We start from the raw sequence: 115,343 nt of genomic DNA, 5'->3' as shown, positions 1-115,343 counted from the left end.
CGGTCCTATGTGGCATAAAGAGTGGTCGGAGAATATACGAGGCATTATTAAACTTCAAGAGCGACATTATGAAACAATAATGTCTAATTTTGGTAAGGCGGTGTTAGCGAAAAAAGATAAACCTATTATTGTCTTCGGATCGGGAAAAGGCGGACGTAACTATGCTTCATTGATTAAAGGTGGTGAAAGCGGAGCTTATGAAAAAATAATAACAGCTATGCAGTTTATACAAAATACTCCGTACAAGACAAGTTATAAAGCTATGCTTGTAATTCATGGTGAACAAGATGGTAAAGAGCGAAATACAAGCTACGATAAAAACCTAGCGGATTGGTTAGATAGTTATACAAAAGAAATTCAGACGATCACAGGACAAAATGAAAAGCCGGTCATGCTGATGTGTCAGACTGCAGGTGCCGCTAATTATTATCCTAATTTATCAGAGCGTCATTTATATACAACGCCATTTTTACAACTTAAATCAAGTGCCGAACATCCGCGTATTTTCGCAGTAACGCCTAAATATATGTTTAACTGTACAGATGGCATTCATATCGACGGCAAGTCTGCTGATATTCTTGGTGACTATTACGCAAAGGTAAAACATTTAGTAGTAGATAAAGGGGAGGATTGGTTAGGTTTACGTCCAGTCAAATGTCAAAAGACAGATGCAAGGACGATAGAGATTACATTTAATGTGCCAAATCCGCCGTTAGTATTTGACACATTAAACGTAACAGATCCAGGCAATTACGGCTTCTATCTTTATAACGGAAATGGAGTCACTATTTCTAAAGTGGTACTTGATGAAGTCAATAATAAGGTCATTATCACAACAAGTGATGATATCCCTAATGGGGCATCTATTACTTATGCGTTTGATAATGGAGTTGGTGGCAATTCAGGGCCGACAAAAGGAGCTAGAGGCTGTTTACGTGATAGCTGTTCAGACCTATCTACCGATGGGGCGTGGACGTTGCATAATTGGTGCTTTGCCTTCGAAGAAAAAATTATATAACAACTGGAGATATAACATGGGACATATCATTAGACTTAACACAGTTTTTTCAAATAAAAACTTACCAGCTATTGTAGATCGGGACACTGAATCTTTAGAATCTATTATTCTAAATCATCCAAACTTACAAGGTTTTTGGGATTTTTCCGATCTTAGAACATTAACACTTGTTGGTTCTAGCATTACAAAAGTGACAGACAAATCAAAGAATAAAATCTCTCTAGTTGCGCCAGCGGATACCGCACCAGAATTAGATTCTCTGACATTAAAAAATATGGCTTCCGGCTATTTTAATGGTAATAAATTCATGACGTCGGAAGACATTGTTTTTAAAAGCAATTGGAAAGAAAACACGATCGTGATTTTCGCTCAAAAACCAATTGTGACTCAAAATCCAGAAAATACAATTTTGGTATCTCGTAAAAAAACATCATCATACGCAGTATATGTGGATAATAAATCAATTGCTCTTAATGCCGGTAGAGCTAGAATTATCGGTGATAACGCTATTACTGGAAAACCGTTAAATATCATTGCATCGACAGTATTTGAAACAAACGAATCACATTTACGAACCCCAAATGCGTATAATGCAAATGCTAGACCTGCTTTAACTGCCGCCGATGATCATTTATTTGTTGGTCGTTGGTGGGATGATTACGATCCAAAAACAGCATCGCATTGGAATGGTTATATTGGCCATGTGATGATTTTTGATAAAAATCTCGAAAAAGAACCTATTTTTATGGATATGTTGTTTGAATATGGACGCCGTAAATATGGCACTCCATTATGGGATAAGTAAAACAAAGAATTGCATCAGGGGCTGAAATATGCCTCTAAAAATATCAATGCATGCCACTATCAACACGATCGTGATTACGGCGTAAACGTAAAAGTCAGTAGAGCGGAAGCAGATCGGCGATTGCGTGAATGTTTGATTTCACAATGTCGCACTGTTTTTGCGTGGTGTGTGTGGTTGGCGGTAAGATGTTTTGGGTGGCATTTTTGGCGGGAGAAATTATAGAACGTGACAAAAACGTGACGTAATATCTACAAATTGATGTAAAAAGGTGCTAATTGTCACAGATATTTTAGATAGGTTATCTCTGTAAGCTATTGATTTTAAATAAGTTTGTTTTTATTACTGTAATTGAACCAACGGACTCATAATCGCTTGGTCACTGGTTCAAGTCCGGTAGGGGGGACCATAATTATCTTCACTTCAACTACTTATATTTCTCTTTTTATAATTTTCTATTTAGCTACTTTGTAACGATTATTTCTATAAAGCTATTTTATTGACTGAGTGTTACAGGCAGCATTAGTGTATCTAGCACAAAGCTAAGCGGTAAATCAATAACGGCTGGAATGCTTAATATTCCGCCATTTTGGATTGCGTGGAAATCTTTGGTTACGCCTGCATACACAGAATAATCGCCTTCAGCTAGGCTGATAATTGTGCCACAAGCGGTCAAATTTTGGCTAAAAATTGCAATGAGTAGCAGTTTTAAAAATCTGATTTTCATATTGTTCCTCTAATTGCTGATTATTCTAGCTCAAATTTCATAAATTCCCACCCGATAAGCTCAATTTTAAGGTAGAATATTTGGGTCTATTTTCATAACAATAAGAGGATTTTATATGCAAACTTACAATATTGCGGTGTTAGCAGGAGACGGTATCGGCCCTGAAATTATGGCTCAGGCGATCAAGGTGCTTGAAGCAACTCAGCAAAAATTTGGTTTTAAGTTAAATTTTAATCACTTTAACATTGGCGGTGCTGCCATTGATGCGCAAGGTAAAGCATTACCAGAAAATACATTAAAGGGTTGTGAAGACGCAGATGCGATTCTTTTTGGTTCGGTGGGTGGGCCTAAATGGGTAAATTTACCGCCAGATGAACAACCTGAACGTGGCTCATTATTACCATTACGTAAACATTTCAAATTATTCTGTAACCTACGTCCAGCAACGTTATATCAAGGTTTAGAAAAATTCTGCCCATTACGTGCAGACATTGCGGTTAAAGGGTTTGATATGGTTGTGGTTCGTGAATTAACGGGTGGTATTTATTTCGGACAGCCGAAAGGTCGTGAGGGCGAAGGCGCGCAAACTAAAGCATTCGATACTGAAGTTTATTATAAATATGAAATTGAGCGTATTGCTCGTGTTGCTTTTGAGTCGGCTATGAAACGTAATAAAAAAGTAACTTCTATTGATAAAGCAAACGTACTACAAAGCTCAATTTTATGGCGTGAAACGGTAAGCGAAATTGCAAAAGAATACCCAGAAGTCACGCTTGAACATATGTATATTGATAATGCAACAATGCAACTAATCAAAGCACCAGAAACCTTTGATATTTTATTATGTTCAAATATTTTCGGCGATATTATTTCAGACGAAGCCGCAATGATTACTGGCTCAATGGGAATGTTACCATCGGCAAGTTTAAATGAAGATGGCTTTGGCTTATATGAACCTGCGGGTGGTTCTGCGCCTGATATTGCAGGCAAAAATATTGCGAACCCAATTGCGCAAATTTTATCAGCTGCAATGATGTTACGTTATAGCTTCAATTTAAATGAGGCGGCGGATGCAATTGAAGCAGCAATTCAAAAAGCACTAGCGGATGGCTATCGCACAAGTGATTTAGCGGATGAAAACACTCCTGTTTCAACCAGTGAAATGGGCGATATTATTGCGAAAAATATTTTGGTGTAAAGCGGATTATTTCGGATAAACAAACGGTCGAATTTAAAGGGCGTTTTGCAAATTCTCCCTAAAATTCGACCGCTTGTTTTTATGATTAGAAAGAGAAAAGATGTTTAATTTATAAAATTAATTAACCATCAATTTCTTCGCCTGTTTCATCCCATTTAAAGTTGAGTGCAATGGAGTTTAGGCAGAAACGTAATCCTGTTGGTGGTGGTCCGTCGTTAAATACGTGTCCCATATGCGAATCACAATTTCCACAGCGGATTTCTGTACGGTGGCGACCTAAACTGTAGTCGTCTAAATAGCGTAAAGCATCGTCTGAAATTGTCTCGTAAAAGCTTGGCCAGCCACAGCCCGCATCAAATTTGGTATCTGAACGGAATAATGCGTTATGGCAACGTGCACAGCGGTAGGTGCCAATACGTTCTTCATTTAAAAATTTACCTGTAAATGGCATTTCAGTGCCATGATTAATTAGGATTTCTATTTGCTCTTCCGTTAATTCATCAATGTCTTTAATCATATTCACTCCTAAGCTAGAAATTTTCCTCCAATTCTACCGTTTTTTTACTACTTTAGCGTTACAAATTTTAAAAATTTGACATAGATCACAAAAAAATTATCTGTTATATTTGTTTCAGTTCTTTTAGTTGTAACTCATACTGGAGTATGTGCTATAATCTTGGTACTTCTCAAGCATTAGAAGAACAATTTTGTTTAACTTTAATATAGGTAGAAAAATCTATGGCAATTAAAATTGGTATTAACGGCTTCGGTCGTATCGGTCGTATCGTTTTCCGTGCAGCTCAACTTCGTGATGATATCGAAGTTGTAGGTATCAACGACTTAATCGACGTTGACTATATGGCATATATGTTAAAATACGATTCAACTCACGGCCGTTTCAACGGTACTGTTGAAGTTAAAGATGGTCAATTAGTTGTTAATGGTAAAACAATCCGTGTAACAGCTGAGCGTGATCCTGCTAACTTAAAATGGGACGAAATCGGTGTTGATATCGCAGTTGAAGCAACAGGTTTATTCTTAGATGACGCTACAGCTCGTAAGCACATCACAGCTGGTGCGAAAAAAGTTGTATTAACTGGTCCATCTAAAGATGCAACTCCTATGTTCGTTAACGGTGTAAACTTCGATGCGTATGCAGGTCAAGATATCGTTTCTAACGCTTCTTGTACAACTAACTGCTTAGCACCATTAGCTAAAGTAATCCACAATAAATTTGGTATCAAAGAAGGTTTAATGACTACAGTTCACGCAACAACTGCGACACAAAAAACTGTAGACGGTCCATCAGCTAAAGACTGGCGTGGTGGTCGTGGTGCTTCACAAAACATCATTCCTTCATCAACAGGTGCAGCGAAAGCAGTAGGTAAAGTATTACCAGCATTAAACGGTAAATTAACTGGTATGGCGTTCCGTGTTCCAACAGCAAATGTTTCTGTTGTTGACTTAACAGTTAACTTAGAAAAACCAGCTACATACGAAGAAATCTGTGCAGAAATTAAACGTGCTTCAGAAAACGAAATGAAAGGCGTTTTAGGCTACACAGAAGATGCAGTTGTATCTACAGACTTTAACGGTGCAGTGGAAACATCTGTATTTGATGCAGCAGCAGGTATCGCATTAACAGATACTTTCGTTAAATTAGTTTCTTGGTATGATAACGAAACTGGTTATTCAAACAAAGTATTAGACTTAGTAGCTCACGTTTATAACTACAAAGGCTAATCTTAGTTAGATTAATTTCGCAAACGCCACCCTCTTTTAGGGTGGCGTTTTGTTTTTAGTCTTTTTAGTTTTACAAACAGCTAAAAAATTAGTCAGTTTTGCTATTCACTAAAATTAGTCGTTGAAGTCCAGTAGGCTTTTTTGCTATATTTACAAATATTTTTGCTCTTTTATGAGCATTATTTTTTATTTTTGCAAAATCACCAAATTCATTAATGGATCACTCTATATGTTTAAAAAATTTCTAGGATTATTTTCTAATGATCTTTCTATCGACCTCGGAACCGCGAATACCTTAGTTTATGTAAAAGGTCAAGGTATTGTGCTTGATGAACCTTCTGTGGTAGCAGTGCGTCAAGATCGCATTGGCTCATTAAAAAGTATTGCAGCAGTAGGTACAGGTGCGAAATTGATGTTAGGTCGCACACCAAAAAGCATTACAGCGATCCGCCCAATGAAAGACGGAGTGATTGCAGACTTTTTTGTGACAGAAAAAATGTTACAACATTTTATTAAGCAGGTGCATAGCAATAACTTTATGCGTCCTAGTCCTCGCGTATTAGTTTGTGTACCAGCAGGTGCAACACAAGTTGAACGTAGAGCAATTAAAGAATCAGCAATTGGCGCTGGCGCTCGTGAAGTTTATTTAATTGAAGAACCAATGGCAGCAGCAATTGGTGCTGGTTTACCAGTACATGAAGCAACGGGTTCAATGGTCATTGATATTGGTGGCGGTACTACAGAAGTTGCAGTATTGTCATTAAATGGTATTGTATTCTCAACATCTGTGCGTATTGGTGGCGATAAGTTAGATGAAGCTATTGTTGCTTATGTACGTCGTCACTTTGGTTCAGCAATCGGTGAAGCAACGGCTGAGCGTATTAAAAAAGAAATTGCAATGGCGATCATTCGTGGTGAAGATGAAATTCGTACGATGGAAGTTCATGGTCATAATCTTGCTGAAGGTGCGCCTCGTACTTTCGAATTAGATTCAAAGCACGTTTTAGAAGCAATCGAACAACCGTTAAATGGTATTGTTGAAGCCGTTAAATCTGTGTTAGAGCAATGCCCACCAGAATTAGCAGCAGATATTTTTGAGCGCGGCATGGTACTAACGGGTGGTGGTGCATTATTACAAAACCTTGATGTATTACTTTCTGATGCAACAGGTGTAACGGTAATCGTTGCAGAAGATCCATTAACTTGTGTGGCTCGTGGTGGCGGTAAAGCGCTTGATATGATCGATATGCACGGTGGTGATGTATTTAGTAGCGATGAGTAAAGCCACTCTTAATTGATATGGACAATTACAATGGATAATGGCAGGAGATGCTCATTATCCATTGTTCATTATCACTCACCTTAATTTCATTTAAAAAATTAACAATGAAACCAATTTTTGCTAAAGCCTCTTCACTAGGTACTCGCCTATTTCTCGCAATTATTATCTCTATCGCGTTAATTGCTTTTGATGGACGCAGTAGTGCGCTAATCCAATTCCGAAACATGCTTGAAACAGCGATTGGCGGTTTATATTACCTTTCGAATACTCCCCGTTCTGTGCTTGATGGTGTAAGCAATAACTTTATCGATAACAATAAATTACTATTAGAAAATCGAGCACTGAAAGAGCAATTACGTGAAAAAAATGCAGATCTTTTATTATTAGATCAGTTGAAAGTTGAGAATCAGCGTTTACGTCTATTGTTAAGTTCACCTCTTCGTCAAGATGAATACAAAAAAATTACAGAAGTGCTGACTGCAGAAATGGATGCTTATCGCCAACAAGTAATTATCAATCGAGGTAAACATGACGGTGCATTTGTAGGACAACCAATCATTGATGAACGAGGGGTAGTTGGGCAAGTTATCTCTGTCGGCGAAAATAGTAGCCGAGTATTATTGATTACCGATGTTACTCATGCAGTGCCAGTGCAGGTATTGCGTAATGATGTCCGCGGCATTGCGAATGGAACAGGGCATAATGATGAATTATTTATTGATAATTTGCCTCGTTCAGTAGATGTAGTAAAAGGCGATGTGTTGGTTACTTCTGGACTGGGTGGTCGTTTTCCTGAAGGTTATCCTGTAGCGATTGTTGAAGCGGTTAAAAATGATACACAAAGCCAATTTGCGCGTATTGTTGCTCGCCCATTAGCTTCTTTTGATCGTTTACGTTATTTATTGCTGTTGTGGCCTACTAGTGAAGAATTACGTAAAGCTCAGAGTCTTTCGCCACAACAAGTACGTGAAGTAGTTGAAGAGCGCCGTAATAGTATGAATCCGCTGGATTTATTGAAGAAAAATAAGAAAGAGCAGATTCGTGACGATCAGCCAAAAGAAGACAGCTTAGATAATAGTGAGGAGCCTGTGAATCCAGCATCTCAACCCGAAGTTGATAACGATGAAAACCACCATACAGAGCAAGGAGCTGAATAATGCGAGCGAATCCAATTTTTCAGATTTTGGTATTAATCTCAATTTTTATGGCAGCTTTTGTGCTAGAAATTATGCCTTGGCCGATTGGTTTTCAGGGGTTAAGACCAAATTGGGTCGTGTTGGTGCTGATTTACTGGGCGCTAGCCTTACCGAATAAAATAAGTGTTGGGACAGCATTTGTTGTTGGTATTATTTGGGATCTTGTATTGGGTTCTATTTTAGGCATTCATGCGCTAGTGTTATCGATAGCGATTTATTTTGTCGCAAAATACCACTTAATATTGCGTAATCTCTCATTATGGTTGCAGTCGATTTTGGTGATGCTGTATATAATTGCTATTCATTTTTTAATTTATTTTGTCGAATTTGTATTGCATAGCGCGGAGTTTAATTCACAAGAAATTTTAGGTGCAATTATTAGCGGTATTTTATGGCCATGGATCTTCTTACTAATGCGCCATATTCGTCGTCAATTGAGACTCCGTTAAGGAGCAAATCATGAGTAGTTTATCTTTTGATTTTTCTGAAGACTTTCGTCCATTACCTGCCAGAATGCGTCCGCATACTCTGGCGGAATATGTCGGACAATCTCATCTCATTGGAGAGGGCAAACCTCTACGCCGTGCGATTGAGGCAGGGTATTCTCATTCTATGATCTTCTGGGGACCTCCTGGTACAGGTAAAACAACCTTAGCAGAAATTATTGCACATCATTTTGATGCTGAAGTTGAGCGTCTTTCAGCAGTTACAAGTGGTGTGAAAGAAATCCGAGAAGCGATCGAGCGCGCAAAGCTAAACCGTCAAACAGGACGTCGCACCTTATTATTTGTTGATGAGGTTCATCGTTTTAATAAAAGCCAACAAGATGCATTTTTACCGTATATCGAAGATGGCACAATTATTTTTATTGGTGCGACAACAGAAAATCCATCCTTTGAGCTAAATAATGCATTGCTTTCTCGAGCCAGAATCTACATTTTAAAGCCATTACAAGCGGTCGAAATTCGCCAAATTTTACAAAATGCGTTATCAGATAAAGAAAGAGGTTTAGGTAATGAAAGTTTCGTATTAGAAGATGAAGTTTTAAGTTTATTAGCGGATTATGTAAATGGTGATGGGCGTTATGCGTTGAATTGTTTAGAACTTATGTCTGATATGGCAGAGCAAGGTGCACAGGGCAAAATTTTAAATAAAGCATTACTTACCGAGGTGTTGGGCGAACGCCAAGCTCGTTTTGATAAAGGAGGGGATCGCTTTTACGATCTTATTTCCGCATTACATAAATCAGTAAGAGGTTCTTCACCAGATGGCGCTTTGTATTGGTATGCCAGAATTCTGACAGCAGGTGGTGACCCGTTATATGTTGCTCGTCGTTTGTTGGCAATTGCTTCAGAAGATATTGGTAATGCTGATCCAAGAGCAATGCAAATTGCGTTGAATGCATGGGATTGCTATACCAGAGTTGGCGCTTACGAAGGTGAAAGAGCCATTGCTCAAGCGGTTATTTATTTAGCAGTAGCGCCAAAAAGTAATGCGGTCTATAACGCATTTAATCAAGCGAAAAAATTAGCGAAAGAGGCGAAAGATTATGATGTGCCAGAGCATTTACGTAATGCGCCAACGCAATTAATGAAATCGTTAGGATATGGTGCAGAGTATCGTTATGCTCATCATGAGCCAAATGCTTATGCGGCGGGTGAAAATTATTTTCCAATTGAATTGCAAGATACGCAATTTTATCAGCCAACAGACAGAGGCATGGAAAAACAGATAAAAGAAAAGCTGTTATGGTTGAGGGAGCAAGATCAGGCAAGTCGCCAGCAACGCTACAAGCGGTAAAATTTTCGTTTTTTTTGGCAGATTTTCAGCAAAATCTGACCGCTTGTTTCCTTTAATAAATAGATTTAACGAAGAGGAAAAATGTTTGATATTTTATTTCCTGCATGGCTTGCAGGTTTATTGTTAGCCGTAATTACTGCGCCATTGGGGGCTTTTGTGGTATGGCGAAAAATGGCATATTTTGGCGATACTTTGGCGCATTCGGCACTATTAGGTGTTGCGTTGGGGATTTTTCTACAGGTAGATCCCTATATTGCAGTGATTGTGATGACGTTAATTTTAGCGTTATTGCTAGTTTGGTTAGAACATCGCACGGCTTATTCGTTAGATACAGTGTTAGGTATTATTGCGCATTGTAGTTTATCGCTTGGTGTGATTACGATTAGCTTGCTGGATAATGTGCGAGTTGATTTGATGTCTTATCTATTTGGTGATCTGTTAGCGATTGATTTTGATGATGTGATTTTTATCGGAATCGGTTCGGTATTGATAGCCTCAGTATTATGCTATTTTTGGAAAAAACTGTTGTCGATTACGATAAGTCCTGAATTAGCACAAATTGAAGGCTTGAATGTGGCGCGCTTACGCTTATTGCTAATGATTTTGACTGCGCTCACGATTGCGTTAAGTATGAAATTTGTGGGTGCATTGATTATTACCTCTCTCTTAATTATTCCCTCTGCCATTGCGAGGCGTTTTGCCAAAACACCCGAAGCAATGGTGGGCTATGCCATCGTATTTAGTGTACTTTCAATCACGGGAGGATTATTACTCTCAGGCTGGAAAGATACGCCAGCAGGGCCTTCTGTCGTGATTTGCGCAGGTATATTATTCCTATTGTCTCTTACTAAAAAAGAAGCAAACTAATGATGTTGCAATTAATAGTGCGCATTTCATTTTTTATAGCGAAATGAATATAAAATAGCATGATAAGCTATAATATTTTTGATCTTACCCTATTGAATTATTTTAAAGATTTGTGAAAATAGTTAGCCTTCGACCGACTGTCAGTCGGTCTTTCTTTTTCCTTTATTTTAATCCTAACGAAGAATAAAAATTATGTGTCAATTACTTGGAATGAATTGCAATACACCAACAGATATTACTTTCTCCTTTGAAGGCTTCCGTCGCCGTGCAGGGCTAACTGATCACCATACAGATGGCTTTGGTATTGCTTTTTTTGAAGGCAAAGGTGTGAGAATTTTTCGAGATAACCGCCCTGGTGCCTCTTCACCAATGGCGGATTTGGTTAGCGAATATCGAATCAAATCTTATAACGTGATTTCACATATTCGAAAAGCGACAAGAGGCGATATTAATTTAGAAAATACCCATCCATTTATTCGTGAATTATGGGGCGAAAACTGGGTTTTTGCGCATAATGGCACGGTAGAAGATGTTCGCCCTTGCCCAGATTGTCATTATCAACCAATTGGAACTACTGATTCAGAAGCAGCTTTCTGCTGTCTTGTTTCTCGTTTAAAAGAAAAATATCCAGCAAAGCCATCAGCACAAAAAATTTTTGATGCTGTTGTAGAGATTACCTCAGATATTGCTACCCATGGCGTATTTAATTTTATTTTATCTAATGGACATTGGATGATTGCTCGTTGTTCAACGAACTTATTCTACGTAACACGTAAGGCTCCATTTAGTAAAGCATTGCGTGATGATGATGTGGAAATTGATTTCAGTAAATATACAACACCAAATGATAAAGTTACCATTATTGCAACACAGCCATTAACGAAAAATGAAAAGTGGATAAAAATGAAAAATGGCGGTTATGTGATGTTTAAAGATGGAGATTTATTCAATGAGATTGAAGGTACATTACCTGATAATCAGTCTCATATTTAAGATAAAATATTATGAATATATTTTTACTGCGTAAATTTTATATTGATATGACAAAGATTTACGTTGTGAGAATTGAACGAAAATAGTGAGAAAAGTAAAGTTTTTGCTACTAAATTATTTTATAAATCATCAACAAAAATTATAAAAGTGATTGATTTGCTATTTTAATGAACGAGTGTTTAGTAGAATAATTGCTTTTTTATAAAATAAGTTTACAATACAAGTCCTAAAGTCCTTCAAATTAACCAGAAGTATTTTAGACAGTCGGAGAGACAAAAATTTTATTCATTATGCTTATAAAAAGGCTAGACATGATGTCTAGCCTTTTTTATATCTATCATAAGCTGTTTAGTTATGCTTTAACTATTAACTATTAACTAATAACGCAACCGCTTCACAGGCAATTCCTTCCCCTCTGCCTGTAAACCCTAATTTTTCGGTTGTCGTCGCTTTTACATTAACTTGCATCACATCACACTGTAAATCATCGGCAATGGTTTGGCGCATTTGGTCAATATATGGACGCATTTTAGGTGCTTGAGCAATAATAGTTACGTCTACATTACCCACTTTATAACCTTGCGCTCTGACTTGACGATAGGCTTCAATCAGCAATTTACGGCTATCTGCATTTTTATATTGCATATCGGTATCAGGAAATAATTTTCCAATATCGCCAAGTGCTACCGCACCAAGTAAGGCATCGGTAAGTGCATGTAATGCAACGTCCCCATCACTGTGTGCAATAAAGCCAGTGTGATAAGGCACTTCCACGCCACAGATCATCAAGGGGCGATCTTGTCCAAATGCGTGTACATCAAAACCATGTCCAATTCGTATCATTTTTCATTCTCCAAATAAAATGCGGCTAAGGCTAAATCTTCAGGGCGAGTAATTTTTAGATTATCGCTACGCCCAGCAATTAATAAAGGGCTATAGCCATTTATTTCCATTGCTGAAGCTTCATCGGTAATTGTTTTCCCTGCTTGTAACGCAGAACTTATTGCATGCTTTAATTTGCCCACGGGAAAAAATTGAGGGGTAAGTGCGTGCCATAATGTTGAACGATCTTCAGTATGTGCAATTTTGTTGTCATAAGCACGTTTCATCGTATCAATGGCGGGTGTTGCAAGAATAGCACCATTTTCATCTTCAACTTGCAAAAGTTTGTCTAAATCTGACCGCTTAAGGCAAGGTCTTGCAGCATCATGCACCACAACCCAAGCCTGTTCATCAATCACTTTTAACGCATTAAACACCGAGTCTGCTCGAGTTTCGCCCCCAAATACAATTTGAATTTTAGGTGACTTCAACACAGAAAGTTCAGCGTAGAGTTGATCAGTTGGAGAAACTGCAACAACAACCTTTTGAATATCAGGATGTGTAAGGAAAATGTTTAGCGTGTGCTCTAAAATCGTTTTCCCTTGCAATTTAAGATATTGTTTTGGTAGAGGGGCATTCATTCGGCTTCCTACACCAGAAGCAGGAATGACGGCAATAATTTTTCGCATCAGTTTATTCCTTATTGAGAGCGAGGGACAATACGATAGAAAGTTTCGCTACTTTTTACCATTTCTCGTTCTAAGCGAGCACGTTCTTCTAATGCATTCACTCCATTTTTAAGGTCATGAATTTCTGCAGAAATTAAGTTATTACGAGCGATTAGCTGTTCATTTTCTTTGGTCAGTGTTTCTACTGCTGTTTGAGCATCTTGATAATCGCTCCAGCCATTTTTGCCAAACCAAAAGCTGTATTGAAAGAACATTAATAACGTGGCAAAAAGGATAATTAATAGTCGCATGCTATTTCTCTAGAATGTTAAGGGAATAAAGACAAATTCTACCTTATTTTGCAAAAAAATAAAAAAATCTTACCGCTTGTATTCTGTTCATTAACTCAAAATGAATTAATGTCGGATTTTTATTTGATTTCACTCAAATTCTCGCTGTGATTTTAGAGCAAATCTTCAAAATTTGAAGTAGTTAACATTTTTTATGCCCCTAATTAGTTAGAATGCTTCCAGTCATTAATTTTCAACTTTTACAATCATAAAGAGGTGATTCTATGTTAAGCCGTATTGAACAAGAACTAGCACAACTAGGTATTACTAACGTAAAAGAAATTGTACGTAACCCTAGTTATGAGCAATTATTTGAAGAGGAGATGAAGCCAGAGTTAGAAGGTTTTGAACGAGGTGTACTAACCAATTCTGGTGCTGTTGCAGTAGATACAGGGATTTTCACAGGACGCTCACCAAAAGATAAATATATTGTTTATGATGAAACGTCAAAAGATCACGTTTGGTGGACATCAGATGCAGTTAAAAATGACAATAAACCAATGAGCCAAACCACATGGCAAAGTTTAAAAGAACTTGTTACGCATCAGCTATCAAACAAACGTTTATTTGTGATTGATGCATTCTGTGGTGCAAGTCCACGTCACCGTCTAGCAGTGCGTATTATCACTGAAGTGGCATGGCAGGCACACTTTGTAAAAAATATGTTTATTCGCCCTTCAGAACAAGAATTAGAGAACTTTGTGCCTGATTTTGTGGTGATGAACGGTTCAAAAGTCACTAATCCAAATTGGAAAGAACAAGGTTTAAATTCAGAAAACTTTGTCGCATTTAACTTAACCGAAGCGGTGCAATTAATTGGCGGTACTTGGTACGGTGGAGAAATGAAGAAAGGTATGTTCTCAATGATGAACTATCTCTTACCGTTTAAAGATATTGCTTCAATGCACTGTTCAGCAAATGTGGGTGAAGAAGGTGATGTTGCTATTTTCTTCGGTTTATCTGGTACGGGTAAAACAACACTTTCAACAGACCCAAAACGTAAATTGATTGGTGATGATGAACATGGTTGGGATGACGAAGGCGTGTTCAACTATGAAGGTGGCTGTTATGCGAAAACTATCAATCTTTCAGAAGAAAACGAACCTGATATTTATCGTGCAATTCGTCGTAATGCACTATTAGAAAATGTTGTTGTGCGTGAAGACGGTTCGATTGATTTTGCAGATAAATCCAAAACAGAAAATACCCGCGTATCTTATCCAATTTATCATATTGATAATATTGTGGAACCTGTTTCAAAAGCGGGTCATGCGAAGAAAGTGATTTTCCTAACTGCGGATGCCTTTGGTGTATTACCACCAGTATCTAAATTAACGCCAGAACAAACGAAATATTATTTCTTGTCTGGATTTACTGCAAAATTAGCAGGTACAGAGCGAGGTATTACTGAGCCAACGCCAACATTCTCTGCATGTTTTGGTGCTGCATTCTTATCGCTGCACCCAACTAAATATGCAGAAGTGTTAGTGAAACGTATGGAAGCGGCAGGTTCTCAGGCTTACTTAGTGAATACGGGGTGGAATGGTTCTGGTAAACGCATTTCTATTAAAGATACTCGTGGCATTATTGATGCTATTTTAGATGGTTCAATTGAAAATGCGACAACACATCAATTACCAATTTTTGATTTAGCCATACCAGAGTCATTACCTGGTGTCGATCCAGCTATTTTAGATCCTCGTGATACTTATGCAGATAAAGCACAATGGCAAGCTAAAGCAGAAGATTTAGCAAGTCGTTTTGTGAAAAACTTCGAAAAATACACCACCAATGATGAAGGAAATGCATTAGTCGCTGCAGGCCCAAAACTTTAAATAAGTTAATTTCTGTTTGTTAGTAAGAATAAAAGTGCTAGGTTTTTTGCCTAGCACTTTTTATTGGATTAGACAGGTTATTGATTAATCACAAGGTAAAATTTTAATTGCTAAACCACCTGTTGAGGTTTCACGATATTTGGCATTCATATCTTTACCCGTTTCATACATAGTTTCTATTACTTTGTCTAAAGTAACGCGTGGTTGCGAAGTGAGACGTAAAGCCATTCGGCTTGCATTAATTGCTTTTACCGAAGCAATCGCATTACGTTCAATACAAGGCACTTGAACTTGACCTCCAACAGGATCGCAAGTTAAGCCAAGATTATGTTCCATTGCAATTTCGGCTGCGATACAAACTTGATCAGGGCTTCCTCCCATAATTTCAGTTAAACCCGCCGCTGCCATTGAACAAGCAACACCCACTTCACCTTGACAGCCTACTTCAGCACCAGAAATTGATGCATTCATTTTATAAAGTGTACCAACTACACTACAAGCTAATAAATAACGCTCAATGGTTTCTTGATTTAATGGTGCAATAAATTGCTGATAATACGCTAATACTGCTGGAACAATGCCACAAGCACCATTGGTCGGTGCGGTTACTACACGTCCACCTGCTGCATTTTCTTCATTCACCGCAAGGGCAAACATATTTACCCAATCAATAATTTGCATTGGATCAGTATTAAACTTACTCGTTGCTTCTAATGTTCTACGTAGCGCAGGCGCACGGCGAACCACTTTTAGCGGACCTGGTAATAAGCCTTCGGTATGTAAACCATGCTGGATACAGGCTTCCATGGTTTTCCAAATTTTGGCTAGATAATCTGAAATCTCATGTTTTGGACGGAGTGCCATTTCATTTTTCCAGACTAAACTTGAAAGTGGTAAACCTTGTTCTTTACAGTGTTTGAGTAAGTCTTCAGCATTTTTATAAGGGAACGGAACTGATAATGTGCTATCTGTTTGGTTACCAAAATTTTCATCGTCGACAATAAAACCACCACCGATAGAATAGAACGTTTTTTCGAATAACAGATTTTCACCTTCAAAGGCTTTTAGGATCATACCGTTTTCATGGCGAGGTAAAAAATCATAATGAAAAGGCATATCTTTGTAGAAATCAAAACTAATTGTTTTTGCTATTTCAGGTTGAGCTTCCGCTACGACTAATTTATGTTCTTGTTTAACTTGGTCAATTACACTATCAATACGTTCAATATCAACGTTATCAGGTAGATAGCCCATTAAGCCTATAACTACTGCAATATCGGTACTATGTCCTCGACCTGTTAGGGCTAGTGAGCCATAAATATCGGCTTGCAAGCGGTCAGTTTTACTTAAAAGTTTGCAATTAATTAATTCATCAATAAATTGCTTAGCGGCTTTCATCGGCCCAACAGTATGAGAGCTAGAAGGCCCAATCCCCACTTTAAAAATATCAAATACACTAATCATAAAATTCAACAGCACAACGTTTAAAAAAGGAAACAACAAACCCCAAGCATTTGAGGTTTGTTGTCTTAGTATAGAGGGCGGATTATACAGAGATCATAGTAATCCGTACACTATCGCTGAAATAGCGATGGTTCCCATAAATGCAACAAAAATATTACTAAAACTACCTTTATATTTTGCTAATGCAGGCACAGTATAAATTGCGTAAACAGGCATGATAAATAAAATCATTGCAATAATTGGGCCGCCTAAACGTTCAATAAAGCCAAGAATACTTGGGTTGATTGTGGCAACACTCCATAGTGTAATAAAGAATACCACCGCAGTAATTTTTTTGAATTTAGCTGATTCAATCGGCTTATCACGTAACTGATTTACTAATCCTTCTAAACCTTCACGAGCGCCTAAATAGTGTCCGAAGAAAGAACTGCCAATCGCTAAGAATGCAACAAACGGACCAAAATAAGAAATAATCGGATTATCAAATTTATTGGCGAGATATGACAAAATCGAAATATTTTGTACTTTCGCTTGTGCAAGTTCCTCAGGTGTGAGTGTTAGCACACAACTGAATACAAAGAACATGACAAATAACACTAAGATCATTGCGGTTGAACGTAATACTTTACTTGATTCTACTTCCGTTTTATGTGGGTCTTGATAATGTTTTTGCTGTGAAAGAGCAAAACACGAAATAGCAGGAGAATGGTTAAAAGCAAAAACTAGCACAGGGATCGTGAGCCACAGCGTTGTTAAAAAATTGCCAGTGCTAGGCATTTGCAGTAAAGCGGTGCCATTCCATTCTGGAATCAAATAAATAGATAAACCAAATAAAATCAGCACTAACGGATAGACTAAATATGTCGTAATTTTTAGCATTACTTGTTCACTGAGTAACATCACGCTAATCATCGTTGCAATTAGCACGCCAGACAGTATTACACGAGGTGGAACAGTCATCTGTAATTGGTTTTCAATAAATGAACTTACCGTATTGGTAATCCCTACGCCATAAATTAATAGAATCGGAAAAATCGCAAAAAAGTAGAGCAGCGTAATACATTTACCTGCCTTTTCGCCGAAGTGTTCGCGCACAACATTAGTAATGTCGCTACCAGGTTTATTCGAAGATAATACAAATCGTGCTAGTCCACGATGTGCTAAATAAGTCATCGGCCCTACGAGTAATGTCATCACAATTAATGGATAAAAACCGCTCATACCCGCATTAATAGGTAAAAACAAAACTCCCGCACCAACCGCTGTACCAAAAAGATTCAGTACCCAAGTGAGAGAAAAACGATGAGATGGCGTTGCCATAAAACTCTCCTATTTAAAAGTTAGATTTATAAAATTGGGGGAGATCATAGTCTTTCAGTGATAAGAGGCAAGTCAAAAATGTCAATTTTGTGATCTAACTAAAAAATCACATGAATTTAGATTATTAATTAGCTAATTTTAGATTAATTAGTGAATAATTCTGATTCTTTTAAATTTGTTGATAATTAAATCTAATTCAATATTTATGCAAGCGGTCAGGTTTTGTTTATAAATTACATTTCTGGTTACTTAGTTTGGTCAAATATTAAAATTTTGGTTTTTTTATATCCATTAGTTATATAGCGCATATGTAAACCAATTTGCGCTAGAGAAGAATGTTAACAATTGAATGCTATGAAAGTTAACAAACGTTAAAAGATTTTTTCAAACTTAATACTAAATTCATGGTTTTTATAGCTATAAAGCCAATCTACATTACTCACTTGTTTAGTGTAAGTGTAGTGAATCGCAGGTGTTATTCCGCTAAATTGCCATGGTACTAATTTTGTTGTGAGCATGTGATTTTGTGTATTGTCTTTACGTTTTTCGTTAAGCAACGGGCTATATTTTTGATAATGAGTTTGGCGGAATGAAGTTATTAAATTCAGTTCTATACCAGAAGAAAAGGTTTTTGAGACACCAGCGCGCCAACTTCATTATCATTTAAAATATAGCAGTAACCCCAAATTTAATTGTTCTACCGGGTGCTGGTAGTGCAGAGCGAGAAAGTGGGTCTAAATAATAACGATCCGTTAAGTTTGTACTAGCTAAATCTAGGGTGATATAGTCATTTACCCTATAGTTAGCATAGGCATCTACCACTAAAACAGGCTGTCAGCGGAATACATTATCATCTTTAGCAAAGTCTGCCTTGCGTAGTGAGCGAGCTCTTGTGTGCTTCACTCGAGTGTGGTACAGCCAACGAGAACCTAGTTCTAATTTACCATCAAAAAGACGAAAACCGATATTGGAAGTAATGGAATATTTAGGTAATCCAACATTTTGTAAATAACCATTGGCATTGCCTGCATTAACGCATTCTGGATATTTTTCTAATGTCCACGTTTTTTTATTTAATTTTGCGATAGAAGTATCTAATAAGGATGATGATTTATCACAAAATTTATTTTTTAGTTGATAACTTACGCCAAGATCAGCAAAGAAATTCCCTTGATCATAACGGGCTTGTAACTCTAAGCCAGAAAGTACCCGCTTATCAAATTGTTGCATTTCATAAAATTGGTTACGATCAAAAATATTACGAGTTGTGTTATAAAAATAGTTTAAACGAATATCCGCACGATGTAATTTGGGGAAAAAGCCAGTTAAATCGTGAATATAGCCTACTTCAATGTTTTTACTGTGTTCTGGTTTGCGCAGATAAAGCGGAGAAAATGCTGAAGTGGAGTAACCTAATGTATCTTCAAAGATGCTTGGCATACGTTTAGTTTCATTATAGCGAGCGTAAAGGCGAATATAATCGGTTAAAAAAATAGTCGCGCCAAAAGAAGGAGCCCAAGCATGATCTTTTCGTTCGCCTTTTAACATAGCTTTCCACTGCTCTAGCGTAGGTTTAACTCTATTAGTAATGTTGTCGTAGGTCTGAAACAGTTTGATCTTTTTCATGAGTATGTTCAGTAACTTGAATCGTCTCTAAGGCTATCGTGGAGTCATGACTAGCATAAGTAAACTGAGTGCTAGATATCATTGAGAGGAAAATAGTAGTATTGATTTGAGAGGATGATTTTTTCATTGTGCCTTCATTAATTGATAATGATTATCATTAAGTGGTTTTGTTTTAGTGTTTTTTTATGTCAAATCAATACTGTTTTGTAATTGACGGTATGCTTTTATTTCTTTATGACTATTTTGAAAATGAATAAAATTCATGATCCATTTAGAATTTTTCACATTTATCTATTAACTAAATTTGTTAGAATCTATAACAATATTTTAAATTTTTAATAAAAAGGAAACATAATGTCTCAATTATTCCCAAATGCAACACAACGTACTTCAGCGCCTTATCGTTTTGATATTGTTGGTAGTTTTTTACGAACAGCTCCAATAAAACAGGCACGCCAACAATGCTCATGTGGTGATATTTCATGTGCCGATTTAACGCAAGTAGAAGATGCTGAAATTGCGAAATTAGTTGAACAGCAAAAAGCGGTCGGTTTGCATGCCGTTACTGATGGTGAATTTCGCCGTACTTTTTGGCATATGGATTTTTTAGCCGCATTAGACGGTATTCAGGAAGTGGACGCAGAGAAGTTTTCCGTACAATTTAAACACCATAGCGTACGTCCAAAAACGATCAAGATTGTCGATAAAGTAGATTTTTCAGAATCGCATCCGTTTGTAGAACATTTCCGTTCATTACAACAAATGGCGGGTGAAACAGAAGTGAAATTTACGATTCCATCGCCTTCAATGTTGCATTTAATCACCAATGTACGAGCGGAAGATTATCAACCAATTGCACGTTATGAAAATAACAATCAACTATTATTAGATGATATTGCTGATGCATATATCAAAGCGATGAACGTATTTTATAAACTAGGATGTCGCAATTTACAGTTAGATGATACTAGTTGGGGCGAATTTTGTGCAGAGGACAAACGTGAAACTTATAAAGCACGAGGTTTAGACTTAGACCAAATTGCAAAAGATTACGTATATATGTTAAATAAAATTGTGGATGCAAAACCAGCGGACGATATCGCGCTTACGATGCATATTTGCCGTGGTAACTTCCGTTCAACTTGGTTCTCGGCAGGTGGTTATGAGCCTGTGGCAGAAACGCTATTTGCTAGCTGTCGTGTAGATGGTTTCTTCTTAGAATACGACTCGGATCGCTCGGGGGATTTTAAACCGTTGCGCTTTATTAAAGATCAACAAGTAGTGTTAGGCTTAGTGACCTCAAAAAGTGGTGAGCTTGAAAATCGTGATGAAATCATTGCTCGCATTAAAGAGGCAACCCAATATGTTGATATTAACCAGCTTTGTTTAAGCCCGCAGTGTGGTTTTGCTTCAACCGAAGAAGGGAATATCCTGACGGAAGAACAGCAATGGGCAAAACTTGACTTTATTCGTGAAATCAGCGAAGAAGTTTGGGGTAAATAGCCACTTTGGCAATTGTTTAAAAAGGCAAGATGATTATTTTGCCTTTTGTTTTTTATTCATCGGTTAAGTAATGTGCACCTAAACTTTTCGGTTCGTTTAGCATTTGTGCCACTACCAATTGTGCGCTTTTCAACGCATAAAAGATTTCGATACCCTGTTGCTGATGGTGGGCAAGAGGATTAAAATGTTTTTCGAGCTGGTACAATTGGTTTAGCAATAAATTTAAGTTTGCTTTAGTACGGTAGATATTGGCAAAGCGTGTCATTTGGCTACGAAGTTGTTGAAGAACTTCACTTGCAAACAGTGAATCATCTCCATTGGGATTGGCTAATTGATTAAGCGCCTTTTCAGCCTGTAAGCGATACTTTTCAGTACTTGCAAGCGGTTGAATTTTAGCAATTTTTTGCAAATTTTCGACCGCTTGTGCTACCGCCCGTTTGGCAAACACCAACCCACCACCGACAGAATTGCCGCCTAAGCGGTTTGCTCCTTCAATACAATGGGCGATTTCGCCAATCGCAAATAACCCTTCTACACAAGATTCCCCATATTCATCAATCTCAATACCGCCGTTACAGCTGTGCGCAAATGGTGCAATCGCAATTTTCTCTTTGAGCAAATCTATCCCTATTTCTTGACGTAACCAATGGAGATAAACCGTATAAAACTCTTGTTGGTCTTGATAAAGTTCGGGGCTATAGTGCAAATAAATGCCTTTTTGTTGTGGGTTAGCTAATAAATGTTTCATCATCACTAAGTCAAATTCGACACAATCAAAATCTGTACTAAACGGGGCATAATGGCTACGGGCTAGCATCATTTGTTGAAATTGGTTTGGAGTAAGGTGCGTAAATAGATCCTGCCCATTTTCATCAGTAATTTTAGTGACGTATTTCAGCGTATGTTCACCGAATAGCACTTTGTATTTGGGTTTAACGAAAGACGGAATAAATTGAATAAAAGCAAGATTAACCAATTTAGCGCCAGCTTGATGTGCGATTGCATGAGCTGAGCCGATAATTTCTGTAGGGTAAAGATTGTCTTTATATAAACCTGCAATGCCTCCTGTGGCTAATATAATTTGTGTCGTTTTGCAAAAGATATAGTAAATTTGACCGCTTGTATTCAGACTAAAAACTGCTCCTTGTACCTGATTTTGTTCTGTCACAATGTGTAACAACGTTGCGTGTTCGTATACGTTAGTTGATTGCGCATAAATAATTTGCTTTGCTCGTTGCGCTACTTCTCGCCAATTGTCGATCAGGTAGATAGGGCGAGGGTATTGGGCGAAACAAGCAGGGCGGTTATCATTCCGCTTCCACGGGTTAAAACCGATTTTCTCTAACAATTCGATCGCCTGAGGGGAATCTTCAATATAGGCTTTCACCACTTTCGGCTGAGTTCTGCCTTTACTGACACGTTCAATATCTTGTTGGAAATATTCTGAGTCATTTGCACCAGTAACCTGAATGCCAAGTGTCGCTTTTAGTGGAAAAAAACTTGCGCCAGAACCGATAGTGGATTTACTGATTAAGGCGTTTTTTAGCCCGAGCCGTTCTGCCTCAATTGTCGCCGCAAGCCCAGCGATACCTGAGCCGACAATCAGTAAATCAGTATAAATCGTTTGGGTGATTTGAATAGCTTGCATAACGTATGTACATAAAAGGGCAGGAACCTGCCCTGAGTGTGAAGTAAATTACAATAATGACGGTGCTGCCTTAATTAAGGTGCGAGTGTATTCCTCTTTCGGCGCATTAAATACGTCGCTTGAACTACCTGTTTCTACAATTTTACCGCTATTCATTACCACAATACGATCGGACACTTGATGGACAGTTTGAAGATCATGCGAAATAAATACCATGGCAAGATTCAGTTCTTTTTTAAGATCAGCAAGTAAATTTAATACTTGCGCCCGTACCGATACATCCAGTGCGGAAGTGGGTTCATCGGCAACGATCAGTTTCGGATTGAGCGCCAAAGCTCTTGCGATTGCAACACGTTGCTTTTGACCGCCAGATAAACGAGTTGGCTCAACTGATGCAACAGAACGAGGCAAGCCAACCCGAGAAAGTAATTCATAAACTCGTTTTTCCCGTTCATGTGCTTGCAATACATTATGAATATCCAGTGGATCTTTTAGAATATCTAACACACGCATACGAGGATTGAGGGCAGTGGCAGGGTCTTGGAAAATCACCGAAACTTGTCGTCCAAATTGTTTACGGGCTTCGGTGCTACCGTATTTCATTTGTAAACCGTTAAATTTCACCATGCCTGAAGTCGGTTTTTGTAAACCGATCATAATGCTTGCTAAAGTGGATTTACCGCAACCTGATTGACCAACTAAACCGATAGTTTCTCCTGCATAGATGGATAAACTGACATTATCTACAGCAGTAAATTTTTTCGGATTAAATAGTGTACCGTCCCGAGAGTCAAATTGCATAACAATGTCGGATAATTCAAGAATCGGCTGTTCTTTTAATACTTTCATACTCATGCTTTATTCTCCACAGGTGTTTCTTGGGTTGCTAAATGTGATGCCCAGAAATGTTGTGGATGGTCATCGGTAGCAACCAGTTGTAAATGCTGTTCTGGATCTGCATCTGGACGTAATGAGCGGCTGGCAAATCGGTCACCTTTGGCAAAGTCAAAAGGTGACGGTACACTGCCTGGAATTTGATATAAACGTTCGGCACGTACTTCAGTTGAAAGCACCGAACCGAGTAATCCGCGCGTATATTCATGAGTCGGGTTCGCAAGTAGTGGTGTAGTTGGTGCAGTTTCAACCACTTGACCAGCATACATTACAGTAATGTGATGCGCTATTTGTGCAACGAGCGCTAGATCGTGGCTGACAAAGATCATCGCAAAGCCCAGTTTTTCACGTAATTCGTTTAAGAGTTTGATGACTTCCGCTTGCACCACTACATCGAGTGCAGTAGTTGGTTCATCAGCAATTAATAGTTTAGGCTCACGAGCTAAAGCCATCGCAATTAACACACGTTGGCGTTGTCCACCCGAAAGCTCGTGCGGATAACGATTAAGCGTTTTTTCAGGATCAAGTTTTACCCATTGTAATAAGGTTTCAGCGGTTTGTTTTCCACCTCGACTAATTAGTTGCGCCATTTGATCTTTGATTCGCATAGATGGGTTAAGTGCACTTAACGCATCTTGATAAATCATTGAAATTTCATGGCCTCTAAGTGTATTTAATTGCTCTGATTTGAGTAAATCATGCTGTTTACCGCTTCGATCGGTAAATAATATTTCACCAGTAATTTTAGCCGTTTTCGGTAATAACCCCATGATAGAGAATGCAGTAATGGATTTACCACAACCAGACTCACCTACTAGTCCCATGGTTTCGCCTTCATGTACGGTAAAACTGATGTTATCAACCAGCGGAATTTCACCATAACGATTTGGGAAGCGAATGGATAAGTTTTTTACTTGTAAAATTGGTTTCGCATAGGGGGTTAACTGCATACGATCGGTACGTGATGTTTCTTTTTCATGTAATTTAAGCAAGTAGCGTTGTAAAGCGAGTGTTTCCGCCATGGCTTCTTGTACATCGGTTGAAAGCGGTTTTGTTACATCTTTTTTAGCTTGTGGTGAATGTTTGAGTTTTGGATTGACTAACGCATCGGTTAAGCCTTCGGCTAAGATATTTAATGCCAATACAGTAAGTAAAATCATAATTCCCGCAAAGGTTGTCGCCCACCAGAAACCGCTTAACACCAGATTGCGCCCTTCCGATAAAATATTGCCCCATGAAGGAAACGGAGGTTGAACACCAGCACCTAGGAATGAAAGTGAAGCTTCAAATACGATTGCATCTGCAACCATTACTGTTGCGAATACGAGGACAGGTGCGGCAGTATTGCGCACAACGTGTTTAAGCAAAATATAAGTACGACTACCACCTAACACACGTTCGGCACGGACGTAATCTTCTTCCCATTGAGAAACAACATTTGCACGAACAACCCTTGCAAGTTGTGGCGTATAAACGACCGCTATCGTAATGATAATAACAGGGACGGAATTACCAAAAGTTGCAAGTAATACCGCTGCAAGTGCGATTCCTGGGAATGCCATAAGAATATCCATTAAACGCATAATCACTTCGTTACCGAATTTATCCGAAGTGGCGGCGGTTGCACCTAAAATACCACCAAATAAAATGGCTACGCCCACAGCGCCTAAACCGATAAAGAGTGATGTTCTCGCTCCCCATACCATACGAGAGAAAATATCACGTCCTAAGCGGTCTGTACCGAATAGATACTCGCTACTTGGCGCTTGAACAGGGCGAATAGTTTGTAGTGGCTCATAAGGCGCTACAAATGGCGCAAAAATGGCAATGCAAGCGACAAATAAGATGAAAATTAATGCAATTTTTGAACTGGTTGATAATGATCTAAATCTAGCTCCACCGTTAGCTAGTCGAGTGGCTAATCCTTGACGAAACATTATAGACTCCGAATTTTGGGATTGATGAGTAGATAGAGAATATCAACAATGATATTAACTAATACGAAAGTAAAGGCAATAGTGAGTACAACGCCTTGAACTAAATGTAAGTCGTGGTTCACAATACCATTGAATATCAATTTTCCCATACCAGGTAAATCAAAGATTTGTTCAATCACTACTGCACCACCAAGTAAATAGCCCACACGCAAACCTAGAACAGTAACTGGAGTAATTAATGCATTACGTAGTACGTTATGACGAATCACAGTAGAGTAAGGGACACCATTACCAATTGCGGTTCTTACATAGTCTTTATCCATTTCTTCCACCATAGTAGTACGTACCACACGAATTAATGAGGCACAAACAGGAACGGCTAGGGCAAGTGATGGTAAAATCATAGAACGAAAATATTCGTGCGGATCTTCACTGAATGAGACAAAACCACCAGAAGGTAACCAATCTAATTGTAAGGAAAAATATTGAATCAGTAAGATACCAAGCCAAAAAGATGGTGTTGCAACCGCAGCAACCGAAATGAGACGAATCACTTGATCCACCCAGCGATCACGGTAAAGCGCGGCAAGGATACCTAATGAGAAGGAAACGATTGCGGCTAAGAAAACCCCGATAAACGTCAGTTGTAAGGTAAGCGGGAATGCTTTCGCAATCATAGCTATAATTGGTTGTTCTGGTGGTGTCGTCATTCCAAAATCTAAAACGAACAAATTCCCTAAAAAACGAAAATACTGAACGATAACAGGATCATTTAAACCATGCTGTTCTCTATAGATTTCTTTTGCCGCTTCACTAGCACTTTCACCAAGGGCAATAGTTGCTGGATCACCAGGTGTAAATTGTAAGATGATAAACACTAAGGCGGTAACCCCAAGAATCATAATTGGTAGGGCCATTAGACGACGGAATAAAAGGCGAAGGATAATTTCCATAGGGATTCCCTCTACAGGTAAGAAAACAAATAAGCGGTTAAATTCTAGAACAATTTTGCAAAAGTGCCTTTTCTAACTTAAAAGGCACTTTTAAAAGATGTTTAGTTACGACCAACACCCAAGAATGATAAGCCTGTGGTTGGTAACGGTTGGAAGTCCGTTAGTGATTTATCATTCCATGCGGTTGGTAATTTGCGGTGAACGATAGGATAAAGAGGCACGTGTTCAGCAATGATATTGATTGCTTTTGTCCATGCTTCTTTTGCACCAGCTGGATTTTTGGCTGCTTCATCCAGTAATTTTTGAACTTCTGCATATTCTGCAGTATTCGTCCAACGGAAACGACGTTTCGGCCATACATCACCACGATACCACCAGCTTAATAATAAGTCTAAATCATTGCCAAATACAGAAGGGTCGCCTGGTGCAATCGCCACTTCGAATGCTCCTTTATCTACATGTGCGCTATAAAGTGCGCCAGACTGTAAATTTTGCAATGTTACTTTAACGCCTTTTAACGCATTCCAAGATTCAAGAATCAGTGGTGCACACTCTTTAACCCAAGCGTGGTCAGTTGCAAGCAATTCAAATTTCAATTCTTTAATGCCTGCTTCTGCTAATAAACTTTCCGCTTTCGCTTTATCAAAATCATATTGACTAGTCGCTTTTACATAATCTGGATGGGTATCTTGTACATAAGAACTTGCCGCTTTGGCATTACCTAAGAACACAATATCAATTAATTTTTGTGTATCTAAACCGTAATGTAATGCTTGGCGTACTTTCGGATTATCAAACGGCGCTTTCTCACAGTTAAACATTAAGAAAAGTAAACCAAATGATTGAACCGATTCGACTTTGTTTTTACGTTTTAAGCGCCCTGCATCAAGATACGGCACCGATTCGATAGCTTGTACACGCCCTGATTCTTGTGCAGTAACACGAGCGGCATCATCAGATAATAAGAACCACGTCATTTTGTCGACTTTAGCTGGGTACAGACCGTTATAAGCCGTATTGGCTTCAAATACGATTCGATCGTCTTTGGTTGCGGATATAAATTTATAAGGACCAGAACCAATAGGTTTAGCATCAAAAGCAGATTGACCAGCTTCTACAATATGCTTTGGTACTATTTTCACAATAGTTAAACGATCTTTAAATAAAGCGAATGGGTATTTTAATTTGAATTCCACCACTTTATCATCAAGCGCTTTCACTGATTCAATAAATGGAATAAATTGAGTAAACAAGGAAGCTTTTGCAGGATCTAACACACGTTCAAAGGAATAAACTACGTCTTCCGTCGTAACAGGTTTACCGTCATGGAAAGTTGCGCCTTCACGTAAAGTAATATGGTAAGTTACGTCATCTTTTTGTTCAGGTTCTTTGGCGGCTAAAGCTAAATAAGGCTGACGAGTAGCAGGATGTAAATCCACTAAGCCTTCAAAAATATGCAAGTTTGCAGCCATTGAAGAAGCGCCACTAGAAGTAAGCGGGTCAAACCCCGTTGAAATAGGATAAGCAATTCCCGCTTCAATCGTTTTACCAGTAGCTGCGAATGCATTATTCGAAAACGTTCCTAACGTACCTGAAAATGCAAAGCCTGCACCAACACCAGTCAGTAATTTTATGAAGTGGCGACGTGAGTCGTTATGGGCAAAATGAGAAGTCATAACACACCTCTTAATCTTTAAAATCAATGGAGTAATTCAGTACAACCATAAGCTGAATAGTGGGCAAATCATTTTGTTGAATTCAAAATGAAGTTTTTAAATCAAAATTTAATATAAAAATGGATCGAATTCATCATAACAAGTTATTAAAGTGGGTAAAGTCGATAATGTTAGATTTGTGATCTCTCTCACAGAAAACTTTACTTTTAAGTTTAACCACTTTTCGTTATCATATTTTTATTTAGTTATAGTCATTAAAACGTGAATTTTTCTCTTCCTCCATTAAGTCTTTATATTCATATTCCGTGGTGTATACAGAAGTGCCCGTACTGCGATTTTAATTCCCATGCGCAAAAGGGCGTGATTCCAGAAGCGGAGTATATTCAACATTTACTTGCAGATTTATCGCAAGATTTGACCGCTTATCAAACTGCAATTGGCAACCGAAAAATCCATTCTATCTTTATTGGTGGTGGCACGCCGAGTTTGTTTTCGGCAGAGGGGATCGCTTATTTGTTAGCGGAAATTGAGCAACGTATTCCATTTGAAGCTGATATTGAAATTACTCTAGAAGCCAACCCAGGTACGGTAGAAGCAGAACGTTTTCTAGGCTATGCACAAGGTGGAGTAACACGCATTTCAATGGGAATCCAAAGTTTTGAGCCAGAAAAATTGCTTAAACTTGGGCGTATTCACGATGCTAATGAGGCAAAACAAGCGGTCATTTTTGCGCAAAATTCTGCAAAATCAGGTTTAAAAAGTTTTAATATCGATTTAATGCACGGTTTGCCAAATCAATCGGTTGAGCAAGCCTTATCCGATTTAAAGCAGGGCATTGAACTTAATCCGCCACATTTATCGTGGTATCAATTAACCATTGAGCCGAATACCATGTTTTATTATCGCCAGCCAACTTTGCCAAATGACGATGAGCTATGGGATATTTTTGAGCAAGGGCATCAGCTACTTACCGCAGCAGGTTATGAACAGTATGAAACTTCTGCCTATGCGAAAAAGGGCTATCAATGTCGCCACAATCTAAACTATTGGCGATTCGGTGATTATTTAGCGATTGGTTGTGGCGCGCACAGTAAGATCAGCTATCCAACGGGCGAAATTTATCGCTTTAGTAAAACCAAACATCCAAAAGGCTATATGCGAGGTGAATATCGTTACAGCCAAGATCTGATCGAATTAGGTGATCGTCCATTTGAATTTTTTATGAACCGCTTTCGTTTGTTAGAAGCCACGCCAAAACAGGAGTTTGAACTATACACTGGGCTTGATCGTGAAATTGTTAAACCTACCATGGATTGGGCGTTGAGCAAAAACTATATTTCAGAAACGGAAAGTCATTGGCAGATCACTCAGCATGGTAAACTGTTTTTAAATGAACTGTTGGAAGGTTTTTTGGAATAGCTTTTGCAAAAAAATTCAAAGATTTGACCGCTTGTAGTAGAATACAAGCGGTCTTTTTTTAGGAATTTTTTGCAAATGAATACACTTAAAGCAGGCGATCAAGCGCCACAATTTACCTTATTAGATCAGCACGAACAATCTGTTTCATTAAGCCAATTTTCTGGTAAAAAAGTGCTGGTTTATTTTTACCCAAAAGCGCTCACACCAGGTTGCACCACACAAGCTTGTGGCTTGCGTGATAGCAAATCTGCGTTAGATGAACTCAATGTGATTGTGCTAGGCATTAGTCCCGATTTACCGAAAAAATTAGCGCAATTTGTCGAGAAAAAAGCACTGAATTTCACTTTATTATCTGATGCAGATCACCAAGTTGCCGAAGCCTTTGGTGTATGGGGTGAAAAGAAATTTATGGGCAGAACCTATGACGGCATTCACCGTATTAGTTTTCTCGTGAATGAGCAAGGCGTGATTGAGCAGGTATTCGAGAAATTTAAAACAGGCGAACATCATCAAATGGTGATTGATTTTGTAAAAGGAAACAAATAATGACGAATAAGGCGATATTTCTTGATCGTGACGGCACCATCAATATCGATCATGGTTATGTACATCAAATTGATGATTTTCAATTTATTGAAGGCGTAGGAAAAGCGTTAAAACAGCTACAAGATAAAGGCTATTTATTGGTTTTAGTGACTAATCAATCAGGTATTGCGCGTGGCTATTTTAGCGAAGAGCAATTTAATCAATTAACCGAATGGATGGATTGGTCGCTTGATGAAGACTATGGCGTAGTGTTAGACGGCATTTATTATTGCCCGCATCACCCTGAAGGCAAAGGCGAATACAAAGAGGATTGTGATTGTCGTAAACCAAAAGCAGGCATGTTTAACCAAGCGATTGCCGATCTAAATATTGATCCGCAGCAGTCATATATGGTTGGCGATAAATTAGAAGACTTATTAGCCGCTGAAGCCGCAGGCGTGAAAACCAAAGTACTTGTCCGCACGGGGAAAACGGTAACCCCAGAAGGCGAAACGAAAGCCGATCTTGTGCTAGATAGTCTAGTGGATTTAGTGCGTTATATTAAATAATTGATGAAAATAAGATGAACTACAACGATAAATCTTTAGCTGCTCTGAAATTAGGGCAAAAAACGGAATATAAAAGTGAATATGATCCAAGTCTTTTACAGCCCGTACCACGTAAATTAAACCGTGATGGTTTAGGGATTACCGATCAACAGCCGTTTGATCGTGGTGCTGATGTTTGGACTTGCTATGAACTGTCTTGGTTAAACGAGAATGGCTTACCACAAGTGGCAATTGCTGATGTGGCAATTGATTTTCGCAGCGAAAATTTAATTGAATCAAAAAGCTTTAAACTCTATCTAAATAGCTTTAATCAAACCAAGTTTGCTTCGATTGAACAAGTAGAGCAAACATTAGCGCAAGATTTAAGCCATTGTGCAAGCGGTCAAGTTTCGGTAAAAGTTTACAAATTATCGGCTTATAGCCAACAACCGATTGTTGATTTTGAGGGTGATTGTATTGATGAACAAGCTATTCAGATTGATAGCTATGCTTTTTCGAATCGTTATTTAGAGAATATCGCACAAGGGGAAGTGGTTAAGGAGACATTAGTCAGTCATTTGCTTAAATCAAACTGCTTGATCACCTCACAGCCAGATTGGGGCAGCGTACAAATTCACTATGTAGGTAAAAAATTAAATCGAGAAAAACTATTACGCTATTTGGTGTCATTCCGTGAACATAACGAATTTCACGAACAGTGTGTAGAACGAATTTTTACCGATTTAATCCAATTTGCGCAGCCTGAAAAATTGACGGTGTACGCCCGTTACACTCGTCGAGGCGGCTTAGATATCAACCCATTCCGCTCAAACTTTGAATCCGTTCCAGCAAACTTAAGAATGGCACGTCAATAAAAATAAACACACGAAATTTTCGTTCAGTAGCGAGATTTCGTGTGTTTTTATTTAGGGTTATTTTGACCACTGTTTTTCCACAGAGGTTAGCATACCTCTTAACAAATTCAGCTCATTGGTTTCGAGTTCGGCGCGTTGGTACAAGCGACGTAGTTTTAACATGACTGCATCATTGCGAATAAAGCCTAATTGTTTGTAGAGGCGTTCGGTATGCTTAAAGAAATGTTCTAGTGCTTCATTGGTTGGGTAGTCTTTTTCTTCAACAAGCGGTCGGATTTTAGCATTTTTTTGCAAATCTAACCAAGCCATCCGTACTTCGTAGCTTGCCAGTTGGACTGCCATGGCTAAATTTAATGAGCCATATTCGGGATTAGTTGGAAAATTTAAATGGTAGTGACATTTAAGCAGTTCTTCGTTAGTCAATCCAACTCGTTCCCGTCCGAATACAATCGCCACCTTGCCTTTTATTGCGCGTTCAATTGCCAATTTCCCGCACTCTTTCGGCTCAATTAAGCTGTTTTGTAAATGACGCAATCTTGCACTGGTGCCGATAACCAGTTGGCAATCAGCAATCGCTTGTTCAAATGAATCGAAAGTTTGTGCGCTATCAAGCACATCTTTTGCACCAGCAGCGAGGGCTTGAGCCTGTTCATCAATTGGATTAAGCGGAGCAACTAAACGGAGATTTGAAAGCCCCATAGTTTTCATCGCGCGTGCAGCAGAACCGATATTGGCGGGGAGGGAGGTTTCAATCAAAATAATTTGAATTTGGTCTAAGATATGCATTTTTGTTCTAGTGATTAGATTGAGTTAGACGAGATTCTAGCAGATTTGTGATGGGCTGAAAAATAAAGCTCAGAAAACCCACAATTATTGATTTAGTAGGCATAATTTTTTACCAATTCTACTCATTTAATGGTACATTACGGCTAGTCTTATTTTTTCAAAATAGACTAATTGTAGTCAAATATATAAACACACAACCATACAGGAGTCTTTATGCTTATTGGTGTACCAAGAGAGCTGTTAGACGGTGAAACACGTGTGGCGGCAACGCCAAAAACCGTTGAACAGATTAAAAAGCTTGGCTTTGATGTGCTCGTTGAACACGATGCAGGTTTTAAAGCAAGTTTTGATGACAGCGCATTTGTAAATGCAGGCGCGTCTGTTGGCTCGCAACAAGAGGTTTGGAATTCAGATATTATTTTTAAAGTGAATGCGCCAACCGATGCAGAAATTGCTCTTATCAAAGAAGGGGCAACGCTGGTGAGTTTTATTTGGCCTGCGCAAAATCCACAATTAATGGAAAAGCTGCAAGCGAAAAAAATCAATGTATTAGCGATGGATGCGGTGCCTCGTATTTCTCGTGCGCAAGCGCTTGATGCATTGAGTTCAATGGCGAATATTTCAGGCTATCGTGCGGTGATTGAAGCAGCTAATGCATTTGGTAGTTTCTTTACAGGACAAATTACCGCGGCGGGTAAAGTTCCACCTGCAAAAGTACTTGTAATTGGTGCTGGTGTGGCTGGTTTAGCCGCAATCGGTGCAGCAAATAGCTTAGGTGCGATTGTACGTGCATTCGATTCTCGTCCAGAAGTAAAAGAACAAGTTAAATCAATGGGTGCTGACTTCTTAGAAATTGATTTCGAAGAAGAGGGCGGTTCTGGCGATGGTTATGCGAAAGTGATGTCAGAAGAGTTTAACCGTCGTGCAATGGAACTCTATGCAGCACAAGCAAAAGAAGTTGATATTATTATTACTACGGCTGCAATTCCTGGTAAACCTGCGCCACGTTTGATCACCAAAGAAATGGTTGATTCAATGAAACCAGGTTCGGTGATCGTTGATTTAGCCGCTGCAACGGGCGGTAACTGTGATTACACTAAAGCAGGTGAAGTAGTTGTAACCGAAAACCAAGTAAAAGTGATTGGTTATACCGATTTCCCAGCGCGTTTACCAACTCAATCTTCACAACTTTACGGTACAAACTTAGTGAATTTACTCAAGTTACTTGCGCCGAATAAAGATGGTCAAATTGACATTAATTTTGAAGATGTGGTGTTACGTGGTGTAACAGTGGTGCGTGATGGTGAATTGACATGGCCTGCGCCACCAATTCAAGTTTCGGCTCAACCACAAAAGCAAGTAGCAGTAGCGCCTGTTGAGAAAAAAGAAGAGAAACCAACCGATCCTCGTGTGAAATATGGTGTAATGGCAGGTGTGGGAGCATTATTTTTATGGCTTGCATCTGTAGCACCAGCTGCATTCTTATCTCACTTTACTGTGTTCGTTTTAGCTTGCGTAGTAGGCTATTATGTGGTTTGGAATGTAAGTCATGCGCTACACACTCCGTTAATGGCGGTAACCAATGCAGTTTCGGGCATTATTATTGTAGGTGCGGTGCTACAAATTTCTCAGCCAACAGGTAATTTTTTCGTTGATATTCTTGCCTTTATTGCGATTTTAGTTGCGAGCATTAATATCTTCGGTGGCTTTAAAGTAACGCAACGTATGCTTGCAATGTTTAGAAAAGGTTAAGGAGAAACTCATGTCTTTTGGATTTGTAACTGCTGCATATATTATTGCTGCGATTCTCTTTATTATGAGTTTAGCAGGGCTTTCTAAACACGAAACCGCAAAAGCAGGTTGTTGGTACGGTATTGTCGGTATGGCAATTGCGTTAATCGCAACTATTTTTGGGCCGCAATCGCACGGTACACTTTGGATTCTAATTGCAATGGCAATCGGTGGTGTGATTGGTGTGCAAAAAGCGATTAAAGTGGAAATGACAGAAATGCCAGAGCTAGTAGCAATTCTGCATAGCTTTGTAGGTTTAGCAGCAGTATTAGTGGGCTTTAATAGCTACGGTTTACACGTAGATGCTATTCCACCTGCAAACTTAGATGAAGTTGCATTGGCGGCATTCCATGCAGAGCAAGCAACACTTGCAAACATTCATAATGTTGAAGTGTTCCTTGGTATCTTTATCGGTGCGGTAACTTTCTCTGGTTCATTAGTGGCATTCGGTAAATTAAGCGGTAAATTATTCGGACGTAAAGTGTCTTCTGCAGCATTAAATATTCCACATAAACATAAATGGAATTTAGCGGCACTAGTTGTTTCTGCTTTTTTAATGGTGGTATTCCTAAATAATCCGCACAATATTTTCCCAGTGTTGATTATGACTGCAATTGCATTAGTCTTCGGTTGGCACTTAGTGGCTTCTATCGGTGGTGCGGATATGCCAGTTGTGGTATCAATGCTGAATTCATATTCAGGTTGGGCAGCTGCCGCTGCAGGCTTTATGTTAAGCAACGACTTATTAATCGTAACGGGTGCGTTAGTCGGTTCGTCTGGTGCGATTCTCTCTTACATTATGTGTAAAGCGATGAACCGTTCATTTATCAGTGTAATTGCTGGAGGCTTCGGTACCGAAGTGAAAGCAAGTTCAGGTGATGAAGAACACGGTGAACACCGTGAAACTAATGCAGAAGAAGTGGCTGAAATGCTGAAAAATGCAAGCTCTGTCATTATCACCCCAGGATACGGTATGGCGGTAGCTCAAGCGCAATATCCTGTTGCAGAAATTACAGCAAAATTGCGTGAAAAAGGCGTAAATGTTCGCTTCGGTATTCACCCTGTTGCAGGTCGTTTACCTGGCCATATGAACGTATTACTTGCAGAAGCAAAAGTGCCTTATGATATTGTACTTGAAATGGATGAAATCAATGATGATTTTGAAGAAACAGATGTAGTATTGGTTATCGGTGCAAATGACACGGTAAACCCAGCGGCATTAGATGATCCTTCAAGCCCAATTGCGGGTATGCCAGTATTAGAAGTGTGGAAAGCGCAAAACGTTATCGTATTCAAACGCTCAATGGCAGTTGGTTACGCAGGCGTACAAAATCCACTGTTCTTCAAAGAAAACACGCAAATGTTATTCGGTGATGCGAAAGAGCGTGTGGATGACATTTTAAGAGCATTAAATAGCTAATAAACAAAAAGAGATCGAATTTTCGATCTCTTTTTTTTGTCCTTTATACTTGGAATAAGCGGTTAAATTTCATGGTTTTTTTGCAAAAAGATCTGAAAATTTGCCCGCTTAGTCGTCTTGATTGATACGGCTAGAAACAGCATTTTGTTGATTCTTGTATTTTGCATCTTTACGTGCGTTATAAGGTTTTGCAGCATGACCGCTTAACACTTCAAAGCTTAATGCACCAATTGCCATCGTTGGGCGTAGTGCCAAAGGTAATTTACCTGCATTAAAAAATTCCAACACGATTTTGCCATGCCAACCTGGGTCAATACGGTGAGCGGTTACGTGAACCATTAAACCCAAACGAGCCAACGAAGAACGCCCGTCTAACCAACCCACAATATTATCAGGCAAAGTGACGGATTCTAATGTGGTAGCAAGCGCTAATTCGCCTGGGTGAAGGAAAAACGCATCGCCGTCAGCAATAATAATTTCTTCGCTCATCACTTTATCTAATTGAGCGGTAACTTCTTCACGAGGGCCACTTAAATCAATATACGGTGTAGCGTGTTCACGAAATACACGGAATGAATTACCTAAACGCACATCAACCGTAGCACCTGAAATTTTATCGTTTGAGGGGCGAGGCTCAATTGCAATTTTGCCTTCATTTAAATAACGTTCTATATCTGTATCACATAAACGCATCGTGATTTATCCTATTTTTTAGCTGCTAATAATTGCTTGATTTGAGCTTTTAAGATGTTGATTGCAATACGGTTTTTACCACCTTTTGGCACAATAATATCCGCATATTGCTTAGATGGCTCAATAAATTGTAAGAACATTGGACGAACCGTTTTACGATATTGGGTAATAACCGATTCCATTGAGCGACCACGTTCCACCAAATCACGTTGTAAACGGCGGATAAAACAAATATCTAATGGCGCATCGACGAAAATAGACACATTGATTTCATTACGAATTTCTTCATCGGTAAGGAGTAAGATGCCTTCTAAAATAATGATTTTTTTCGGTTCAAAATGTTTTGTGGTGGTTTTACGGTTATGTTCCGCGTAATCATATTCTGGGATTTCAATTGCTTTGCCTTGCTTGAGTTGGCGTAAGTGTTCTACCAGTAAATGATGATCCATTGAATTGGGGTGATCGTAGTTCGTTTTAACACGCTCATCCATAGTTAAGTGGGTTTGATCTTTATAATATGCATCTTCAGAAATGATGCTGATGTCGTCCGCGCCTAATTCTTCTTTTAATTCTTTATAAATGGTGGAGGCAATAAGACTTTTTCCAGAAGCGGAAGCGCCAGCGATTGCAATCACAATGCAAGCTTGGTTTTCAATTGTTTCAGACATAAATCGGTTCCTAAATACTAGTCATTAAGGATAGGGACAAAAATTCAGGGGATTATACCGCATTTTTGTAAAAATTGGCGTATAATCCGCGGTTTATTCACTTTATTTGAGGAAAAAATGGAAACTTTTATTCAAGGGGTTGCCGTTTGTTTTGGTTTGATTGTTTCAATTGGTGCACAAAATGCCTTTGTGTTGAAACAAGGGATCTTAAAGCAACACGTATTTGGGGTGGCATTATTATGTTTCTTAGGCGATGTATTTTTAATGACCTTAGGCGTTTTAGGGCTAGGCTCAATCGTTGCTAATTTACCCATGTTAAGTTTAGCCATTGCATTACTTGGCGCCTTTTTTCTGCTTACTTATGGTAGTCGTTCGTTTATCAGTATTTTCAAAAATGATGAGGCGCTAAAAGCAAGTGATGAAAATGCAACAAGTTTAAAAAAAGCATTGATGATTACTTTTGCGATCACTTTTTTAAATCCGCACGTTTATATTGATACTGTAGTGATTTTAGGTGGGATTGGTGGCAACCTAGACCTTACGGGCAAAATGGAATTTTTAGGTGGTGCATTAACCTGCTCATTGCTATGGTTTTTTGGCTTAGGGTATGGCGCAGGGTTTTTATCCCCTTATTTTGAAAAGCGCAGAACGTGGCAGATTCTAGATTTTATTACTGGCGCAATTATGTATGCGATTGCGATAAGTTTAGCGATATATGCATTCCAATTAGCAAAACAAATTTTTGCTTGGTAAGCGGTCAAATTTCACTATTTCTTTGCAAAAAGGAACGCTCGAAGTGTTAGCTCCGAGCGTTTTTTCTTTGAGTCGAAAACTAAATTATAAGTAGAATTTTTCTACGAAATTTAATTTGTCATCTAATTTTAATACTAATGGCTGACCTGTAGGGATTTCAAAATCCATGATCTCTTCGTCAGAAATACCGATAATGTGTTTTGCTAATGCGCGGAGAGAGTTACCGTGAGCGGTTACGAGAACACGTTTACCAGATAATAATGCAGGGGCAATTTGATCTTCCCAGAATGGTAAAACACGCTCAAGGGTGATTTTGAGGTTTTCTGCATTTGGGATCACATCTTTTGGTAAGTGAGCATAACGGCGATCGTTATGTGCAGAATTTGGATCTGCAGCATCTAAATCTGGAGGAGAGATATCGTAAGAACGACGCCAAATGTGAACTTGCTCATCACCATATTGTTCAGCTGTCGCTTTTTTATCTAAACCTTGTAACGCACCATAGTGACGTTCATTTAAACGCCAGTTTTTTACTTGTGGAATCCATAATTGATTAGACTCTTCTAATACGATGTTACAAGTTTTGATTGCACGAGTTAAAACAGAAGTGAATGCGATATCAAACTCATAACCTGCTGCTTTTAATTTTTGACCAGCAGATTTTGCTTCTTCAATACCACGCTCTGTTAAATTAACATCACGCCAACCTGTAAATAAGTTTTTAGCATTCCACTCACTGAAACCGTGGCGAATAAATACTAATTCCATAAAGACTCCTATGTTTTTAGTTGATTTGAAAACTGCGTATTTATAGCAAAAATTGGCTTGTTTTGAAATAGCAAGATGATTTCTTTTTGTAAAAGGCACAGAAAAGCTGATTTTACGCAAATATTTTATTAGAATAAGCTATTTTGTAATCTACGATTTCTTGATATAGGTATATTTTGTGAAAGCATTCCGACCTCTTTATTTAACGCTCTTTTTTTCAGGGCTTGTTTATCTTTCTTTTCCGTCTGCTATGGCTACGGAATTGTCTAATATTCAACAAAAAATTAAACAACAACAAAGTAAAATCAATGAACAGCGCCAAAAACGCAATGTGTTGCAATCTACGCTTAAAACCCAAGAAGTGGAAATGGGCAAAGTGTTAGATAAATTAAAAGAAACGGAGATGTCTTTATCAGAAACCCGTCAAGCAATTAAGCGTACCGAGCAAGAAATTCAAAGATTAGAAAAGCAAGAAAAAGAGCAAAAAGAAAAATTGAAAGAACAACTTGATTCAGCTTATCGTTCAGGGATTCATCCTTCAGTATTAGAGCGTTTAATGTCGGAAAATGCAAAAAATGCTGAAAGAATGACCGCTTATTATGAGCATATTAATCAAGTTAGGATTGATACAATTAATGAATTACGTCGTACGCAAGCAGAACTAAAAGCTCGTCGTGATGAACTTAAAGGACAACAAAAAGGTCAGCAAACTACCTTAACTGAGCAAAAGAAACAGGAAAGAGATTTAAAGAAAGTACAAAACGAACGTGAAAATACATTACGTTCGATTAATAAAACCTTAGAACAAGACGAAAGCCGTTTAGAATCGTTAAAAAATAATGAGTCTGCGTTACGTAGCCAATTAGCTAAAGCTGCTGCAGAATCAGCACAACAAGAAAAACAAGAAATTGCAAAATTAGAACAGAAAAAAAATAGCGAAGAAAAACGTAAGGCGACCGAGCAAGAGAAACAACAAGTGCGTGCGGGTAGCGGTTTAGGTGCGCCGAATAAACAATTTAATATGCCAGTAGCGGGTAAAGTCGTGAATAGTTTTGGTTCTCGCCAAATGGGGGAAGTAACTTGGCACGGTGTGGTGATTGCAGCCAGCGCAGGTACGCCAGTGCGAGCCATTGCGGGCGGTCGTGTAATTTTGGCGGATTGGTTACAAGGCTACGGACAAGTTGTGGTGGTCGATCACGGTAATGGCGATATGTCGTTATATGGTTATAACCAGTCTGTTTCAGTGCGCAAAGGTAGCCGAGTTTCTGCGGGGCAGCAGATTGCAAGTGTTGGAAATTCAGGCGGACAAAATCGTTCGGCACTTTATTTTGAAATTCGTCGTAAGGGAAATCCGAAAAATCCAATGGGTTGGGTGAAATAATGTGGAATTTATTTGGATATAAGCGGTCTATTTTGGCGATTTTTTTGCAAATTTTATGCTTAATCACACCGCTGGCACAAGCAGGCAAGTTAGCCATTGTAATTGATGATATCGGGTATCGGGTTAAAGAAGATGATGCTATTTATGCTCTTCCTAAAGAAGTCAGTGTAGCAATCATTCCTGTTGCACCTTATGCAACAGCCAGAGCAAAGAAAGCATACGAGCAAAAAAGAGATATTTTGATTCACTTACCGATGCAACCTAAAAATAAACATCAACCGATTGAATCGGGGGCGTTAATGGTTGGTGCAAGTGAAGCAAAAATTTCACAGCTTATTCAATCAGCACGCAATCAAGTGCCGTATGCGATAGGGCTAAATAATCATATGGGTAGTGGGGCGACCGCAGATCGTACAACCATGGGCCATTTGATGAAGGTGTTGGCTCAACAACAATTGTTCTTTTTAGATAGCAAAACGGGTGCCAGTGTTGCGGCCAAAGTGGCACGAGAATTTGGTGTAAAAGCGCTTGAACGCAATTTATTTTTAGATGATAGCGATGCGTTAAGCGATGTTCAGCATCAATTTAATGCGGCAATGGAATATGCACGTAAGCATGGTACAGCAATTTTAATTGGGCATCCTCGTAAAAATAGTGTAGCGGTACTTGAGCGTAGCATTGCTAATTTACCTAAAGATATTCAGCTAGTGAGCATAGGCAGTCTATGGCGTAATGAAACCGTTGTGCCAGAAGAGCCATTTATTATGCTGTTTGATAATCCGCCTGCGCCAACGTCAATTGCACCGTTTAACGCTGTTCCTCTATTACGAGGTATTCCAAAAGAGTAAAATTATGAAATTTAAACCACATTTTTTAACTTATTGTTGCTTATTGGCATTGACACAAATGAGCCATGCCGATGAACTCGCACCAGCGGAAACCGAAACCGCTGAACAAGTAGAAAAGAATGAAGATGTGCAACAAAATTCGAAAATTGAACCGCTTGTTGATTTAGACGTAAAAGGCATTGAACAAAAAGATAGAGAGGCTTGGGCGAATGTTAAAATTTACCTCGGACAAATTGCGAATGAATATGCTGATGGCTCAGAACGTCACCAATATTTAGTGCAAACTGCGGTGGATAAAGCATTGCGTGCTAAGGGTTATTACAATACACAGTATCAATTTATTCAAACGCCGAGAGCGGGTAAAAAGCCGTTACTAACACTCAATGTTGAACTGGATAGCCAAAAAGTCAAAATTGATGAAACGGATATTCAAATTAAAGGTGAAGCGAATAAAGATGAGGAATTTACTAAGCTCGTCGATTCTGCACCTAAAAAAGGCAGCGATTTAAATCACGAACAGTACGATAGCTTTAAAAGTAACATTGAAAGTTTAGCTTTTAAAAAAGGCTATTTTGATGGTAATTGGTTATATCATCGCTTAGAAGTTTATTCAACAGAACACGTTGTTGATTGGCGTTTAGGTTATGACAGTGGCGTGCGTTATCGTTATGGCGAGATCAGTTTTACTGATAATCAAATGAAAGAAGAATATTTACGTAATATCTTAAAAGTAAAAACGGGGGATCATTACTATGCAAATGATCTTTCGCAAATGACTTCTGATTATTCTTCTAGCAATTGGTTTTCATCTGTGTTGGTTGAACCGCAGTTAAATGAAGCAGAAAAAACGGTGGATTTAAATGTATTATTTCAACCTAAAAAGAAAAATGATGTTGAGGTGGGGATCGGTTTTGCTACGGAAGCAGGGCCGCGTTTGCAATTAAATTGGAAAAAACCGTGGCTGAATAGCCGTGGGCATAGTATCGAATCTCGCACTTATATTTCTAAACCAGAGCAACGTTTCGAGTTTGGTTATAATATTCCGTTACGGGAAGATCCGCTACATTATTACTACCAGTTTTCAGGCTCATTGGAAAATGAAGATCAAAACGACACTAAATCAACCGCTGCAACACTTGGTTTTCAGCGTTTTTGGACGCATGAAACAGGCTGGTCATTTTCTGCAGGGGTAAAAGCGCGTTACGATTCTTTTACGCAAGCAAATGAATCGCATCGTACATTGTTGGTCTATCCTACTGCTTCACTCAATCGTACCCGTACCGATGGCAATCGCTTTCCATTGTGGGGCGATAGCCAAAAATTAACGGTAAACTGGGGGTCAAAAGCCCTTGCTTCGGACGTAAATTTTTATAGCTGGAAAGTTTCAAATGCTTGGGTAAGAACTTATTTTGATCATCATAGATTCTTCCTGCGTGGTGAAGTAGGATATATTCATTCGAAAGACTTTTATCGCATTCCACCTGCATTGCGTTATTTTGCAGGGGGCGATATGAGTGTACGAGGCTTTGGCTATAAAGATATTTCGCCCAAAGATCCACGCGACGGCAAATTGTTGGGTGGTTCTCATTTAGCAACAGCAACAGTGGAATATCAATATCAAGTGTATCCAGATTGGTGGGGTGCCGTGTTTTATGATACAGGTTTAGCGTCAAACAAATTTAAAGCGAAAGACTTACATTCAGGTGCAGGTATTGGTGTGCGTTGGGCTTCACCAATCGGTGCCATTAAATTTGATTTAGCCACACCAGTAAGATCGCCAAATAATGAAAAAGGCGTACAGTTTTATATTGGGCTAGGCTCAGAATTATAATCGTGAGAGTAGTATTTAAGCGGATAGATTTATCCGCTTTATTTGTATGGAATTAAAGGTGATAGCGGTGAGTGAACAAAATCAACAACAAGATCCCCAACAATTAGCACAAGCACCAGTAAAATCTAAAAAAAGTAAATGGCGCTGGCTTGGTTATTTGGGCGGCGGTTTATTGGGGGTAACATTAATACCTGTGGCGCTTTTGGCGACAGGGAAAGGGCAACGTACAGCATTTGAATTAGCGGATAAGTGGCTCGATTCATTAACAATCGGCAATGTCGCAGGCAGTTTGCAAGACGGATTAACACTCAGCGATGCAAAATTTGTAATGGACGGTGTGGATGTAGCTGTTGGGCAAGCAGATTTACATATTGGCTTTGGTTGCTTATTTAATCAAGAAGCATGCGTTGAAAATATTGCGGTTAAAGATACGAAAGTGGTAATTGACACAGCAAAATTACCACCTTCTCGGCCGTCTGAAGACAGAGAGCCCTTTACCGAATTAAATTTACCGCTTGGCGTTTCGGTTAAGCAACTTACTTTAGATAATATTCAAGTCCAAGTGGATGAAATGGATATTAGCCTAAATCATTTTTATTCAGGCATTTCGGGTAAAGGCAGAGCGCTTCGCTTAGCACCAACTAAATTGGACGGCTTACAGCTTTCACTTGCGCCAGTCGAGGCAGAACAAGCGGTCGAAAAAACGCAAAAAATTGCAAAAAATTCACAAAATTCGACCGCTTCTCCAATTGATTGGGTGACCATAAAACAGCAATTAGCACAACCTTTGCTCACCAAGCAAGCGCCAATTAAATTGCCATTAGATGCTGCTATTCCACAATTGTCAGCAAAAAATATTCAAGTTGAGCAAAAGGTAAAAGACAAAGATGGCAAATTGATTACACCACAATCTATTGTGAAAGTGGAATCGTTGGCGTTGCAAGCAAATGCCGATCAAGAAGTGCTTGAATTATCTCAACTTTCACTCAAAAGTGATAGAGGTGATCTAAATGGCACAGGCTTGCTAAAATTTAGCGAAAATTACCCGCTTGACTGGTCTTTAAAGGCGGATTCGCCGTTATTGGTAGATTTAAACATCCCGGCGAGCCAAGCAAAACTATCGCTTACGGGCGAATTATTTGGCAAAACTTCGTTAGATATTCAAACTAATGGCGCAATAAAAGCGAATTTAACGGGCAATGTGCAATTGGCAGAAGCTAAAATGCCGTTCAATTTGTACTTAACCAGTGATGCAGTGTCGTATCCATTTATCCCAGAAAAAGGGCAAGTTCCGTTGAAATTGTCTAAAATTGATTTATCAATCATGGGGGATTTGCTTAATTATCAATTAGATACGCAAATCAGTGCGAGCGGTATGGGCATTCCTGCGAGCCAAGCGAATTTAAAAGGTAAAGGCGAAATTAGCCAATTTAACATTGAGCAATTAGCGTTAAATGCGTTAGATGGCAAAGCGAATTTAAGCGGAAATATCAGCTGGGAAAATGGGCTGGAATGGCAGGCAAAAACCGTTCTGAATTCGATCAATACTAAATCGCTTACGCCAGATTGGCCTGCAATTCTATTTGGTGGATTGCAATCGAAAGGTTACGTAGGGCGAGGTGAAATGGGGGAGGATTGGAATGTTGAGGTTTCAAACCTAGATTTAACAGGATCGCTATTGCAAAAAAATTTACAGCTTAAAGGGGATTTAACTTCTAATCCTCAAACTTTGCTGAATGTGCCTTCCGCCACTTTGGTTTATGGTGAAAATAATATTGCGTTGCAAGGTATTTTGGGCGATAAATCCGATTTTGCTGCGCAAATTCATGCACCAAATTTAAGCGGATTATTACCGAAATTAGCAGCTAATATTGAAGGTAATCTTAAATTAACAGGCAAAATCGCAGAGCCAAATTTAGATTTGGATTTAACGGCTAATACTTTAAATTATGATCAGCTTAATCTTAAAAATTTAATTGCAAAAGGCAAAATCACCACAGAAAAAACGATTCAAGGTAATCTAAATATTCATTTAGCGCAATTGGCATATGGCGATGTAAAAGTAGAAAATGCGAATTTAGTGGCAAGAGGTAATGAAGCGAACCACAATTTAAAATTAAATGCCAAAGGCAGTCCAGTTGGGGCAAATTTGCAACTTTCTGGAAAATTTGACCGCTTGCAACAAGTATGGCATGGGCAATTAAGTCAAGTGGAGATTGATGCAAAAGAGTTCGGCTTATTTAAAATAAATCGAGCGGTAAATGTAAATTATGATAATAAACAAATTAATGCGAATATTTCAGCGCACTGTTGGAATAATCCAAAAATTAATTTGTGCTTCCCACAAACATTTAATGCAGGGCAAGAAGGTAAAGTTCCATTTGAAATTAAGCAATTTGATCTTGCTGCACTGAAAACTTTTTTAGCACAAACAAGCCAACTATCGGGCATTGTAAATGCAAAAGGTGATGTGGCTTGGTTTAAAAACAAACAGCCACAAGTGAATGTGGAATTAGATTCAAATTCATTGAAATTCGTTCAAAAATTAGAGGGTGGCAACAGTTTTCCGTTAGCATTAAGCCCAGTAAAAGTGAATGCCAATTTAGCAGATAATAATCTGAAGCTGAAAACCGATATTAAGGTGGAAAATAACGGTCGCCTAACCAGCGATTTGCTGATGAATGATGTTGCTAATGCGCGTAAATTGTCGGGTAATATTCAGATTGAACAGCTCACTTTAAAACTCATTAAACCGTTATTAACAGGCGGTGAATCAGTGGACGGTAATATTAATGCACGTTTAACTGTGGCAGGCTCTGCTAGCACACCGTTATTAAATGGCACCTTAACGCTAAGCGAACTGCGTGCAAAGGCGAATGCAATGCCATTTGATGTGACAGGCGGCAATTTAGCGTTAAATTTCCACGGTGCAACTTCAACTTTAACAGGCAAAGTACAAACGACGGAAAGTGAATTACGCTTAGACGGTGAGGCAGACTGGCGCCGTTTGGATGCGTGGCGTACTCGAGTACATGCACAAGCAAACCGCTTTCGTGTGAACGTGCCGAATATGGCGAAGGTAGAATTTAGCCCAAATATTGAAGTTACCGTAACGCCAAAAGAGCTTATGTTAGGTGGCAATATTGATATTCCTTGGGCGAGAATTGTGGTCGAATCTCTGCCAGAAAGTGCTATCAGCGTGAGCAGTGATGAAGTGATTATGGATGGCTCGATGAAACAAAAAGTGCCACTAGCACAACGTAAAATTCCACAGCAAACGCCAAGCGGTATAGCGATTAAATCGAATATTAATATTAACATTGGTGATGATGTGAGTATTAATGCTTACGGTTTAAAAAGTCATTTAAATGGCAGCATTGCTGTTCGCCAAGGCAAGCAAGGGTTAGGGCTTTACGGTCAGGTCAATCTTAAAAATGGGCGTTATGCCTCATTTGGGCAAGATTTACTGATTCGTAAAGGTGTAATCAGCTTTGCAGGGCTTCCGTCACAACCAACGTTAAATATTGAAGCGATTCGCAACCCTGAGGCGATGGAAGATTCCAATGTTACCGCTGGGGTAAAAATGATCGGTTTAGCCGATAACCCAGAAGTTAAGGTGTTTTCTGAACCGTCAATGTCACAAAATGAAGCACTTTCTTATATATTAACAGGGCGCTCACTAGATAATAGCGGGGATGCAGGCTCAAGTAACTCAATGGCTGCTGCTTTATTGAGTATGAGTTTAGCGAAAAGCAGTAAAACTGTTGGCGCAGTGGGGAGTACATTTGGTTTAAATGATTTAAATGTAACTACAGCAGGGATTGGTGATAATACCAAAGTGGAAGTAAGTGCAAATTTAACCCCTAAATTTAAAGTGAAATATGGAGTAGGAATTTTTGCAGCACTTACTGAATTGACTTTGCGTTATAACTTAGCACCACGCCTTTATCTGCAATGGGTATCTAGTGTAAATCAAGCGGTAGATTTAATGTATCGTTTTGAATTTGACGAAATGTTTGAGTAATAAATAGATAGTCAGCAACGATAGTAATTAATAACCACGAAACTCACAGATTACATGGAATTTTTTTCGATGTAATCTGTGAGTTTTGTGGTTTTTTATTTTTATGTAGAGTTGAAAAGATATTTTTCTATTTGTATTAATGTTTGAAAATTTATTTGTTTAGTCGTTTTTTTATGTAAGTTAATCAATGTTGATTAAAGCTTACTTGATTTTAAATTAATAAAAGCTATATATCATTATATGGCTTTTATTATTAACCATTTATAAATGGTAATTGTTATCTTTTAAAATATTTTTGGTGAGGATAATTTTTATTAATTTCATGGTATGTAGAGTATTTAAAATTAATAGTATTTTAAAGTTAAAATTTAAAAAATTTGAACTTTAAAAGAAATGGAGTGTCTCTAAGGGCTTGTTAATAAATTGACGAAATAACATGGACTTAATTGAAGTTACTTCGCTATTTATTACAAAAGCTTACTCTGTAAGTGTATGTAACAAAGTATGAGGTAGTCCCTGATCAGAGGACTAGCTGTATGCTTACTAGGCTAGAATAAGGAGATTTTGGCTTAGATAAACCAAAATGTATGTAGTGGTACGTTGAGGAATCTTCGTACATTTTAAATTGAATACATTTGTATTCAATTTAAGAATCAAAAGGAAAGAAAAATATGAATAAAATTTTTAAAATCATCTGGAATCATGCAACACAGACGTTTGTCGTTACTTCAGAACTGTCTAAAACAAGGGCTAAGTCTTCATCTGTTACGAAAGATGAAAGACGTTCTCCTACAAATGGGTTATTAAATTTAGGTACAACAGCATTAGTACTTGGCGTTACATTAACTTCATTAGATGCAAATGCTGCGTTTTCTGCGGATGGCGGTAGTGCAACGGGCTATCGTTCAATAGCTATTGGGCAAGTATCTAGTGCTACAGGCACCTCGTCAACGGCAATCGGCACTTCTACTCGAGCAACGGGATTGAATGCAACGGCTATTGGGTACGGAGCAGCAGCAATAGATGAGGATGCTATTGCTATTGGTTCACTGGCTAATTCATCTGGAAATGATGCGGTGGCTATTGGTACAAATGCACAAGCAACACAATTGTCTTCGACTGCCGTAGGTGCAAATGCAACAGCTATAGGATTGTTATCTGTTGCATACGGACAAGGCGCTGAGGCAAAAGCTAACTACGCAAGTGCGCTAGGTAGTGGTTCGGTTGCAACTGCCACAAATGCCTCAGCGCTTGGTTCATTTGCTTTAGCAGAAGGAATTGAATCAACTGCTGTTGGTGCGATGACCTCTGCTGTAGGTCTACAATCGACCGCTTTAGGTTATGGTGCAGAAGCTTTAGCAAATAACACTATTGCTATTGGTAATGTAGCGAATGCTACAAAAACAAATTCTATTGCTGTAGGTAATCAAAGTAAGGCCGCTGATGCAGATACAATCGCTATTGGTAATAATTCAATGGCTTCAGCAGTCAGCGCAACTGCACTAGGGGATAATTCATTAGCATCTGGCGGGCTTTCAACTGCAATAGGTACTTCTGCAACTTCTACGGGGTTAGCTGCAACGTCAATTGGTGTATTAGCTAAAGCAACGGCAGATGGTGCAAATGCAATGGGTTTTGAAGCAAATGCTTCAAATAACAATACTGTTGCTGTGGGTACATCTTCAATAGCTTCTGGTCCTGAATCAACAGCATTAGGTTATAATTCAACTGCTTCAGCACAAAATAGCATGGCATTAGGTTCAGACTCTATTGCAAGCGCAACAAGTGCTTTAGCTGTTGGGGTTGGCGCAACTGCCACGGCAGACAGTGCAGTGGCAATTGGTAATGATTCAAATGCAACAGGTCAAAGTGCGGTAGCAATTGGTGAAAGCTCAAATGCAACAGGCACTTATGCAACTGCAGTGGGTGATACATCAACCGCAACAGGTAGTCGCTCAGTAGCTTTGGGTATTGATGCTAAAGCACTTAATAGTTCTTCAATGGCACTAGGTGATAATGCAATAGCATCGCAGGACAATTCAGTAGCGTTAGGTTCTGGTTCGACAACTTCTGTGGCAGTGAATACAAATTCAGCAGAAGTAAATGGCGTGACTTACTCTGGTTTTGCTGGAAATATCGCTTATTCAGTAGTTTCTGTGGGTAATGATACTCAAAAACGTCAAATCCAAAATGTGGCGGCAGGTCGAATTAGTGCAGACTCAACGGATGCGATCAATGGCTCACAACTTTATGTGGTGGCGAATAATTTAACTACTGCAATTAATGTTGCAAATAGTACGGCAAATGCGGCGAATACGACTGCAAATACAGCAAATGCAACAGTAAATAAAGGCTGGAATATTACTAGTGCACAAACTGGCTCTGGTAATGCGGTTAATACGATTGATGATAATATTCAAATGGGGGAAACCTTAACAGTTGAAGCTGGCGATAATATCAATATTACTCAATCAGCAAATAAAATTTCAATTGCAACTAGCACAACACCAACATTTAACACAGTAACAACTCAAAACTTTAATGTTCAGCCAAATGGCAACATTAATATGGGGGGGAATGTAATTACGAATGTTGGCGCACCAGTAAATAATACAGACGCTGCAAATAAAGAATATGTTGATAATGGACGTACCAAAGTAACATCTACAGATAACTCTGTAACAGTAAATTATAACCAGGCTACGAATACTTATGATTTAGCCGTAGATGCAATATCAGCAATCAATTTAGAAGATGGTAAAAATACCAAAGTAAATAATACAGGCACGGCTTATACTGTTGATGCGTGGAATACGACGGCAAAAGCAGGTTCAACAGAAGTAAATGTTACGGCTAATGTTGATACAGCAACAAATACGATTGATTACACAATCGATCTTTCTGAAAGTGCGAAAAATAATATTACCACAGCAAATAACACGGCAAATTTAGCAAATAATACCGCTAATACCGCTAACAATACTGCAAATGTGGCGAATAATACGGCAAATTCAGCATTACAAACCGTTGTTACGCAAATCGATGGAACTGATGTAAAAAACATTACAAAAGATAACAATACTGCCAACTTTATCTCAGGTGATAATATTGAATTAACAGCAGATAATGAAGGTATTAAGATTTCAACGAGTGCAACGCCAACATTCACTAACGTAACGGTAGGTAACACTACGATCAACAATGAAGGTTTAACCATCAATAATGGCCCAAGTATCACAAATAATGGCATTGATGCAGCGAATACCACAATCAGCAATGTGAAAGACGGCAAAGTTGAAGCGGGTAGTAAAGAAGCGGTAAATGGCGGTCAGTTATTTAACGCAACCAGCAACTTAACAAATGCAGGTTTAAACTTTGTGGGCAACAACGCAAGCGGTGTAATTCACAAGAATTTAAGCGAAACATTATCGATTGTAGGTGAGTTAGCGGAAACAGTCGCAGCAAGTGCAAAAAATATCCGTGTAGATACAGAAAATGGTCAGTTAGTGATTAAGCTCAGTGAGAACCCAACATTTACGACAGTAACAACGGGTAACACAAGCTTAAGTGATAATGGCTTAACGATTAACAATGGCCCAAGTATTACCAATAATGGTATTGATGCAGGTAATAAAGTTATCACCAATGTTTCAGCAGGGACAAATGGCACAGATGCGGTTAATTTAGATCAGTTAAATAAAACTGCAGCAGCGGCGAAAACAGAGTTAAGCAACGGCTCAACCACGACAGTAAATACGACTCAAGGTGCAAATGGTCAAACGATTTCCACAGTAGAGGTAAACAAAGCGCCAGTTACCATCAACAGCACGACGGGTGTAGCAGAAACCAATACTACAGGTGATATAAACAATAGTTTCACTACAGTAGGCGATGTAGTAAACGCATTAAACAACGTATCTTGGACCATCCAAGGTAATGGAGTTGAAGCGGATAAAGTGACTGCAGGCAACCAAGTGAACTTTGTAAATGGCACGGGTACAACAGCGCAAGTGACATCTGATGGTACACAAACCAACGTAACCTTTAACGTAAACAAATCTGGTTTAACGGTGAGTAAAGACGGTAACGACAATGTAACGGTCATAGCAAATACAGCAGGCGATACATTTGCAACCGCAGAAGAGGTAGCGAAAGCGATTACAGATTCTGAATTAACTTCAACGGTAGTATCAGGTAATGACAACCTTGTTGTAACGAATGTAACCGAAGGTAATAACACTGAGTTTAAAGTGACGTTATCAAACAATCTAAGCTTAACTGAAAATGGTAGTGTAACGATTGGTAATACAACCGTGAATAACAGTGGCTTAACTGTGGGTAATGTTACGGTGAGTAATAATGGTATTGATGCTGGCGACAATAAAGTGACAGGTGTTGCAGACGGTGATATTTCTCCAACAAGTAAAGATGCAATCAATGGTTCTCAGCTTTATACCGCAAACCAGAATATTGCAAATTACTTCGGTGGAAATTCAACAGTTGATGCAAATGGTACTATTACAGCCCCAAGCTACACTATTACGAAGACTGACGGATCTACTACAACAGCAAACAGTGTCGGTGAAGCAATTAATAACCTCAACAATGAAGTTGTTAAACCACTTACATTTGCGGGTGACACAGGAACAGCATCAGAGCAGAAACTAGGTAGCACAATGACAGTGAAGGGTGGTATTACTGATGAATCTAAATTATCAGATAACAATATTGGGGTAGTTTCTGACGGAAATGGCACTTTAACTGTGAAATTAGCGAAAGATCTGAATGTGAGCAGTGTAAATGCAACGGAAGTTACTACAAATACTGTGAAAGCAGGCGATACAACAATTGATTCTGATGGCGTGAAGATTGCAAATGGCCCAAGCGTGACAAAATCAGGCGTTGATGCAGCAGGTACGAAGATCACTAATGTGAAAGCGGGCGAAGCGGATACTGACGCAGTGAATGTGAGCCAATTGAAAGCGGCAACAAATAATGTTCATAACCGTATCAACAAAGTGAATAAAGAACTTCGTGCAGGTATTGCAGGTGCGAATGCTGCAGCAGGTTTACCACAAGTTTATGTACCAGGTAAATCAATGGTGGCAGCGGCGGCTGGTACTTTCAAAGGTGAAAGTGCGTTAGCCGTAGGTTACTCTCGTTCAAGCGATAACGGCAAAGTTATCTTTAAATTACAAGGTAATGCGAATACTCGTGGAGACTTAGGTGGCTCTGTGGGTGTAGGTTACCAATGGTAATTGAAGCTAATTAACTTATAGTAAAAATGCAGCCTTAGGGCTGCATTTTTTTGTATCTATAGTGTTTATATTTACTTGGTTAATAACTGAATGCGACATGGTTAAATATATAGCTAATATTATCGTTATAGCGAATAGATAATGATTCAAATAGCAATACATAATTCCTGCAACGAAAAAGGATAAGGCTGGGAAATGGTATCCAAAAGAAGTGAAGGAAGGCGAAATAAAAACGCATAAATGGCAAATGCTCAGTCCGAAAACTGAAAACAGTTGCGCCATTTTTCCAGATAGCAATGTTACCGATACATACGGTCACAAACTATCAAATACCGAAAATTATAGTTGGGCGTTATGGCGACCGTATAGCTGTTGCAAATGACGTGGTCAAACGTTTTTAGGCAGTATTATCCGATTATATTCATGATTCTATCGGCGGAGGTGCGGCAATTTCGCCTCTTTCGTCAAGACGCAACGTAATAATTCAATTATTGCCAGTCGTTCTGGTTATGTGTTGTCTTCACTTGAATTTGAAGACAATCAAGATAGTTATTATGTGCAATATCAAGAATCAATGGGAGATGCTAAGCCATTCTTTGCAGGAGTATTTCGAGTTACTCAAGGTTCTGAACTGAAACAATTTGCTGTTTGTAACACAAAGAAATCAATCAAAAAAACTTTGAAACCAAACTCATACGACAATCTGGAGCAGGATGCTAACCGTTATCAACATATATCGGTTAATCATAATTTTAAAGCGGGCAACTCAATAAGTGATTTGCCCACTTTTTATCTTTATTTTATTGCGTAAAAATTTGATGTGCACTATCTAAACACAAGGGTTTCTTCAACATAAAATTGCTCTCCTAACAAGAAAAAATCAATAAATTAAATATCATCACCACGTAAATCGCGGGTATAAACTTTGTCTAAAACATCTCCCAGCTCTTCAGTGACACGATTTGCCAAAATGATGTCCGAATGTTTTTTGAATTCAGCCAAATCTTTTATGATTTTTGAATGATTAAATTCCTCACCGTGACACTCAGGTTCATAAATAATAATTCCAATGCCTTTCGCTTTAATACGTTTCATCACGCCTTGAATACTTGAGCTGCGGAAATTATCCGAACCAGATTTCATTGTTAATCGATAAACACCCACAACGGATGGATTTTTAGCGATCACTTCATTTGCAATGAAATCTTTACGGGTGGCATTGGATTGCACGATTGCACTAATCAAATTTTGCGGAATACCTTTATAATTCGCCAATAATTGTTTCGTATCTTTCGGTAAACAGTAACCACCGTAACCGAATGACGGATTATTATAATGCGTGCCGATACGTGGATCTAGGGATACGCCGTTGATAATATCTTTCGCATTAAGATTAAATGTGGCTGCGAATGAATCAAGCTCATTGAAGAATGCTACACGTAAAGCCAAATAAGTATTCGCGAATAATTTAATTGATTCCGCTTCGGTCGGATTGGTTAGCAGAATCGGTGTCTCTGATTTAAGACTGCATTCACGCAGAATATGGGCAAATTTCTCGGCGGCCTTGCAGGTATCACCCACCACAATACGCGATGGATGCAAGTTATCAAATAATGCCTTACCTTCACGTAAAAATTCTGGTGAAAAAATGATGTGTTCTGTATTGAAATACGCACGCATTTTTTGTGTAAAGCCCACAGGAATAGTTGATTTAATCATAAAGTATGCCTGTGGATTTTGAGCTAAACCAGCTTTCAAGACGGCTTCAACGGAATTTGTGTTGAAGTAATCCATTGTCGGATCGTAGTCTGTCGGTGTTGCGATAATCACATATTTAGCACCAGTATAAGCCGTTGTAGCATCCGTTGTTGCTGTAAGATTTAATGCTTTAGTCGTTAAATATTCAATGATTTCTTTATCTTGAATCGGTGAAATTTTGTGATTAATTTTTTCAATTTTTTCAGCAGAAATATCAAGCAGGGTCACTTGATGTTTTTGTGCTAATAAAATAGCATTCGATAGACCTACATAGCCTGCGCCGACAATAGTAATTTTCATGCTTTCCCCTTAACTTAATTCAGTAATACTTTAAAGTTTTGTTCCGTTATTTTTAATAATGATTCCGTAATCGGTTTACGATCATCAAATAACGTACTGATATAAATATGCCGTGCGAGCGAAAGCGCGGTGTAAGTGTTCACATCTTTTGCATTCGCATGAGTTTGAGCAATAAAGCTATGCTCGAACGCATCCATGTGTACTTTGAATGTATTAATATTGCCGTATTGGCGTAATCCATATTCTTGAATATGAGCAAGGTAATTTCCCGCATCTAACGCGGCATGACCTTGACTCATCAAATCCAAATCCAATAAAACCAGATGGCCTGGGTGTCCGTTTCGTTCTAACACCTGATCTTGATAAAAATCACGGTGCACAGAAACTAATTCTTGGCTTGAGATTAAACGCGAAATCTCCCAACTATCGCACCGTACTTTGGCAATACGTTCAGCCAAATGAGGCAGGATAGATTCGGCTTGGGTTAAACGATCTTGCAAAATTTCCATTTCTTTCTCGACTGTCCAAACTGGCAGTTCGAGTTCCTGTGCCACATTGCTTTGGTGCAAAGTATGTAATGCTTTGGCGACCGATTCACCCCAAAACGCTAAGCGTTGATTATTCGGGTGTAGTAATTCACCGAGGCATAAACCGTCGATTTTATCCTGCAACCACGTATGCAGTTCAGGCAGTTTACCCAAAGGGCGTGCGACACTGACGGTTTTCTCGTATTTAAAACCTTTATTCCATAAGGCTTTCTGTACTTTATAAGCACGATTGTCCAAACCTTTGGTACGATATTTGCCGATGAAATAACGTAGTCCGTTTTCGGTATTAACGGCATAATCAATTAAGGCGCGACGTTGTTTTTTATAACGTTTCAACACTGCACTTTTTAATTCACCTTGGAAATCTTCAGGCAGAGTAGACATGAGCATATTTTGCATTGCCACATGATCCGTTAAGGTTGATAACAGCGGGTCGGCAGAAATATCTGTCGGCGCATTGATATGCACAGTCAACGGATTACTTGGCTGATTTAATATTATTTCCGCTCGTTGCAATAATTGCAGACAGTTTTGCTCCCATTTTGCACTACGTTTACGAAATGGCTCCGTTGCTAATTTTAATATGGCCGAAGCAACAAAATACGGTAAACCATCTAAATCATACTGAGTCCGTTTTTGGTATGCTTTCAGTAGCGCAGTCATTAAATTTTTTGCTTTCCATTGTGGAATAACGCCTTCAATCACTTGTAACTCTAAGCGTGCCTGCATCGTCGCCAAATCCATTAACGGATTGCCAGAAGTTGCACGATCCCAGTCCAACACACGTAATTTCACGCGACCTTCTTTATTTTTACGCATAATCATTTGATCAAGCGAAAGATCACCGTGGATTAACGTAAAGTGCGGTATGATTTTCGGGAGTTTTTGCTCCAATTCGATAATCAAGGTTTTTAACCAATGAGCCGCTTCAGGCAGAATATGCTGGAAAGTATTCGTTACGTCGTTGAGTGCGTTTAACTCATCTGCAACATCATATTTGCCAGGATGTTTATACGGGCTTTGATGAATTCGGGCAATCGTTTTGGCTATCGTCGGAATCAACTCTTGAGACGGAAATTCCCCCTCTTCTGGGCACAAACTTGTACCTTTTTGCCAGCTGGTAACTAATGTGTACGTTGTGCCGTCAATACCGTAAATTTTTTGATGACGTTCCGCCACCGAAAACGTCGCGCCGATAATAATGCGACTGAAGTCCACACTATTTGAACTACGCACCACTGCGATAGTTTTCCCATCTTGGCGAACACGAGCCACGAGACGGCGTTCAGGTTTATAGCGCAACACTTCAAAGTGTAAACAGCTTTCTGAGGCGTTGGGCAAAATGCATTGCTTTAATAAATTTTGCTGTGCCTTTTTACTGGTTAACCATTTCAGATTGCCGATACCGCGGTCATGTACAGGGTACATAAATAAAATGTACTGATCCATTAAGGCAAAAGGCGAAAGCGGATCGTTTTGTAGTACCAGCTTTTGACGTTTAGGGTGATTCCATGATTCATCAAAACGTGCTTTGCTCAACGCTTTTGCATAAAAATATTGGGAAGAATGACCGTCAAACTCAATTTTTACGGTACAGGCACAGCTTGTATTCGGTTTATAACGCAGGTATTGCACTTGCGCTTTGATCGCATCTGCAAATTGAGGCAGCGTTTTAAGCTGTGCCAATAATGCTTGTTGGTTCAATAGTACGGCTAATCCTGGCAGATTCGGCTCGCGGGCGATAATTTGTTTGTCTGCTTTTGTCAGCATAATAAAATAAACTCCTTTGATTCGCTGTTAACCGTTTTGCAGTTTCCACCAAGCAGCATATTTACCGCCTTTCGCCAGTAATTTTTGGTGACTGCCTTGCTCTTTAACTGCACCGTTATCTACAAAAATAATGCGGTCGGCTTTAGTGGCAAAATTCAAATCGTGCGTGATGATAATAGTAGTGCGCCCATGGGTAAGATTATCTAGCGCCTTGATCACCGCATTTTCACTTTCCTGATCGAGACCGACCGTTGGTTCATCTAAAATTAAGATTGAGTTGTTATTTACCGCAGCACGTGCAATCGCAATACGCTGTCTTTGTCCACCAGATAATGAGCTACCACGTTCGCTTAATACCGTGTCATAGCCTTCAGGCATTGCCATAATAAAATCATGTGCTTGTGCCAGTTTGGCTGCTGCGATGATTTGTTCATCGGTCACTTCATCTTTATTGTTATGTGCGCCAAGAGCAATGTTTCTACGTATAGATACCCCGAACAGAATATTGTCCTGTGGCACGATGGCGATTTGTGAACGAACGCTAGATATTTTGTAGTCACGAATATCTTTGCCGTCAATGCGCACAGCACCTTCATCTGGATCATATAAACGTAGCAATAAGCTGGTAATCGTGGATTTACCTGCACCAGACGGACCGACTATCGCCACGCTTTGCCCTGGTTTGATAGTAAAATTCATATCTTTTAATACTGGTTGAGCAAGGTTTTCTTTGTTTTGATGGCTAAAGAAAACATGCTCAAATCGCACTTCACCTTTTACGTGTTTCAGTTTCGGAGCATTCGGTTTGTCTTGAATATCTGGCTCTTCATCCAACAGATCAACGATACGTTCGCCTGCTGCTAATGCTTTAGATAGACGAGTCGTGTATTTCGCATATTCACGTACGGGACGGAAAGAGTTATTTAAATACGACATAAAAATTAATAACTCACCTGGAGTCATTTCACCATGTAATACAGATCTTGCCCCCATGAATAAGACGATTGCCGTAACAAAAGCAACGAGAATATCTACACGACGTTCAAGACCTGCCGCAAGGCGTTTGGTTTTCACATCTTTCTTACGTGCATCGGTGTTGTTGCCAGCAAAACTTTGCAAGGTTGCATCTTCTAAAGATAATGACTGTACGATACGAATTGAACTGATATATTCTGCCGCTTTTGCAGCTAATGAACCTTCTTGCTTACGTTGTTCTCGACTGGCTTGATGAATTTTTTCGCCTGTACGATTCGTTGTCCACCAAAGAACAGGGAAAGAGAGTATAGCTAAGAGCGTTAAATTCCAGTCTAAGTAAAACATCATTCCCGTCATGCCGAGCAAAATAAGAATATTTGCCAGCATAGGCATTAATGCTGTGATAACCGCTTCACGCAACATGCCGATGTCGTTGATTAAACGCATTGTTAAATCGCCAGCTTTTGCCTGTGAGTGGAAACGTAACGATAGATATTGAATATGTTCAAACAAATCATTTCGTATACTACTAAGAATACGGCTACCCGCAAGCGCTAAACCAACGGTACTAAAAAAACTGCACGCCGATGTCATTAAAGCGACAATGACAACAGCAATACCGCAGCCAATTAATATCTGTTCTTGGGTGAGTTGAACTAGCAACGAATCGAATAACCCATAGTGTAAATTAGTCTCAAATTCTTTGGTACTTTCCTTAAGGACATCCGAGGGATCCAGTGATTCAATCAATACATGGTCAAATACGAATGCTAATGGCAATGGCTTAAGTAAGCGCATTCCAGTGGTCATTAATAAGGCTAAGAGTGATGTAATCACGAGCGTCCGTTCAGGACGAATGTAATCTTTTAACCTTCGGGCAACAGACCACCAAGCGGTGGTATTGATTTTCGGTACCTTAACGTTCTTTGCAGTCATGCGCGATGTCCAATATTTGATCTACAACCGATAACCAGCTGTGTCTTTGTTCCGCAGTTAAACGCGCAGCCTTACCAAGTGCGATCGTTTTTGCGGGATTTTTAATCAAAGATAAAATACCTCTCGCCATTTTTTGCGGATTTTCAGGTTCAACTAAAATGCCGTTATGATTATGTTCAACCACTGTAGGTAAGTGACCGACATTGGTTGTAATAATCGGTAATGCCGCTGCCATATATTCATAAATCTTCAATGGAGAAAAATAGAAATTCTCTAATTGCGGATACGGGGCGACTGCGATATCCATTTGAGCAAGCCATTGCGGTACGTCTTCAGGTTGTACCGCGCCAGCAAATGTGACGTAATCAGCTAGATTTAGCTGATTGATTTCTGCATTTAACGGTTCAAACTCAGGGCCGTCACCCACAATTAATAAGCGGACATTGTGGTCTTGTTCACGTAATAAACGCCATGCTTGCACTAGTGTTGCAAGACCGTGCCAAGGTTTTAATGTGCCTAAGAAACCAACTGTCACGGGTTGATGTTGTTCAACCGTTTGTTTTAAGTGACTTAAGCGTTCCGTGTTTTTTGTAGCCGCAGGAAGGAAGCGATCTAATGCGACACCATTTGCAATCACGTGCGTTTTGTGACCTACCTTTGCAAATGCCTCTAAATAGTGTTTTACACCTGGTGATACGGCAATAATTGCATCTGCATCATTAAACACAGCATGAGCAATTTTTTTCGCTTCTTGTTCTAACGGTAATTCGCGGTGTTTCTTTTGTTCCTCGATTAACGGTGCATTGACTTCCAATAAACCCATAATGTGATGTTTTTTCGCAAATGTCATACCGACGTTACTCCATAAAGAATAACGCTCGTAAACCAAATCAAACGGACCGTATTTTCCCAACATTTCTTCATTGGCAGTATTCGCTGCTAATGCGGTTTGCGCACGTTCTTCTTTGGAGGTTTTAGGTAATTTTGCAAATTTCTTGATGTTAATCTCTTTTAATTCTTCTGGTGCGTCACCGCCTAAACGCTGAGCAAAGAGAGTAACTTCATGACCGCGTGCCAGCATGCCTTTAATTACTTCTTGTACGTGTACGGAGGCGCCTTTAGTACCGAATACGGGAATACCTGGATCAGCACAAATATAAGCTATTCTCATAATTTATTTCCTGGTTATGCTTTTGATGAGTTAATTGCAGCGGCGAAGAAATCACGTTGTTTTGCCGCATTGGTATCTTCATCGTATTCTTGTTCAATTAATTGACGTCCGTTTTCAGACAGTTTTTTGCATAATGCATGGTCATTTAATAAGCGTATCATTGCATCAGCGAGAACTTCGGCATTTTCAGCTTCTACGCATAAACCCGTTTCGCCGTCTTTGACTAATTCGGGGATGCCTACAACTTGGGTAGAAATCACTGGGGTACCTAATGCCATAGATTCAAGTAATACCGTCGGTAAACCATCACGGTCACCGTCATCGCTGATTACGCAAGGTGAGACCACCATATTTGCCGTTGACATTTGACGAATAATATCTGGTTGAGCCATAGGTCCTACCATGGTAATCACATCACCGATATCAAGTGCAGTGATTTCCGCAGCGATTTCATCGCGTAATTTACCGTCGCCTATAAGAGTGCAGTACATTTTTTCGCCACGAGCTTTTAAGATTGCAAGCGCTTGCAATAAATAGGTGAACCCTTTTTTCGGGACTAAACGCCCAACGGCTAAAATATGACGTTCTCTTTTTTCAAATGGTGCGTAAGGGAATTTTTTTAAATCCATACCGTTATAGATGCGTACCACTTTATCCGCATCCGAACCGTATTGTGCTTGTAAATAGGCTTTGTTGTAGTCGGAAATGGTAATGGTCGTTGCAGAATCACGCATTTTTTCCCCTAAGTTAGTCGAATCCTCATATTGGAAGAAGATGTCTTTTGCGTGTGCGGTAAAAGTATAAGTAATGTCTGCAAGGCGCGCGGCTTGACGAGCCACGGTGGTTGCTTGGGTACCAAAGTGAGCGTGTAAGTGTTGAATACCGCGTTTTTTCACTTCTAATGCCACAGAAATTGCCTGGTATAATTCATATACGTTGCATTGATCAACTTGAGCTAATTTTTCAACAAAATTCGGTAATTCGGCAAACCCTTTACGCATTGCTTCCCATAAGTTTTCTAGATTACGTTGTTTGGATTCGTAACGCGTTACAGGACCACGAACACGAGAAATTCCGTCTTGGAAATGGGTTTCTTCAACTGGACCTAAAGCAAAAATATCGATTTTAGTGCCGACTCGTTCATGGGCTAAAATTTCATTAACAACAAAAGTTTCCGAAAAACGAGGGTAACGTTTCAGCACATAACCGACATACATAGGAGTAGTGTTGTTTAAAGTATTCATAATTACATCCATAAAAAATGAGTTAAAGAGAAGAACCGAACTTTATAATTTGATTAATTTGGCTGACTACATTGTCTAAACCGTTAAATTTCAGCATATCGCGGGCATTCGCTTGCAGTTTTTGTTTTGCTAACCAAGCTGATAATGCTTCAGGCGTTAAATCATTCGGGTGTAGACAATCAATAACGCCCATTTTGGCTAGGCGGGAAGCTCGAATCCATTGTTCTAAGCGTGGTCTGATACGAGGTACGATTAATGCGCATTTATTGAAAGAAAGAATTTCAGTAGTGGTGTTATAACCGCCCATAGAAATCATGCATTCTGCGTTTTGCATAAGCTTTAACGGTTCAGCAACGAAATCGACCATACAGATATCAGGACGTTGCTCAGTCAATAATTCTAAGTGACGACGTTGTCCAGACGGCATTAATGCGCCACTGATCAATAAGCCACTCCAGCCTTCAGGTAATTGTGCTTGTAAGAAATTTTTGGCCAGATCGAAACCGTCTTGACCGCCGCCGACCATACATAATGCATAAGGGGATGGCATATCGGAAATCACCGTATTCAAACCGCCTTGGTATTCCATTCGTCGGGTTTGATCTAAATAGCCCATATAATGGAGTTTTTTACTGATATCATTAGGTAAATTATATTCTTGAGTAAAATCAAATAATTGCGGATCGCCATAAACCCAAATACTGGAAAAATATAATCTAATGATTTCAATATTTTTTAATTTTTGCCATTGTTTACGCACGACATCTGGTTCATCAATAATATCGCGTAAACCTAAAACCAAATGTGTACCGTGATTGGCGAGTTCAGGCAGAATACTATCCAATTCATTCATGGCACCGCGTGGCACGTTATCCACCACTAAAATATCTGGTTCAAATGCTTCCAATGCTGCATGAATAATTTTACGGCGTATTTTAACCAGACGTTTGATATCCGTGCCTAAAGAACGCGGAATATACTCTCCGTCAGCCGTTTTAAAATAGGTTGGCAGTGTAACGGTGTCCGCGCCTTTAGGTAATTTAAAAGCGCCAGATTCACGTACACCAGAAAGCAATAACACATCTGTGTTCGGATTGGCTTGTAATACTGATTGCGCTAGTAACATATTACGGCGAATATGTCCGAATCCCATTGTGTCGTGGGAATAAAACGCAATTCGAGGTGGAGGAGAAGTACAATGAGATGTTATTAAGTTTTGCATAAAAGGTTCGTCCTTTAAATGATATAAACGACTTTAAAACTTTATAATTAATGTGAAAAAATAGTTAAAAAACAGTTATAACCCTAATATATAGGCAAGGTTATAGGGACTTAGTTCAAATAAATGTTTATGTGCGGATAATATTGTGCGGGTTTATTGGTTGCCTAATTCAGCGCACTTTCGATAAATTTTAGTGATAATGCGGTTTTTCCCATGGATGGGCGAGCAGTTAAAATAATTAAATCGCCACTTTGCCCACTAGCAGTACTGTTATCTAAGCGATCAATACCGAAAGATGTACCTGTCACAATTGAATCTGTTTTACAGCTCAATCCCATTTATTATTATCCAAAAGCAATCCGCCTAATACGGCTTGCTCGGCTTCAATAGAATAGGATGGTATAGCTCTGATTGACTTGAATTAGCCATAACGATTTTTTCGCATCTTTTGTATGGTCTAAGTAATTAATAACAGCTTTTAATGGAGGAAGGGTTAAACCGTAGTCTGTAAATATTTCAAGAGATTGATATAAATTCAACGTTCCACGCACAAATTCTCGTGCGGAAACCAATTCTGGTTTAATTGGAGAGATAACTAAATCACTCGCCAATGCGGTCATATCAACCGTAATGCCACGTGTACTGCGTGTATCAATAATGATAAGGTCGTAACCTTCAATCTGATGAACAAGTTTGTTAAATAGAAGAGCACCCGCAGGATTGTTCTTTAACTCAGTAGTTAAACGATCATTTGGGTCGTTTGATTGGATAATGTCAAGATTTTGAAACTCGGTTTCAGAAATGAGTTCTCTATAGTGTAAATCAGGTCTATTAAAAAATTCGTAAATACCAAATGGTGATTGTTCATCAATATGGTTGTAAGAAGATACTGTAGGTTGAGTATCTGTGTCAATCATTAATGTACGAAGATCACAATTTACACCAATGTGTTTGCGACATTAGTAGATTTAGTTACGCCACCTTTAGTGGACATTACAGTAACAATAAATGGTTTATATTGATTTAGCATATAAACACTCCTTCGTGTTGAATGGATTGTGTTTTATGCTTAGATAGATATGAGAATTATGAATGGTGCCAGTGGTCGGACTCGAACCGACACGCTTTTAAGGGCGGCGGATTTTGAATCCGCTACGTCTACCAATTTCGTCACACTGGCTAAGGATAAATGATTGTAAATTGCCAAGCAAGAATCACGCTAGCAATGTGCGTGATTATAGGCAAATTAGACCGCTTGTGCAACAAATAAAAAAGGAGGAAATCATTGTTTGCCGTAAAAAGCAACACTTATTTTGCATGGTAAAACGAAGTTATTCACACAACTTGTGGATAACTTCGTGAACAACATAGCCAATGATGGACTAACACTTTGATTTGCCAAAAGAAAAATGAATTAAATTCAAATTGGGTATATTTTAATCAATCAATCTTCAGGATTTCACTCACAATTTCACCTTGTGATAGTTTGGTGGTGATTTGACTGCCAACTTTTAGATTTGCGGTAGAACAAAGAATTTCGCCCTGTGAATTTTGGGTAACAGAGTAACCGCGCGCTAAAATTTTTAGCGGACTTAATCCATCAATTTTGGTGCAAAGTGCTTGGAATTTTTGCTGTGCTTTACTAAATTTTTTCTCCATTGCAAATTGAAGTTGTTGTGCTAACTGAGCATGTTGTTGCGTTTGTTTTGCGACATAATGTGGCAATGGATTGCGTTTAACTCGCTCTGTAAGGTTTTTCCATTGATGTTGTTTGGCAAGAAGAGTTTGTTCTATTGCTTGGGTTAAGCGGTATTCAGCTTGCTTTAACTGTGTTTGCTGTTGTTGTAGCTGATGTTGTGGGTGTTGATTGGTTAAACGAAGCAACAACTGTGCTAGCTTTTGCTTTTCAGTTAAATATGTTTTATGGATTGTGCTTTCTAAACGGTAGTTAAATTGCGTTAATTGCTGTTGTTGCATTTGAATTTGGCGCACAGGATGTTGAGCATTTAAACGCAATTTTAATTGTGCAAAACCAGCACTTTTCTCGTTCCACAAGCGGTCAAAAGCGAGACTAATTCTGTCAAATTGATGCTGTAATTGACGAATCAACTCTTGCTGATCACGGCTAACCAATTCGGCTGCAGCAGAAGGGGTTGGCGCTCTTAAATCTGCAACAAAGTCGGCAATAGTGACATCAGTTTCATGCCCCACCGCACTGATAATTGGAATGTTAGAACGGAAAATTGCTTGAGCTACGACTTCTTCATTAAAACACCATAAATCTTCTAGCGAACCACCGCCTCGCCCTACGATCAATACATCGCATTCATTGCGTAAATTAGCTAAATCAATCGTGGCAACAATATCTTGGCTTGCTTCTTTACCTTGCACTAAAGTAGGGTAAATGATGATAGATAAACTCGGATCACGGCGCTTTAAAATATTAAGAATATCTTGTAAAGCAGCGCCACTTGAGGAAGTAATAATGCCCACACGTTTAGCAAAAGCAGGAATTGGCTTTTTTTTCTCCTGCGCAAACAACCCTTCAGCAGCCAGTTTCATCTTTAATTGCTCAAACTGTTGCTGTAAAAGCCCGTCTCCTGCAGGTTGCATACTTTCGATAATGATCTGATAGTCACCGCGAGGCTCATATAAACTCACGTTGGCACGCACTAACACTTGCGTGCCATTTTGTGGACGGAAAGCGACACGCTGGTTTTTCATCCTAAACATAGCGCCACGCACTTGGGCATTTTCGTCTTTGAGTGTGAGATACCAATGACCTGATACAGGCTGGCTAAAATTAGAAATTTCGCCCGTGAGCCAAACTTGCCCTAATTCCATTTCAAGTAAGTTACGTACTGAATAGTTAAGTTGAGTAATGGTAAGAATGTTATTCATAGTAGAATTGTAGAAAACCAGTGTGAGGTTTGCCAAGTGTACTGGCAAAAGAAACGGATTCGCAAGCGGTAAAATTTAATTTTTTTGTAAATACGAAAAAGCCCTCGATATTATCAAGGGCTAGCAATTCTGGTTGCGGGGGCTGGATTTGAACCAACGACCTTCGGGTTATGAGCCCGACGAGCTACCAAGCTGCTCCACCCCGCGTCTGTATGCGGTGTATAATACTCACTTTTAGCATGATTGCAAGCGTAATTTATTAAAAATAGTTTGTTTGACTGAAATTGAAACAGAAGTAGCATAAAATATCACAAATTAAGCCTATGTAAAGGATAAAAATTTAGTATCGTTTTACGATGAATTTTGGTACGCTAGCCTCTTTTCGAATCATCATTACTTAAGGTTTTTTTATGAATTGGAAAGCATGTAAAACATGGACAAAAGTGACAACTCTTGCGTTTTTAGTGGCGAGCTGTTCTTCGGATAAGGCAAGCAAAGGGAAAACGGATTACCAAGCCGAACACGCTAAGTTTGGCGCGATCTATAAAGGTCGACAATATATTCCATATAATTTTGTTAGTACACCTACTGTGGCAGCAAATGGCACTATTGTAAATTTCCAAGACTTCTTAAAACAATTAAATAACGTGCGTGCTTATGCAGGTGGTATTACAGGACGTTACGCAGGCACTTATGGCAAAATTTCGTCATGGATTGCCGCAGGCGGTAAAGTATCCGATTTAGCGCGTTATAATATTCACGCATTACAAATGCGTGGCGAAGACGGCTTCCAAAACGTATTAATGACAGGCTATTATTCACCAGTGATTCACGCACGTCGCACGCCGCAAGGTAAATATCAGCATCCAATTTATGCAATGCCAAGCCAAAAACGCTTTACCCGTTCACAAATTTATGACGGCGCATTAGAAGGCAAAGGTTTAGAACTGGCGTATAGCGATTCAATGTTAGATAACTTCTTACTTGGCGTGCAGGGCAGTGGTTATGTTGATTTTGGTGATGGACGTCTCAACTACTTTGCTTACGCAGGTCAAAATGGCTTTAAATATGCAAGTGTTGGGCGTCTATTAGTAGAAGACGGCGAAATTTCAAAAGAGAAAATGTCGATTCAAGCGATTCGTGAATGGGGGCAACGCAACCCACACCGTGTACAAGGCTTATTAGAACGTAACCCATCTTATGTGTTCTTTAAAAACGATCCAACAGGACAAGTAAAAGGCTCCGCAGGCGTGCCATTAGTGGCATTAGCATCAGTGGCTTCAGATAAAAGCATTGTGCCATCAGGTAGCGTATTATTGGTTGAAATGCCATTAATCGATCGTAATGGTAACTGGACAGGCAAACACGAATTGCGCTTAATGGTCGCATTAGATGTGGGCGGTGCGGTAAAAGGTCAGCACTTTGACTTATACCAAGGTATTGGCGACGAAGCTGGACATAAAGCAGGCTTAATGAAACACTATGGACGAGTTTGGGTATTAAACTAATATTCTTATTTATAGCAAGCGGTCAAATCTCCGTCCAATTTTGTAAAATTCGAACAAAATTGGACGGAGATTTGACCGCTTGTTGCTAGATACAGCCTCCACAAGAACCACAACGCCAATCTTCTTTATTTACGGCTTGGTAGAAATAACGCATCATTTCTTCTTCAATCGGAATATCTTCCGCAATAAAAACATCGCTTAGCCATTCGATATTTTCCACAATCCAATCGTCTTCATCTAACCCTTCTAAATAAAGCTCATCATCGGGATCCATATAGTTATAAATACCTTTTGTGCCCATATCTTTATCGTAGCGGTCTTTTGGTAGCGTAATTTCTTTACCTTGGTAACGAATGATCCAATGTCCTAAACACATAACTTGGGCTTTTCGAGTCCATTCAGCTTGAAATGGATTTGTCATTACTATTCCTTTTTTGCTCAAAAACTGTGCGTAAATTTTAAAAAAGCAAACGACAAGCGACCATACAAAGAAAGGGGTAAATTTAACGGTGAAGAGAAAGGTTTTTGATCTAATTCAAATTGGGAAGGTGCGCTTTTGTAAAAGCGCACAAAGTGGTTTAAGCGTTAGCTAAAATGACTGCTCGTTTTGGAGCAGGAAGCCCTTCAATTGTTTTAGATAAATCATTTGGATCTAAAAAATCCACCAAAGATTCATTTTCAAGCCAATCCGTTTTGCGTTGTTCTTCAAGTGTAGTGATGGCTTCATCAACGCAACGCACATTTTTAAAGCCGACTTTTTCCAGCCAATTAATTAATGCTTTTACAGACGGAATAAAATAGACGTTTTTCATTTTAGCGTAACGATCCGCTGGCACTAACACATCATTAATATCGCCATCAATCACAAGGGTTTCTAGCACTAATTCGCCACCTTTCACTAATTGAGCTTTAAGCTGTGAAAGATGATCGAGGGGCGATTTGCGATGATACAGCACGCCCATTGAAAACACGGTGTCGAAGGCGGCAAGCGGTTGCATTTGCTCAATGCCTAGCGGAATTAAATTCGCACGGCGATCATTGCCAAGCAATTTACGCACCGTTTCAAACTGGCAAAGAAAGAGCTCGGTGGGGTCAATACCAACCACCATTTTTGCACCTTCACCGACCATTCGCCACATGTGGTATCCACTACCGCAGCCCACATCTAAAATAATGCGATCTTTTAATGGCGACAAGTGAGGAAGCACGCGATCCCACTTGAAATCTGAACGCCATTCGGTGTCGATATGAATACCGTGCAAATGGTATGGGCCTTTTCGCCAAGGCATTAGCTGTTTTAAATGATGAGTAAGTTGTTTGGTTTCCCCCGTTGAAAGGGATGAATGAGGAATAGATTCCACTTTATCTTTTAAATTAATGCAAGCGGTCGAATTTGGCATAAAATCTACAATTTTTGCCCACTTGGCATAATCTCCATGGGTGGTTTTTTCCCATTGTTTTAATTGTAGCGGAAGCGTTTCAAGCCACGCGGAAAGATTAGTGGTTGCGATTTGTTGATAAAAAGGACGAAAGTCGATCATAGTCTGTTCCGAAATGTAAGTTTATTTCAACAATGCAGGGGCGAATGGCATTCGCCCAAACAATGTAACCATGAAAAAATATGGGCGAACGTTGTTCGCCTCTACCAATTATCTCGCAATCGGATTTACTTTTGCTACCTGTAGTTTACGGTAAGCATTCAGTAATTTTTGATGCGCAGTCATATTTTCTAATGTTTCATCTGAAGCCGTTAAACCGTAGAATGGGTTACCGCCTTGGATTGCGCTCCAAGCAAATTCTACCGCGTCTTTGCCGTACATTTTCTCAAAGACCATACGGTATTGTTCGGCTTCACGGCTTTCATCTAAGAACAATTCAATCGATTGAATTAAACAGCGGTAGTAGTTATTGCGTTCAGACGAGAACACGCTGGCATTCATATTTGCTGTCCAATTTGCCCAGTCAAGAGCTTGTTCCAAGTTGCCTAATGCAAGGTGCAACATTGATTTGAGTTCGCCAATACGTAAAGTTTGCATCGCTGAGCCTTTTTCCGCCACAATGCCGATAAATTCACGCACTCGGGTGAAATCATCAATACCTTGTTCATCTAATTCATCAAGCAGTTCTTGATAGGTTTCATGATCGTGATGGAAATGAGGTAGATCTAGCAAAATTTCACGCCAATCCATACCCATATTGTTATTTGCGTAAATTAAATCATCGCTTGGGTAAATATTTGACATACCTGGTGCAAGAATACGGCAAGCGTACACGCCCAAATGCTCATAATCCATAATATAGACAGGCTGTTCGTGTTTATTAAAGATTGCCATCATATTGGCAAATTCTTGCTCAGTTGTGCCAGAGAAATCCCAATGGACAAACGGATAATCCGCATCACGTTTGAAAAGATCCCAAGAAATCAGACCGCTTGAGTCAATAAAGTGCGTTTCAAGATTAGCGTTATCCGCCACATCTTCATTATTGAATGAAGGCGGTGCAAATACATCTAAATCTTTTAAGCTACGACCTTGTAACAGCTCAGTTACCGTACGTTCAAATGCAACTTGGAAATTCGGATGCGCACCAAAAGAAGCAAAACACGTACCATTGGTCGGGTTTAATAAAATCACACAAATTACAGGGAATTCACCACCTAAAGAAGCGTCATAGCACAAGATTGGGAAGCCTTCTTGCTCTAATTTCTCAATGGAAGCTTTGATTGTTGGGTAGCCATCAATCACATTTTGTGGGATTTCAGGGAGGCTGATTGCTTCAGTGATAATACGGTTTTTTACAAAACGCTCAAACACTTCCGATAAGCCTTGCACGCGAGCTTCGTTTTTCGTGTTGCCTGCCGACATACCATTCGACACAAATAAATTGCCGATAATGCTTTGTGGAATATAAACCGTTTGATTGTCTGACTGACGTGTATAAGGCAACGCTACGATACCACGATCGTAATTACCTGATTGCAAATCAATTAATAAATTGGGTGTAAGTTCCCCATTTGGATCGAAATAATCCAATAAGAAATCGTCTAAAATACCTTCAGGTAGTTGCTCATCATCTTCAATAGCAAACCATTTTTCGGTTGGATAATGGACAAATTCGCCATTGGCAATTTCTTGGCCTAAATAGAAATCTGCCCAGAAATAGTTGGTAGATAAACGCTCAAAATATTCCCCAAGAGCAGAAGCAAGAGCGGCTTTTTTGCTTGCGCCTTTACCATTAGAAAAACATTGCGGACAGTCCGCATCACGAATATGCACCGACCACACATTTGGCACAGGGTTTAACCAAGATGCTTCTTCAATATTAAAACCAAGCGTTTTTAATTTGTGCTGAAAAGTAGAAATACTGTCTTCAAGCGCAGCATCTTTACCCGTAATAAAAGTTTGTTCTGACATGATATTCCTTGTAAATGACTATAAAAATCAGGCTATTTTAGCAAATCTCAAGATAAAAGTAATTTTTTTGTGAAATTGGCACAACAAGCGGTATTTTTTGTATGAAAAATTGCAATTTCTATAATTTCATATTTATGATTTTATTATTGCAGAGTATATTGGGATAATAAAATACAATAAAGACAATAGGAGCTATCTATGAACTCAACTCGAATTGCTCATATCTGCAAATCTGATGGTAAAATTCAAACACTCGAACCCCATTTAACTGAAACGGCAGAATTAGCCAAGCAATTTGCTGACAAGCTTGATTTTGGGATGGCTCAAGATACAGAAACAAAATCTGTTTTAGTTGCCCACTTATATAAAAATAAGAATAGCGAATGGATATATCAAACTTTACCTACTCACTTGTTACAGGTTAGCCAATTAGCTCAGAAATTTGCAGCTCGACGTGGTGGAAAGTATGCCAAGGTTTTGGGGCTATTACATGATTTAGGTAAAGCACGGTTAGAATGGCAACGTTATCTTGCTGAAAAATCAGGGAGTGATAAAGAAAATGCCCATTTGGAAGAGGTAGAACAATCTTCTTCGCAGAAAATTCCACATTCCACCGCAGGGGCAAAATATGCGGTTGCAAAACTTGATCCTTTTATTGGTCATATACTTGCCTATCTCATCGCAGGACATCACGCAGGGCTAGCTGATTGGCTCAATAAAGGCAGTTTAAAAGCACGTTTGCAGAATGCGAATGATGAATTAGAGAAGGCGTTGCAAGGTTGGCTATCAAGTGGTTTGTCTGAGGATTTTTTTGCACTTTCTAATGACGACTTGATAAGTGATTTTCCTGCTTTTTTACAAGCAAATTGTGCACAAGAACTGCATATTTGGATTCGTTTTCTCTTTTCTTGTTTGGTCGATGCGGACTTTTTAGATACCGAAGCCTTTATGAATGGGTATGCCAGTGCTGATGAAGCACAAGCGGTAGGATTTCGCCCTAAATTTGCAGATCTGAATGAGCTATACAGTCGCTATGAGCATTATATGGCGACATTGGCAAAAAAAGCGGATAACTCACCGCTTAATCAGGAACGTAATGCTATTTTGCAACAATGCTTTACCGCAGCTCAATTAGATAAATCATTGTTCAGCCTGACAGTGCCGACAGGGGGCGGAAAAACCTTGGCGAGTTTAGGCTTTGCGTTAAAACACGCATTGAAATTCAATAAAAAACGCATTATTTATGCCATTCCATTTACCAGCATTATTGAGCAAAATGCAGTGGTTTTTCGCAATGTGCTAGGTGCAGATGTGGTGTTAGAACATCATAGCAATTTAGAAGTAAGCGAAGATAAAGAAACTGCAAGAACTCGTTTGGCAACGGAAAATTGGGATGCTCCGTTGATTGTTACCACGAACGTGCAACTTTTTGAAAGCCTATTTGCAGCTAAAACTAGCCGTTGTCGAAAACTGCATAACATTGTTGATAGCGTCATTATTTTAGATGAAGCCCAACAAATTCCCCGTGAGTTTCAAAAGCCGATTACCGATATTATGCGAGTATTGGCTCGGGATTATGGCGTTACTTTTGTGTTATGTACCGCAACGCAACCTGAATTAGGCAAAGATATTGATACTTTTGGGCGGACATTATTGGAAGGTTTGCCCGATGTATATGAAATCATCAAAGATAAAATCGCCCTTGCGGAAAAACTTCGCCGTGTGCAAATCAGGCTTCCAGCGAAAGATCAGCTGAAACAAAGCTGGCAAGAAATTGCTGATGAAATTGCTCAACGAGATTGCGTGTTGGCGATTGTGAATACTCGCAAACACGCACGCAAACTTTTTGCTGCTTTGCCAGTCAATGGCATTAAATTGCACCTTTCTGCCAATATGTGTGCCGTTCACCGTGCCGAAGTTATTGGGTTAATTCGCCGATATTTACACGCTTATCGCAATGGAGAACTCGCTCAACCGCTTTGGGTGGTGAGTACACAATTGATTGAAGCAGGTGTTGATTTAGATTTCCCTGTGGTTTACCGAGCAATGGCAGGTTTAGATAGCATTGCCCAAGCCGCGGGGCGTTGTAATCGTGAGGGTAAATTGCCGAATTTGGGTGAAGTGATCGTATTTCGAGCCGAAGAGGGCGCACCAAATGGCAGTTTGAAACAAGGGCAGGATATTACGGAGGAGATGATACAGAGCGATAAATTAGCTGATCCATTATCGCCAGTTGCATTTAGTGATTATTTCCAACGATTTAACGGAAAAGGAGATCGAGATAAACATAACATTTGCCACGATTTAACCCTGGAATCAAGTGCTCAAAATCCTCTATCGATAAAATTTCGTACCGTAGCGGAGAAGTTTCGCTTGATTGATAATCAAGGCATTGCGTTAATTGTGCCATTTATTCCGCTGGCTTGGCAGGAAAAGGGGAAAACAACAAAAGTGGTAGATACGGCTGAGTTAGACACATTTTATGAAACACATTTAGCCGATATATCGCCTGATTTGTGGCTAAATCATTTGGAAAAATATCGTTATCCAAGCGATATTGATGAAACTTACGGACAAACCGATACCCCGCCTTTGCCTGAACCTTTTGAAAGTTGGTTTAATTATCTTGAAAGTGATCCTCTAAAACATAAATGGGTTTATCGGAAGTTGCAACGCTATACCATCACCATTTATGAAAATGAACTTAAAAAGTTACCTGCAAATTCCGTTTATCCCCGAGCAGGTTTACTGTTATTAGATAAAGGTTATTATGACAATGTGTTAGGTGCGAATTTTGATGATGAAATGCAATCTTTTGTGTTTTAGAATAGTATTATAGTTTTAAAGAATAAATTGGAGGGTTTATGAGTTTTATTTTGGAAATTAGCGGTGATTTAGCTTGTTTTACTCGCCCTGAATTGAAAGTGGAACGGGTGAGTTATCCTGTGATTACGCCGTCTGTGGCACGAAACATTTTGACGGCAATTCTGTGGAAGCCGGCTATTCGCTGGTCAGTGTCTAAAATTGAGATTTTAAAACCCATTCAATGGGTAAATATCCGCCGTAATGAGCTGGGTAGCAAAATGAGTGAGCGTAGTCAATCGCTTTATATTGAAGATAACCGACAACAGAGAGCGTCTATGTTGTTGCGCGATGTGGCTTACCGTATTCACGCTGATTTTGAAATGACCGATCAGGCTGGCAAAGATGATAATCGCATCAAGTTTGTGGAAATGTTTAAACGCCGTGCGAGCAAGGGACAGTATTTTCATCAACCCTATTTAGGTTGCCGTGAATTTCCGTGCAATTTTAGATTATTGGAAAGGGCAGAAGATGGCTTGCCACGAGAAGACATCACCCAAGATTTTGGCTTTATGCTCTACGATATGGATTACAGCAAATCCGCCCCACGAGATTCCGATAATGCCGAGCCGATGTTTTATCATTGTAAAGCTGAAAACGGTGTGATCATTGTGCCACCCGCCAATAGTGATGAGGTGAAAAGATGATCTTGCACGCCCTTACCCAATACTACCAACGCAAAGCCGCTTTGGGTGGTGATATTGCCCCAGAAGGTTTTGAACATAAAGAAATTCCTTTTATCATCGTGATTGATAAACAAGGGAAATTTATCGCTTTTGAAGATACACGAGAATTACAAAACAAGAAAAAAATTGCCCGCACTTTTTTAGTTCCGAAAGGTTTGGCTCGGTCAGGTAAAAAATCCTATGAGATCAGTAATATACTTTGGGATCATTATGGTTATGTACTAGCTTATGCTGGTGAAAAAGAGCAGGAACAAGCGGATAAACAACACCAAAGTTTTACGGAAAAAGTAAAAGCACTTCAACAAACTCTTCCCGAAGATGAAGGTATTGCAGCTGTTGCTGCCTTCTTAGGTTCTCCCGATGAAAAAGCCAAAGTGATGCAACATGAAAACTGGGCAGAATGTAGCAAAATCAAAGGCTGTAATTTGAGTTTTCGTTTGGTAGATGAAGTAGCCAGTTTGGTCTGTCAATCTCCTGCTTTGCAAAATTACTTAGCTCAAACCAAAGAATTGAGTTCAGATGATACGCCAAAAGGCATTTGTTTGGTAACAGGGAAAAATGCACCGATTGCTCGACTGCATAATGCGGTAAAAGGGGTGAATGCCAAACCAGCTCCGTTTACGTCCGTAAACCTTTCCGCATTTGAATCCTATGGTAAGGCACAAGGGTTCATTTTCCCTGTCGGTGAACAAGCAATGTTTGAATATTCTACCGCGTTAAACACATTGCTTGCCAGTGAAAACCGTTTTCGTATAGGCGATGTGACAGCGGTGTGTTGGAGTGAAAAACCTGCTCCATTGGAAACCCGTCTACCTATTATGTTAAACGGTAACAAAGATAATCCAGATGCACACATTGGCGAAGTCAAAGCACTTTATAAAAGTCTATACAACGGTAAATACATCCAACCTAATGCGACAGATAAATTTTATCTTTTAGGTTTATCGCCCAATTCAGCACGGATAGTTGTGCGTTTTTGGCACGAAACTACGGTTGCAGAATTATCCGAAAATCTTGCCCAATGGTATGAAGATTTAAAAATGGTGCGTAGCGAAAAATCGCCTTATCCAGAATTTATGCCGTTATCACGCTTGCTGGGTAATTTGGTTTTAGATGGCAAACTGGAAAATCTGCCACCAGATTTAATTGCCCAAACGACATTATCCGCATTAAATCATTTACCGCTACCTATTGCACTGTTTCAAACCGCATTACGCCGCAACAAAGCAGAACAAAAAATTACCTATGGACGAGCTTGTTTGATTAAGGCATACCTTAACCGAGCAATCCGAGCCAACCGCTTAACAAACATTAAGGAGTTATCGATGAGTTTAGATAAAACCCGAGAAGATATTGGCTATCTCTTAGGCAGATTGTTTGCCGTCTTAGAAAAAATCCAAGATGAAGCTAATCCAGGCTTAAATGCAACCATTGGGGATCGTTATTTTGGAGCAGCGAGTAGCACACCGATTACCGTATTTGGCACATTACTTCGCCTGTCTAAACATCACTTGGCTAAATTGCATACGGGCAGAAGAATCAATTTAGAAAAATCACAGCAAGAAATTGTGAATAAAATTCACGCTTTCCCAAATCATCTGAATATCAACCAACAAGGCTTATTTGCTATCGGTTATTACCAACAAAAACAAGACTTTTACCAATCCACTGAATCACAGGAGCAATAAAAATGACTATTGAAAAACGCTACGATTTCGTATTTTTATTTGATGTACAAGATGGTAATCCAAACGGCGATCCTGACGCAGGCAACTTGCCACGCATTGATCCTGAAACAGGTATGGGATTGGTTACTGATGTTTGCTTAAAACGTAAAGTGCGTAATTTTGTGCAACTTGTCAAAGATAGCGAAGATGATAAAAAGCACAATGATATTTTTGTACGTGAGAAAGCCATATTAAATGATTTGATTGCAGACGCACACCAACAAGAAAGTGTTAAAGAAAAACCGAAAGGTAAAGAAAAAACGGAATCTGCTCGTCAATATATGTGTAATCGTTATTATGATATTCGTACATTTGGTGCAGTATTGACAACAGGTGAAAACGCAGGGCAAGTAAGAGGTCCTGTCCAACTTACCTTTTCTCGTTCTGTAGAGCCAATAGTAACTTTGGAGCATTCAATTACACGTTCAGCAGCAGCCAAAGAAGTTGAAAATGACAAAAAAGGCTCTGAAGAAAATAAAGAAACGTCTGAACGTGGACGTATGGGACGTAAATTCACCGTGCCTTACGGCTTATATCGTTGTCACGGTTTTGTTTCCGCTCACTTTGCTAAGCAAACAGGCTTTTCAGATGACGATTTAGAATTGTTTTGGCAAGCCTTAATCAATATGTTCGACCACGATCATTCGGCGGCTCGTGGGCAAATGAACGCTCGTGGTTTATATGTATTTGAACATAGCAACAGCTTGGGCGACGCCCCTGCCGACAGCCTATTCAAGCGTATTCAGGTTATCAAAAAAGAAAGCGTGGATGTTAGCCGCAGTTTTGATGACTACACCGTTAGTGTTAATGAACAGGATTTAGGTAAAACTATACTTCACCGTAAATTAGGCTAGTTCTCCAATGAGTATGGATTTGCAAAATTCCGCCGAAATCCGACCGCTTGCAGCCCCAAGTACAAGCGACAAGCGGTTGATTTCTCTCTCTGCTTTGCAACATTATGCTTTCTGCCCACGTCAATGTGCGTTAATCCATAACGAACAGGCGTGGGCTGAAAATTATCTCACCGCCCAAGGCAAAGTCTTACACGAACGTGTGGACTCGGGCGAGCCAGAAAAACGCAAAGGCATTCGCTTTGAACGCACCGTCCACGTCTTTGCGGAAAAATTAGGGCTAACGGGGATTTTGGATCTGGTCGAACAGGATCTCAAAACCAATTCTCTCAAACCTGTCGAATACAAACGTGGCAAACCGAAACGTGAACCCATTGATGAAATTCAACTTTGCGCCCAAGCCTTATGCTTGGAAGAAATGACGGGGCAAACCATCAATGAAGGCGCACTTTGGTATATGCAAACCCGCCACCGCTTGCCTGTTGTCTTCTCCGCCGAGCTACGCGAAAAAACCTTAGCGGTTATCAATGCCGTCCGCTCACTGTTAAACAGCGGACAAACGCCCCCGCCCGAATACGGCAAACGTTGCAAGGCTTGTTCGCTGGTGGAGATTTGCCAGCCGAAATTGATGGAAAGGGATAAGTCGGTGAGGTATGTGAAGGGGTTGTTTGGGGAGTAGGATTCAGACGGCATTAAAATTTTGAATAACAGCTCGCATTAAGCGCAGCGCAACTTGTAAGTTCTGCTTACAAGTTATTTGAGGGATAAATTGGTTTTAAAATATGATAGATAAAATTAAATTATGAGAGATTTAAATATGACTAAAGATTGGATTTTACAAATAAGAGAAACACGTCGCACATTTTCAACTGCTACTTGGATACCTTTGAGGGCTATTTGTGAAAATGAAAAGGGAGACTCTCAAGAAATTGGTTATAAGTCTGAATTTTTTGGATGTAATGCAATTGCTTTCCCGCCTGAACATAAAGAGTTTGCTGAAACCTTAGGGTGGTCTGACATAGGAATCAGTTTGGATGCCAAACCCTATGCTTACAATAATGGATATTATAAATCAGTTGAACAATATGAATGGAATGAAAATAAGCCCATTGGTATTCATCTTATTTTTGATTATCCCCAACCTGTAATTGGCGGACGAAAATGGATAATAAGTCCAGATTTGATTCTTGCGCTCCGATTAGTAAAAGAAAATAACAGTTGGGTCAGACCTGAAGAGGATTTCGTTGAAGTTATCCGCGAATCTTTTGATGATAAAGGCAATCATGTCCAAATTGAAATTAAAAGAGAATTTTTAATGGATTATTTGGCAGCAAGAAATCTTTCTCTCCGTCTTTCCTATTATCGTCAAAGAGTAGAAAACATTGAAGCATTAGAAAGCGGTGAATATTCAGATTTAACTAATTTCCAAGAAGAACGGGATAATGGTAGGTTTGAGTTGCTTATCCGTAGTTTAAATGATGTCTATGGCGGAAGTTGGGCTTCATTTCGAGTATGGCGAACTGATATTGATGAAGAAGATGATGCACCTGTGCTGGGGGTTGAACATGATGGAAATACAGAATCAGAAAGCTCGCAAGGTTATCGTGGTGGATATGAAGGTATAAGGGTGGAAGGAGAGTTCTGGCGAAATGAATGGATTGAACATCAAGGATTAAGTATCCGTGTTCGGGAAGATGAAGATAAGCATCTTCCAACATTTATTGTAGAAACCGATGGACAAAGAATGGCTTCATCTGAATTGGATAATGAAGATGTTGGAAGATGGCTGTGGTTTCGTTCAGGTATCGTAAATGAACTACTGAAACATCGCGGCTTTTCATTAGAATGGTATAGCGCAGAAACAGGTAGTATTCATTCCGCATCAGGCTATCATACCCATTTCGGGATAAATAATTCTGATTTAATAACGGTATATGCCTATGATATTGCTAAACTTCCATCATGGGAGCAACATATTTGGGCTGCCTATAATACTGTGCCTGAGGGTAAAGTTTCCGCAGAATTATTAGCTTCTCAGGTTAAAGTCCAACCCGCTTCTACTCATGCTGTTGAGAAATTATTATTTGAAGTAATGAAACTGTTGGAAATGAGTTTTAAACAAGAGTTGAATATTGCTTTGTTTTCGCATGACATCACTGAACAGGACTTTTTTCAACAAATCTCCCGTTTTGCAAGTACGGACAAAGCATCACTGCTAAGATTAGCAAAAGATTTGGTTCGCACTTTTACCGATAGACTTAACGTTAAAGCTCTTCGTGGGCTATCTACTCATAAAGATAAAAAAACACTCGGTTCCAATAAATTATTAGAAGACATTGTTGCTCAAAAAATAGGAGAAGATAATGCACATAGGATTTTTAGCGTGATTGTTGGTGTTTACGATATGAGATTGGGAGATGCGCATCCAACAAGTTCTAAAATTGAGAGTGCATTAAAACTGGCAAGGGTTGATGAAAACCAATCTTTTCTTCAACAAGGGAAACAGCTTATATCAAATTATGGGCAAGCTATTTGGTATATAGGAAAAGCTCTTTTTGGACAACAAGAATAAAACATTCATTTCTTTGTATTAAATATGCTTTCAGACGGCATAAAAGCACGGTCAAAATTCAAGGAGTTTTTACACTATGAGAAAACTTCAAAACACGCTCTACATCACTACTCAAGGCAGTTATTTGCATAAAGAGCGGGAAACTTTGGTGGTGGAGCAGGAACGCAAGAAAGTGGCGCAGTTGCCGGTGCATTCTATCGGACATATTTTCTGTTTTGGTAATGTGCTGGTGTCGCCGTTTTTGTTGGGATTTTGCGGGGAAAATAACGTAAATTTGGCGTTTTTTACTGAAAACGGGCGGTTTTTGGGGCGTTTGCAGGGGCGGCAGAGTGGTAATGTGTTGTTACGTCGGGCGCAATATAAGGTGTCGGAGCAAAACCCTGTGCCGATTGCCCGCCATATTATTGCGGCGAAAATTCAGTCGTCGAAACGGGTTCTGCAACGGCAGATTCGTAATTACGGCGAAAATGCGGCGTTGCAGGAAGCGATTGTCGGCTTGAATTCAAGTTTACGGCAACTGGAACGGGCGGACGATTTGGCGTTGATTCGTGGTATTGAAGGCGAAGCGGCGGCACGTTATTTCGGCGTGTTCGGGCAGTTAATCAGCGAAAAAAGCGGTTTTACCTTTGACGGTCGCAACCGCCGCCCCCCACGCGATGGCGTGAATGCACTGCTCTCTTTTGTTTATAGCATTTTGGGCAAAGACATCAGCGGTGCGCTGCAAGGCGTGGGGCTTGATCCTCAAGTCGGTTTTCTACATGCTGATCGCCCCGGTCGCGATAGCTTGGCACAGGATTTACTGGAAGAATTTCGTGCTTGGTGGGTGGATAGAATGGTACTGTCTTTGATTAATCGTAAGCAAATTAAGCCCAGTGATTTTGTGGTGGAAGCCAGTGGAGCGGTGAGTTTAAAACCGGAGGCTCGTAAATTGTTGTTTCAAACCTTACAAGCGAAAAAACAAGAAAAAATTATTCACCCCTTTTTACAGGAAGAAGTAGAAATTGGATTACTACCCTATATTCAAGCGATGCTTTTAGCCCGCCATTTGCGTGGTGATTTAGCCGAATATCCACCGTTTTTAATGCGTTAGCTTTTGCAAAATTTTGTTGAAATCCGACCGCTTGTTTGGAGGGCGTTATGTTGATGTTAATTACCTACGATATTTCATTCGATGATCCCGCAGGGCAAAAACGCCTACGGCAAATCGCCAAGCATTGCCTAGATTATGGCGTGCGAGCCCAGTATTCGGTGTTTGAGTGTGATGTCACGCCCGATCAATGGGTAACACTTAAAAATAAATTATTGGCAACCTATAACCCCGATTGCGACAGTTTGCGCTTTTACCATTTGGGCAGTAAATGGCGGAATAAAGTCGAACATCATGGAATGAAAGAGCCGATTGATATTTTTAAAGATACGCTGATTTTATAAATCGCTAACATGTAGTTCTCATCACAACGCCGAGAGGTTAGCGAATATAAATAGTTCTTTAAAAATCAGGGAGTTAGAAAAAATAAAGAAAAGTATATTGACGATATGCTATACTTTTTCTACTTTCTACGCTACGTTAGCGAATAAAAGGAAATAAAGCCTGATATTTCAATACGTTATCTTGTAGGGAGCAGCCACTTTCACGTGGCTGTGTGTTGAAACTTCCTGCAAACTTTCGTTTAGATGTGGATACGGTAGCAGCCACTTTCACGTGGCTGTGTGTTGAAACTTGCAATTTTTTTATAAAATCTGACCGCTTGTTTGCAGCCACTTTCACGTGGCTGTGTGTTGAAACCATTGGATTTGATAATATCGCATTGGCTTCTGTTGGCAGCCACTTTCACGTGGCTGTGTGTTGAAACCGGCGCATTGCGCAATAGCCTTCAAGGGTAGCAAGCAGCCACTTTCACGTGGCTGTGTGTTGAAACAACGTCTTAAGCGTTCGGCGCAAGAAATGGGGTGGCAGCCACTTTCACGTGGCTGTGTGTTGAAACCGCTTGTGTAATCCCTTTATTCACCGTTGCCTGAGCAGCCACTTTCACGTGGCTGTGTGTTGAAACTAAAGTTAAAAAAGACGAAGGTAAAGAATCGTTAGCAGCCACTTTCACGTGGCTGTGTGTTGAAACTGATTAAAGTAATTATTTTTTAACATCGATAATGAAGTTATCTTTATGGTAGCTGTTTTTCTAAAGTCTTTATATCTATCTATAAATTGGTTTCCTTTTTAGTTCTTTCCTCAAAAAATCAACCGCTTGTTTGATCTTGTTTTTTGTTTTCTTGGCTGGTCAATGTTAAACTTTAATTAATTATGATTTAACGACTTAGAGAAAGATAACAATGAGTGGAGCAGAATTATTAGTGAATGTTACACCGAGCGAGACTCGGGTAGCGTTAGTGGAAAATGGATTGTTAAAAGAGCTTCATATTGAGCGTGAGGCGAAACGGGGGATTGTCGGGAATATTTATAAAGGGCGAGTTACCCGTGTTTTGCCTGGTATGCAATCGGCATTTGTTGACATCGGTTTGGAAAAGGCGGCGTTTTTACATGCTTCCGATATTGTTTCTCATACAGAATGTGTCGATGAAAATGAGAAAAAGCAGTTTGTGGTAAAAGACATTGCAGAACTGGTGCGTGAGGGGCAGGATATTATCGTACAAGTGGTGAAAGATCCAATTAGTACTAAAGGTGCTCGTTTAACTACCGATATTACCTTACCTTCGCGCTACTTGGTTTTTATGCCAGAAAATAGTCATGTTGGTGTTTCACAACGGATTGAAAGTGAAGAAGAACGTAGCCGTTTAAAAGCCTTAGTTGAGCCTTATTGTGATGAGCTTGGTGGCTTTATTGTGCGTACGGCGGCGGAAGAGGTTTCGGAAGAAAGTTTGCAACAAGATACGATTTTCTTGAAGCGTTTGTGGCGTAAAATTTTAGAACGCAAGGCAAAATATCCTGTTAAATCAATGTTATACGGCGAACTTGCGCTAGCGCAACGTGTACTACGTGATTTTGTCGGTACCCATATCAATGCAATTCGGATTGACTCTAAAATGACTTATGAGCAGGTAAAAGAGTTTTTATCTGAGTTTATGCCAGAATTAACCGAAAATGTGAGCTTGTATAGCGGTAGTCAAACTTTGTTTGATGCTTATGGAGTGGAAGATGCGATTCAAAAAGCATTGGATAAGCGAGTTGATTTAAAATCGGGCGGTTATTTAATTATTGAACAAACCGAAGCAATGACCACGATTGATATTAATACGGGTGCATTTGTTGGTTCTCGTAATTTGGCGCATACCATTTTTAATACTAATATTGAAGCTACGCAGGCGATTGCGCATCAATTACAATTGCGTAATTTGGGTGGAATTATCATTATTGATTTTATTGATATGCAAGAAGAAGAACATCGTGAGCGTGTGTTGCAGTCGTTGCAAGAAGCATTAAAAGGTGACAGAGTAAAAACCAATGTTAATGGTTTTACGCAATTGGGCTTAGTAGAAATGACGCGTAAACGTACCCGTGAAAGTTTGGAGCGTGTGCTTTGTTGCGATTGTCCAGCCTGTAAAGGGCGTGGTACGATTAAGACTGTGGAAACAGTTTGTTATGAAATTTTACGAGAAATTGTGCGAGTTCATCATTTGTTTAAAACCGAAAAAGTGCGTGTTTATGCATCGAAAGAAGTGGCAGAGTATTTGATTAACGAAGAAACACATGCTTCGATTGCAGAATTAGAAGCCTTTATCGGTAAGAAAGTCGAAATAAAATTAGAACCTTATTATCATCAAGATCAATTTGATGTAGTTGTGATGTAATAGGAAGGAATTAAAGCCATTTGAGCTAATAAAAAGCTAAGCTTTCACTTAGCTTTTTTCTTTTTTAGTTGAGATTATTTAAAAATAATATCTTCTTTTGGATCGTATTTGCTTGCATCAATTACTTTGTTTTCTTCAAAGTATTTTTTCAACATTTCTGCATCAATAAAGCCTGTATTTACATAGCTAGGGTGTTTTTTCATAACTGGATAGCCATCACCACCCGCAGTTAAATAATCTGGAATCGAGATTTTATATGTTTTGTTAGCATCAAATGGTTTTCCTGCGATTTGAAGGTTTGAGATTGTTTTAGCAACGCGATCTACAGTCATCGAAATACCTGCAAATTGAGGGTAGCCACCAGTATCAACTTCTTTTAAAGCTACGGTAGTTAGGAAATCTAATAATTCTTGACCTTTTAAATCAAGAGTTGAGATCATATTACCAAATGGCTGTACCGTTAATATCGTTTTATACGTTACGTTACCTTCTTCAATTGATGAACGAATACCACCCGAGTTCATAATACCAATATCGGCTTTTACACGCTCTTTTTGTGATTGTGCAATTAATCTGCCTAGATTCGTTTGTACAAAGCGAATATGTTCTCGTTTACCATCTAATAAACCTTTCACTTGTCCCACTTCTATATTGAGTAGTTTATCTCCTTCATCTTGATATTTTTTCAAGTGCTCAAATAGAGCTTGATCTGGTTTGATTTCAGCTTGGTAAAGTTGATACTCTTTTGAGCCATCTTCTTTTTTAATGGTTTTTTTCAAGTTAATTGGAATTAGCTCGTAGTTAACTAATGTTGTTTTACCATTTTTGAATTCAAAATCGGCACGGCCAACATATTTACCCCATTCGCCTGCTTGCATAATCCAAGTACCATTTTGGAAATCTGGTTTACAGCTATCGCCTGGCGTATATTTTGTTCTAAATTGTCCTTTTTCATCGAAGCATACAGTGTCGTGCGTATGTCCACCAATAATGACATCAAAAGTACCTTTGTCTAAAGTTCTTGCCATAGTAACATCACCTGGAGCGTTGCTACCATGTTTGCCATCTAAGTACCAACCCATGTGAGTAAGTGCAATGCGGATATCAGGTTTTTCGGTTTTATTGATTTGAGCTAATGTATCTTTAGCGCTTTGAATTGGATCTTTAAAAATTACATTCTCAGTAACATCAGGGTTGCCTAATTTACCTGTATCTTCGGTCGTTAAACCTACAACGGCAACTTTTAAGCCTTGTTTATCTAACATCACATAAGGCTTAGTAAGTTCTTTCTGGGTACGTTTGTTGATCACGTTCGCAGAGATAAGAGGGAAGTTCGCCCATTTTTCTTGCATAGTGAGAACTTGGAGAGGGAAATCAAATTCATGATTACCTAAAACCATTGCTTCGTAACCAATTGCATTTAAACCTTCATAATCAGGGCGGGCATTTTGCATATCGGACTCTGGTACGCCAGTATTAATATCACCCGCATTTAAGATAATGGTTGAGCCACCTTTTGCTTCAACTTCTTTTTTAATGTTATCAATAACCGTTTTCTGTGCAGCAAGTCCGTATTCACCTTTATCGTTTTGCCAGAAATGCCCGTGGATATCATTAGTGTGAAGGAGCGTGAACGAATAAGTTTTATCTGTTTGATATGCCATTGCAGATGTTGCAGACAGCAATGCAACAGAAACAAGTGTTTTAGTAAATTTCATAAGAACCTCAGCTTTAGATTGATATGCAAAAAAATAGGCATTAGATAAATAGTTGTGCTATAAATCTATTGCCTATATGAATTAAAAAAGAATGATAAGTAGCCATGTAATTGCTAATAAAACCATAGCTATAAAGACTGCCGCAGAGCCCATATCTTTTGCTCGTCCAGATAACTCGTGAAAATCGGAACCAATCCGATCAACTACTGATTCAACTGCACTATTTAACAATTCAGTGAGTAGCACTAAGAATACACTACCGAGTAATAAAATGGTTTCAATAATATTATCTGCAAGTAAGAGTGCTAGTGGAATTAATATAATTGAACACCAAACTTCTTGGCGAAATGCAGCTTCGTGAAGATAAGCTACTTTAAGTCCTTTCATTGAGTAACCAGTGGCGCGTATCACGCGCTTAAAATCTGCTTTATTTTCTGGTTTCATTTAGTTTCCTGTGGTTTTATTATCAAAATATATGTCATTCTACCTGAAAGAAATCGGTTGCGAAAAGCATTTTTCTTGGTGGTAGTATATTAATCTGCAAGAGATAACAAATTTTAATCGCTAATATCTAAAAATCTAATAAAAATGCTTGATTAGCTATTCCAAAATGATGCGTTTTCCGTTAATCTCGAAACTTCATATTCATTAGGTGGATAGGCGGCTAGCCGTTTATTCTGTTTTGGTCTTCTATTGTAAAATATTATGAGTAACTCTTCTTTATCTTCAAAACTTTTCGGGGGCAATTTAGTTTTACGTATTGCCGTCGGTCTAGTGCTGGGCGTCACTTTAGCTTATTTCCAACCTGAATGGGCAAAAAGTGTTGGTGTGCTAGGACAATTTTTTGTTAAATCACTTCGTGCAATTGCTCCAATTCTGGTTTTTGTATTAGTACTTTCTGCAATTACAAATAAAGAGGTTGGTTCAGATAGTAAATTAAAACCGATTTTAATCATGTATGTGTTAGGCACATTTGTTGCAGCATTAACTGCCGTCGTGTTTAGTTTCCTTTTCCCTACTACGTTAGAGCTTGTTTCAAATCCTGATAATTTAAATCCACCACAAGGTATTGGTGAAATTATCAAAACGGTAGTATTTAATTTAGTAGATAACCCATTACAGGCGTTAGCAAATGCAAACTTTATTGGTATTTTAGCTTGGGCTATCGGTTTAGGTATTGCCTTACGTCATGCTGCACCAAGTACTAAAACTTTCTTAAATGATTTTGCAGAAGCAGTATCTTATGTGGTTAAAATTGTTATTGCATTCGCACCAATCGGTGTATTTGGTTTAGTTGCTGAAACTATTGCAGTAAATGGTGTTGACGCTTTCGAAGGCTATGCACGTTTATTAAGTGTTTTATTAGGTTCGATGGTGTTTGTGGCATTTATTTTAAATCCACTCATTGTGTATTGGAAAATTCGTCGTAACCCATATCCATTAACACTAACTTGTTTACGTGAAAGCGGTGTAACGGCATTCTTCACTCGTAGTTCAGCAGCAAATATTCCAGTGAATATGAACTTAGCGAAACGTTTAGGTGTACGTGACGAGATCGCTTCCGTTGCTATTCCCCTCGGTGCTAATATCAACATGGCTGGCGCGGCAATTACCGTAACAGTATTAACTTTAGCGGCTGCCTATACACAAGGAATCCATCCTGATTTTGCAACAGCGCTATTATTAAGTCTTGTTGCATCTATTTGTGCTTGTGGCGCATCGGGTGTTGCTGGTGGTTCTCTATTACTTATTCCATTAGCATGTAGCTTATTTAATATTCCAAATGATATTGCAGCACAAGTAATTGGCGTTGGTTTTATTATTGGTGTTATTCAAGATTCAGCAGAAACTGCGTTAAACTCATCGACAGACGTATTATTTACTGCGGCGGTGAGCATGGCAGAAGATAATAAGTAACTTGCTGTATAGTACGTGACTTATTTGAATTGTTGAATTTATATTATTGATTTTTGCGATCTAGATCGCAAACTTTAGGTGAACTTTCCACAAGCGGTCAAAATTTTAGCATACTTTGCAAAAAGAGAATTTGCTATGAATTTTGACCGCTTTACTATTGCCTTATCTTTATCATTTCTTCCGTTACTTTTTCTTGCTCGTGAATGGCTTATTTTAGGATGCTATATTGCGGTAGTAATATTTGTTGTTGGTGTGTTTTTTAAACAAAAACTGCTTATGTTACTTGGTAGTTTAGTTTTGATTAATTATATACAAATTATTCATCTAGCAGAAAATGCGCATAAATATGCAATTTCCTCCCCACAAAGTTATACATTTCAAATCCAAAAAATCATTAAACAAGCGGAATTTCAGACCGCATTCGCCAAACTAGATAATGGCGATCGTATTTATTTAAATTGGCAATCGAGCGAAGCCCTAGAATTAGAGCAAGTTTATCAAGCAAAACTTAAAATACGTCCAATTTCGGCGCGTTTGAATATTGGAAATTTCGATCGCCAACGTTGGCTTTTTGCGCAACATTTAAATGGACAAGCGACGGTTACAAAAGTGAAGAAATTAGCCACAGAAACATCATTATCTTGGCGCAATCAATGGCTAAATTATACCAAAGCGCAACTTGCATCATATCCTTCGCAGGGGTTATTACTTGCTTTAGCATTTGGTGAACGAGCATGGCTAGCTAATGCTGATTGGCAATTATTTCAACAAACATCAACCGCACATTTAATTGCAATATCGGGTTTGCATATAGGGTTGGCAATGGGGATTGGCTTTTGGCTGGCGAAGATTTTTCAGTGGGGATGTTTGCGATTAAGCGTGCTACAAGCGGTCGGTTTTTCATATCATTTTCCAAGAATATTGGGCCTAATCTTTGCAATTTTTTATTGTTATTTATCTGGTTTTGCGATTCCAACGATGCGAGCTTTGCTTGCGATTAGTATTGTTTTGTTCTGTCAGTGGATACGTCGTTATTATACGCCTTGGCAGTTATGGTGGCGTGTGGTGGCGCTTTTGCTGATTCTAGATCCTGTTACGATTTTATCGGATAGTTTTTGGTTGTCTATTTTAGCGGTGCTTAGTTTAATCATTTGGTATCGCTATTTTCCGCTTATGAACCTTTTCCCTTTGTGCAAAAAATGGCAAAAATTTAACCGCTTGTGGCTTTCATTAGTTCATTTGCAATTAGGCATTTTTCTTGTTTTTTCTCCTGTACAATTTTTCTTTTTTGAAGGTATTTCACCTTGGGCATTTTGTGCTAATTTTATTATTGTGCCTTTATATAGCTTGTTATTAGTGCCTTTAGTGCTATTTTCATTATTAACCAATAATTTATTTAATAGCTGGAGTTGGGCGGATTGGCTAACCCAAAAGAGTTTAGCCATACTTTCTTATTTTTCATCAGATTGGATTCCATTAAGCCAGATACAACAAGCCAATTTATTGTTAGTAAATGCTTTTTGTTTGTTATTGCTAGCATTATGGCAAACTCAATTATTAGTCACTTATTGGAAAAAACTCGGTGTATTAGTGATTAGCTTCTACGGTATCTTCTGGGCTGTTGCTAAACATTCTATGACGCCAGAATGGCTGACTTTTGATATAGGGCAAGGATTAGCACAAGCGCTTATTTATCAAGAAAATGGAGAGAAAAGGGCGGTGCTTTATGATACGGGTGCGAGTTGGAAAGGACATTCGGGGCAAATCAGTTCTATGGCACAGCTAGAGATTTTGCCGTATCTAAAGCGCAACCAGATTCAGTTAGAGGCGATTTTTTTGAGCCATGATGATAATGATCATTCAGGTGGCGTAGTGGATATACTTAATGCGTATCCCAAGGCTCGTTTAATTTCTCCAAGCGAAAAATCCTATGCTAAACGTTACCCAGAAGCTTGTATTGCGGGTAATACATGGCAATTTGGTGAGTTTGAATTAGAAGCGATTTATCCTACTTCGAAAGTTTCTCGGGCAAAAAATGAAGACTCTTGCATTATTTTGGTAAAAATTGACCGCTTATCACTGCTTTTTACGGGCGATACGACCGCACTTCAAGAGCATAAATTTGCCCATCAAATTGGGCAAGTTGATTTTCTACAAGTGCCTCATCATGGTAGTAAAACGAGTTCTAGTCATACCTTGTTAGCTCAAGTAAAACCAAAGATTGCCGTAATTTCGGCAGGGCGTTGGAACCCTTGGAAAATGCCAAATCAACAAGTATTAACTCGGTTACACCAGTATAATGTGAAGGCTTTTAGTACCTCAATGGTTGGTATGGTAAAGGTGAAATTTGAAGAAGGTGGTAGCTGGACGTTAGAGACAGCTAGAAATGATAGAAGCCCATGGTATCGAATGACCTATGGGCTTCCAATTAATGCCTCTAGCTCTGTGAACTAAGGCACATCATGAAATGCGTTTGGATTTTTATTGATAAACATGGCATCGCCATAACTAAAGAAGCGATATTTCGCTTCAACCGCATGCTGATAAGCTTTCATAGTATTACGGTAGCCTGCAAACGCAGAAACGAGCATTATTAATGTTGATTCAGGTAAATGAAAATTTGTCACTAGCGCATCTACAACACGAAATGTTTTGCCTGGGTAGAGGAAAATACTCGTATCTGAGAAGAAGGGCGCAATTAATTTACCGTCCTTTTCAGCCGCTTGTGCTGCACTTTCAATTGAGCGAACAGAAGTCGTTCCAACCGCAATCACACGTTTCCCAGCAGCTTTGGTTGCTAAAATTTGGTCGACAACCTCTTGGCTTACTTCCGCGTATTCAGCGTGCATCTTGTGATCTAAAATGTTCTCCACTCGTACAGGCTGGAATGTTCCAGCACCAACATGCAATGTCACAAAAGCCGTATTTACACCTTTCTCTTTTAGCTTTTCTAATGTTGGATTATCAAAATGTAAACCCGCAGTTGGTGCTGCTACCGCACCTAAAACTTTACTGTAAACGGTTTGATAACGTTCTTGATCAGTATCTTCATCAGGGCGATCAATATAAGGTGGTAAAGGCATATGTCCCGCTTGTTGTAGTAATTCAAATAGCGGTTGTTGCTCGTTAAATTGTAATTCAAATAACGCTTCGTGACGGGCAAGCATGGTTGCTTTAAAGCCGTTACCTTCGCCTAATTTATCCTCACCTAACACTAACTCTGCGCCTTCTTTCGGTGCTTTAGAGGCGCGTACGTGCGCTAAACAGCGATGCTCATCTAACACACGCTCGACTAAAACTTCTAATTTCCCACCACTTGCTTTGCGACCGTATAAACGGGCTGGAATCACTCGAGTATTATTAAAAATAAGCAAATCGCCTTGATTAATTTGAGCAAGCAAGTCTGAGAATTGTTTATCTGCAAATTCGCCTGTTTCACCATTTAAATGTAATAAACGGCTAGCAGTACGTTCTGTTGTTGGATAACGAGCGATAAGCTCATCAGGTAAATCAAAATGGAAATCGGAAACTAACATGGTAAACCTCTATAAAAAACAGACTGCCCCTGAAAAGGGGCAGATATTTATCTATTTAATAATTCTACTATATCATTGATGGCTTTGCTGAGCTTATTTCTGTCGTGACGGTATTCCACCTCATCATCAGATAAAATTTGCTTTAATACGGTAATATTTTCAGGCAAATCGTTGTATGTAGTTGGTACAGTAATAATACCGTTTAAGCGATTTTTCCCAATGCGAGTTTCTAACCACTCAATACGATCTGCTAACGAAAGTGAACCAGCTGGGCCTGATTCTTGCTGAATGTTATCGATAAAAATGAGTTTTGCGTTACTTTGTGTGATTGCGCTGGATATTTCATCAATAAGTAATGAAGGCATAATGCTAGTTAAAAAGCTACCTGGACCGAGAACGATCAATTCGGCTTTTTTTACGATATCGATAGCCTCTGGTGTCGCACTTACTTTCGGGATCAATAAGAGATTTCGAGGAATCTCTTCAAGCGCATCGACGGATACTTCTCCCACAATGGTTACACCTGATTTTAATTGAGCAGCCAAATGCACTGGCGATTCTGACATTGGGATCAGACCCGCTCTAACGTGCAGCAGCTCTCGGACTAAATTAATGCCTTCAAGCGGTCGAATTTTCATATTTTCTAACGCTTTCAAAATCAAATTACCCAAATTATGTCCAGCTAATTCTCCTACGCCTCCAAAGCGATATTCAAATAGTGCAGAGGCAACAGTAGGTTTAATAATAATTTGAGTTAGGCAATTACGTAGATCTCCCCACGCAATCCCACCATGCTGAGAGCGAATACGCCCAGTAGAGCCACCATCATCTGTGGTGGCAACAAGACCAGTGAGCCGCTCACCAAGAAATGCAAGTGATGATAACACTCGACCTAAACCGTGTCCGCCACCAATTGCAACAACGCTACTCATTTTATTTAAATAAGGGTGACGTGAGGATAGTTTTTGTTCAGGCATTTCTTTTCCTTTTTATTGTTGAACAGAGACTATAGTGTTTGCATTACGCCATAAGTGACATTTTTTTACTCACGAACTTCAGCAATATCGTCTTCATTCGAAGGAAGTGCATTCATCACGGCTTTTACTAAAGTTGCAAGTGGAATTGCAAAAAATACACCCCAAAATCCCCATAATCCGCCAAAAATTAACACCGCTACAATGATAGTGAGTGGATGTAAATTGACCGCTTCTGAGAATAAAAATGGCACAACTAAATTTCCGTCTAGTAATTGGCTGATAACGAATGCAAGTAGCAAATAATAAAATTCAGGCGATAACCCAAACTGAAATAATGCGACTAAAGCAACGGGAATCGTAACCAAAACTGCACCAATATAAGGTACTAAAACCGATAATCCGACAGCTACAGAAAGTAATAATGGATAGCGTAAATCAAAGAATAAAAAGATAGCGTAAGTTGCGATCCCTACAATCAAAATTTCTAAAAATTTACCTCGGATGTAGTTGGCGATTTGCTGTTGCATTTCAAACCATACATTTGCTGCTAAGCGGCGGTTTTTAGGTAACATACGCACAAAACTGCGCACAAAAAGGTGTTTATCTTTTAATAAGAAAAATACCATTAATGGCACTAAAAATGCGTAAATACCTAGCCCAACTAGACTGATAATAGAGTGGACAGATAAAGTTAATAAAGATTCCCCAAAGCCTAGAATTTTTGTTTTTAGATTGCCCATTAATGTATCTAACATGGCATAGTCAATCAGCTCTGGATAATGTTCTGGCAATGCTTCAAGCCAAGCATTTAATAGATTGAACATTGAGGGAAGATCTCGAATAAAAGTAACCGCTTGATTCCAAAGACTTGGTAACATCACCATAAACAAGAAAATTAGGAGCGAAATAAAACCTCCCAACACAATCACAAGGCTAAGAAAACGCGGAAATTTAAAATGGCGAGTCAGAAAACGAATCGGCCATTCAAGTAAATAAGCGAACACGATAGCCACCAGAAGAGGCATAATAAGATCGCTAAAAAAATAAATAATTCCGAATCCAATCAATAAGATACCGAGCAAAGCAACAGTTTGCGGATCATTAAATTTCTGTTTATACCAAGATTGGAACATTTCAAACATTCGATTTCCCTCTGTATGATTTGAAAAATCCTTCTAAACCAGATAACCGAGCCTAGAAGGATTAAAATTATTTTTGGCTACAAACAGCAATAAATCCCAGTTTGTTTTCAGGATCATTAAAGGTTTGGAACATTTTTTTGAAGGTGTCTCGATTTTCAGGTTTCAAGGCATTTCCTACAATTTTCATTGCGCCTAACACGCCTTCATCATAAATCAAGCCTTTAGGCGAGAGTAATGTCATATCACCTGAATACGCATCTACATTACGGAAACCACATTCATGGAATAATGTTTTCCAACCATCTTTAGTTAGTGGGGTAACGGTAAGATGAATCGCTTCACGCAGGGCTTGGATCACTGGTTCTGCTTCTTCAGTGTTTAGCATTACATCATGGGTTAATAAAAAACCACCTGGTTTTAACACACGAATATATTCCCGAATTGCTTTTTGCTTTGCCTCAATAGGTAACATGGTTAGCATTGCTTCATTTATTACAATGTCAAACGAATTGTCTTCAAATGGTAATTTCGTCGCATTTGCACGTTGTACCTGAACTAGTTCTTCAACACCGTTTTCTTTAATGTTGGCACGAGCTTTATCAAGTGCATCTTCGTCTAAATCGATACCTGTAATATGACAGCCATACTGTTTCGCAATCTCAATTGCGGTAGTGCACATATTGCAAGCCACTTCTAATACTTTTTTATCTTTGTTAAAGTCGCCATTCGCAATCAGCCAATCAGTAGCTAATTTACCACCTGGGCGTAGACGTGTTTTGCCAAGGCGAGCTAAAAAGTTATGTCCTACTTCTTCTTTTTTCATAGAAACCTCTCTGCAGTAATTGCAAAATTGTGAGAAAATGTAACCGCTTTTTATGGTGGATATTTATGAGATTATACCGAAGTTTTCGTGATTCTTATATACAATAATCATAAAATTTGGCATCATACGCTGTCTATTTGATAGATTAATAACACAATCAAACAAAAAGGAAACAAAATGAAAAAAGCATTAAAAACAATAGCCTATCAGCATAATCGAGGGGAAATCCAAGAAAATGCATTAAAAGCTTTAGTTACTGACCGATTATTTAAAAGCCGTATTGAGCGAAATCGAAAAGGTAAAGGTAGTTATCAGCGCAATGCGAAGCACCGCAAAGCGGGTTATGGCAAAGGCGAAAGCCCATTTAAAAATGTTCAAATGAGCAATTTTAAATGGGCTTTTTAATTAGCCATTTCGTTGAATAATGTAAGGCATAAAAAAATCCCCCGCTGTAAAGCGAGGGATTGGAAAATGGTGCAACTAGCTGGACTCGAACCAGTGACCCCCACCATGTCAAGGTGGTGCTCTAACCAACTGAGCTATAGTTGCATAGACGAGGCGAATTCTAATCGAAAATGGAAATGATAGCAATAATCCTCAGGTTGTTTGATTTTATTTTAAGCGTTGCTGTGTGAAAATTTGTTTATCTTCCCAACGAATCATTGAGAGATGATTCCCCCATGCACAGCCTGTGTCTAATGCGTAGATATTCGGTTTATCTGATTTACCCATTAAACTTGCCCAATGTCCGAAAATAATTTCTTGTTCAGCAAATAATGGATTATTTAATTCAAACCAAGGTGTTAATTCGCAAGGTGCTTCTTCAATAGGTAATTTACAAGCAAAATTTAACCGCTTGTTGTGATAGCAAAAACGCATACGCGTGAATACATTAATAATATAACGCCAACGCTCAATGCCTTGCCAATCGGTAGACCAGTAATCTGGATAGCTGTCATACATCTGTGCAATATAATCGGCATACATTTCACCTTGTAACACTGCCTCAGCTTCTTTTGCACAAGCGAGTGTTTCGGCAAGATTCCATTCAGGGCTAATACCTGCGTGAACCAATAGGAATTTATGTGTTGGGTGCTGAACGAGAAGCGGTTGATTTCTCAGCCAATTTTGCAATGCTTCTCGGTCTGGCGCTTCAAAAATAGCAGTCACTTTATCATTAGGTTTAACTTTTTTAATGCCAAGTAGCGTTGCAAGTAAATGTAGATCGTGATTGCCTAAAATCGTTTTGGCATTGTTATTTGGATCTTTTACAAAACGTAAACATTCCAACGACTTTTCGCCTCGTGCAACCAAGTCGCCCGTTAGCCAAAGTTCATCTTGTTTGGGATCATAATTAACCTGTTTGAGTAATAGTTGTAATTCATCAAAACAGCCATGTAAATCACCAACAATATAAGTTGCCATTTATGTTCTCCAATAATAACTAAACTACATAAACCATTTTACGGCGAAATGGAAAATAGGTGGTGCGATAAAAGAAGAAAGTAGCCCGCAAATGACTAACGCAAGCGAGCTATAACTTGCTGCTTTTGTGTTTAATTCCATACAGCGAGCCGTACCGAGTGCGTGTGAGGCGATGCCTAAGCTCATACCAATTGCTTGGGCATTGGTCACATGAGCTAATTTCAAAATAGGCAAACCTAAAACAGCGCCAAACAATCCAGCCACCATTACGCCTACTGCACTTAAGGCAAATTCGCCCCCAATTTCGCCTGTAATCACTAATGCAAGCGGCATAGTGACTGATTTAGGCATTAAAGCGGCTACGATTTCCTGAGTACCGCCAAATAACAACGCTAGTAGCATTCCACTACACATTGAAACCACTGTACCGAGCAACAGAATAAAGCTGATTGCCTTCCAACGCTGGCGAATTTGTGGAAATTGTTCATAGAGCGGAATTGCAAGCGCAACGATGGCCAAGCCTAAAAAATGGCTCAATGGAGAAGTGCCTTGCTGATATTCTTTATAAGGAATCTGAAAAATGATTAAGATCGCTAATAGTAACAATAAAGTGAGTAAAAAAGGGTTTAGCAGAGAAATAGCGAGTTTTTTACTAAGCTTCACACTTAAAAAAAATGCGACTACGGTGAGAACGGTATAGAGGTAAATCATTGTTCATCTCCTGAATCTTTGAATAAGCGTTGTGCGACCCAACCTACAATCACAATGGTGATAATGGTGCTGAGAATATTTGAAATAATTAATGAGGAAAAATAACGGGTTAAAATATCACCATATTCAACCATGCCAACACAAATAGGCAAAAATACAATAGGCATATAACGATTGAGAAACCGTCCCGTTGGCAATACCCATTCTAATTTAAGCAGACCTGTAATCAGGGCAAAAAAGAGCACGAGTAGTCCCCAAATACTGTCGGGAATGCCAATTGGAATCAATATATTCAAACCTTTGCCGATGTAGAGCATTCCCCACAAAATAGCGAGAGAAAGCACAAAGCCGATAATCGTTTTTTGCATAAAAGCCTCATGGAACAAGCGGTCAAGTTTCAAGGAAATTTTGCAAAAAATTCTCGAAATTTGACCGCTTATAATTTAGATAATATTACCCACGATTGAACGAGTCTCTAAGCGAACCTCGGTGAGTTTTACTTTGACAGCCTGTCCAATTTGGTAGGCTTTTTCGCCTTTGATGTAGAGAGCAATTTCTTCTGGGCGGAACTCCATTTCTTCTTTTTTATCGTGAATAGTGGAGAATGGCACAAAAATTTGCGCACCATTTGTGATCACTTTAGCACGTACACCGCCACGTGAAACATCTGCAATTTCACACTCAAATGCGACCGCTTGTTCTACCATTGGGGCAAGGTAGCGAGCATACAACCAATCAGCAATATCACGCTCAACTAAACGGTTTTGGCGACGCGCTTCTTGTAAGCGAGCAAGTATACTTTCTTCAATCGTTTTTGGTTGCTGACCTAGTAATACTTGCTTAATTAAGCGGTGGTTTACCATATCGCCATATTTACGAATCGGTGATGTCCAAGTGGCGTAATGGCTAATTCCTAAACCCAAGTGCGGTGCTACTTCTGATTTAAATTCCGCAAAAGTAAGGTAACGACGTAAGCGAAGTTCTAAAAATTTTTCAGGGAACTCATCAATTGAGCGGCGCATTGCGCAATAGCCTTCAAGGGTAGCAAGTTTTTCTGGTGCATATAATTCGCTAAGCGTTGCATGGTTTTCATCGTTAGCAAGTGTATCCAATAAGAATTTTTGTGCTAATTCTAAATTTTTCGGATCAAAACCTGAATGGGTATTAAAAATACCTGTTTTGGCATGATCAGCTAAGAATTTAGCACAACAAATATTGGCAATAATCATAGATTCTTCAATCATTTGATTTGCAATACGACGATATTCAACATGAATATTACGCACCGAGCCATCTTCGTTTAATTCAAATGAATAATCGCCAGACTCTTTGAATAATAACGCATGATTACGGCGCCATTCAATTCGAGCTAAGGTGAATTGGTGTAACCAATCAATTTGTTGCTTGGTTTCAGCATTTTCAGGTTGCCACGCATTTTCAATGTTTTCGAGATAGTCAGAAACATTGTCGTAAGCTAATTTTGCTTTGCTTTCTACCCATGCAGACACAAAACGAGGTTCAGCAATAATATTGCCCACTAAATCGGTTTCAATATAGCTGACTAACGCAGGGCGTTTTTCATTTGGCACAAGTGAGCATAGGTCATCTGACAATTCACGTGGCAACATTGGGATATTAAAGCCAGGCAAATAGTTGGTGAAGCAACGCTGACGAGCCGCTTTTTCAATATTTGAATTTTCTGGAATATAAGCGGTTGGATCGGCAATCGCTACCACTAAACGCCAGCCTATTTGAGCGCCATTTTGTTCGATTGGCTCAATAAATAGCGCATCGTCCATATCTTGCGTGCTAGGGCTATCAATAGTAGTAAAGTACAGCGAAGTCAGATCTTCACGTGTTAATTCATCATGTAATGCATAGTTTTTCTCGTTCGCAACAGGTTCGCGAGGCTGTTCGTGACGTGCAAGTGTTACCCACCAAGGTGCGAAATTATCATCCGCTTTACAGATAAATTGAGTAACTTGAGCGAATAGGAAACGATCATCGCGCAATGGGTGAGTTTTTAATTGCGCCACCACCCAGTCGCCATTTTCTAGTGATTCAGTTACTTTCTTATGGGTATTGGCTGGAATAATGTTTTTGATACTTGGGTGATCAACGGCTAGTTGTAATTTATTGTCTTTGTTAAAACGCACTTGTGCAATAAAGCGATCTAACATTGGTTCAAGTAAGCTATCAATTTCAACCTGTTCTTTATCACCTTCACGTTTCACTACTGCTTTTACTTTATCGCCGTGCATTACTTTTTTCATCTCGAATGGCGGAATGAAATAACTTTTCTTATCGCATTCTAAAAAGCCAAACGCTTTTTCTGACGCTTTGACCGTACCTTCCACATATTCTTTATTTGCCTCAATCTGCTGTTTTAATTGGGCAAGTAACGGGTTGTTTTGAAACATAAATTCTCTCTATAAAAATAAAAAAGGTGCAGGATAGTAATGCACCATAAGATTTTTTGAATTATAGCGGATTTTGTTTACAAGCGGTGCAATTTGCAAAAAAATTTGTAAATTTGCCCGCTTGTTATGGCTATTTTTCATATTTTATGCGAAAAGCAAACGATTAAATTGTTTATTCTGTGAACTGCTTCACATTATTTATAGGTTAATCGGTGTAGTATCAAGCCAATCCTTTTAATGCCATAAGATAAAGAATGGGAGCATATTATGAGAAATATGATGATTTATTCTCTAATCGCAAGTTTAGGTATCGGTATTGCAAATGCAAGTTTGGCGCAAGATAAAGTAGGAGTAACACTTTATCGCTACGACGATAACTTTATTTATTTGATGAAAGGAGAACTAGAAAAGCATGCTAATCAACAACAGCTTTCGTTATTAATGAATGATGCGCAAAATTCTCAATTTGTACAAAACAATCAAGTTGAAGCTTTACTTGAGCAAAAAGTGAAAGTGCTAGCGGTCAATTTAGTCGATCAAAATGCGTGGCGTACTGTGGTGGGCAAGGCAATTGATCGTAATGTGCCAATTATTCTATTTAATAAAGATCCAGGACGTCAGGCGTTAGAAAGTTACGATAATGTTTACTATGTCGGTACAGATGCAACTGAAATTGCCAAATTACAAGCTGAAATGGTAGTAAAACAGTGGAAAGCTAATCCCCAATATGATCTTAATAAAGATGGACAAATTCAATATGCAATTCTAAAAGGAGAAAATGGGCATCCCGATGCAGAGCTAAGAACCAGAGTGGTGGCTCAACACCTAGAACAACTTGTTACAGGTTCGCAAATGTTGGCATTGGAATCCGCACAATGGAGAACGGAGCTAGCAAAAGAAAAAGTCAGTGCATGGTTTGCTACACCACACAAAGAACAAATTGAAGTGATTATTGCCAATAATGATGCGATGGCAATTGGTGCGTCAGAAGCAACCGCAGCACAGGGTAAATTGATACCAATTTATGGCATTGATGGCATTCCAGCAGCGCTTAATTTAATTAAAATAGGCGCGCTTGCAGGTACAATTCAGAACGATTGGATTAGCCAAAGTAAAGCCATTATGGCATTTAGTGCTAATTTAGCCAAAGGTAAACCTGCGGATGTAGGAACTGAATGGCAATTAAAAGATCGTGTGCTAAGAGTGCCTTATAAAATGATTGAGAAAACCGATCTTAATTAACACCGATATAGACTTGGTCGGTTTGCAGAAAGTATGAAATTTAACCTCTCGTAGCAAGAGAAAAGGCGCTCGTCTGAACGCCTTTTTAACGATTGAAATTACGCTTGTTTTGCCATTTCAAATTCAATTAACATCATCAAAATATGAATCACTTTAATATGAATTTCTTGGGTACGATCTGCGTAGCGGAAGTGCGGAACACGGATTTCAACATCGGCAAGCCCCGCCATTTGACCACCATCTTTCCCCGTCATTGCAATTACTTTCATGCCTTTTTCTTTTGCAACTTTAATCGCATTCAATACGTTTTTAGAATTACCAGAGGTTGATAAGCCGAATAATACATCGCCTTTTTGACCAACTGCTTCTAAATAGCGAGAGAACACATATTCATAACCAAAATCGTTACTTACGCAACTTAAGTGGCTTACGTCAGAAATTGCAATTGCTGGATAGCCAGGGCGATTTTCACGGTAGCGACCTGTTAATTCCTCGGCAAAATGCATCGCATCGCAGTGCGATCCACCATTACCGCAAGATAACACTTTACCGCCTTGCTTAAAGCTGTTTGAGATTAATAGTGCTGCTTCTTGAATGAGTTTGATATTATTTTCATCATTCATGAATTTGTCGAGTAGGTCTGCAGCTTCTTGTAGTTCTGCTTTAATTTGTGCTAAGTACATAAAAAGTCCCTTATAAAATTGGTAAACATAATCGCCTACTTGGAGTGATGAACCACAGGGCGAAGTTCGCAAAAGTGTAGGGGATTGTGGCTGTAAAGTAAATAACAATGCGCTGAATTTTTCTAGGGGAATTGTAAACAAAAGTTTCCAAAATAGCTTTTTAAGAGTATGATTAGCGATAATTATTAGTCAATTCCAGTGAATACAAGGCGACTTTCTTATGCAGTTATTGATTGAATGTACAGAAAAACTAACGGTTGCAGAAACTTTAATGCATTTTGCAGCAAAACAAAATCAATCTATTCAAAATATCACTTTCACGGAATCAGGAATTCAAGCTAAATTCGATTTGTTGTCAGAAACGCAACAAATGCAAATTTTGGCTGAAATCCGACCGCTTGCAGCTGTGCAAAAAGTAGAATTTACTGAACACAGCACTGGTTTTGCACAGTTGATTGCTGAAAGTGACAATATGAAAGCAGTTGTTGCCCAAGCGAAAAAATTTGCATTATTAGATGCGCCATTATTAATCCAAGGGGAAACCGGCACGGGAAAAGATGTATTTGCCAAAGCTTGTCATGAGTTAAGTGATCGTCGTTCACATAAATTTATTGCTGTGAATTGCGCAGGACTTCCACCAGATGAAGCTGAAACGGAAATGTTTGGACATCGTGGTAGTGGTAAAGAAAATATTGGTTTTTTTGAATATGCTAATGGTGGCACGGTATTACTGGATTCTATTGCAGAATTATCGCTTGAAATGCAGGCAAAATTATTGCGTTTCTTAAATGATGGATCATTTCGCCGCGTCGGCGAAGATAAAGAAATTCATGTGGATGTGCGTGTTATTTGTACCTCTCAAAAAGCGCTTTCATTATTTGTTGCAGAAGGCAAAGTGCGTGAAGATTTATATCACCGCTTAAATGTGTTAACGCTAGATTTACCGCCATTACGAGAACGCCATGCTGATCTATCATTGCTTGCAGACCGATTTATTGCACAAATTAGCGAGCAGCTAGGCATTAGTAAGCTGGAATATGATGATGAATTTTTACAAGCGTTGAAGGCTTATCATTGGCCTGGTAACTTGCGTGAGTTATACAATGCTATTTATCGAGCTTGTACTTTAGCACATAGCTATCGTTTAGCCGTAAAAGATTTAAATTTACCTACTCATCAGCCAAAATCAGATGAATTTCAAATTTTGGATAATGGTGAGAGCTTGGAAGAATTGGTGAATAATTTTGAAGCGACTTTATTACGCAAATTTTATGCACAATATCCAAGTACTCGTAAACTAGCTCAACGTTTGGGGATTTCTCACACAGCAGTGGCAAATAAATTAAGAGCTTACGGAATTAGTAAATAGCAATGTATATCAAGATAAAACCTTTTATTGGCAAAGCGGTAAAATTTGGCGTAATTTTTACAATTTTGGGCTTAAATTCGACCGCTTTTTCTGCCCCTAGCATTCCAAAAGAATTGCGTAATGAAAGCCTAGTTTATTGCACGGGGGGGTTAGGTGCTTCTTTTAATCCGCAAAAAGCGGATATCGGGGCAAATATGAATGTCGTCACCGAGCAAATTTACGACAAATTATTTGAGTTTGACATTAAATCTAATTCACTAAAACCTGCATTAGCGGAGCATTTTACGATTAGCGAAGATGGTAAAGTGATTACGTTAAATTTGCGTCGTAAAGTTTCCTTTCATACAACTTCGTGGTTTACACCAACCCGTTATTTTAATGCGGAAGACGTCGTGTTTTCGCTTAACCGTATTATTGGTTATGTGGAAGAATTGCCTGCATTGGATTTTAACGAAGGTGGGCGCGCGCAGTTTCAGCAAAATCAATATTATGCTTACCAATTTAAAGCAAACTTAGCGCATTACCCATATTTTGAAAGTGTGGCGCTCAAAAATAAAATCAAAAAAATTACTGCACCAAATAACTATACGGTTCAGATTCATTTAATTGAAGCGGATAATTCAGTGCTGGCGCATTTAGCGAGCCAATATGCAGTGATTTTATCGAAAGAATATGCTTTACAATTAAATGCAGATGAAAACCTTGCGCAACTTGATTTATTACCGATTGGCACGGGCGTTTATCAGCTAAATGATTATGTCGCCAATGAATATATTCGATTAAAACCGCATAGCAAATATTGGGGTAAAAAAGCACAAATCCCGAATATGGTCGTAGATATGTCCACCAACAGTGCAGGACGTATTGCCAAATACTTAAACCGAGAGTGCGATGTAGTGGCATTGCCTGAACCAAGCCAACGTTCAGTTGTGCATAAAGATGAGGTTGTTGAGAATTTAGGCGCTAATTTGGCATTTTTAGCGTTTAACACGCAAAAAGCAAAAATGCAGGATCTGCAATTTAGACACAAAATTGCACAGGCAATTAACCGTAAACGTATCGCAGATATTTTGTTTTATGATGCAGCACAAGTAGCACAAAATGTGCTTCCTCCTACGTTGTATCCCATCAAAAATTATAATAGCTACCCATTTTCAGGAGCAGATTTGACAGGTAAAAAATCAGAGAAATCTGACCGCTTGCAACTGTGGGTGCTAGATGAAAATCGGGTTTACAATTTGCATCCACATAAAATGGCGGAGCTGATTCGTGCAGATTTAGCTAAAATTGGCATTGAGCTGGATATTAAACCTGTAAGCCGAGCTTATGTTGCGCAGTTTGCCGAGGCGGGGAAAGCAGATTACGATCTGATTTTAACAGGCTGGTTAGCAAATAATTTGGATCCAAATGCGTTTTTATCGCCAATTCTTGCTTGCCGTTCTAAAAATGAATTAACCAATTTAGCCAATTGGTGTAATCCAGAATTCGACCGCTTATTAGAATTGGCGAAGGGAAGCGAGTTAGCCTATGTTCGCCAGTTGTTATATCGCTTAGCGCAAAAGATTTTAGAGCAGCAATTACCCGTGTTGCCATTGGTGAATGGGAATCGAGTGTTGTTGGTTAATCCTCGAATTGAAAATGCGCAAGTTACGCCGTTCGGACAGGTTCGTTTGGCAGATTTAAAATTAAAGTATGAAGAGAAATAACCGTGTTATTAGCTTTAGTTAGACGCTTATTTTTAACCCTGATCACTTTGTTTATTTTAACCTTGATCAGCTACAACATTTTATTAAGAGATCCGCTGAATCACTTTTTGGATTTACAGGGAGTAGAGGCGTATGTCAGTTATGTTAGCGGGCTGATGCAAGGGGATTTTGGAATCAGTTATATTAGTGGCGAGGTAATTGCCGATCAAATTTTAAATGTATTTCCAGCGACCATTTCGTTATGTATAGCGGCCTCGGTTGTTTCATTAGTGCTTGGCTTGCCGTTAGGGTTGTTTTCAGCAGCATTTCGCGATCATTTTGCGGGTAAAGCGTTGGCAACGTTAGGGTCACTTAGTTTGGCTATGCCAGTGTTTTGGCTGGCGATTGTCGTACTTTATTATGCCTCGAGTAATCAATGGGCAATTGCCGCCGTGGGAGAATTACATCCGATTTATGAAATTTCTTCGGTGACTGGTTTTCGTCTATTGGATATTTTTTTAGCAGATTCGCCTTATAAATTGAAAATGATGCAAAGTGTGCTACATCATTTGGCGCTACCTGCGTTGATTTTATCTGTACCTGCTACTTTAGAAGTGATTCGTTTTACCCGTCAACGTGCGGAATATGTGATGAAGCAAAACTATATTAAAGTGGCACAAACCCGTGGTTGGTCTCCGTTTAAAATCTGGCGTACACATATTTTGCATAATACTTTGCCTGCATTGATTCCAATGAGTGCGCGTAATTTTACACTTGTGTTTGCTTTCTCAATGTTGATTGAAAATGTATTTAGCTGGGGCGGCATTGGCTTATGGCTAATTAATGCACTTTCAGCGCAAGACTATAATGCAATTTCAGCGGGCGTTGTGGCAATTGGTTTGTTTGTATTGCTAATGGATATGTTAGTTAGTTTGATTACGACGATATTAGACCCCTCGCAGAAAAAGGATTGGTATGTTAAATAGAGAAGAGCCAGAACAGTTTAGAGAATCGGATTATTTCAAACAATTTCTGTTTCAATTGCGTAAAGATAAATTAACGTTAACAAGTTTATACCTGTTTACCGCACTATTGTTGTTGGTTTTCTTTGGCTACTTAATTGCACCGTATCATGCGGATTCGCAATTTATTGGTGCAGAGCTCATGCCTCCATCTTGGGATGACAAGGGGCAAATTAGCCATTTTTTTGGAACGGATGATTTAGGGCGCGATATTTTCAGCCGTATGCTGTATGGCTTTTATTATACGGTGGGTTCTGCGCTGGTAATTACAGTTTCGATTGGCTTGATTGGTGGCATCATTGGCATACTGGCTGGCACAAGCCGTAAATCATTTTCTTTTATTGGGCATTTATTCGACACGTTCTTATTTATCCCGATTTTAATTATTGCGATTATTATTGCAACGTTGATGGATGCGAGTCTGATCAATGCGATGTTGGCAATTTCATTAGCTATGTTACCGCATTTTATCCATAAAATTTATCAAGCGACCGAACAAGAACTTAAACGCGAATATGTGATTACTTTACGTTTAGATGGGGCAACTCGTTGGGATTTGATTAAAGAAGTGGTATTGCCTAATTTAACTTCAGTTGCCGTAAAAGAGGCTACGCATATTTTTATGATTGCAGTGCTTGATATTAGCGCACTGAGTTTTATTGGACTTGGTGCTCAAAATCCAACGCCTGAATGGGGTGCAATGATTAAAGATTCATTGGAATTAATTTATTTAGCACCTTGGACAGTTATTTTGCCTGGAATGGCAATTATTTTGGTAATTTTAATTATTAGTATGCTAGGTAACGGTATCAGCCGTGTATTAGAAAAATATCGTTATTAGTTGGAATAGATTATGGCTTTATTAGATATTCGCCATTTAAGTATCGAAATTGATACACCAAATGGTCGAGTAAAAATGGTAGATAATATTAATCTCACTCTTGATGAGGGGGAAGTTTGCGGTTTAGTTGGCGAATCGGGTTCAGGTAAAAGTTTAATTGCAAAAGTTATTTGCGGTGTGATGAAAGATGAATGGATCGTAACTGCAGATCGCTTTCGCTTTAATGATGTGGAATTACTAAAACTTTCACCCGCACAACGCAGGAAAGTAGTGGGGGAGCAAATTTCAATGATTTTCCAAGACCCTCGTTCCAGTCTAGATCCAAGTCGCAGTATTGGTGAACAATTAACTCAAACGATTAATTTTAAAGGCAAATGGTGGCAATGGTTTGGTTGGAAAAAGAAAAAAGCGATTGAATTGTTACATCGCGTTGGGATTCGTGATCACAAGACTATTATGCAAAGTTATCCATTTGATATTACAGAGGGTGAAGCCCAAAAAGTGATTATCGCGATGGCAGTCGCAAATCAACCTCGCTTATTAGTGGCGGATGAACCTACTCACACGTTGGAACCAACCACTCAATTACAAATTTATCGTTTATTATCGAGTATGAATAAAAATCTCGGTACTTCAATTTTATTGGTTGCAAATGATATTCGTAGTATTCATAAATGGGTTGATTCATTTAATGTGCTGTATTGCGGACAAACCGTTGAAATCGGGAGTAAAGAAACGATTATGGAAGCGCCTTACCACCCTTATACTTCGGTATTATTGAATAGCATTCCAGACTTTTCACAACCGCTCGCATTTAAAAGTCATTTAAACACTTTAAAAGGCACGGTTCCGATGTTGCAAAATATGCCAATTGGCTGCCGTTTAGGTCCTCGTTGCCCGTTTGCTCAGAAAAAATGTATTCAAAAACCGCCATTACGTAAATTCAAACAACATGAATTCGCTTGCCATTTTCCAATCAATTTTAGGGAACAAAACTTCCTTAAAAAAGCGGAATTTGAACCCGTGGTGGTTAGCGAGAAAACCGATTAATAATACATCGCTAATTTATAATAGTGGTTCAAACCAAAAAGGGCGAAAGCCCTTTTTTTATTTTATGTATGTTCATTTAGGTGTCATTATTCCAAGTGCAAGCCCTGCTAACCCGAGTGATGAATTATTACAAAAACTCGCTAACATTTTTCTATAAATTCTGCCCAATAATGGTGGATAACATGATAAAATTCAATTTAATTCAATGTGTTATCTCAATAGAAATTAATCAAAAATGGAAAAACAACGACAAAAACAGTTGCAAAAATGGCTTCGAGGGCAACAAAAAATAATTAAAAAATGGATGTACCTCAATGTATTATTTGGGAGCTTAACCGCAGTTTTAGTGATTGGACAAATGGCTCTTTTGGCTTCGATGTTACATAAAATGATTATTGCGCACCAAAGCCCGAATACGTTTTTAACGGAACTAGGTCTGCTATTAGGGTGTTTTAGTGGGCGGGCATTACTCACTTGGCTAAGAGAACGTACAGGTTTTAAAGCAGGACAAATCCTTCGTTTGCATTTGCGTGAGCAAATTATGGCAAAGTTAGCAGAAATTGGGCCAATGGGCATTCAGCAAAAACCAGCAGGAAGCTGGGCGACATTGATGCTTGAGCAAGTTGAAAACCTACATAATTTCTATGCACGTTATTTACCGCAACAATTTTTATCGCTGTGCGTGCCGCTGATTATTTTGTGCTTTGTGTTTCCGATTAACTGGGCAGCAGGTTTGATTTTATTTATAACATTGCCATTATTGCCCGTGTTTATGGCACTGGCAGGTATTAAAGCCGTGGAGGCAAATCAGCGTAATATTGGCGTGCTTTCTCGTATTAGCGGTCAATTTTTAGATAAACTAAGAGGACTTGAAACCATTCGTTTATTTGGTCAGGCAGAAAAACAAACTGAACAAATTTATCAAAGTACCGAAGCGTTTCGTTTAAGTACGATGGATGTGTTGAAAATGGCATTTCTATCGTCTGCGGTATTGGAATTTTTTACTGCCATTTCGATTGCAGTAATGGCAGTGTATTTTGGTTTTATCTATTTAGGTGAATTAGACTTTGGCTATTACGGCACAGGCGTCAGTTTATTTATTGGCTTCTTCTGCTTAATGCTTGCGCCTGAATTTTATCAACCTCTACGTGAACTAGGTGTGTTTTACCACGATAAAGCGGCAGCGATTGGCGCAGCAGATGGTATTGAAGCCTTTTTAAATCAACCGATTACTCAAACACAAAACGATTTGCAAAAAGATCTGCAAAATCGACCGCTTGAGATTTTGGCAAACGACTGCGTGATCCTTTCACCACAAGGTAAAGCTTTAACCAAACCACTAAACTTTAGCCTTGCTTCTCGCCAACATATTGCATTGGTGGGGCAAAGTGGGGCAGGTAAAACATCGTTGATGAATATGTTATTAGGCTTTTTGCCTTATCAAGGCTCGGTAACGGTAAATGGCGTCGAATTACGAGAGCTAAATTTGGTGCAATATCGCCAAAAGCTAGCTTGGGTTGGGCAGAATCCACAATTGATTAAAGGCTCATTGCGTGAAAATATTTTATTAGGCAACCCTCATGCGAGCGAAGCGGAGTTAAAACAAGCATTGGCGTTATCAAAAGCGGATGAATTTGTGTATCGTTTGGGCTTGGACAGTCAGGTGCAAGATGCCAATGCGGGTATTTCTGGTGGTCAGGCACAACGTATTGCGATTGCGCGAGCATTATTGCGTGATTATGAATTGCTATTGCTAGATGAACCAACCGCTAGCTTAGATATGCAATCAGAGCAAGAAGTATTAAATGCACTACAACATTTAAGCCAAACGCAAACTACATTGATGATCACGCATCGCATTGAAGATCTTAAACAATGTGATGAAATTTGGGTGATGAAACAAGGCGAGATCGTACAAAAAGGAAGCTTTGAAGCACTCGAAAAAGAAGGTTATTTTGCAGAATTACAACAACACTAGGTGATACATGAAATCTATTTTTCCTTTTCTTTCTCTTTATCGCTCCCATTTAGGGCATTTGTTGCTTGGTGTTGTATTAGCGATTACCAGCTTAACGGCAAGTATTGGTTTATTAAGCCTATCAGGCTGGTTTTTATCGGCTTCGTTTTTAGCAGGATCGGCAATTATTTTTAATTTCTTTTACCCATCGTCTGGTGTACGAGGCTTAGCGATTGGGCGTACGATTTCTCGTTATTTTGAACGTTTGGTCACTCATGATGCAACATTTAGAGTATTGGCAAATTTACGTGTTAACGTGTTTCGTAAATTGATTCCGATTAGCCCAAGCGGTTTAAATCGCTTTAGAAATAGCGAATTGCTTAACCGTTTAGTCGCAGATGTTGATACGCTTGATACACTTTATTTAAATCTGATTTCGCCATTTGTGAGTGCAATCATGCTGATTGCGTTTATGGCAGTTGGTTTATCTTTTGTTTCGCCATTACTTGCGCTAGTGATTTGCGGATCGCTTAGTGGATTGCTATTAATTTTCCCTGCATTATTTTATCGTTTAGGACGCAAATCGGGTGAGAAAGTAGTACAAGCGCGAGCGAATTATCGTAGCCAATTTATTGAATGGATTCAAATGCACGCTGAATTTTTATTGTTTGGAGTGGTGCAACAAGCAAGCCGAAAACTCACTCAAACCGAAAATGAATGGCTAACGGCACAAAGTAAGGAAAGCCAATTAACAGGTTTATCTAATGCATTATTGATTTTTTCGAATGGGCTTTTATTGTGCGTGGTGATTTATCTTGCCTCAACCGCAATTAATCTGCCTTCAGCCGATTATCCAGAAGCACTGATTGCACTTGTGGTATTTTGTGTGATGGCATCAGGTGAGATTTTAATGCCAATTGGCTTAGCCTTTTTGCATTTAGGACAAGTAATTACGGCGGCAGAACGCCTAAATGAAATTACTGAACAGCAACCGTTAGTTGTATTTGGCACTAACGATAATTGGCAAAAAGTTGTAGAAAATCGACCGCTTGTCCAATTTGAGGCTGTGACGTTTAACTATCCAAATCGTCAGGAGCCCGTGTTACATACGATTTCGTTTGAGGTATTTGCGGGGCAGAAAGTGGCTATTTTAGGTAAAACGGGCAGTGGGAAAAGCACGATTTTCCAATTAATTAATCGTAATTACGCGCCAACAAGCGGTCAAATTTGTTTAAATTCTTGCAACATTGCTGATTATTCGGAAGTAACCTTGCGCCAGCACATAGTAACTTTAAGTCAGCGAGTACATATTTTTAACAGCAGCTTACGTGATAACTTGTTGTTGGGGAATCAACAGGCTACGGATACACAATTAGAACGTGTATTAGCACAAGTGGGGTTAGCTTATTTATTAGAGGAGCAAGGGCTAAATTTATGGCTAGGTGAGGGCGGTCGTCCGCTTTCTGGCGGTGAACAACGCCGTTTGGGCTTAGCACGTTTATTAGTAAGCAAAGCAGAATTAGTCTTGCTAGATGAGCCAACAGAAGGCTTAGATCGTGAAACCGAGCAACAAATTTTGACGCTTATTTTAAATCATTGTCAGGATAAAACCTTGTTGATGATTACACACCGCCTCCATGGATTGGATAAATTTGATAAAGTATATCGAATGGATAACGGGGCGTTTATAAACTAATTTTATCCTAGCTGGACAAGGGCGCAAACGGTTACGTTGGCGCCTTTATTAGTTTTATGAGATAAATTTATTTGCTTTTATTATTCAAAAATAAGCGAAAAAGTGTTATATTCAAGAACAATTTTCAGTTTGATTTTGCTTAATTATTTCATTTTATGTCTACCAATTATCACGATATTACTATTGCCTTTGCTGGTGTTTGCCAAGCGGTTAGTTTAGTTCAACAATTTGCACATCAAGGCAATGCAAATCGAGATGTTTTTAGCCACTCAATTAAAAGCTTATTAATCACTCAGCCAGAATCAGCATTGGCGGTATTCGGCAATCAAATTAGTCATTTAAAATCAGGTTTGGAAACCGCACAAGCACAAATGGGAAGCACAAACGGTAAATTAGATACCGAAATTGGGCGTTATTGGATTAACGTGCTTGCGTTAAGCCAAAAGTTAAATAAAAGCCCTGAAGCCAAAGCAAAATTAGCGGAGCGTTTACAACAAATTGAACGCCAATTACCACTCTATGAAAATGATATTATGGCAGATCAAATGATCGCTAATTTGGCTGCGATTTACAGTGATGTAATTAGCCCACTTGGTTCAAAAATTCATGTATTGGGTTTGCAAGACTATTTAGTACGCCCAGACATTCAACAAAAAATCCGAGCAAGTTTATTAGCGGGGATTCGCGCTGGTATTTTATGGCAACAAGTCGGCGGTAGTCGCTGGCAATTTTTATTTTCCCGTAAAAAGATTCTTAATCAAGCACAACAGTTTTATAAAAGTCTTTAAACACATTCTCCTTCATGGAGGATGGTGTTCCGAACCGTTATTTATTTGGAGAAAACAATGGAACTTACCGCTTTAACAGCATTATCCCCAATTGATGGCCGTTACCACGACAAAGCCATTGCGTTACGCCCAATTTTTAGTGAATTTGGCTTATTAAAATTCCGCGTAACAGTGGAAGTGCGTTGGTTACAAAAATTGGCTTCTCAGACACAAATTACAGAAGTTCCAGCCTTTTCTGAAAAAGCAAACGATTACTTAGATCAGATCGTGGCAAATTTCTCAATTGAAGATGCAAATCGTATTAAAACGATTGAACGTACCACTAACCACGATGTAAAAGCGGTGGAATATTTCTTAAAAGAAAAATGCGAAGCGTTGCCTGAATTGCAAGCGGTGAACGAATTTATTCATTTTGCTTGTACTTCGGAAGATATTAACAATACTTCACATGCTTTAATGTTAAAAACTGCTCGTGAAGAAGTGTTATTACCAGAATGGAAAAAAGTAATTGATGCTGTGGTAGAACTGGCAAAACGTTATCAACGTATTCCATTACTTTCTCGTACACACGGTCAGCCTGCAAGTCCAACCACTATTGGTAAAGAAATGGCAAACGTGGCATACCGTTTACAACGTCAATATAAACAACTCGAAAACTTAGAGATCCTCGCTAAAATCAATGGTGCAGTAGGTAACTACAACGCTCATTTATCTGCGTATCCTGATGTAGATTGGCACACTTTCAGCCAAGAGTTTATTGAATCGCTAGGCATTACTTGGAATCCGTACACAACCCAAATTGAACCGCATGACTACATTGCAGAGTTTTTTGATTGTGTTGCACGCTTTAATACAATTTTGATTGATTTTGATCGCGATATGTGGGGTTATATCGCATTAAATCACTTCAAACAACGCACTATTGCAGGTGAAATTGGTTCATCAACCATGCCGCATAAAGTGAATCCGATTGATTTTGAAAACTCAGAAGGTAATTTAGGTTTAGCCAATGCAGTGATGAATCACTTAGGTCAAAAATTACCGATTTCTCGTTGGCAACGTGACCTTACCGACTCAACTGTATTACGTAATTTAGGTGTTGGTTTAGGTTATTGTTTAATTGCTTATGCGGCAACTTTAAAAGGCGTAAGCAAATTAGAAGTAAATGAACAGCATTTACATGATGAGTTAAATCAAAACTGGGAAGTATTGGCAGAGCCGATCCAAACGGTAATGCGCCGTTACGGTATTGAAAAACCATACGAAAAACTTAAAGAACTCACGCGTGGTAAACGAGTAGATGCAGGTGCAATGCGTGAGTTTATTGAAAAACTGGAAATCCCAGAGTCAGAAAAAGAGCGTTTAAAAGAAATGACACCAGCAAGTTACATTGGTTATGCGGTAGAGCTTGTAGAAAAATTGTAAAATTCAGCTGAAAAATGACCGCTTACAAGCGGTCATTTTTGTTAAAAACTTTGCAGAAGGAATACGCAAATGAAACAATCTATTCGCCACAACAAAATTATTGAATTGGTTAATCAGCTCGGCTACATCAGTACGGAAGAACTAGTTACTCAATTAAATGTAAGTTCTCAAACGATCCGTCGAGATTTAAATGAATTAGCGGAAAAAAACCTTATTCGCCGTCACCATGGCGGAGCAGGTATGCCGTCGAATAGTGAGAATAGTGATTATACCGAGCGCAAGCAATTCTTCTCAGAGCAGAAAAATGCGATTGCACGCCATGTGGCGGCAATGATCCCAAATGGTGCTTCGCTCTTTTTAGATATCGGGACAACATCTGAAGCGGTGGCGTATGCATTGTTGTCCCACAAAAATTTACGGATTGTGACGAACAACCTAAACGCCGCATATATCTTAATGCAAAAAGAAGATTTCCATATTACAGTTGCAGGCGGTAATTTGCGTACTGACGGCGGTTTGATTGGCGAAGCCACTGTAAATTTTATTAGCCAGTTTCGTTTGGATTTTGGCATTTTAGGTATCAGCGCGATTGATAGTGACGGTTCAATGTTGGATTATGATTATCACGAAGTGCAAGTAAAACGTGCGTTAATGCAAAGTTCTCGCCAAGTTGTTTTGGTCACCGATCATTCAAAATTCAGCCGTAGTGCGATTGTGCGTTTAGGTGATATTGCAGAAGTAAATTATTTGTTTACAGATTTGCCATTACCGTTAGAATTGCAACAACGTTTAGTATCAACCAAAGTAGCAGTGCAAATCTGTGGTAATGAATGACAACATTTTTTCAACAACATTTTTCTCGGAATAAATGGTGGGCTTATGCGCAGTTAATGCGCTTTGACAAGCCAATCGGAACTTTACTTTTACTTCATCCAACCCTTTGGGCGTTATTTGCTGCGGCAGACGGAATACCACCGTTCTCGGTGTTAATTATTTTTGTGCTGGGAGTTATTGTGATGAGAGCTGCGGGCTGTGTGATTAATGATTACGCCGATCGCCATATTGATGGCGAAGTAAAGCGTACCTCACAGCGTCCGCTAGCAACAGGACGCGTTACCACCACAGAAGCAAAAATACTGTTTGCATTATTGATATGTATCGCATTTTTGTTGGATTTGTTACTCAATCAATATGCATTTTTGCTCTCTTTTGTGGCGGTGGCGTTAGCGATTATTTACCCTTTTATGAAACGTTTTACTCATTTACCGCAAGTGGTGTTAGGTATGGCGTTTGGCTGGGCTATTCCAATGGCATATGCTGCGGTGAGCGAATCGCTTCCACTGGAGTGTTGGCTACTGTTTTTTGCCAATATCTTTTGGACGGTGGCTTACGATACCCAATATGCAATGGTAGATCGTGCTGATGATCTGCGCATTGGAGTAAAATCCACAGCGATTTTATTTGCGCAATATGACAATAAAATCATCGCCTTATTGCAATTTATCGCATTAGTTCTGTTAGTTGTATTTGGTTGGGGTCGTGAATACCATTGGGGCTATTTTTTACTACTCGGTTTGAGTGCAACCTTATTTAGCTATCAATGCTGGCTCACTAAACAACGAGTAAGAGAACAATGTTTTAAGGCATTTTTAAATAATCATTATTTTGGTTTAGGGGTGTTTTTTGCAATTTTAGTTGGCATTTATATGTAGTTAAAACTGAATCACCAGCGGTTAACTTTTCTGAATTTTTTACTAGAAAAGTTAGCCGTTTTTTTGTGATACACATTCGCGACTTTACTTCGATTATTTCTTCTCATTTACAAATTTTTCCCGTTTTTTAACCGCTTGTTTTCAATACTTTTCTGCATTTTTCTGCTATAATTCTTACAATTTTTTGGCTTTAAATTTCTTGATAAGAAATTGAGCTTTTTTCATTTCATAAACTATAGGAATAACGAATGTCTGAACAAAATCAAACAAATAGTTATGATTCTTCGAGCATTAAAGTCTTACGTGGCTTAGATGCGGTACGTAAACGCCCTGGTATGTATATCGGTGATACCGATGACGGCACAGGTTTACACCATATGGTGTTTGAGGTTGTGGATAATGCAATTGATGAAGCGTTAGCAGGGCACTGTAAAGATATTATTGTAACCATCCATTCAGATAATTCAGTTTCTGTACAAGATGACGGTCGTGGTATTCCAGTGGGTATTCACCCAGAAGAGGGGGTATCGGCAGCGGAAGTAATTATGACAGTATTACACGCAGGCGGTAAATTTGATGATAACTCATATAAAGTATCGGGTGGTTTACATGGCGTGGGTGTATCGGTCGTAAATGCGCTTTCTTCAAAATTGCAATTAACGATTCGCCGTGAAGGTCATGTACACGAGCAATTTTATAGTTTAGGTGAGCCAGATGCACCATTGACGATCATTGGTGATACCGACAAAACAGGTACAATGGTACGCTTTTGGCCTAGTTTAGATATTTTCAAAAATAAAACTGAATTTGAATATAAGATTCTTTCTAAACGTTTGCGTGAGCTTTCATTTTTAAACTCAGGTGTATCAATCCGTTTAGTGGATGAGCGTGATGGCAAAGAAGAGCATTTCAAATATGAAGGTGGTATTAAAGCCTACGTTGAATATTTAAACGAAGGCAAAACCCATATTCATAATACGCCATTCTATCTTTCAACTGAGAAAGACGGCATTGGCGTAGAAGTTTCATTACAGTGGAACGACAGTTATAACGAAAACGTTTACTGCTTTACTAATAATATTCCGCAACGTGATGGCGGTACACACTTAGCGGGCTTCCGTGGTGCATTAACCCGTGCGTTAAAAAACTATATGGATAACAGCGGTGTGGTGAAAAAAGCGGACGCCAATATTGATGCTTCAGGTGATGACGCTCGTGAAGGTTTAGTGGCGGTGATTTCAGTGAAAGTGCCAGATCCGAAATTTTCATCACAAACTAAAGATAAATTAGTTTCTTCCGAAGTACGTGGTGCAGTGGAAAGCTCAATGAATGAAGCGCTAGCTGAATATTTAGCTGAAAACCCAGATGATGCGAAAAATATCGTGACTAAAATTATTGATGCAGCACGTGCGCGTGAAGCTGCTCGTAAAGCGCGTGAAATGACACGCCGTAAAGGAGCGTTAGATTTAGGCGGTTTACCAGGTAAATTAGCAGACTGCCAAGAAAAAGACCCTGCGTTATCTGAGCTTTACTTAGTGGAGGGGGACTCTGCAGGTGGTTCGGCAAAACAAGGTCGTGATCGTAAAAATCAAGCGATTTTGCCGTTAAAAGGTAAAATTTTAAACGTAGAAAAAGCCCGTTTCGACAAAATGCTTTCTTCACAAGAAGTCGCAACCTTAATTACTGCATTAGGTACGGGGATTGGTCGAGATGATTATAATATTGAAAAATTACGTTATCACAAAATCATTATCATGACCGATGCGGACGTAGATGGTGCGCATATTCGTACGTTATTATTGACCTTCTTCTATCGTCAAATGCCAGAATTGATCGAAAATGGCTATATTTATATTGCTCAACCACCTCTTTATAAAGTGAAAAAAGGTAAACAAGAGCGCTATATTCAAGATAACGATGAAATGTCTCAATATGAAATTGATATTGCGTTAGAAGGCGCTGGTTTGTATGTGAGTGCAGATGCTCCTGCGTTAAGTGGTATAGCTCTTGAGAATTTAATTGCACAATATAATGGCGTGCAAAAATTATTTGATCGTTTAAGCCGTCGTTACCCAGTTGCACTATTAAACGAGTTAATTTATAGCCCTGCGTTATCGGCTGAATTTGCAAAAGATCAAGCCAAAGTGACCGCTTGGAATAACGAATTTGTTGCGAAATTAATGGAAAAAGAAACGGGTGGTAGTTTCTATCGTAGTGAAGTATTGTTTAATACTGAACGTCAAGTGTATGAGCCAGAAATTGTGGTAACAACCCACGGCATGGATATTACTTATCGCTTTGATTTCAACTTTATCAATAGCAATGAATACGGCAAAATCACTGCATTAGGTAATGAATTGAATGATTTATTATCACCGACGGCTTATGTAATGCGTGGTGAGCGTCGCCAATCAGTAACCAGTTTTGCTGAAGCGTTAGATTGGTTAGTGCGTGAATCTCGTAAAGGTTTAACTATCCAACGTTATAAAGGATTAGGTGAGATGAACCCAGAGCAATTATGGGAAACTACGATGGATCCTGTTGCACGTAAGATGTTACAAGTAAATATCACAGATGCAATTGCAGCGGATAAATTATTTAGCACCTTAATGGGTGATGAAGTTGAACCTCGTCGAGACTTTATTGAAAGCAATGCGTTGTACGCACAGTTAGATATCTAATCTGAAACGATAAAACAAGGTGTAATGGATAAAATAGTTGCTGATCTGTCCATTACGCCGCAATTTTTTATCTTTCTCAATATTTAATATGATTATATTACTGTGCTAAAATGCCATCTATTTTCAAAAGTCAACAATTTTTATTGCTAATAAATTGACTTTGCAGCATTTTTTATTTGAAATTTGGACGGATAAAAACATGAATGTACAATCCAATTACCGCTACAGCCTCAAGGTTAATGGCGAGACGGAATTTGATGTAGTGAGTTTTGTGTTAAAAGAAGGGCTTTCACAGTTATTTCGTTTAGAATTAGAGCTGGCGAGTTTTAATCCAAGTCCTGCGTTTTCAACGATTTTGGATAACG

The 115,343-nt window shown here is 39.1% G+C and carries 94 protein-coding genes, 3 tRNA genes, 1 pseudogene and 1 CRISPR repeat array (1 of these 99 running past the window's edge); of the genes and pseudogenes, 53 read left to right on the top strand and 45 right to left on the bottom strand.

Annotated elements, in window-relative coordinates; translation table 11 throughout:
• The 3 genes in view from F8M47_RS03590 to F8M47_RS12220 are tightly spaced (at most 16 nt apart) and all read left to right on the top strand, a layout consistent with a single transcriptional unit that may run on beyond the window.
• A protein-coding gene (locus F8M47_RS03590; RefSeq protein ID WP_150538842.1) for a sialate O-acetylesterase crosses the window boundary here: on the top strand, positions 1 to 1,018 show its 3' portion. 950 nt of this gene lie to the left of the window's left edge; only the last 1,018 of its 1,968 coding nucleotides appear in the window; its start codon lies off the left edge, out of view; its stop codon occupies positions 1,016 to 1,018.
• A gap of 16 nt (positions 1,019 to 1,034) precedes the next feature.
• Complete coding sequence (locus F8M47_RS03585; RefSeq protein WP_150538841.1) at positions 1,035 to 1,823, top strand: hypothetical protein; 789 nt, start codon at positions 1,035 to 1,037, stop codon at positions 1,821 to 1,823.
• A 9-nt stretch (positions 1,824 to 1,832) separates the two neighbouring features.
• Entirely contained in the window at positions 1,833 to 2,045 is a 213-nt protein-coding gene (locus F8M47_RS12220) for a hypothetical protein (RefSeq protein ID WP_150538840.1), read from the top strand.
• A 271-nt stretch (positions 2,046 to 2,316) separates the two neighbouring features.
• Here the strand turns inward: F8M47_RS12220 and F8M47_RS03575 are convergent, their stop codons facing one another.
• Complete coding sequence (locus F8M47_RS03575) at positions 2,317 to 2,547, bottom strand: YceK/YidQ family lipoprotein (protein WP_150538839.1); 231 nt, start codon at positions 2,545 to 2,547, stop codon at positions 2,317 to 2,319.
• Positions 2,548 to 2,662: 115 nt separating this feature from the next.
• On the opposite strand from F8M47_RS03575, the gene leuB reads away from it, so the two are divergent.
• Entirely contained in the window at positions 2,663 to 3,745 is a 1,083-nt protein-coding gene (gene leuB, locus F8M47_RS03570; RefSeq protein ID WP_150538838.1) for a 3-isopropylmalate dehydrogenase, read from the top strand.
• Positions 3,746 to 3,866: 121 nt separating this feature from the next.
• Here the strand turns inward: leuB and msrB are convergent, their stop codons facing one another.
• The gene (msrB, locus tag F8M47_RS03565) at positions 3,867 to 4,262 is read right to left on the bottom strand and encodes a peptide-methionine (R)-S-oxide reductase MsrB (RefSeq protein ID WP_150538837.1); all 396 of its coding nucleotides are present in this window, start codon (positions 4,260 to 4,262) and stop codon (positions 3,867 to 3,869) included.
• A 221-nt stretch (positions 4,263 to 4,483) separates the two neighbouring features.
• Here msrB and gap point away from each other — a divergent pair, with 221 nt between their 5' ends.
• The 7 genes from gap to F8M47_RS03530 all read left to right on the top strand — a co-directional run bounded on the left by gap (position 4,484) and on the right by F8M47_RS03530 (position 11,626).
• Complete coding sequence (gene gap, locus F8M47_RS03560; RefSeq protein ID WP_150538836.1) at positions 4,484 to 5,488, top strand: type I glyceraldehyde-3-phosphate dehydrogenase; 1,005 nt, start codon at positions 4,484 to 4,486, stop codon at positions 5,486 to 5,488.
• A 229-nt stretch (positions 5,489 to 5,717) separates the two neighbouring features.
• Positions 5,718 to 6,770 (top strand): rod shape-determining protein, encoded by a 1,053-nt coding sequence (locus F8M47_RS03555; protein WP_150538835.1) that lies wholly within the window; start codon positions 5,718 to 5,720, stop codon positions 6,768 to 6,770.
• 104 nt (positions 6,771 to 6,874) lie between these two features.
• Positions 6,875 to 7,927 (top strand): rod shape-determining protein MreC, encoded by a 1,053-nt coding sequence (gene mreC / locus F8M47_RS03550; protein WP_150538834.1) that lies wholly within the window; start codon positions 6,875 to 6,877, stop codon positions 7,925 to 7,927.
• Positions 7,927 to 8,415 (top strand): rod shape-determining protein MreD, encoded by a 489-nt coding sequence (mreD, locus tag F8M47_RS03545; RefSeq protein WP_150538833.1) that lies wholly within the window; start codon positions 7,927 to 7,929, stop codon positions 8,413 to 8,415. The genes mreC and mreD overlap by 1 nt, the downstream gene beginning before the upstream one ends.
• A gap of 10 nt (positions 8,416 to 8,425) precedes the next feature.
• Positions 8,426 to 9,766, top strand: a complete 1,341-nt coding sequence (locus F8M47_RS03540; protein ID WP_150538832.1) for a replication-associated recombination protein A — start codon at positions 8,426 to 8,428, stop codon at positions 9,764 to 9,766.
• A gap of 81 nt (positions 9,767 to 9,847) precedes the next feature.
• Positions 9,848 to 10,633: a zinc ABC transporter permease subunit ZnuB gene (gene znuB / locus F8M47_RS03535; protein WP_150538831.1), complete on the top strand. Its 786-nt coding sequence runs from the start codon at positions 9,848 to 9,850 to the stop codon at positions 10,631 to 10,633.
• A gap of 192 nt (positions 10,634 to 10,825) precedes the next feature.
• Positions 10,826 to 11,626: a class II glutamine amidotransferase gene (locus F8M47_RS03530; RefSeq protein WP_150538830.1), complete on the top strand. Its 801-nt coding sequence runs from the start codon at positions 10,826 to 10,828 to the stop codon at positions 11,624 to 11,626.
• A gap of 366 nt (positions 11,627 to 11,992) precedes the next feature.
• On the opposite strand, the gene ispF is transcribed toward F8M47_RS03530, so the two are convergent.
• The 3 genes from ispF to ftsB are packed head-to-tail and all read right to left on the bottom strand — an operon-like array spanning position 11,993 to position 13,427.
• Positions 11,993 to 12,469 (bottom strand): 2-C-methyl-D-erythritol 2,4-cyclodiphosphate synthase, encoded by a 477-nt coding sequence (gene ispF / locus F8M47_RS03525; RefSeq protein ID WP_150538829.1) that lies wholly within the window; start codon positions 12,467 to 12,469, stop codon positions 11,993 to 11,995.
• Positions 12,466 to 13,140: a 2-C-methyl-D-erythritol 4-phosphate cytidylyltransferase gene (gene ispD, locus F8M47_RS03520; RefSeq protein WP_208790026.1), complete on the bottom strand. Its 675-nt coding sequence runs from the start codon at positions 13,138 to 13,140 to the stop codon at positions 12,466 to 12,468. The genes ispF and ispD overlap by 4 nt, the downstream gene beginning before the upstream one ends.
• An 8-nt stretch (positions 13,141 to 13,148) precedes the next feature.
• The gene (ftsB, locus tag F8M47_RS03515) at positions 13,149 to 13,427 is read right to left on the bottom strand and encodes a cell division protein FtsB (protein WP_150538827.1); all 279 of its coding nucleotides are present in this window, start codon (positions 13,425 to 13,427) and stop codon (positions 13,149 to 13,151) included.
• 263 nt (positions 13,428 to 13,690) lie between these two features.
• Here ftsB and pckA point away from each other — a divergent pair, with 263 nt between their 5' ends.
• On the top strand, positions 13,691 to 15,301 hold the full coding sequence (gene pckA, locus F8M47_RS03510; RefSeq protein WP_150538826.1) for a phosphoenolpyruvate carboxykinase (ATP): 1,611 nt from the start codon (positions 13,691 to 13,693) through the stop codon (positions 15,299 to 15,301).
• Positions 15,302 to 15,385: 84 nt separating this feature from the next.
• Here pckA and F8M47_RS03505 read toward each other — a convergent pair whose 3' ends face one another.
• From F8M47_RS03505 to F8M47_RS03490, 4 genes and pseudogenes are all read right to left on the bottom strand, one after another.
• Positions 15,386 to 16,765: an L-serine ammonia-lyase gene (locus F8M47_RS03505; RefSeq protein ID WP_150538825.1), complete on the bottom strand. Its 1,380-nt coding sequence runs from the start codon at positions 16,763 to 16,765 to the stop codon at positions 15,386 to 15,388.
• 93 nt (positions 16,766 to 16,858) lie between these two features.
• A complete protein-coding gene (locus tag F8M47_RS03500) occupies positions 16,859 to 18,085 on the bottom strand; it encodes an aromatic amino acid transport family protein (RefSeq protein WP_150538824.1) in 1,227 nt (408 codons plus the stop codon).
• Positions 18,086 to 18,456: 371 nt separating this feature from the next.
• A pseudogene (locus F8M47_RS03495) lies at positions 18,457 to 18,720 on the bottom strand (surface lipoprotein assembly modifier); the annotation flags it as partial.
• A 199-nt stretch (positions 18,721 to 18,919) separates the two neighbouring features.
• Positions 18,920 to 19,711: a TonB-dependent receptor domain-containing protein gene (locus F8M47_RS03490; protein ID WP_342211802.1), complete on the bottom strand. Its 792-nt coding sequence runs from the start codon at positions 19,709 to 19,711 to the stop codon at positions 18,920 to 18,922.
• Positions 19,712 to 20,065: 354 nt separating this feature from the next.
• On the opposite strand from F8M47_RS03490, the gene F8M47_RS03485 reads away from it, so the two are divergent.
• A complete protein-coding gene (locus tag F8M47_RS03485; RefSeq protein WP_150538823.1) occupies positions 20,066 to 21,214 on the top strand; it encodes a 5-methyltetrahydropteroyltriglutamate--homocysteine S-methyltransferase in 1,149 nt (382 codons plus the stop codon).
• 52 nt (positions 21,215 to 21,266) lie between these two features.
• On the opposite strand, the gene F8M47_RS03480 is transcribed toward F8M47_RS03485, so the two are convergent.
• The 5 genes from F8M47_RS03480 to F8M47_RS03460 all read right to left on the bottom strand — a co-directional run bounded on the left by F8M47_RS03480 (position 21,267) and on the right by F8M47_RS03460 (position 28,322).
• A complete protein-coding gene (locus F8M47_RS03480; RefSeq protein ID WP_150538822.1) occupies positions 21,267 to 22,862 on the bottom strand; it encodes an FAD-binding protein in 1,596 nt (531 codons plus the stop codon).
• A gap of 48 nt (positions 22,863 to 22,910) precedes the next feature.
• Positions 22,911 to 23,717, bottom strand: a complete 807-nt coding sequence (locus F8M47_RS03475; protein WP_150538821.1) for an ABC transporter ATP-binding protein — start codon at positions 23,715 to 23,717, stop codon at positions 22,911 to 22,913.
• The gene (locus tag F8M47_RS03470; protein WP_150538820.1) at positions 23,714 to 25,693 is read right to left on the bottom strand and encodes a dipeptide/oligopeptide/nickel ABC transporter permease/ATP-binding protein; all 1,980 of its coding nucleotides are present in this window, start codon (positions 25,691 to 25,693) and stop codon (positions 23,714 to 23,716) included. Before F8M47_RS03470 ends, F8M47_RS03475 begins: the two co-directional genes overlap by 4 nt.
• Positions 25,693 to 26,646 carry an ABC transporter permease gene (locus F8M47_RS03465; RefSeq protein ID WP_150538819.1) on the bottom strand — a complete coding sequence of 318 codons (954 nt, stop codon included), beginning with the start codon at positions 26,644 to 26,646 and terminating at the stop codon, positions 25,693 to 25,695. Before F8M47_RS03465 ends, F8M47_RS03470 begins: the two co-directional genes overlap by 1 nt.
• Positions 26,647 to 26,747: 101 nt before the next feature.
• A complete protein-coding gene (locus F8M47_RS03460; protein ID WP_150538818.1) occupies positions 26,748 to 28,322 on the bottom strand; it encodes an ABC transporter substrate-binding protein in 1,575 nt (524 codons plus the stop codon).
• Positions 28,323 to 28,583: 261 nt separating this feature from the next.
• On the opposite strand from F8M47_RS03460, the gene hemW reads away from it, so the two are divergent.
• The 4 genes from hemW (at position 28,584) to queF (ending at position 31,689) form a co-directional block, all read left to right on the top strand.
• A complete protein-coding gene (gene hemW / locus F8M47_RS03455; protein ID WP_150538817.1) occupies positions 28,584 to 29,741 on the top strand; it encodes a radical SAM family heme chaperone HemW in 1,158 nt (385 codons plus the stop codon).
• Positions 29,742 to 29,816: 75 nt separating this feature from the next.
• A complete protein-coding gene (bcp, locus tag F8M47_RS03450) occupies positions 29,817 to 30,287 on the top strand; it encodes a thioredoxin-dependent thiol peroxidase (RefSeq protein WP_150538816.1) in 471 nt (156 codons plus the stop codon).
• The gene (gene gmhB, locus F8M47_RS03445; RefSeq protein WP_150538815.1) at positions 30,287 to 30,835 is read left to right on the top strand and encodes a D-glycero-beta-D-manno-heptose 1,7-bisphosphate 7-phosphatase; all 549 of its coding nucleotides are present in this window, start codon (positions 30,287 to 30,289) and stop codon (positions 30,833 to 30,835) included. The genes bcp and gmhB overlap by 1 nt, the downstream gene beginning before the upstream one ends.
• 14 nt (positions 30,836 to 30,849) lie before the next feature.
• Positions 30,850 to 31,689, top strand: a complete 840-nt coding sequence (gene queF / locus F8M47_RS03440) for an NADPH-dependent 7-cyano-7-deazaguanine reductase QueF (protein WP_150538814.1) — start codon at positions 30,850 to 30,852, stop codon at positions 31,687 to 31,689.
• Between the two features lie 57 nt (positions 31,690 to 31,746).
• Here the strand turns inward: queF and trmJ are convergent, their stop codons facing one another.
• Positions 31,747 to 32,475: a tRNA (cytosine(32)/uridine(32)-2'-O)-methyltransferase TrmJ gene (gene trmJ / locus F8M47_RS03435; protein ID WP_150538813.1), complete on the bottom strand. Its 729-nt coding sequence runs from the start codon at positions 32,473 to 32,475 to the stop codon at positions 31,747 to 31,749.
• A gap of 213 nt (positions 32,476 to 32,688) precedes the next feature.
• Here trmJ and pntA point away from each other — a divergent pair, with 213 nt between their 5' ends.
• Together pntA and pntB are read left to right on the top strand one after the other, a co-directional pair.
• Positions 32,689 to 34,227: a Re/Si-specific NAD(P)(+) transhydrogenase subunit alpha gene (gene pntA, locus F8M47_RS03430; RefSeq protein WP_150538812.1), complete on the top strand. Its 1,539-nt coding sequence runs from the start codon at positions 32,689 to 32,691 to the stop codon at positions 34,225 to 34,227.
• Positions 34,228 to 34,237: 10 nt separating this feature from the next.
• Positions 34,238 to 35,686: a Re/Si-specific NAD(P)(+) transhydrogenase subunit beta gene (gene pntB / locus F8M47_RS03425; RefSeq protein WP_150538811.1), complete on the top strand. Its 1,449-nt coding sequence runs from the start codon at positions 34,238 to 34,240 to the stop codon at positions 35,684 to 35,686.
• Positions 35,687 to 35,794: 108 nt separating this feature from the next.
• On the opposite strand, the gene dcd is transcribed toward pntB, so the two are convergent.
• Complete coding sequence (gene dcd, locus F8M47_RS03420) at positions 35,795 to 36,379, bottom strand: dCTP deaminase (RefSeq protein WP_150538810.1); 585 nt, start codon at positions 36,377 to 36,379, stop codon at positions 35,795 to 35,797.
• An 11-nt stretch (positions 36,380 to 36,390) separates the two neighbouring features.
• Positions 36,391 to 37,047 carry a uridine kinase gene (udk, locus tag F8M47_RS03415; protein ID WP_150538809.1) on the bottom strand — a complete coding sequence of 219 codons (657 nt, stop codon included), beginning with the start codon at positions 37,045 to 37,047 and terminating at the stop codon, positions 36,391 to 36,393.
• A 117-nt stretch (positions 37,048 to 37,164) separates the two neighbouring features.
• On the opposite strand from udk, the gene F8M47_RS03410 reads away from it, so the two are divergent.
• Entirely contained in the window at positions 37,165 to 37,800 is a 636-nt protein-coding gene (locus F8M47_RS03410) for a LysE/ArgO family amino acid transporter (protein WP_150538808.1), read from the top strand.
• Between the two features lie 84 nt (positions 37,801 to 37,884).
• Here F8M47_RS03410 and F8M47_RS03405 read toward each other — a convergent pair whose 3' ends face one another.
• Positions 37,885 to 38,568, bottom strand: a complete 684-nt coding sequence (locus F8M47_RS03405) for a 2,3-diphosphoglycerate-dependent phosphoglycerate mutase (RefSeq protein ID WP_150538807.1) — start codon at positions 38,566 to 38,568, stop codon at positions 37,885 to 37,887.
• 178 nt (positions 38,569 to 38,746) lie between these two features.
• On the opposite strand from F8M47_RS03405, the gene envC reads away from it, so the two are divergent.
• The 7 genes from envC to F8M47_RS03370 all read left to right on the top strand — a co-directional run bounded on the left by envC (position 38,747) and on the right by F8M47_RS03370 (position 52,721).
• Positions 38,747 to 39,949, top strand: a complete 1,203-nt coding sequence (envC, locus tag F8M47_RS03400) for a murein hydrolase activator EnvC (protein ID WP_150538806.1) — start codon at positions 38,747 to 38,749, stop codon at positions 39,947 to 39,949.
• A complete protein-coding gene (locus F8M47_RS03395) occupies positions 39,949 to 40,797 on the top strand; it encodes a divergent polysaccharide deacetylase family protein (RefSeq protein WP_150538805.1) in 849 nt (282 codons plus the stop codon). Before envC ends, F8M47_RS03395 begins: the two co-directional genes overlap by 1 nt.
• 4 nt (positions 40,798 to 40,801) lie before the next feature.
• Positions 40,802 to 42,628, top strand: coding sequence for an autotransporter assembly complex protein TamA (tamA, locus tag F8M47_RS03390; RefSeq protein ID WP_150538804.1), 1,827 nt, complete (start codon positions 40,802 to 40,804; stop codon positions 42,626 to 42,628).
• 67 nt (positions 42,629 to 42,695) lie between these two features.
• Positions 42,696 to 46,652: an autotransporter assembly complex protein TamB gene (gene tamB, locus F8M47_RS03385; RefSeq protein ID WP_150538803.1), complete on the top strand. Its 3,957-nt coding sequence runs from the start codon at positions 42,696 to 42,698 to the stop codon at positions 46,650 to 46,652.
• Between the two features lie 671 nt (positions 46,653 to 47,323).
• Complete coding sequence (locus F8M47_RS03380; protein ID WP_150538802.1) at positions 47,324 to 51,910, top strand: YadA-like family protein; 4,587 nt, start codon at positions 47,324 to 47,326, stop codon at positions 51,908 to 51,910.
• A gap of 160 nt (positions 51,911 to 52,070) precedes the next feature.
• The gene (locus tag F8M47_RS03375) at positions 52,071 to 52,292 is read left to right on the top strand and encodes a TraU family protein (RefSeq protein WP_150538925.1); all 222 of its coding nucleotides are present in this window, start codon (positions 52,071 to 52,073) and stop codon (positions 52,290 to 52,292) included.
• Positions 52,293 to 52,424: 132 nt separating this feature from the next.
• A complete protein-coding gene (locus tag F8M47_RS03370) occupies positions 52,425 to 52,721 on the top strand; it encodes a hypothetical protein (RefSeq protein ID WP_150538801.1) in 297 nt (98 codons plus the stop codon).
• A 77-nt stretch (positions 52,722 to 52,798) separates the two neighbouring features.
• On the opposite strand, the gene F8M47_RS03365 is transcribed toward F8M47_RS03370, so the two are convergent.
• From F8M47_RS03365 to F8M47_RS03310, 12 genes are all read right to left on the bottom strand, one after another.
• Positions 52,799 to 53,968 carry a nucleotide sugar dehydrogenase gene (locus tag F8M47_RS03365; protein ID WP_150538800.1) on the bottom strand — a complete coding sequence of 390 codons (1,170 nt, stop codon included), beginning with the start codon at positions 53,966 to 53,968 and terminating at the stop codon, positions 52,799 to 52,801.
• Between the two features lie 14 nt (positions 53,969 to 53,982).
• Positions 53,983 to 56,286, bottom strand: a complete 2,304-nt coding sequence (locus tag F8M47_RS03360; RefSeq protein ID WP_150538799.1) for a phosphotransferase — start codon at positions 56,284 to 56,286, stop codon at positions 53,983 to 53,985.
• A gap of 27 nt (positions 56,287 to 56,313) precedes the next feature.
• On the bottom strand, positions 56,314 to 58,197 hold the full coding sequence (locus tag F8M47_RS03355) for an ABC transporter ATP-binding protein (protein ID WP_150538798.1): 1,884 nt from the start codon (positions 58,195 to 58,197) through the stop codon (positions 56,314 to 56,316).
• A complete protein-coding gene (locus F8M47_RS03350; RefSeq protein WP_150538797.1) occupies positions 58,178 to 59,368 on the bottom strand; it encodes a glycosyltransferase family 4 protein in 1,191 nt (396 codons plus the stop codon). The genes F8M47_RS03355 and F8M47_RS03350 overlap by 20 nt, the downstream gene beginning before the upstream one ends.
• 14 nt (positions 59,369 to 59,382) lie before the next feature.
• A complete protein-coding gene (locus F8M47_RS03345; protein WP_150538796.1) occupies positions 59,383 to 60,612 on the bottom strand; it encodes a glycosyltransferase family 4 protein in 1,230 nt (409 codons plus the stop codon).
• A gap of 22 nt (positions 60,613 to 60,634) precedes the next feature.
• Entirely contained in the window at positions 60,635 to 61,834 is a 1,200-nt protein-coding gene (locus F8M47_RS03340) for a glycosyltransferase family protein (protein ID WP_244298046.1), read from the bottom strand.
• 164 nt (positions 61,835 to 61,998) lie between these two features.
• On the bottom strand, positions 61,999 to 62,142 hold the full coding sequence (locus F8M47_RS03335) for a DnaB-like helicase C-terminal domain-containing protein (RefSeq protein WP_342211801.1): 144 nt from the start codon (positions 62,140 to 62,142) through the stop codon (positions 61,999 to 62,001).
• A gap of 20 nt (positions 62,143 to 62,162) precedes the next feature.
• Positions 62,163 to 62,222 (bottom strand): hypothetical protein, encoded by a 60-nt coding sequence (locus F8M47_RS12425; protein WP_425292564.1) that lies wholly within the window; start codon positions 62,220 to 62,222, stop codon positions 62,163 to 62,165.
• Entirely contained in the window at positions 62,218 to 62,751 is a 534-nt protein-coding gene (locus F8M47_RS03325; RefSeq protein ID WP_150538794.1) for a ParA family protein, read from the bottom strand. The genes F8M47_RS12425 and F8M47_RS03325 overlap by 5 nt, the downstream gene beginning before the upstream one ends.
• A gap of 176 nt (positions 62,752 to 62,927) precedes the next feature.
• Positions 62,928 to 63,014 (bottom strand) — tRNA-Leu (locus F8M47_RS03320).
• A 260-nt stretch (positions 63,015 to 63,274) separates the two neighbouring features.
• Entirely contained in the window at positions 63,275 to 64,735 is a 1,461-nt protein-coding gene (gene xseA, locus F8M47_RS03315; protein WP_150538793.1) for an exodeoxyribonuclease VII large subunit, read from the bottom strand.
• A 130-nt stretch (positions 64,736 to 64,865) separates the two neighbouring features.
• Positions 64,866 to 64,942: transfer RNA gene (locus tag F8M47_RS03310), tRNA-Met, on the bottom strand.
• A gap of 203 nt (positions 64,943 to 65,145) precedes the next feature.
• Between F8M47_RS03310 and mltA the strand changes: the two genes are divergently transcribed.
• Positions 65,146 to 66,243, top strand: coding sequence for a murein transglycosylase A (mltA, locus tag F8M47_RS03305; RefSeq protein ID WP_150538792.1), 1,098 nt, complete (start codon positions 65,146 to 65,148; stop codon positions 66,241 to 66,243).
• An 85-nt stretch (positions 66,244 to 66,328) separates the two neighbouring features.
• Here the strand turns inward: mltA and F8M47_RS03300 are convergent, their stop codons facing one another.
• From F8M47_RS03300 to ycaO, 3 genes are all read right to left on the bottom strand, one after another.
• Positions 66,329 to 66,664: a hypothetical protein gene (locus F8M47_RS03300; RefSeq protein ID WP_150538791.1), complete on the bottom strand. Its 336-nt coding sequence runs from the start codon at positions 66,662 to 66,664 to the stop codon at positions 66,329 to 66,331.
• A 157-nt stretch (positions 66,665 to 66,821) separates the two neighbouring features.
• Complete coding sequence (gene cmoB / locus F8M47_RS03295; protein ID WP_150538790.1) at positions 66,822 to 67,784, bottom strand: tRNA 5-methoxyuridine(34)/uridine 5-oxyacetic acid(34) synthase CmoB; 963 nt, start codon at positions 67,782 to 67,784, stop codon at positions 66,822 to 66,824.
• A gap of 108 nt (positions 67,785 to 67,892) precedes the next feature.
• On the bottom strand, positions 67,893 to 69,656 hold the full coding sequence (gene ycaO / locus F8M47_RS03290) for a 30S ribosomal protein S12 methylthiotransferase accessory factor YcaO (protein WP_150538789.1): 1,764 nt from the start codon (positions 69,654 to 69,656) through the stop codon (positions 67,893 to 67,895).
• 198 nt (positions 69,657 to 69,854) lie between these two features.
• Here ycaO and cas3 point away from each other — a divergent pair, with 198 nt between their 5' ends.
• The 9 genes from cas3 (at position 69,855) to rng (ending at position 82,158) form a co-directional block, all read left to right on the top strand.
• On the top strand, positions 69,855 to 72,482 hold the full coding sequence (gene cas3, locus F8M47_RS03285) for a CRISPR-associated helicase Cas3' (RefSeq protein WP_425292559.1): 2,628 nt from the start codon (positions 69,855 to 69,857) through the stop codon (positions 72,480 to 72,482).
• Positions 72,483 to 72,520: 38 nt separating this feature from the next.
• Entirely contained in the window at positions 72,521 to 73,165 is a 645-nt protein-coding gene (cas5c, locus tag F8M47_RS03280; RefSeq protein WP_150538788.1) for a type I-C CRISPR-associated protein Cas5c, read from the top strand.
• On the top strand, positions 73,162 to 74,892 hold the full coding sequence (gene cas8c / locus F8M47_RS03275; protein WP_150538787.1) for a type I-C CRISPR-associated protein Cas8c/Csd1: 1,731 nt from the start codon (positions 73,162 to 73,164) through the stop codon (positions 74,890 to 74,892). The genes cas5c and cas8c overlap by 4 nt, the downstream gene beginning before the upstream one ends.
• 2 nt (positions 74,893 to 74,894) lie before the next feature.
• Positions 74,895 to 75,785 carry a type I-C CRISPR-associated protein Cas7/Csd2 gene (cas7c, locus tag F8M47_RS03270; RefSeq protein WP_150538786.1) on the top strand — a complete coding sequence of 297 codons (891 nt, stop codon included), beginning with the start codon at positions 74,895 to 74,897 and terminating at the stop codon, positions 75,783 to 75,785.
• A 7-nt stretch (positions 75,786 to 75,792) separates the two neighbouring features.
• Positions 75,793 to 76,461, top strand: a complete 669-nt coding sequence (cas4, locus tag F8M47_RS03265) for a CRISPR-associated protein Cas4 (protein WP_150538785.1) — start codon at positions 75,793 to 75,795, stop codon at positions 76,459 to 76,461.
• Between the two features lie 138 nt (positions 76,462 to 76,599).
• The gene (locus F8M47_RS03260; RefSeq protein WP_150538784.1) at positions 76,600 to 78,354 is read left to right on the top strand and encodes a hypothetical protein; all 1,755 of its coding nucleotides are present in this window, start codon (positions 76,600 to 76,602) and stop codon (positions 78,352 to 78,354) included.
• A gap of 76 nt (positions 78,355 to 78,430) precedes the next feature.
• Positions 78,431 to 79,444, top strand: a complete 1,014-nt coding sequence (gene cas1c / locus F8M47_RS03255; RefSeq protein WP_150538783.1) for a type I-C CRISPR-associated endonuclease Cas1c — start codon at positions 78,431 to 78,433, stop codon at positions 79,442 to 79,444.
• A 47-nt stretch (positions 79,445 to 79,491) separates the two neighbouring features.
• The gene (gene cas2, locus F8M47_RS03250) at positions 79,492 to 79,785 is read left to right on the top strand and encodes a CRISPR-associated endonuclease Cas2 (protein ID WP_150538782.1); all 294 of its coding nucleotides are present in this window, start codon (positions 79,492 to 79,494) and stop codon (positions 79,783 to 79,785) included.
• 190 nt (positions 79,786 to 79,975) lie between these two features.
• A CRISPR array of direct repeats spans positions 79,976 to 80,471; the repeat unit is 32 nt; unit sequence GCAGCCACTTTCACGTGGCTGTGTGTTGAAAC.
• A gap of 211 nt (positions 80,472 to 80,682) precedes the next feature.
• Entirely contained in the window at positions 80,683 to 82,158 is a 1,476-nt protein-coding gene (gene rng, locus F8M47_RS03245) for a ribonuclease G (RefSeq protein ID WP_150538781.1), read from the top strand.
• Between the two features lie 74 nt (positions 82,159 to 82,232).
• Here rng and ushA read toward each other — a convergent pair whose 3' ends face one another.
• Together ushA and F8M47_RS03235 are read right to left on the bottom strand one after the other, a co-directional pair.
• Entirely contained in the window at positions 82,233 to 83,876 is a 1,644-nt protein-coding gene (gene ushA, locus F8M47_RS03240) for a bifunctional UDP-sugar hydrolase/5'-nucleotidase UshA (RefSeq protein ID WP_150538780.1), read from the bottom strand.
• Between the two features lie 81 nt (positions 83,877 to 83,957).
• Complete coding sequence (locus tag F8M47_RS03235) at positions 83,958 to 84,320, bottom strand: diacylglycerol kinase (RefSeq protein ID WP_150538779.1); 363 nt, start codon at positions 84,318 to 84,320, stop codon at positions 83,958 to 83,960.
• Positions 84,321 to 84,581: 261 nt separating this feature from the next.
• Between F8M47_RS03235 and sstT the strand changes: the two genes are divergently transcribed.
• Both sstT and F8M47_RS03225 read left to right on the top strand, forming a co-directional pair.
• Positions 84,582 to 85,793 carry a serine/threonine transporter SstT gene (gene sstT / locus F8M47_RS03230; protein WP_150538778.1) on the top strand — a complete coding sequence of 404 codons (1,212 nt, stop codon included), beginning with the start codon at positions 84,582 to 84,584 and terminating at the stop codon, positions 85,791 to 85,793.
• Between the two features lie 135 nt (positions 85,794 to 85,928).
• Positions 85,929 to 88,247 carry a DNA internalization-related competence protein ComEC/Rec2 gene (locus F8M47_RS03225; RefSeq protein ID WP_150538777.1) on the top strand — a complete coding sequence of 773 codons (2,319 nt, stop codon included), beginning with the start codon at positions 85,929 to 85,931 and terminating at the stop codon, positions 88,245 to 88,247.
• On the opposite strand, the gene queA is transcribed toward F8M47_RS03225, so the two are convergent.
• From queA to F8M47_RS03205, 4 genes are all read right to left on the bottom strand, one after another.
• On the bottom strand, positions 88,244 to 89,329 hold the full coding sequence (gene queA / locus F8M47_RS03220) for a tRNA preQ1(34) S-adenosylmethionine ribosyltransferase-isomerase QueA (RefSeq protein WP_150538776.1): 1,086 nt from the start codon (positions 89,327 to 89,329) through the stop codon (positions 88,244 to 88,246). The genes F8M47_RS03225 and queA overlap by 4 nt on opposite strands.
• A 47-nt stretch (positions 89,330 to 89,376) precedes the next feature.
• Entirely contained in the window at positions 89,377 to 90,306 is a 930-nt protein-coding gene (locus F8M47_RS03215; RefSeq protein WP_150538775.1) for a gluconeogenesis factor YvcK family protein, read from the bottom strand.
• Positions 90,307 to 90,371: 65 nt separating this feature from the next.
• On the bottom strand, positions 90,372 to 91,448 hold the full coding sequence (locus tag F8M47_RS03210; RefSeq protein ID WP_150538774.1) for an AI-2E family transporter: 1,077 nt from the start codon (positions 91,446 to 91,448) through the stop codon (positions 90,372 to 90,374).
• Between the two features lie 67 nt (positions 91,449 to 91,515).
• Positions 91,516 to 92,271 (bottom strand): class I SAM-dependent methyltransferase, encoded by a 756-nt coding sequence (locus tag F8M47_RS03205; RefSeq protein WP_150538773.1) that lies wholly within the window; start codon positions 92,269 to 92,271, stop codon positions 91,516 to 91,518.
• 177 nt (positions 92,272 to 92,448) lie between these two features.
• On the opposite strand from F8M47_RS03205, the gene F8M47_RS03200 reads away from it, so the two are divergent.
• Positions 92,449 to 92,676, top strand: coding sequence for an alternative ribosome-rescue factor A (locus F8M47_RS03200; RefSeq protein WP_150538772.1), 228 nt, complete (start codon positions 92,449 to 92,451; stop codon positions 92,674 to 92,676).
• 67 nt (positions 92,677 to 92,743) lie between these two features.
• Here the strand turns inward: F8M47_RS03200 and F8M47_RS03195 are convergent.
• The 5 genes from F8M47_RS03195 to F8M47_RS03175 form a co-directional block, all read right to left on the bottom strand.
• Positions 92,744 to 92,820, bottom strand: a tRNA-Val gene (locus F8M47_RS03195).
• Positions 92,821 to 92,883: 63 nt separating this feature from the next.
• Entirely contained in the window at positions 92,884 to 93,696 is an 813-nt protein-coding gene (gene apaH / locus F8M47_RS03190; RefSeq protein ID WP_150538771.1) for a bis(5'-nucleosyl)-tetraphosphatase (symmetrical) ApaH, read from the bottom strand.
• A gap of 24 nt (positions 93,697 to 93,720) precedes the next feature.
• On the bottom strand, positions 93,721 to 94,407 hold the full coding sequence (locus F8M47_RS03185; protein WP_150538770.1) for an LrgB family protein: 687 nt from the start codon (positions 94,405 to 94,407) through the stop codon (positions 93,721 to 93,723).
• Positions 94,404 to 94,775: a CidA/LrgA family protein gene (locus tag F8M47_RS03180; protein ID WP_150538769.1), complete on the bottom strand. Its 372-nt coding sequence runs from the start codon at positions 94,773 to 94,775 to the stop codon at positions 94,404 to 94,406. The genes F8M47_RS03185 and F8M47_RS03180 overlap by 4 nt, the downstream gene beginning before the upstream one ends.
• A gap of 75 nt (positions 94,776 to 94,850) precedes the next feature.
• A complete protein-coding gene (locus tag F8M47_RS03175) occupies positions 94,851 to 96,827 on the bottom strand; it encodes an exoribonuclease II (protein WP_150538768.1) in 1,977 nt (658 codons plus the stop codon).
• 267 nt (positions 96,828 to 97,094) lie between these two features.
• On the opposite strand from F8M47_RS03175, the gene F8M47_RS03170 reads away from it, so the two are divergent.
• Positions 97,095 to 98,069 (top strand): substrate-binding domain-containing protein, encoded by a 975-nt coding sequence (locus F8M47_RS03170; protein WP_150538767.1) that lies wholly within the window; start codon positions 97,095 to 97,097, stop codon positions 98,067 to 98,069.
• Between the two features lie 98 nt (positions 98,070 to 98,167).
• Here the strand turns inward: F8M47_RS03170 and lpcA are convergent, their stop codons facing one another.
• Positions 98,168 to 98,752 (bottom strand): D-sedoheptulose 7-phosphate isomerase, encoded by a 585-nt coding sequence (gene lpcA, locus F8M47_RS03165; protein WP_150538766.1) that lies wholly within the window; start codon positions 98,750 to 98,752, stop codon positions 98,168 to 98,170.
• Between the two features lie 220 nt (positions 98,753 to 98,972).
• On the opposite strand from lpcA, the gene F8M47_RS03160 reads away from it, so the two are divergent.
• The 12 genes from F8M47_RS03160 to gyrB all read left to right on the top strand — a co-directional run bounded on the left by F8M47_RS03160 (position 98,973) and on the right by gyrB (position 114,978).
• Positions 98,973 to 100,121, top strand: coding sequence for a sigma 54-interacting transcriptional regulator (locus F8M47_RS03160; protein ID WP_150538765.1), 1,149 nt, complete (start codon positions 98,973 to 98,975; stop codon positions 100,119 to 100,121).
• Between the two features lie 2 nt (positions 100,122 to 100,123).
• Entirely contained in the window at positions 100,124 to 101,827 is a 1,704-nt protein-coding gene (locus F8M47_RS03155) for an ABC transporter substrate-binding protein (protein WP_425292558.1), read from the top strand.
• Positions 101,828 to 101,829: 2 nt separating this feature from the next.
• Positions 101,830 to 102,792, top strand: a complete 963-nt coding sequence (locus F8M47_RS03150; RefSeq protein WP_150538764.1) for an ABC transporter permease — start codon at positions 101,830 to 101,832, stop codon at positions 102,790 to 102,792.
• Complete coding sequence (locus F8M47_RS03145; RefSeq protein WP_150538763.1) at positions 102,782 to 103,669, top strand: ABC transporter permease subunit; 888 nt, start codon at positions 102,782 to 102,784, stop codon at positions 103,667 to 103,669. Before F8M47_RS03150 ends, F8M47_RS03145 begins: the two co-directional genes overlap by 11 nt.
• Before the next feature lie 12 nt (positions 103,670 to 103,681).
• Complete coding sequence (locus F8M47_RS03140; protein WP_150538762.1) at positions 103,682 to 104,719, top strand: peptide ABC transporter ATP-binding protein; 1,038 nt, start codon at positions 103,682 to 103,684, stop codon at positions 104,717 to 104,719.
• Between the two features lie 235 nt (positions 104,720 to 104,954).
• Positions 104,955 to 106,697: a heme ABC transporter permease/ATP-binding protein CydD gene (cydD, locus tag F8M47_RS03135; protein WP_150538761.1), complete on the top strand. Its 1,743-nt coding sequence runs from the start codon at positions 104,955 to 104,957 to the stop codon at positions 106,695 to 106,697.
• Between the two features lie 7 nt (positions 106,698 to 106,704).
• Positions 106,705 to 108,372, top strand: a complete 1,668-nt coding sequence (gene cydC / locus F8M47_RS03130; RefSeq protein WP_150538760.1) for a heme ABC transporter ATP-binding protein/permease CydC — start codon at positions 106,705 to 106,707, stop codon at positions 108,370 to 108,372.
• 155 nt (positions 108,373 to 108,527) lie between these two features.
• The gene (gene hflD, locus F8M47_RS03125) at positions 108,528 to 109,160 is read left to right on the top strand and encodes a high frequency lysogenization protein HflD (protein ID WP_150538759.1); all 633 of its coding nucleotides are present in this window, start codon (positions 108,528 to 108,530) and stop codon (positions 109,158 to 109,160) included.
• A 57-nt stretch (positions 109,161 to 109,217) separates the two neighbouring features.
• The gene (gene purB, locus F8M47_RS03120; protein ID WP_150538758.1) at positions 109,218 to 110,585 is read left to right on the top strand and encodes an adenylosuccinate lyase; all 1,368 of its coding nucleotides are present in this window, start codon (positions 109,218 to 109,220) and stop codon (positions 110,583 to 110,585) included.
• Positions 110,586 to 110,654: 69 nt separating this feature from the next.
• The gene (locus F8M47_RS03115) at positions 110,655 to 111,419 is read left to right on the top strand and encodes a DeoR/GlpR family transcriptional regulator (protein WP_150538757.1); all 765 of its coding nucleotides are present in this window, start codon (positions 110,655 to 110,657) and stop codon (positions 111,417 to 111,419) included.
• Entirely contained in the window at positions 111,416 to 112,297 is an 882-nt protein-coding gene (ubiA, locus tag F8M47_RS03110; protein ID WP_150538756.1) for a 4-hydroxybenzoate octaprenyltransferase, read from the top strand. The genes F8M47_RS03115 and ubiA overlap by 4 nt, the downstream gene beginning before the upstream one ends.
• Before the next feature lie 248 nt (positions 112,298 to 112,545).
• Positions 112,546 to 114,978 (top strand): DNA topoisomerase (ATP-hydrolyzing) subunit B, encoded by a 2,433-nt coding sequence (gene gyrB / locus F8M47_RS03105; protein WP_150538755.1) that lies wholly within the window; start codon positions 112,546 to 112,548, stop codon positions 114,976 to 114,978.
• Positions 114,979 to 115,343: the final 365 nt, after the last annotated feature.

Origin of the sequence: Actinobacillus vicugnae, from assembly GCF_901687125.1 — a bacterium.
GTDB classification, from domain to species: domain Bacteria; phylum Pseudomonadota; class Gammaproteobacteria; order Enterobacterales; family Pasteurellaceae; genus Actinobacillus; species Actinobacillus vicugnae.
Note: the sequence above shows the minus strand (reverse complement) of the source record. Positions and strands in the feature narration are given on the sequence as shown.

What these genes read in the sequence shown, in the direction of transcription:
- F8M47_RS03585 (WP_150538841.1), top strand. Translation starts at nt 1,035, where the DNA reads ATGGGACATATCATTAGACTTAACACAGTTTTTTCAAATAAAAACTTA.
- cas2 (WP_150538782.1), top strand. Translation starts at nt 79,492, where the DNA reads ATGTTGATGTTAATTACCTACGATATTTCATTCGATGATCCCGCAGGG.
- mltA (WP_150538792.1), top strand. Translation starts at nt 65,146, where the DNA reads ATGAATTGGAAAGCATGTAAAACATGGACAAAAGTGACAACTCTTGCG.
- queA (WP_150538776.1), bottom strand. Translation starts at nt 89,329, where the DNA reads ATGTTAGTTTCCGATTTCCATTTTGATTTACCTGATGAGCTTATCGCT.
- F8M47_RS03260 (WP_150538784.1), top strand. Translation starts at nt 76,600, where the DNA reads ATGACTAAAGATTGGATTTTACAAATAAGAGAAACACGTCGCACATTT.
- F8M47_RS03530 (WP_150538830.1), top strand. Translation starts at nt 10,826, where the DNA reads ATGTGTCAATTACTTGGAATGAATTGCAATACACCAACAGATATTACT.
- F8M47_RS03215 (WP_150538775.1), bottom strand. Translation starts at nt 90,306, where the DNA reads ATGCCTGAACAAAAACTATCCTCACGTCACCCTTATTTAAATAAAATG.
- bcp (WP_150538816.1), top strand. Translation starts at nt 29,817, where the DNA reads ATGAATACACTTAAAGCAGGCGATCAAGCGCCACAATTTACCTTATTA.
- F8M47_RS03380 (WP_150538802.1), top strand. Translation starts at nt 47,324, where the DNA reads ATGAATAAAATTTTTAAAATCATCTGGAATCATGCAACACAGACGTTT.
- F8M47_RS03490 (WP_342211802.1), bottom strand. Translation starts at nt 19,711, where the DNA reads ATGAAAAAGATCAAACTGTTTCAGACCTACGACAACATTACTAATAGA.
- F8M47_RS03475 (WP_150538821.1), bottom strand. Translation starts at nt 23,717, where the DNA reads ATGAGTATGAAAGTATTAAAAGAACAGCCGATTCTTGAATTATCCGAC.
- rng (WP_150538781.1), top strand. Translation starts at nt 80,683, where the DNA reads ATGAGTGGAGCAGAATTATTAGTGAATGTTACACCGAGCGAGACTCGG.
- F8M47_RS03205 (WP_150538773.1), bottom strand. Translation starts at nt 92,271, where the DNA reads ATGAAAAAAGAAGAAGTAGGACATAACTTTTTAGCTCGCCTTGGCAAA.
- F8M47_RS03145 (WP_150538763.1), top strand. Translation starts at nt 102,782, where the DNA reads ATGTTAAATAGAGAAGAGCCAGAACAGTTTAGAGAATCGGATTATTTC.
- ubiA (WP_150538756.1), top strand. Translation starts at nt 111,416, where the DNA reads ATGACAACATTTTTTCAACAACATTTTTCTCGGAATAAATGGTGGGCT.
- pntA (WP_150538812.1), top strand. Translation starts at nt 32,689, where the DNA reads ATGCTTATTGGTGTACCAAGAGAGCTGTTAGACGGTGAAACACGTGTG.
- F8M47_RS03200 (WP_150538772.1), top strand. Translation starts at nt 92,449, where the DNA reads ATGAAAAAAGCATTAAAAACAATAGCCTATCAGCATAATCGAGGGGAA.
- F8M47_RS03345 (WP_150538796.1), bottom strand. Translation starts at nt 60,612, where the DNA reads ATGAATACTTTAAACAACACTACTCCTATGTATGTCGGTTATGTGCTG.
- mreD (WP_150538833.1), top strand. Translation starts at nt 7,927, where the DNA reads ATGCGAGCGAATCCAATTTTTCAGATTTTGGTATTAATCTCAATTTTT.
- F8M47_RS03185 (WP_150538770.1), bottom strand. Translation starts at nt 94,407, where the DNA reads ATGATTTACCTCTATACCGTTCTCACCGTAGTCGCATTTTTTTTAAGT.
- F8M47_RS03210 (WP_150538774.1), bottom strand. Translation starts at nt 91,448, where the DNA reads ATGTTTGAAATGTTCCAATCTTGGTATAAACAGAAATTTAATGATCCG.
- cas4 (WP_150538785.1), top strand. Translation starts at nt 75,793, where the DNA reads ATGAGTATGGATTTGCAAAATTCCGCCGAAATCCGACCGCTTGCAGCC.
- F8M47_RS03505 (WP_150538825.1), bottom strand. Translation starts at nt 16,765, where the DNA reads ATGATTAGTGTATTTGATATTTTTAAAGTGGGGATTGGGCCTTCTAGC.
- F8M47_RS03225 (WP_150538777.1), top strand. Translation starts at nt 85,929, where the DNA reads ATGAATTTTGACCGCTTTACTATTGCCTTATCTTTATCATTTCTTCCG.
- F8M47_RS03360 (WP_150538799.1), bottom strand. Translation starts at nt 56,286, where the DNA reads ATGCTGACAAAAGCAGACAAACAAATTATCGCCCGCGAGCCGAATCTG.
- znuB (WP_150538831.1), top strand. Translation starts at nt 9,848, where the DNA reads ATGTTTGATATTTTATTTCCTGCATGGCTTGCAGGTTTATTGTTAGCC.
- gap (WP_150538836.1), top strand. Translation starts at nt 4,484, where the DNA reads ATGGCAATTAAAATTGGTATTAACGGCTTCGGTCGTATCGGTCGTATC.
- trmJ (WP_150538813.1), bottom strand. Translation starts at nt 32,475, where the DNA reads ATGCATATCTTAGACCAAATTCAAATTATTTTGATTGAAACCTCCCTC.
- cas3 (WP_425292559.1), top strand. Translation starts at nt 69,855, where the DNA reads ATGAACTCAACTCGAATTGCTCATATCTGCAAATCTGATGGTAAAATT.
- F8M47_RS03405 (WP_150538807.1), bottom strand. Translation starts at nt 38,568, where the DNA reads ATGGAATTAGTATTTATTCGCCACGGTTTCAGTGAGTGGAATGCTAAA.
- F8M47_RS03235 (WP_150538779.1), bottom strand. Translation starts at nt 84,320, where the DNA reads ATGAAACCAGAAAATAAAGCAGATTTTAAGCGCGTGATACGCGCCACT.
- ycaO (WP_150538789.1), bottom strand. Translation starts at nt 69,656, where the DNA reads ATGTCAGAACAAACTTTTATTACGGGTAAAGATGCTGCGCTTGAAGAC.
- udk (WP_150538809.1), bottom strand. Translation starts at nt 37,047, where the DNA reads ATGTCTGAAACAATTGAAAACCAAGCTTGCATTGTGATTGCAATCGCT.
- tamA (WP_150538804.1), top strand. Translation starts at nt 40,802, where the DNA reads ATGAAATTTAAACCACATTTTTTAACTTATTGTTGCTTATTGGCATTG.
- pntB (WP_150538811.1), top strand. Translation starts at nt 34,238, where the DNA reads ATGTCTTTTGGATTTGTAACTGCTGCATATATTATTGCTGCGATTCTC.
- cas5c (WP_150538788.1), top strand. Translation starts at nt 72,521, where the DNA reads ATGAGTTTTATTTTGGAAATTAGCGGTGATTTAGCTTGTTTTACTCGC.
- F8M47_RS03300 (WP_150538791.1), bottom strand. Translation starts at nt 66,664, where the DNA reads ATGACAAATCCATTTCAAGCTGAATGGACTCGAAAAGCCCAAGTTATG.
- xseA (WP_150538793.1), bottom strand. Translation starts at nt 64,735, where the DNA reads ATGAATAACATTCTTACCATTACTCAACTTAACTATTCAGTACGTAAC.
- F8M47_RS03575 (WP_150538839.1), bottom strand. Translation starts at nt 2,547, where the DNA reads ATGAAAATCAGATTTTTAAAACTGCTACTCATTGCAATTTTTAGCCAA.
- mreC (WP_150538834.1), top strand. Translation starts at nt 6,875, where the DNA reads ATGAAACCAATTTTTGCTAAAGCCTCTTCACTAGGTACTCGCCTATTT.
- dcd (WP_150538810.1), bottom strand. Translation starts at nt 36,379, where the DNA reads ATGCGTTTATGTGATACAGATATAGAACGTTATTTAAATGAAGGCAAA.
- gyrB (WP_150538755.1), top strand. Translation starts at nt 112,546, where the DNA reads ATGTCTGAACAAAATCAAACAAATAGTTATGATTCTTCGAGCATTAAA.
- gmhB (WP_150538815.1), top strand. Translation starts at nt 30,287, where the DNA reads ATGACGAATAAGGCGATATTTCTTGATCGTGACGGCACCATCAATATC.
- F8M47_RS03350 (WP_150538797.1), bottom strand. Translation starts at nt 59,368, where the DNA reads ATGAGAATAGCTTATATTTGTGCTGATCCAGGTATTCCCGTATTCGGT.
- F8M47_RS03485 (WP_150538823.1), top strand. Translation starts at nt 20,066, where the DNA reads ATGTCTCAATTATTCCCAAATGCAACACAACGTACTTCAGCGCCTTAT.
- F8M47_RS03355 (WP_150538798.1), bottom strand. Translation starts at nt 58,197, where the DNA reads ATGACTGCAAAGAACGTTAAGGTACCGAAAATCAATACCACCGCTTGG.
- F8M47_RS03395 (WP_150538805.1), top strand. Translation starts at nt 39,949, where the DNA reads ATGTGGAATTTATTTGGATATAAGCGGTCTATTTTGGCGATTTTTTTG.
- F8M47_RS03465 (WP_150538819.1), bottom strand. Translation starts at nt 26,646, where the DNA reads ATGGAAATTATCCTTCGCCTTTTATTCCGTCGTCTAATGGCCCTACCA.
- F8M47_RS03155 (WP_425292558.1), top strand. Translation starts at nt 100,124, where the DNA reads ATGTATATCAAGATAAAACCTTTTATTGGCAAAGCGGTAAAATTTGGC.
- msrB (WP_150538837.1), bottom strand. Translation starts at nt 4,262, where the DNA reads ATGATTAAAGACATTGATGAATTAACGGAAGAGCAAATAGAAATCCTA.
- sstT (WP_150538778.1), top strand. Translation starts at nt 84,582, where the DNA reads ATGAGTAACTCTTCTTTATCTTCAAAACTTTTCGGGGGCAATTTAGTT.
- ushA (WP_150538780.1), bottom strand. Translation starts at nt 83,876, where the DNA reads ATGAAATTTACTAAAACACTTGTTTCTGTTGCATTGCTGTCTGCAACA.
- F8M47_RS03325 (WP_150538794.1), bottom strand. Translation starts at nt 62,751, where the DNA reads ATGATTGACACAGATACTCAACCTACAGTATCTTCTTACAACCATATT.
- F8M47_RS03175 (WP_150538768.1), bottom strand. Translation starts at nt 96,827, where the DNA reads ATGTTTCAAAACAACCCGTTACTTGCCCAATTAAAACAGCAGATTGAG.
- ftsB (WP_150538827.1), bottom strand. Translation starts at nt 13,427, where the DNA reads ATGCGACTATTAATTATCCTTTTTGCCACGTTATTAATGTTCTTTCAA.
- apaH (WP_150538771.1), bottom strand. Translation starts at nt 93,696, where the DNA reads ATGGCAACTTATATTGTTGGTGATTTACATGGCTGTTTTGATGAATTA.
- F8M47_RS03470 (WP_150538820.1), bottom strand. Translation starts at nt 25,693, where the DNA reads ATGTTTCGTCAAGGATTAGCCACTCGACTAGCTAACGGTGGAGCTAGA.
- ispF (WP_150538829.1), bottom strand. Translation starts at nt 12,469, where the DNA reads ATGATACGAATTGGACATGGTTTTGATGTACACGCATTTGGACAAGAT.
- hflD (WP_150538759.1), top strand. Translation starts at nt 108,528, where the DNA reads ATGTCTACCAATTATCACGATATTACTATTGCCTTTGCTGGTGTTTGC.
- F8M47_RS03365 (WP_150538800.1), bottom strand. Translation starts at nt 53,968, where the DNA reads ATGAAAATTACTATTGTCGGCGCAGGCTATGTAGGTCTATCGAATGCT.
- purB (WP_150538758.1), top strand. Translation starts at nt 109,218, where the DNA reads ATGGAACTTACCGCTTTAACAGCATTATCCCCAATTGATGGCCGTTAC.
- cas7c (WP_150538786.1), top strand. Translation starts at nt 74,895, where the DNA reads ATGACTATTGAAAAACGCTACGATTTCGTATTTTTATTTGATGTACAA.
- cydC (WP_150538760.1), top strand. Translation starts at nt 106,705, where the DNA reads ATGAAATCTATTTTTCCTTTTCTTTCTCTTTATCGCTCCCATTTAGGG.
- cas1c (WP_150538783.1), top strand. Translation starts at nt 78,431, where the DNA reads ATGAGAAAACTTCAAAACACGCTCTACATCACTACTCAAGGCAGTTAT.
- F8M47_RS03140 (WP_150538762.1), top strand. Translation starts at nt 103,682, where the DNA reads ATGGCTTTATTAGATATTCGCCATTTAAGTATCGAAATTGATACACCA.
- F8M47_RS03555 (WP_150538835.1), top strand. Translation starts at nt 5,718, where the DNA reads ATGTTTAAAAAATTTCTAGGATTATTTTCTAATGATCTTTCTATCGAC.
- leuB (WP_150538838.1), top strand. Translation starts at nt 2,663, where the DNA reads ATGCAAACTTACAATATTGCGGTGTTAGCAGGAGACGGTATCGGCCCT.
- cas8c (WP_150538787.1), top strand. Translation starts at nt 73,162, where the DNA reads ATGATCTTGCACGCCCTTACCCAATACTACCAACGCAAAGCCGCTTTG.
- F8M47_RS03460 (WP_150538818.1), bottom strand. Translation starts at nt 28,322, where the DNA reads ATGACTTCTCATTTTGCCCATAACGACTCACGTCGCCACTTCATAAAA.
- F8M47_RS03115 (WP_150538757.1), top strand. Translation starts at nt 110,655, where the DNA reads ATGAAACAATCTATTCGCCACAACAAAATTATTGAATTGGTTAATCAG.
- F8M47_RS03170 (WP_150538767.1), top strand. Translation starts at nt 97,095, where the DNA reads ATGAGAAATATGATGATTTATTCTCTAATCGCAAGTTTAGGTATCGGT.
- F8M47_RS03500 (WP_150538824.1), bottom strand. Translation starts at nt 18,085, where the DNA reads ATGGCAACGCCATCTCATCGTTTTTCTCTCACTTGGGTACTGAATCTT.
- F8M47_RS03340 (WP_244298046.1), bottom strand. Translation starts at nt 61,834, where the DNA reads ATGCAAAACTTAATAACATCTCATTGTACTTCTCCTCCACCTCGAATT.
- F8M47_RS03480 (WP_150538822.1), bottom strand. Translation starts at nt 22,862, where the DNA reads ATGCAAGCTATTCAAATCACCCAAACGATTTATACTGATTTACTGATT.
- F8M47_RS03160 (WP_150538765.1), top strand. Translation starts at nt 98,973, where the DNA reads ATGCAGTTATTGATTGAATGTACAGAAAAACTAACGGTTGCAGAAACT.
- cydD (WP_150538761.1), top strand. Translation starts at nt 104,955, where the DNA reads ATGGAAAAACAACGACAAAAACAGTTGCAAAAATGGCTTCGAGGGCAA.
- queF (WP_150538814.1), top strand. Translation starts at nt 30,850, where the DNA reads ATGAACTACAACGATAAATCTTTAGCTGCTCTGAAATTAGGGCAAAAA.
- F8M47_RS03180 (WP_150538769.1), bottom strand. Translation starts at nt 94,775, where the DNA reads ATGCAAAAAACGATTATCGGCTTTGTGCTTTCTCTCGCTATTTTGTGG.
- lpcA (WP_150538766.1), bottom strand. Translation starts at nt 98,752, where the DNA reads ATGTACTTAGCACAAATTAAAGCAGAACTACAAGAAGCTGCAGACCTA.
- F8M47_RS03540 (WP_150538832.1), top strand. Translation starts at nt 8,426, where the DNA reads ATGAGTAGTTTATCTTTTGATTTTTCTGAAGACTTTCGTCCATTACCT.
- cmoB (WP_150538790.1), bottom strand. Translation starts at nt 67,784, where the DNA reads ATGATCGACTTTCGTCCTTTTTATCAACAAATCGCAACCACTAATCTT.
- pckA (WP_150538826.1), top strand. Translation starts at nt 13,691, where the DNA reads ATGTTAAGCCGTATTGAACAAGAACTAGCACAACTAGGTATTACTAAC.
- F8M47_RS03410 (WP_150538808.1), top strand. Translation starts at nt 37,165, where the DNA reads ATGGAAACTTTTATTCAAGGGGTTGCCGTTTGTTTTGGTTTGATTGTT.